The sequence below is a fragment of the Acinetobacter brisouioides genome (genome assembly GCF_004331075.1).
Taxonomy (GTDB): domain Bacteria; phylum Pseudomonadota; class Gammaproteobacteria; order Pseudomonadales; family Moraxellaceae; genus Acinetobacter.
Genome location: NZ_SJNX01000006.1, coordinates 1 through 115,343 on the forward strand (window position 1 = coordinate 1; position 115,343 = coordinate 115,343).

The following is a 115,343-nucleotide window of genomic DNA, read 5'->3' on the forward strand; positions in this document are numbered from 1 at the left end:
AGCTGTTGAAGCTGTTGAAGCTGTTGAAGCTGTTGAAGCTGTTGAAGCTGTTGAAGCTGTTGAAGCTGTTGAAGCTGTTGAAGCTGTTGAAGCTGTTGAAGCTGTTGAAGCTGTTGAAGCTGTTGAAGCTGTTGAAGCTGTTGAAGCTGTTGAAGCTGTTGAAGCTGTTGAAGCTGTTGAAGCTGTTGAAGCTGTTGAAGCTAAAGCTGATGCCGAAACAGAAGAAAATGCAACAAAACAGAGTAAAGACAAAGCGGCAGTTCGCCCACGTCGCCCACGTGGTCGTCCACCGAAAAAAGCAACTCCAACCACACCAACAGAATAAGTCTTCATTGTTTAAACCGCTTCCTTAGAGAAGCGGTTTTTACTTTAAAGTGATTACTACGCCCCTTTTCATTTCCCTCAAGCGCAGGAACGTTATGAAACAATCTTCTACAGATACGATCGGGTTGTGCGACATCCTCCACAAAATTCCTCAAATCACTCCAAAATTACCACACCTTCTTTCTGGGCTGAAACAAGCGTACCTGCATGGTCAAAAAACACCAACAGGTCTGGCAGTTGCCTTTGAAAAAACTGCGCAGCATCACCCTGAGCGCCCAGCATTATTATTTGAACAACAACGCCTAAGCTATCGAGACCTTAACCAATGGGCAAACCAGATTGGGCATTATTTCCTTGCACAAGGCATTAAAAAAGGCGATGTGATTGCCTTGATGTTGAGTAACCGTCCAGAATTTTTTGCCAGCATTTTGGCACTGGCAAAAATCGGGGCAATTGCAGCTCTAGTCAATACATCTCAATCAGGCAAAGTTCTTAGCCATAGTATTCGACTGGTACAACCCAAAGCCGTGATCGTAGGAGATGAATACCAGCAGGTGTTTAATGCTATTCGTCATGAGCTACATAGCGATGCCGTTCTATACTGGTTTGCAGATACAGAAACTCGCAAACAACCAAGTACTGCACCTGAAGGCTATCTCAATTTAGCACGCTGTACCGAGACTTTCCCTGAATTCAACACGACAACAACCAAGCATGTCTATGCCAAAGACGGGCTATTCTATATTTATACTTCAGGGACAACAGGCTTGCCCAAAGCGGTGATTTTCAATCATGGGCGCTGGGCGCTGGCCTATGGAACTTATGGGCATATGCTCAACCTAAAGGGTAATGATGTTCTCTATGCACCATTACCCATGTACCACGCCACAGGCATTGTCGTATGCTGGTGTTGTGTGATTGCTGGTGGCGCTGCGCTGGCTACTCGCCGTAAATATTCCACCAGTCAGTTTTGGCAAGATGTTGTAAAATTTAATGCCTCTGCATTAGGCTATGTCGGTGAGATCTGTCGGTATTTGCTTGATGCGCCAGCTTCTGTACAAGATCATCAAAACCGAGTCAGCAAAATGATTGGCAACGGTATGCGTCCTAATATCTGGCATGAGTTTAAGCAGCGCTTTGCGATTGCCGAAATTATGGAAATGTATGCTTCTAGTGAAGGTAACGTCGGATTTAGCAATCTGTTTAACTTTGACAACACCGTAGGTTTCTCACCGACCCCCTTTGCGATTGTGCAATATGATCAAGAACAGAATCAACTTGTGCGCAACGCTCAAGGCTTTTGCCAACCTGTGCAAAAAGGCGAAATCGGTTTATTGATCGGAAAAATTACCAAGTGTTCTCCATTTGATGGTTATACCGATGCCGATAAAAACCATGCCGTGATTTTGCAAAATGTATTGAAAACGGGTGATGCGTATTTTAATACGGGTGATTTGATGCGCAATTTAGGCTTTCGTCATGCTCAGTTTGTTGACCGCTTGGGCGATACATTCCGCTGGAAAGGTGAAAATGTATCAACTGCGGAAGTCGAAGGCATCTTATGTGAACACCCGCTGATTCATGATGCTGTGGTGTATGGGGTCGAAATTCCTCAAACCAATGGGCGTGCAGGTATGGCGAGCATTATCTTGACCCCAGGAACGGTTTTGGCAGAAGTTGATTTAGCTAAACTTTGGCAGGATTTTAAGCAAGCTCTGCCTGCTTATGCTGTGCCTGTTTTTTTACGCATTCGTGAACAGCTCGAAACCACCAGTACTTTTAAATATCCGAAACAAAAATTAAAAAACCAAGGTTTTGATTTACAGCAATCGCATGATCCAATTCTAGTTAACTTACCAAACAGTCAGACCTACTGTGTTCTCACCCCTGAAATTTTTGCCAAGATTGAACAATATCACTATCGATTTTAGCTTATTTTTTGGCTAAAACATGCAATTTTGAGGGTTTTGTAAACAATTGATTCATTTTCTTGCAAAATCCTCTTGCCATCGTTCAAGATCTTGCTACAATACGCTCCATCAAGACGATATGGGTCGTTAGCTCAGTTGGTAGAGCAGCGGACTTTTAATCCGTTGGTCCCGCGTTCGAGTCGCGGACGACCCACCATTTATCAGATTGATCCAATTTTGGGTCGTTAGCTCAGTTGGTAGAGCAGCGGACTTTTAATCCGTTGGTCCCGCGTTCGAGTCGCGGACGACCCACCAAGATTCTAAAAAATCCTTTCTTTTTGAAAGGATTTTTTTTGCCTAAAATTCTTTAAATCTATTTATTCATTCAATACAAATTGAAATTTGATGTTAATTACTTGCGCGTACTAAATAATAGTTATTTAAAGTATATGGATGTCCATGCTCAAAGAAATATCTGTTGATTTCAAAATTACGTTGACTATCCATCACAATATTTCCTTTATGATCAATTAGATAATATAAACGTAAATGTTGATTGAAATGCACCACAACATATTTTTTCTGATCTTCGGTGATCACTTTCCAATGGGCATGCTGATAGTTCTGAGTTGTGCGAGTATCAGCATACACTTTGCCAAAACTTTTAATCAAACGAAAAACTGATCCATCTTCCATTAAGTTAATAATATATTCAACCGAACCCTGCTGCCCTACATCGCAATGGGAGATTGGATCTTGGCAGGAGATGGTCACAATATAGCGCCCGACCATAGTCTTTTCTTGATTATTTAAGATATAACGCACTTCAGGCGGTGACGTTTGTACAGGCATCGTACTCTTTCCAGCCACATCTAATAGTTTTTGCCCATCAACATGATGCTGTGAAGGCAAGCTTGCTGCTGTCGCCTGATGTGACTGTGTCAATCCGTCAGATGGAGAATGAGGGCTACAAGCAACCAATTGCCAAGAGCACCCAAGAATACATGCCGAATAAATTATTGTTTTTATATAATAATTCAACTTTTCCAACATAGGCTTGCCTTAGGAAGAATAAAGAGCTGTTAGGCGACAAAACATCATCAGGCATTGTAATCAGAAGCTGCACCCTGTCTGTAAAAAATTACATAAATTAACCCTTTTTCTAAACCTGTTGACTGGAAAATTTGTATTCAACCCTTATATACAACTAAGAATTTTTTAACAGTTTTTGCTAAAATTGTGATATTAATTAACAAATATAACAGGAGAATTGCATGGGCAGCTCAGGACTATACCGTTCAAGCAAACAACAAATCATTGCTGGTGTTATGGGGGGTATTGCTGAACGTTTTGGCTGGAATGCCAATGTATTGCGCGTGCTATTTGTTTTAGTTTCTGTAATGAGCGCAGCATTTCCTGGGATATTGATCTATATTATTTTGTGGATTCTGATTCCAAAACAGAAAAAAATATTTAATCCATCCATGCGTTACCAACAACCCATTCGCACCATACACGAAGAAAGATACCGTTAAGTTTTAAAGTTTCGCCACGATTTTTCCCCCGAAAATCGTGGTTTTTTTATGCTTGCTGTTTGAGCAACTGCTGCTGTAATACTGCAATCATATCTGCACGGCTAATCATTCCAACCAAATGCTGCTGTTCAACGACAGGAATATAATTAAACGAACGCTCAACAAAATACGGAATCAAATCAATCAAGGGTTGCTCAGGCTGCACAGTGACCACTTGGCGCTGCATAATCTGATAAACGAAATCCTCCCACGGTGCGCGTGGATCTGCTGCGCGCTGAAACCATTCCATCACTTCATATAGTGCCAAAGTTCCCAGTAATTTTCCTGTTGCATCAACCACAGGCAAACTCATGAGGTTGACTTGCTTGAATTTGGCAAGCGCCTGCTGAATTGCATCTTGTGCATGTAGGGTAATCAGATCACGGCTCATGATATCGCGACAGAGATACGCCTGCGGTGAGCGCTGCTGGGCATGCTGTTGTGCCTGTAAGATAATGTCTTCTAACTGGTACTGACTAATATCCAGCAGTTCCGTCTGATGTGCCAGAACATCTTGAATATCTTGCGGTTGAATACCAACCCTTTGTGTTGGTGTCGGATCTTTGCTTCGGGTATTGAGCTGTGCGGTCTGTGGATAGTGACGCCCAATACAACGGTTAAAAACAATTGCAATGCCTAGCAACAACAAAGAGTTTAATAAAACAGGATAAGCAATAAATTTAAATCCCAAGTGATGTACAGATGCTCCACCAAGTACGGCAGTCATGGCAACAGCACCACTCGGTGGGTGTAATGAATCCGTACTCATCATCACAAAAATTGCCAAAGCAACTGCCAGGCTAAATGCCACCGTCGTTTCAGGAATATATTGCGCGCACAGCACCCCAATCAAGGCTGCGAGTGTATTCCCAACCACAATATTCCATGGCTGTGCCAACGGGCTGGAAGGTACGGCAAACAACAATACCGATGATGCTCCCATAGGTGCGATATACCATGCGTTAAATTCGCCCAGTATCCACCAGCTTAGCCATGAAGAGACTGCTAATCCCAGCAATGCACCAAGCGCACAGAACATACGCTCTTTGACAGGCAAGAGTTTAAAATTCGGTTTGAGCCACGCCAGATTGAAATGCATATTTTCCTATCCACGAACTTGCATGAGCTCCATATTATAGAAGCCCAAGCTTAAAGATGTATTTATTTTATATTTTATGAATATCAGTAAATCTGTTGATTGGCTAAAGGAAATATAACGTCATTTAGCAGTCATTTTCCATACTGACCATTTCATTGACAACAGGCAATTTTGCATAGAAGTCTTTGCCACTCACCCACAAAATCCTTATACTTAGGGACAATTTTTCTCATAATTCGTGGATGCTACATGAGTCGCGCCATCTCGCATATTGATACTTTTCAAGGCTTAATTCTTGCCTTACAAAATTACTGGGCCGAGCAAGGCTGTGTTGTTTTACAACCTTATGACATGGAAGTTGGCGCAGGGACATTCCACACGGCAACCTTCTTACGTGCCTTAGGCCCTGAAACCTGGAACGCGGCTTACGTACAGCCATCTCGTCGCCCGAAAGATGGTCGCTACGGTGAAAACCCGAACCGCTTACAACATTATTATCAGTTCCAAGTCGTACTCAAGCCAAACCCAGACAACATTCAGCAGTTGTATCTGGACTCGCTCAAAGCCATTGGCATTGACACCCTCACCCACGACATTCGCTTTGTCGAAGACAACTGGGAATCACCAACCCTTGGCGCTTGGGGCTTAGGCTGGGAAGTCTGGCTCAACGGCATGGAAGTGACTCAGTTTACTTACTTCCAGCAAGTCGGCGGGATTGAATGTTACCCTGTGACGGGCGAAATCACTTATGGTCTAGAACGTCTTGCGATGTATTTGCAAGGGGTTGACTCGGTTTATGACTTGGTTTGGACTAAAGGCCCGTTTGGCACAGTGACTTATGGCGATGTGTTCCATCAAAATGAAGTTGAACAATCGACCTATAACTTTGAATACGCACCTGTTGAAAAACTGTTTGAATTCTTCGATTTTTACGAGTCCGAAGCCAACCGTCTGATTGAAGCTGAGCTGCCATTACCTGCTTATGAACAGGTCATGAAAGCATCACATACCTTCAACTTGCTGGACGCACGTGGTGCAATTTCGGTAACTGAACGTCAGCGTTACATTTTACGTGTGCGTGCGTTGGCGCGTGCCATTGCACAAAGTTATGTCCAAGCGCGTGCCAAGTTGGGCTTCCCAATGGCCGAACCGCATTTACGTGATGAAGTCTTGGCACAGTTACAAGCACAAGCCGAAGCAGAAGCTGCAAAAACGGAGAACAAATAATGACTCAACATACTGTTTTATTTGAACTCGGCTGTGAAGAACTTCCACCAAAAAGCTTAAAAACTTTACGTGATGCCTTACAGGCAGAGACTGTCAAAGGCTTACAAGAAGCAGGTTTAAACTTTGCTTCAATCGAAGCCTATGCTGCGCCACGTCGTTTAGCCCTAAAAATTATTGCTGTCGATGGCGCGCAAGCCGACTCGAAAAAACGCTTTGATGGCCCTGCTGTACAAGCGGCTTATGATGCAGAAGGCAAACCAACCAAAGCACTTGATGGCTTTATGCGTGGTCAAGGCATTAGTGTTGAACAGGTTTCAACTTTCCAAGCGGGTAAAGTTGAAAAAGTGTGTTATTACAAAGACATTCAAGGTCAAAGCCTAGATGTACTTTTGCCACAAATTTTGCAAACTGCTTTGGATCGGTTACCTATTGCCAAACGTATGCGTTCAGCAGCAAGCCGTACCGAATTTGTTCGCCCTGTAAAATGGGTGGTATTGCTCAAAGATGATCAAATCATTCCAGCGACCATTCAAGATCACCCAGCAGGTAACTTAAGCTATGGTCACCGTTTCCATGCGCCTGAAGCGATTACTTTGGCAAATGCAGACGAATATTTACCAAAATTAAAAGCAGCGCATGTTGTGGCTTCTTTTGAAGAGCGTCAAGCAATCATCGATCAACAAGTCAAAGCACTTGCAGATGAGGTCAATGCGATTGCGATTGTACCTGCTGACCTTCGTGATGAAGTAACGGCGTTGGTGGAATGGCCTGTTGCACTTCGCGCAAGCTTCGAAGAACGCTTCCTTGCAGTACCTCAAGAAGCCTTAATTACCACCATGCAAGACAACCAGAAGTATTTCTGTTTGATTAATAGCGACGGTAAATTACAGCCTTACTTCATTACGGTTTCAAACATTGAGTCTAAAGATCCGATTCAAATTATTGAAGGGAATGAAAAAGTAGTTCGCCCACGTTTAAGCGATGCTGAATTCTTCTTCTTGCAAGACCAGAAACAGCCTCTAGCAAGCCGTAAAACCAAATTGGCCAACATGGTGTTTCAGGCACAACTTGGTACACTTTGGGACAAATCAGAACGTATTGCCAAATTAGCCGTTGCACTTACACCAATCACTGGTGCAAATGCTCAAGACGCTGAAAAAGCTGCGCTTCTTGCAAAATGTGATTTAACCTCTGAACTGGTGGGTGAATTCCCTGAGCTTCAAGGGATTGCAGGCACTTATTATGCCCGTATTGAAGGCGAAAATGATGAAGTTGCAGAAGCGCTAGGCGAGCAGTATTTACCAAAATTTGCAGGCGATGTTTTACCAAAAACCAAAACAGGTACAACGATTGCACTTGCTGACCGTTTAGATACTTTGGTGGGTATTTTTGGTATTGGACAAGCACCGACAGGTTCAAAAGACCCGTTTGCCCTTCGTCGTTCAGCAATTGGTATTTTACGTCTGATTATTGAAAATGAACTCGATGTAACGATTGAAGAATTGGTCAATCTTGCACTTCAAGGTTATGGCGAGATTGTCAAAGATCACGACAAGACTTTGGCCGATGCGGTTGCTTTCCTTGAAGGTCGTTACCGTGCCAAGTACGAAGACCAAGGTGTTGCAGTTGACGTGCTTCAAGCCGTTCAAGCACTTGCACCAAAATCCCCACTTGATTTTGACAAGCGTGTCAATGCTGTAAATCACTTCCGCACACTACCTGAAGCTGCGGCACTTGCCGCAGCCAACAAACGTGTTGCCAACATTCTTGCCAAAGAAGCAACGCCTGAAGGTGCTGTGGTTGAAGCAAAACTGGTTGAAGATGCTGAAAAAGCCTTATTTGCCGAGCTTCAAGCGGTTACTCCTGTTGTTGAACCATTACTTGCAGCCAAAGACTACACCGAAGCATTGTCTAAGTTAGCAGCTTTGCGTGCGCCGATTGATGCCTTCTTTGACGGTGTCATGGTGATGGCAGATGATGCTGAACTGAAAGCCAACCGTTTACGTTTATTGGCACAGTTGCGTCATTTATTTACTGCTGTGGCTGATGTGAGTGTGTTGCAGCACTAAGTTATTTTAAGATTTGAACACTTAAAAACCCTGCTAAGATAGCGGGGTTTTTTATCAATAAAAAAAATAAGTTATGCAAATCACCGATTGGATTTATTCATCCAAACAATACTGGCAACAATCATTATTCCACCAAACAAAACGATCCAAGAAGGTCGCTCCCCCAGAAAGAGTATTGCCAAACTGATTGCCACGATTGGCGTAACATATAAAAAATTAGATGCTAGGGTTAAAGGCATATTCCGCAAAACCTCAGCCCAAAGTAAATAAGCCAACGCGCTCGGAAATAACCCCAGTAAAACTACGGAAAGATTAGCTTGCCATGTAGCCTGTAAAATAGCAGTGTGCAGATGTGGGCTATAGCAAAGTAAAGGTAACGTTCCCAACCAAATGACATAGCACATCATGCTTACAGTATCGTAATCGAGCGCAAAGCGTTTATATAAATTAAAATAAATGCCCCATGCGATGGCTGCACATAAAATCAGTAGGCTATGGACATTCGGTAAGCTAAACCCATGATCGCCACTAATCACCAAAATTGCACCGCAGAGTCCCAACACAATACAGATCCACTGCACAACACGAATCTGCTCTTTAAGCAGAAATGTAGAAATCAGGACTGTAAATAATGGAATGGACTGGCTCAGAATACTTGATGCAACCGCAGTCACATATTGTTGCCCAATATTAATCAGTAAATGATGAATGGTGACAGAGAATAATCCCAGCATCCCAAATCGTGGCAAGTCTTTCCAACGGACAGGCTGAATCCCTTTTTTCAGTACCAGTAAAAATAAGAAGAGAGAGGCGATTAAAAATCGAAGCAATGCAATATGTTGGGGGCTATAAGAATCTAATGCACGATGCACTCCAATCGGTGAATATCCCCAACACAGCACAGTGATTCCAATAAAAACATAAAGTTTGAGTGTCTCGGAGATATGAGGCGCTTTTACAAATGCGGAAATAGTCATCGCTGATCTGCAATCATGAAGATAAATTCCCTTCATAATAATCGGCTATATAATTGTGTAAAATTAACTTATATTAAGTATCTAATTCTGTTTAAGTGAATGATTGTGGATATTCATCAACTAAGAATGTTTCAGACCATTGTAGAATGCGGCAGCATGTCTCAAGCTGCACTACGTTTACATTGCGTACCCTCAAATATCACCACCCGTATTCAACAACTTGAAGAAGAATTAAAGACTTCGCTCTTTCATCGTGAAGGAAAGCGGCTAAAACTGACGGCATCAGGTGAAATCTTTTTAGCATATTGCCATAAAATTCTGGCTTTATGCGATGAAGCAAAACGCAGCGTTCACCCAGATACCCCACCTTCAGGCCCTTTAAGAATCGGTGCCATCGAGTCCTCTGCTACGACCCACCTGCCGCATTTATTGGCAAAATTTCATCAACAGTATCCCGACGTTTCGGTGCAAATCATTACAGGAACATGGAAACAGTTATTACAGGATGTCAGTCAGCATAAACTGGATGGTGCGATTGTTGCGGGGGATATTGCCTCGCCTTTACTCAATAAATTTGAAATTTATCAAGAAAATATGGTGCTGATTGCGCCTTCTTCATTTGGTGAAATCCGCTGTCAGGAAGACTTAATTGGTAAGGAAATTTTCATGTGGACTGAAGGCTGCCCGTATCGTGCCGCCTTGGAACAATGGCTAAAAGTCAAAAACCTTTCTCTTCCGATCACCAGTATTACCAGCTATGCCACCATTTTGGGTTGTGTCAGTGCAGGTTCGGGGGTTGCACTGATTCCCAAAAGTCTTTTTGAACAATATAAAAATCTGCCCCATATTTGTGGATATAAGTTTGAGCATTTTTCCGCCATTCAAAATCAGTTCTTTTGGCATAAAGATGTACTGAATCACAAAGCAAGAGAGGCATTTTTAAAGCTGATTCAATCCGAGTTTAGTAACCGCAATTGATTTTCAATCGTTATTCTATCGTATGAATTTCTTCTCTTTCCCACCTATTTGTGCAATCTCATCCTAAAATGCTGAGTATCAACTGGATGAGATCTTGCGATGCGTTTAAGCCCAATCAAACTATTTTTATTGAGTAGTTGCCTTGTTGCAGCACCGTCAGTTTTTGCAATGACTGAAACTCAACCCAGCACTCCCAATGCGCCACTGCCTGACAATCCAAGTTTGGGACGTGTGATTTTATATAAAACAGGGCAAACCCTACAGCGTATAGGCAATGCTACACAGCGCGGTGCAGACAAAGCCTCAGATAAAATTCAGCAAAAATGGGACAATACCAAAGAATTTGGTGCAGAAAAAACCCAAGTAGTACAGCAAAAAGCCAGTGATGTACAACAAAGTACCGAGAAAAAATGGCAACAAGCTAAAGAAGTGGTGACAGGTAATCGTACCGATACACCACCTGTCCCGATTGAGCATGGATCTTTAAGTCAACCCACCAGTAATTAATTGACTTGGCGAATCATGTTCCCTGATATAAAGCCCTGCACATTTTCAGTGAGTTGCTGCACAATGCGCTGACGGGCTTGCACACTGCCCCACGCTGAATGTGGGGTAATAATCAAATTGGGAATTTCTGTATCTAGCAAAATATTGCCCTGCGTGGGCGGCTCAACACTTAAAACATCGGTTGCAGCACCTGCCAGTTTGCCGTGCTGTAGAGCGTGTGCCAATGCTGCTTCATTGACAATGCCACCACGCGCAGTATTGATCAAAAATGCAGTCGGTTTCATCAACGCCAGTTCTTTTTCAGCAATTAAATCTTTAGTGCTGTCATTCAGTGGGCAATGCAGTGTTAACACATCGACTTGTGGTAACAGCTCTTCGAGTGACAAACGTCCTGCATGTTGACGATTCGGCAGATTTCCGACCAAGATCTTCATTCCCAACGCCTGTGCCAACCGTGCAACTTCTTGCCCCAGTTCGCCATAGCCAAGCACACCTAAAGTTTTACCCGACAACTCCACAATTGGAAAATCTAAAAAGCAGAACTGCTCTGCCTGTTGCCAACGCCCTTGCTGCACAGCCTGATAATATTTCAACACATTGGTGGCCAATGCCAACATCAGTGTCAGTGTATGCTGTGCCACCGATGCCGTGCCATAACCCTGACAGTTGCACACCACAATGCCTTGGGCTTGAGCTGCCTTTAAATCAACATTGTTGGTGCCTGTGGCAGAAATTAAAATCAGTTTCAGTTTTGGAAGTTGAGCAATGCTCTCGGCATTGAGTACCACTTTATTCACGATCGCAACTTCAGCATCGGCAAGACGCGGCAAGACCTGCTCAGGGGTGGTTGCATCATATAATTGCAACTCAGCAAAAGCAGCATCTAAGGGAGTAAAGTCCAGGTCATTTTGATCTAAACTGGCATAATCTAAAAATACTGCTTTTAAACCCGTCATGTTTCATCCTTTATTGTGTTTTTTAGAAAAAATAACCTCACCTGAATTCAGTGAAAGTTTTACTCAACATTAACGCTTTCAGTGACCTTGACCAATTGATTTCACATAAAAAAAGCAGAAAAACGGGTGGTTTTTCTGCTGAATGAGTTTACATATTTAAGACTATGCCAAGATAAATTTCTCTTCATCTAATAATGGCGGCTCAACAAAATAACAAATGCCCAAACTATCACAGCGCATATTTTGTTCTTTATAGCTCAACACATAATACTCAGAGTATTTCTTCACCACGATTGGACTCATATCCATCGACAAAGCATCATCTTCTTTGAACAATTTCATGACACGACGATCATTCATTCCGACAATATAACGCTCATTGTTCAGTTCAATTTTGACAATGCAACTCGATCTAATCAGCAACGGAATCAAATATTTATAATTCAGATGAATTGCTTCTTCAGGGTAACTTTCAATCTTGTTGCTAATAATATTAAACACCAAAAAATTACCATAGCAGTCTTGCAACTGAGTCGGGTGGTTGTCTTGCGGCAAATTGACCTTAATTCCCAGTTTTTGCAAATCCTGCTCAGTGACCTGACGGCGGCTCAACATAATTCGGGTAATGAGTTGCTTTAAGTTGGCATCGAGGTATTGATCCTCAAGCTGCAAATCATTACTACGTAAAATCCGTCCGAGCGCGGCACTGTGGCGTGACAATAAATTATTAATCACCGTGCGATAGTAAAATTTGCTTTTTTTCTTGACCGTACGCATTTGCTGGTAAAAATAGTTTTTATTCCACGGATGGCGAATAAAATCATTTAGCAAACTTGAGCTCGCCAAAACTGACAGCGCCTCATGCCCAGTAAATGGCAAGTGCAAGGTATGTAGCTGTGGCAATATATGTTTGATTTTTAAATAATGTTCGCGGTCATTGGCATAGTATGGGTCATACACCACAATGTATTCACTGCTTGAACAAACATCTTGCGTGGTGATGTGCATGTCCTGATGCAAACTTTCATCAAAAAATTCGGTATAACGGCGATCTTCAATTTCCTGCGGGTCAATGCTGTACTGCGGGACAAAGGCAATCACGCGATTCATTTTCAGCAATTTAGAATATTTAATTGCCGCATAGCCCCCCATTGAGCCACCATAACCGACCACAGTTTCAAACTGGTCTAGAATTGGTTGCACCGCGCTCATCATGGCGTGCATACTCGCCGTAGGAAACCATGACTTGATTTTTGGCATTACGCCAATCACGTTATATTCATACTTCGCCAACGACTTTTCTGCATTAATCGTTAAGCCTTTGGCGCGAGTAATTAAATCTCCAAACGAAAAAATCAATTCTTTGGAATTTCCTTTTAGAAAAATAACTCGGATTTGTTCGTCTTCAAAAATAATTTGCTTATCCATTCACGCACCGAAAATAAAAATTGGCTATTGCCAAAATGCAATCAAAAAAGAGGGGGCTGGCGAATGCCTATTGTATAAAGGCAATAGAGATTAAACAGGGCAAAATATGACATCTTGCCATACAGCAGTCAGATTTCTGTATTCTAAAACCAATCTGTCGCATCCCAAAATGGATTTTTCAAAAAACCCCTCAAATTCATGTTTTAACACCATTTCATGACACAATTCATATAAATTCAGCTAAATTAATTAAGCTGTCACAATGCTGCGCTTGAATATTGGATTATTCCAATTGAGGGGAAATTGGGCAATGCATTATGTAAAAACAACAGCAGGGCAAGACGCATTACAACAACGCTCTAAACAACTTTCAGCCAAACAACGTCAGTTATTGTTTCTCATGGGTACGGATGATTTTGATAAATTACCCGCAGCCAGTCGCCAACGCCTGTTTCAACCAGAAGTGATTGATCATTTGCTGGAGCTGGGTTTTATTACCAATTCGACACCAGAAACAGAAACAGAAACAGAAACAGAAACAGAAACAGAAACAGAAACAGAAACAGAAACCATTGCTTCAGCGTCCCCTACTGTCAATGTGCTTTCTCAAGTCTTGCAGCGTTATTCTCAACCCCGAGCTAAACCAACATTAGCCGAAGAAATTGCCGAAGAAGAGCAGCAGGCAGCGTTTAAGCTCGATACGACTCCTCCACCCGATCTGGATACTGCACTCAACTTTCCTGCCATTAAAGGCTTGATGATTGATACTCTACGACAATACGGTGGGCTGTTGGCAAGAGGCTTAATTGAAAAAATCGACAAGTGTGAAAATACTGGTGAACTAAAACGCTGCCATATGGCATGGTTGACACTATTGCAAGAAACACGTTTGCCTGCCAAGCAACTACATAGCCTAGTAAAACACTTACAGAAATTTTATCATTTGCATGAAACAGAAACTAACCAGTAGTTGAGCCTGTACACAAAGTCATTTACAGTAAAATAAAATTAAGATCTGCTAGGTGACGCGATGCAAGGCTGGGTAAAATTTGGCAGTGTGCTGTACTGTTGTGTGTCTTTGAACGCTTGTATTGTTGTGCCCGAACACACCCGACAGGTCGAATCTACCACACGGGTTTTTGTGGATAGCAATGCCCGCGACGCACAGGTCGAAATCAGTCGTCCACAAGTCATTATTATTCAAAACCCAGACTATGATTATCGACCACATCATCCAGAATATCACGTGCCGCCAAACTGCCATTTGCAGTCAAATGGACGCTCTATGGGCCCTATCCCGACGGTCTGCGATTAAAATTCCTCATACACCGCAGGATCCTGATTTTTCAGGCGACCATTGCTGCGTGTCAAGGCGTTGATCTGCTGCATTTGCTCGTCACTGAGTTCAAACTGGAAAATCGCTTTGTTGGCAAGCTGGTTTTGATCGCTACTGGCTTTGGGTATAGGAATCACGCCAAGCTGAATTTGCCATCTTAAAATCACCTGTGCTACAGATTTCCCAATTTGCTGGGCAATTTCTTGCAATACTGCATCTTGAAATACATCGCGTGCACGTCCCAACGGACTCCACGCCATGGTTAAAATACCCTCTTGCCGATGATAAGCCAGTTGCTCAGCTTGATTAAAATACGGATGCAGCTCAATTTGGTTAATTACAGGTAAAATCCCTGTTTCCTTTTTTAAGACCTCAATATGTTCAGGCAAGAAGTTACTCACGCCAATCGACTTGATCTGCCCTTTTTTCTGAGCATCAATCAAGGCTTGCCAAGCTTCCACATATAACCCTTGATTCGGGTTAGGCCAGTGAATTAAATATAAATCAAAATAGTTGAGCTGCGCCCGATACAATGACTCTTCAATAGTCACCACCGCCTTGTCATAAGCATGATGGCGACCTGGCAACTTGGAGGTAATAAATAATTCATCACGCTGAAGTCCCGACAGGCGAGCTGCTTGGCCCACTGCCCCTTCATTTTCATAGTTAAATGCTGAATCCAACATGCGGTAACCATGTGCCAAAGCACGCTGCATGGTTTGAACGCCCATATGTCCATTCAGGCTATAGGTTCCAAAACCCAAGGCAGGAATTGCATAACCGTCATGCAAAGCCAAATGCGGAATGTGTTCAGATCGATTCATGTGCTGTTTTCTCTCTGGTTACGCTGTTATTTTCTTAAGCATTATGGCGCAGCACCGTCGTCGAAATCGTTTAAATTGTATAAATAATGCTATTTTTACGTCGACAGAGCGGGAAGTTTTTATAATAAACCAAATAAATTCAAGGAATGAGATCATGTCAACTATTCATCCAACTGCGGCTCAGGGCTTTAGTTCTGGCGCAGCTTTATATCAGCAAACCCGACCAAGTTATCCCTTACAAATTGTCTCTTGGCTACGCAGCGAGCTAGAGCTGACCAGCCAGTCGCAGGTGATTGACCTTGCCGCAGGTACAGGGAAATTTACCCAATATCTCAAACAGGTCACCCCGCATATTGTTGCCGTTGAACCCGTTACCGAAATGCAGCAACAACTCAAGGCAGCTTATCCTGACGTTACTACTTTGACTGCCTACAGCGACCAGATTCCACTGGAGTCGGCGCAATATGACGCCGTTTTGGCTGCACAAGCCTTTCACTGGTTTGCCAACCACGAAACCCTTGCTGAAGTTCACCGTCTGCTCAAACCACATGGACATTTTGGACTGGTGTGGAACCAGCGTGATACCAGTGTGCCGTGGGTCAAAGCGATTGCGGATATTTTATTACCACTAGAAAACAATACGCCACGCTATCATAGTGGTGAATGGAAAAAAGCCTTTCAAAATCAGTCGTGGTTTAAACTGGGTAGCGAGCAGCACTTTATCCATTTGCATCATGGCACAGTCGAGCAAGTGGTCAGTAAACGTTTACTTTCCACCAGTTTTATTGCCATGATGCCAGCCGAGCAACAGCAGCAACTCAAACAACAGTTTGAACAGGTGGTTTTTGACTATTTGGGCAAACGCCCTGACGATGAAATTGATTTCCCATATTTAACTTATGCGTATGATTTTATTAAAATATAATAAAATCATACGGTTTGGATTTTGGTAACTTTATGATGCAATGCTTTTCTCGTATCCTCCTGCCCGCATTCATGCTTGCAGGTAGCCTGAGCCTTGCGGCCTGTCAGAAACAGCCTGAGCATATCAGTTCCGCAACAACGGCATCCTCAGCAGCAATGCATACGGCCAGTGAAGTCAGTATTCCACAAAATATTAGACCGTTTACGACAACGCCTGATGATGCGCATGACATTCAGCAACTCGACACCTTTAACCGTACTTTTCATGACATGACGCAAGATATGCGTACCGAACTGGAACAACTCAAACAATACAATCAACTTACCCCAGAATTTGTCGAACAGCGCAAACAGGATCAGATTCATTCGGCATTAAACATGCTTAAGGACCTAGACCTGAAGACTGAACAGGGTCGCTATATTCAAGGCATGATGTATGATTATTGGGATCAGTTACAGCATAAAAAAGTCGCCGAGAAAGTCGATAAAACCCCAGTCATTCAAGCCATTCAACAGCTTGAATACTGGAAAGCCCATACAGCCAATACCAATCCTGCATCATAAAAAAAGCATGGCAAACGCCATGCTTTTTACTGTTCGTCATGATATCTCACAGTGCTTTACGTTCAATCCACTGAATTGAATGCACACGAAATAGCTCACAAGCCCCATCACCCACATCAGTATTGGTCAATGACGAACGCCACACCAGATTACGGTCTTTCACTTCAACCAATTCACCTTGTAAACGTACTAAATCACCACGCTGGACTTGCTTAATCTGTTTGGCAATGTCGGGGCTCGCAGGAATAATGTGCATATTGGACACCATTTGCATGGCTTGCTCTGCTGACACTGGCAAGGTTGTCATTTTCCAGTTAAGAAAGCGGTCATACTGACGCACATGAATTTGTTTGGCAAAATATGGATCAGCAAACATGCCCCAACTCACTGCATAATCAATCGGGGAAAATTTTGCCTGTTCATCCTGACTATAACTTTTGGTGCTTAAAATTCGAAAGTCACCCCGAAAAGCTTTCAGCGGCGAAATGGACTGCCATGTCACCTCAGGCGCCAAGCCATTGGCAATGTTGTATTCTGCACCTGAATTTGAGGCAAAACTATGACTTGCAAGCAGCGCCAATCCTAAACCACACGCGAAATATTTTAGGGCTTGCATAGCGACTCCTCATCTCATCAAAAAATCAATCTCATTCTAGAATTTTAGAATGTTCATCTTGATCAAATGCAGCTAAATAGTAACGACTGCGCACAAAAGCGTAGTAATTTTGTCATCTAGTCTTCAAATTCAACCCGAATGGTTTCAAATCGAATTCGCCCTTTTTTAATCGCATCGGCAATCGCCTGCTGCCCTTTAGTCAGACGTGCATTGCCACTTTTAATATCAATAAGCACGACTTCAATCTCATCGGCACGCCCATCTCCATCGCGAAAGGAGTTATAACCATTAAATACAATATAGTCGACAGGATCGCCCAGAAATTTGGCATCACTGGGTAAATATTCAAATTCAGGGAAAATCGGGGCAAACTGCTCTGCCATCCTTCCCTTTAAAATCGCACGACTACTGTTGACACTACGTGATTGAGCTAAGCGTAATTCTTTCTGATGTTTGCGTTTTAGCTCTGAAATCTGAACTTCATATTCCGCTTGAATTTTGCCATTCCTCAGGTTCGACAACAATGCATAAGTCAAAATAACGCCAATGCCTAAACCAATGACCATAGCAATCCAAATGGGCATACGATGCTTCCTGTGTCTAAATTGACGCATTTAAACAGGCTTAGGACTTTTTGTCATGTCATAAGCGTAATGAAGGAAAAAGTGCTAAAGTAATCAAGCCTATATTTTTTATATAAAAGACATGAAAACGATATTAATTGCTAATCAAAAAGGCGGATGCGGAAAAACCAATACAGCCATTACACTTGCCAGTGCCCTTGCAGCAAAAAATTACCGCGTTGCACTTGCCGATGCTGACAATCAAAAGTCGAGCTTGCAATGGTTAAAACAACGTCCTGAACATAGTGTCTCGATTCAATCGCTGGACTGGCGCAATGAAAAATCAATTGGTGACGTACCAAAAAACCTTGAATATTTAATTATTGATGCACCAGGCGCGTTGTCAGGTGAACATGCTGAACAATTGATCAGCGAAAGTCATGCAATTATTATCCCGATACAGCCATCATTCTTTGATATTGACAGTACACGTCGTTTTCTCAAGCATTTACAAGAGATTAAACGCGTACGCAAAGGTAAAGTCGAGTTGCTTTTACTGGCAAACCGTGTCAAAGCCAACAGTGCCAGCTCGAAAGATATTCAGGATTTTTTTAGCAAAATTGAACAAGAACCGATTGCATGGATTTCTGAGCGCAGCGCTTATGGGCAACTTGCCATGCAAGGTTTGAGTATTTTTGATAAACAACAGAAAATCTATCAGACCATTCAAAAACAATGGCAACCACTACTCAACGTGATTATTGACGACTCGACAGCATGGTTTTAAAGCCTCCAAAGTAGATCAATTTGCCACCACGTGTTTTTCAGTTAATATACGAATATTAAAAAAACCTTAATTTTGAGATGCACGTGCAAAAATCTGCTCCTATTTTATTACATCGTATTTTATTGTTCGGATTGTTTTTTATCCTGCTGTATTTAAGTTTCAGTGTTCTTAAGTATTTTATTGTCCCTGTGGTTTGGGCCGTCATTATTGCTTATATGACTTGGCCAATTTACCGATGGATCTTGAGAAAATGCGGTGAGCAACGCACTAATCTCAGTGCAACCCTCATGTTATTGCTGATTATTTTGGTGATTGGCGTGCCCTTTGTATTTGCAATTTTTATTCTGCAAAATGAGGGGCAGCAGTTATTTATCGCAGTCCAACAACAATTATTTTCTGGGCATCTGAACTTACCTGCATTTATTACAGGTCTTCCAATTATTGGTCATGATATTCAACGTATGCTGGATGAGTTAAATAGCGATCCGCACTCTCTACGACAAAATATTATGCTGTGGTTACAAAGCCACGTAAACTACGGTCGCCTTGTTTTGGGTGAAATTAGCCGTAATCTGGTGAAATTATTTTTTGCACTGTTTTCCCTGTTTTTCTTTTATCGTGATGGCATTACCTTACTCAATCAGGTTAAACATGCCTTGGAAAAAGTCGTTGGTCCCCGTATTCATCATTATTTAAAAACGATTTCCCAAACCACGCGCGCGGTGGTGTACGGCATTGGCTTAACAGCAATTGCTCAAGCCATCTTGGCGGGTTTAAGTTATTTTATCGCGGGTGTTCCCAACCCAATGTTCCTAACCATCATCACTTTTGTGTTGGCGTTGATTCCATTTGGTACACCAATCTCTTATATCGCCGTCAGCTTGTGGTTATTTTCACAAGGGCAAATTTTCGCAGCGATTGGCGTATTAACTTGGGGAGTTTGTATTGTCAGTACGTCTGACAATGTGATTCGCCCTCTGGTGATTTCAGGAGCGACCCAAGTTCCGTTTTTATTGATTATGTTTGGCGTTTTGGGGGGCATTGCCAGTTTTGGTCTAATCGGGCTATTTATTGGTCCTGTGGTTCTGGCGATTTTACTGGCAATCTGGCGAGAATGGATTCATGAACAACAACTGGAGAATTCAACTTCAACATCAGAGTGATACAATGCATTTACTGATATCAGTATAACAAATTCATACATGCGCTAACCGATTAGGCACAATACTTCAATTTTTGTTTGCTTGAATAAAAGACGTAAAAAAATAAAACAGGATAATAATCACATGCGTCATTTTATTCAGCTCACAGGCTTGTGCCTTCTCGGCTCCATGCTACTTACTGGTTGCCAGTCTTGGTCACATTCAAAACACACCTCACAGCAGCAAGTAACCATGAATGCTGTAACTGCACAGGGAATTGCCGAGAAAATCGGAACTGTGACGTTACAGGATTCTGCTCAAGGTTTAGTCATTAGCACTCATTTATCCAAACTACCTTCAGGCATGCATGGTTTTCATGTTCATGAAAAAGGATCATGTGACCCTGCGATGAAAGATGGTAAGATGGCTGCTGCTCTTGCTGCAGGCGGGCATTTTAACCCTCAACAAGTCGCTCATCATGGCACACCCCTCACAGGACATTTGGGAGATTTACCTGTACTTCAGGTCGATGCAAATGGAAATGCCAATCAAAAACTACTTGCGCCTCGTCTAAAACTCAGTGATGTCCATGGTTTGGCAATCATGATTCATGCGGGTGGTGACAACTATTCGGACTCTCCAAAACCATTTGGCGGTGGCGGTGAACGGATTGCTTGTGGGCTAATTCCATAAAGCACGCAGTGTAATTGACAAGAACTTAAAAAAAGTCCAGTCTAAATACTGACATAATCACCTAAAAATCAATAACGTGAATAGCTTTTATATCCTGCTTCAGCGTTACCTAAGCAATGCATTGATCATGTATTGCTTACAAATGTGTATTGTGCTGACTGGCACCACACTCGGTTTATATTATTTGCACTTGGGGCAATTTATTGTCCCTGTGACCTTAGGAACTATTGCAGCAGCCCTAACCGATTTCGATGATCGGCTCAGTATTCGCTTGCGTAATTTACTCTATGTTTGTGTGCTGTTTTTTATCACCAGCACCATTTTAGAGTTGTTACACCCCTATCCTATTTTCTTTATTTTGTATTTATCGTTGTCCAGTGCAGGTTTTATTTTACTGGGCGGCTTGGGACAGCGTTACGCTACCATTTCGTTTGGAACAGTGTTGCTGTCGATTTATACCATGTTTGGTTTGGGCGAAGTACACGTCTGGTACTGGCAACCCAGCTGCTTTGTTTTGGGTGCGATCTGGTACAGTTGTGCAGCGATTATTTTTTATCTGCTCAAACCGACACTGGTGGTACAGGACTATCTCTCGACCAGTTTTCAACAGATTGCTCAGTTACTTCAACTCAAATCTAAACTTTTCGACCCCGACCACCAACACTTGGTTGAACAACTGCTGTTTGATTTATCTGTACAAAATTCAGCTGTGGTACAAAGTTTAAATCAGACCAAAACCGCTTTGCTGACGCGCCTGAAAGCCTCACGTGCCAATAAAAATACCATTTACTGGCTACATCTCTACTTTTTGGCACAGGATATTCACGAACAGGCAACCTCCAATTATTTACATTACGAACAGATTCAAGCCAATTTTAGCCGTAGCGATTTAATTTTTCGCATTCAAAAAAATATCCGTATGAATGCGCTCGCCTGTGAGCAAATTGCGCAGTGTGTACTGAATCGGCAACCCTATGTGGTCAACCCTGAGCATAGTTTGGCACTTCAGCATTTAGAACAATCTATGCACGACTGGGTACAACTCAACCCAGCGAATCTGGAAGTGAAAAATTTACAGCTCATTTTAAATAATTTGCATAATCTACATCAGCAACTTTTGGCACTGAATCATTTACCACAACACACGACCACACTCGATGACAATCTGAATTTACTCGATGATGATATTCAAGGCTGGCATGATCTCGTTTTAAAACTTAAGCAACATCTAAGTCCCCAATCTGCCTTGTTTCGCCATGCTGTACGCATCGCGGTCGTATTTCTGGTGGGTTATGCCATTTCTCTACTGCCTTTTGCCCGCAATGGCTACTGGATTTTACTCACTAGTTTATTTGTCTGCCAAATCAGCTACTTTGCCACCAAGTCGCGCCTAAAAATGCGGACTCTGGGCACACTACTGGGTGTGTTATGTGGTATTCCCATTTTATATTTTGTTCCCAGTATTGAAGGGCAACTGCTGCTAACCGTCATTTGTGGCGTGCTGTTTTTCTATTTACGCGTCAAAAAATATTCGATGGCAACCCTCATGGCAACCTTGATGGTGCTACTGATTTTTAATATTAAAGGATCAGGCTATGAAATTATTCTGCCGCGAATTATTGATACCTTGCTCGGCTGCGGAATTGCATGGTTAGCAGTCAGCCTGATTTGGCCTGACTGGAATTTTCGGAATATTTCCAACAATATTAAAAATTCAACCCAAGCCACATTGGCTTATCTGGATGCCGTAGTCGAGCAGTATCAGCAAGGCAAAAGTAACAGTATGCATTATCGTAGAGCTCGGCGTTTTGCACATAATAAACAGATTGAGCTGTCTGCCATGATTTCCAGTCTGAGTGCTGAACCACATCCCAATCCGACCCTAATTCATCATGCTTTTCGTTATCTGGTTTATAGCCATAGTCAGCTCAGTTATATTTCAGCACTGGGAAGTCACCGCGAACAGGTGCAAGATCCACAGATTCTAGAATTAATGCATTGGTGTCAGCAGACTTTAAATGCTGTACTACTCCAACAGCAGCCTTTAGCTGACATTCAGATTCAGGAAAAACTCAAAGAAATTAAAATACTTAGTCAGCAAGCGAACTTATCGGATCATTTGTTATTAATCTTAAAACAGATCAGTTTATTATTAGAAACTCTGCCTGAATTACTCCACTTACGCCAGCAGTTACTCATACAAGAGATTAAGTAAGACCTCTCAGGCGTGTGCTTGAACACAATGCCACACCTGACTTCAATATTTTTTTAATCAATAAACTGCAAGATGCTACTAAAACAGACCTGTCTGCTGTCGCTGATCCAGTAATTGTTTAAGCACTTTTCTCGGATAGAGAAACCATAAACTCAACAACAGTACACAACTTCCAGAAAATGCGATCAGATGGAATTGCGTATACAGCCAGCGTACAACTTCAATCACTACAAAAAAGCTCAACATCAGCAGCATCGAAACCGCAGCTGCAACTGTGCCTTTTGATACATTTGAAGACATTAAGGCAAAACGATACATGACTGAAAAACTGATGCCCTCACCAAAACTGATTAAGGTCATGCCAATCAGGAGTAATGCAAGCGCATATTGCGGCAACCAAACGGCGCTCAGCAAAAATAAAGCCCCACATAGCATGATCGGTACGCCAATAAAAACCGTTCGCCCCAATGCAAAACGATCAATCACTTTAATTAATAACGCATTTCCTGCGATCAGTCCTAAAAACACAGGAAATTGTGATAGTCCATAAGCCAGACTGCTGAGTTTAAGCTCATCAACCAACATCACAGGTGACAGCGCAATCCATAACATCAACGGAATATTCACCAAAGGCAAAGCCAGACTTAGCCCTAAAAATTGTGAGTTACGATATACGCGCTTAAAATCATCGAACAAATACACAAAAGGCTGCCGTGTAATGCTCTGCTGTTGTCGCGGCATTTGGCTATTTAAACCGAACCAGCTCAGTCCAGCCAAAATGGCAATGGCTATAAATCCCCAATGCCATGACACATAATCAATCAAAAATGCCCCCAGCACAGGCCCAAGCAAAGGTGCAAGTAAAGAAATATTGGCCATGAGTGCCATGACTTTAATTGCATCACGCTCAGCAAAATTTTCCTGAATCGCCGCATAACCCACTGCCGAAATGACCGTGAGGCCAATGCCTTGTAGAAAACGCAGGGCTAAAAACTGTTGTATATTTTGAGTCAATAAAATCAGCAGACAGCACACACCAAAAAATAATACACCTGTCAGCAGCACTCGCCTGCGCCCAAGTCGATCAGAAAGTGGGCCAAGCAGCCAAGCCACACACCCTCCCCCCAATAAATAAAATGACATGGATGAAGGTGCCCATGTTGCACTGACAGAAAAATCTTGGGTGATTGCCAGCATAGCGGGCTGAATCAGGTCATTACCAATATAAACAGAGAACTCAAACAGTACGAGTGCTAACGGAAACATCAGGGTTGAACGATTCAAAGTTTTGGGAGTGGGTTGCATCGTTTTTCTTCAATAAAGAACTGCACCAAACTTTAGAGCAGCGGGCAAAAATACAGAGATAAGTTTGAACTAAAATAAAGAAAATACAGCGTATGTCTCAGGGATTAAAAATAAACCAAGAAGCAGTTTAGATGTCATATAAGACACACCATAACACTTTTCACAGCAATGACTGAATGATTACAGCGAATACAATATAGTGTCATATATTTTTTAGGCTGAATAAAAACTGTCATTTTATAGGTTCGTGGATCACACTTTGTCCGATTCAAGATACTCAATCATTCACACTTTCTGCGAAAATTAACAGCAAGAATTTAAGGGAAAAGTATTTTTGCATATGATTGATTTTTAACAAGACCTTGATCTTAAACTTACAGATTTAAAATTAAATTTTCAGTAAAAACTTAAACCAATATTAATTTTAAAAATTTATTTTGCAACAAAGTAATTAAGCTACCTTTCTTTTTTAATCTTTTTCGTTGTAACAAAAGTGACATATTTTAGTCACTTTGCTGTCACACAGTCACATTAAATTAACACTCAATTTAGTTCATTCTCATCTTCCATCCTTAATGAACTTAAGGTGGAAATACCTTCCATACAGGGAATATCTATGACTTACTTCTCTAAAAAAATATTTGGCGCTTTAGTAGCCTCTGCGACGCTTGCTATTAGCGTAGCGCATGCAGGTGAAATTACGGGTGCAGGTTCTACATTTGTATATCCTGTACTTTCAAAATGGTCAGCAACTTATCACGCTAAAACAGGCAATAAAATCAACTACCAATCTATCGGTTCTGGTGGTGGTATTGCTCAAATTAAAGCAGGCACTGTAACTTTTGGTGCATCAGATATGCCATTAACTCCTGCTGAGTTAAATGCTGCTGGTTTAAAACAATTCCCAATTATTATTGGTGGTGTTGTTCCAGTTGTGAACATTGATGGTGTACGTCCAGGCGCTTTACGTTTGACTGGTCCTGTTCTAGCAGACATTTTCTTGGGTAAAGTAACCAAGTGGAATGATCCAGAAATCCAACATTTAAACCCTTCTTTGCACCTTCCTGACCAACGTATTTCTGTTGTTCACCGCTCTGACGGTTCTGGTACAACTTTTAACTGGGCAAACTATCTATCTAAAGTAAGCCCAACTTGGAAATCTAAAGTTGGTGAAGGTACATCTATCTCTTGGCCTACAGGTATTGGCGGCAAAGGTAACGAAGGTGTTGCTGCTTATGTGAAGCAAATCAAAGGTTCTATTGGTTATGTTGAACTTGCATACGCTTTACAAAACCGTATGAGCTACACAGCAATGCAAAACAAAGCAGGTCACTTTGTACAACCAAACACTGCAACTTTCCAAGCGGCAGCAGCGGGTACAAGCTGGAACAAATCACCTGATTTTTATAATGTAATTACCAATGCATCTGGTGCTAAATCTTGGCCAATCACTGCAACTACATTTGTAATCATGCATAAGCAACCAAAATCTGCTCAAGCAAGCAAAGAAGCTCTAGACTTCTTCAAATGGTCACTTGAGCATGGTCAAGCAAATGCACGTGCTTTGGACTACATTCCTTTACCTGCAAACCTAACTAAACAAATTGAAGGTTACTGGATTAAAAACATTAACGTTAAGTAATCTGGACATCGCCTCTTTTTTTAAATCCAACAGAATTCGTTTTGTTGGATTTATCTCTATTTCTTAATTAAAGATTTTCAATGATGAAACTAGATAGAACAATGAACCTAAATAGTCAGACAGACTCAAAAGATCAGCGTAATGATCGACTGTTTCACTATGTGGTCAAAAGCTGTGCCATCTTTGTGCTTCTGATTATGCTTGCTGCATCTTTTTCCATGATTTGGAGTGGCAAAGAAGCTTTTCAAACCTTTGGATTTTCATTTATCTGGAACAGTTCTTGGGATCCGATTGAGAAAAATTTTGGTGCTCTTGTTCCCATTTATGGCACATTAGTCACCTCTCTGATTGCCATGCTGATTGCCGTTCCTGTCAGTTTTGGTATCGCTATTTTTATTACCAACATTGCACCTAAGTGGATCCGTACCCCAATTGCAACAGCAATTGAGCTACTCGCAGGTATTCCCTCTATCATTTATGGTATGTGGGGTTTATTTGTTTTTGTGCCATTTATGGCGGATCACATTTACCCTTGGGTCAATGACCATATGGGTACATGGCCACTTATCGGCCCACTGTTTCAAGGGCCACCAATTGGTTTAGGCATGCTCACCGCAGGTATTGTGCTGAGCATCATGATTATTCCTTTTGTTTCTTCTATTATGCGTGAAGTGTTTGCAACCGTGCCAACACCACTGATTGAATCTGCTTATGCTGTCGGCAATACCACTTGGGAAGTCATTTGGGATATTGTTTTACCTTATACCCGTTCAGCGGTACTCGGTGGTATTTTTCTAGGTTTAGGTCGCGCTTTAGGTGAAACAATGGCTGTGACATTCGTATTAGGGAATGCTCATCAGCTCAGTTTGTCATTGCTTGAACCAGGCAACTCGATTTCGGCAACCATTGCCAATGAATTTACCGAAGCAGATTCTAGTATTTACTTGTCTTCACTGCTTGCACTAGGCTTTATTTTATTTGTCGTAACATTTATTGTGCTCGCGATTGCACGTTTCATGTTAGGGCGTCTATCACGCCGTGAAGGAGCGTAATCATGTCAACTGCGCTTTGGAAAACCCGTCAAGTTAAAAATTTTCTTGCAAAAGCCATGTCCTTATTCACTGCTGTATTTGGATTGTTCTGGTTAGTTTGGATTTTGTGGACCACCTTGAAAAATGGTCTACCTGCTTTGCATTTAAATCTACTCACTCAAATGACACCTCCTCCTGGTGAAACAGGTGGATTACTCAATGCCATTTTTGGCAGTATTTTTATGAGTGCAATTGCAGTTTTGATTGGTACGCCTGTCGGCATTGCAGCAGGAACTTACCTGTCTGAATACGCACGCGAAACCAAACTTGGTTTTTGTATTCGTTTTATTAATGACATTTTGCTTTCAACGCCTTCTATTGTGATTGGTCTGTTTGTATATGAACTTATGGTTCGACAAATGGGGCATTTCTCTGCCATCGCAGGTGCAGTAGCATTGGCGTTTTTAGTTCTGCCTGTTGTAGTACGTACGACCGACGAGATGCTGCAACTGGTTCCCAATACCCTACGTGAAGCTGCACAGGCTCTAGGTATTCCACGCTGGAAGATTGTCCAGCAGGTACTTTACCGTGCTGCCATGTCAGGGATTGTTACAGGCATCTTGCTGGCACTTGCCCGTATTTTGGGTGAAACAGCACCACTACTCTTTACTGCGCTCAACAACCAATATTGGTCAACCAATCTACTACAACCGATGGCAAACGTGCCTGTAGTGATTTTCCAATATGCGATGAGTCCTTATGATGACTGGCATGCACTCGCATGGGCTGGCGCACTCCTCATGACCTTTTTTGTCCTTGTGCTTGGCATTGTGTCTCGCACAATCTTAATCAAAAAGGATAAATAAAATGAATACAACCTCTCCATCTCTCTCGAACAACTTGCAAGATGCGCAACGCGCACAGCATACACCATCACATAATACGCCTATGTTTAATTCAGTGCTTCATACATCGCCACAGTTAACACCTGAGACGGCTAAGCTAGATATACGCAATCTAAATTTTTATTATGGCCATGCACAGGCACTTAAAAATATTAATATGATTATTCCTGAAAACCGAATCACAGCGTTGATTGGACCTTCAGGTTGCGGTAAATCTACGTTATTGCGTGTATTTAACCGTATTTATGATATTTACCCAAAACTTCGTGCTGAAGGTGAGGTTTTGTTTGATGGTCAAAATATCTTAAAAGACAATATTTCTGTAAACGAACTCCGCGCTAAAATCGGTATGGTTTTCCAAAAACCAGTCCCTTTCCCAATGACAATTTATGAAAACATTGCTTATGCAATCCGTCATTATGAAAAACTGTCTAAAGCCGAAATGAGCAATCGCGTAGAAAAGGTTCTGCGTGACGTGGCTTTGTGGGATGAAGTTAAAGACAAACTACACCAAAGCGCATTGGGTTTATCGGGTGGTCAGCAACAGCGTTTATGTATTGCTCGTGCTGTGGCGTTGAAACCTGAAGTGTTATTACTTGATGAACCAACCTCTGCCCTAGATCCTATTTCTACTGCAAAAGTTGAGCAACTGATTGAACAGCTTAAAGCCAAATATACCGTTCTGATCGTAACGCATAACATGCAACAGGCAGCGCGTATTTCTGACTATACAGGCTTTATGTTTTTAGGTAAGTTGATTGAGTTGGATACATCGAACAATATCTTTACCAATCCAAAACAACAGCAAACTGAAGACTATATTACTGGACGTTTCGGTTAAGTTTTTCTCTGTTTTTTAACAGTTTCGAAAAAAAAGACGATTTAAACATCGTCTTTTTTTATTTAAGTGCTTTTTGGTAATTCTACTGGCTGAATTTGATTCAGTTGTGCAATATCGGGATTGGGTTCGAATTTAAGCCAGTCTTGTTTCATCCACCTCTCAACTTTTTTCTTGCCTAAAATATAGAGAAGATTGGCTAATAGTGAAAATTTTGCATTATTATCAAAATAATAAACAATTACTCGTACATTTCGATCTATATCATCATTTAGAGAAAATAAATCAATAATATATTCTTGATCTGAAACATCTAGAGAATGCCCCCAAATATAAAACTTTAAATTTAGTTCAAATTTCTTTATTAATATATCTTGATAAATATCTTCTGAGTGATGTCCATAATTTTTATCAAATCTAATTAAATCATTTTTAAAAGATTTAACCTTAGATTTAAATTCATTCAAAAACAAGTAATCCGTATCTTTCATTAGTTTCTGATGATATTTAGTAAAACCATAGGCTTTGATTTTCTTTAATGCTTTATCTTTCAGATCAGATACTCCAAGTACCATATTTTGTTTTTGACCTGACATCCCATGTAAAAAATCAATTTCCGTTTTTGAGTTATAAAAATCCAAATAAGTTTGAGTATAGTTAAAAGAGTAAATATGAGCAATTTCCGTCAGATCATAGTCGTCTGATTTTAATGGTTTAAAAATATTTTTTGGTGTGAGTTTTTTTACTACGGTCTCAATATAAAAGTTAAAAATTCCTATAAATTTCTCTAAATCATCATAAATATCTTTTATCAAATCTAATGCATTAAAACCATTTTTTATATCTTCACCATAATAATAAACATTATTTAATGAAAACGGTTGTATTGCAGGCTTAGATAAAATTAAATTAAAAAAATTTAAAACTCTTAAATCACTCTTTCTAATATTAAAACCATTTTTATTTACATTATTCAAATATTTATTAATTACTTCAGGATCATGAAAAGAGCTAATTTCAATAATAAAACGTGCCAATATCATTAGGACATGTTCAATTTTATTTTCAAAATCAATCCATGTCTTAATTTCCTCAACATGGTTTTTAAAATATTGATACCAACAATTTTCTTTAAGCTGCGTTTTTAATTCTTTAATTTCATCAACTGATATTTTTATCTCTTCAGTTTTATAGATTGCCTTAGTATTTTGAAAAAACTTGTTTTGCTTTTCTTCGCCTGTTTTATCATTTTTATGCCAGTAATCTTTTCCAAATAAGTCATCAAAACTCATTTCCTTTCCAGCATCTTCCCAATTTTCTATTGCCGACATTGCCACCATAAAGTGATCGTATTTGGTTGGTAAGTAATGCGACAGATCAAAACCATTGCCCACAATTAAAATATTCATTGTTATCTATTCTCAATATAAAAAAAGCGCATCTTTCGATACGCTTTTAGCAGAAATTTTTCTATCCAATCAAGTTTTAAAGATCAAATAGTTTCCCTGGGTTCATTAAACCATTCGGGTCAAATACTTTCTTCAAGGCTTTCATATATTCGATTTCTTCAGCAGAACGGCTGTATTCCAAATAAGGCTTTTTGGTCATACCCACACCATGTTCAGCCGAAATTGAACCGTTATATTTTTTCACGGTATCGAACACATACTTGTTCACCACCTGACATTTTGCAAAGAATTCATCTTTGGTCAAATCAGCAGGTTTTAAGATGTTCAAGTGCAAGTTACCGTCACCAATATGACCAAACCAGCAGATTTCAAAGTCTGGGTAGTTTTCAGTCACAATCGCATCAATTTCTCTAATAAATGCAGGCACATGCGTAATCAACACTGAAATGTCGTTTTTGTACGGAATAAACGGCGCAATCGACTCCGAAATATCTTCACGTAAACGCCATAAGTTTTGTACTTGTTCAAGGCTTTGGCTCATGACACCGTCAAGCACCCAGCCTTGTTCCATACAGTGCTCAAAGATTTCCATGGCTTTTTCCATGATTGGCTCGTATGGCGCTTCAAACTCAAGCAACACATAAAATGGGCATGGTGTTTCAAATGGACGTTGTACATGACCATGATCTAACACTTTTTGCATGGCCAGTTCGCCAAAGAACTCAAATGCAGTGAGGTCAATCTTGCTTTGGAATGCATGTAACAATGGCATGATTGCATCAAAATCTGGTACGCCCAGCACCATCACTTGCAAGTCTTGCGGTTGGCGCTCAAGCTTGATTTCAGCTTCAGTCACCAAGCCTAATGTGCCTTCGCTGCCAATAAACAAGTGTTGCAATGCATAACCTGTTGCATTTTTAATCATGCCTTTGTTCAGGTGCAATACATCGCCTTTTCCTGTCACAACAGTAAGACCCAACACCCAGTTACGGGTCATGCCGTATTTAATCACTTTAATACCGCCAGCATTGGTACCAATGTTACCACCAATCTGACTTGAGCCTGACGATGCAAAATCGACTGGGTAATACATGCCTTGTTCTTCTGCATAGTTTTGCAGTTGCTCTGTCACTACGCCTGCCTGAACACGTACCATACGATCTGCTGGGAAGAATTCCAGAATCTGGTTCATCTTGTCCATGCTCACCACGATTTCACCATTGGCTGCAACAGCACCCGCAGACAAGCCCGTACGACCGCCCGATGGTGTCACGGCAACATTGAATTGGTTGGCAAGCTGAACAATCGCTTGGACTTGTTCAGTACTCGATGGGAATACAATCACCGAAGGGTTTGGGGCAAAGTGCTTAGTATGGTCTTTCCCCCAATTTTCTAAGCTATCGGCATCAGTTTTGATGCGATTTTCACCTACAATTGCCGTCAGTTGATTCAGTAAGTCAGGTGATAAAGTGACAGAAGCATTCATCGTGTACACGCCTAGCAAGAAATAAACAAGTTGTTGCTCACTATGTTATCATATTGCGACCAAATTTGGCCTTATGTAGCGGAGCGGTAATGAGCCAACATCTATCACTACCTAAAGATAAAATTCGTTTCTTATTGTTAGAAGGTGTGCATCAAAATGCCATCGACACTTTAAATGCTGCGGGTTATACCAACATCGACTATCGTAAAACTGCGCTTGAAGGCGAAGCTTTGAAAGAAGCTGTTCAAGATGCACACTTTATTGGTATTCGTTCTCGTACACAATTAACCGAAGAAGTATTTGCTGCGGCAAATAAACTAATCGCGGTGGGTTGCTTCTGTATCGGAACAAACCAAGTTGATCTTAAAGCAGCAATGCTTCGTGGTATTCCAGTATTTAACGCACCATATTCAAATACCCGTTCAGTTGCTGAGCTGGTACTTGCAGAAACCATCCTGTTACTTCGTGGCGTGCCAGAAAAATCTGCAAGCTGTCACCGTGGTGGCTGGAACAAATCTGCAGCAGGTTCTTTTGAAACTCGCGGAAAAACTTTAGGTATTGTTGGTTACGGTTCAATTGGTTCGCAACTTTCTGTACTTGCAGAAAGCTTGGGTATGCACGTGATTTATTATGATGCAGTGACTAAATTACCAATGGGTAATGCACGCCAAGTCGGTTCTTTAGATGAATTACTTGAAACTGCTGACGTTGTAACATTACATGTACCAGACGTTCCATCAACACGTAACTTCTTCGGTAAAGCACAATTCAGCAAAATGAAAGAAGGCGCAATCTTCTTAAATGCTGCACGTGGTACATGTGTGATCATTGAAGATTTGGCAGATGCGATCAAATCAGGTCACATTGCAGGTGCTGCGGTTGACGTATTCCCGAAAGAACCTAAAGCCAATGGTGAAGAATTCGTTTCTCCACTTCGTGGTTTAGACAACGTGATCTTAACACCTCACGTTGGTGGTTCAACCATGGAAGCACAAGCCAACATCGGTTTAGAAGTCGCTGAAAAATTTGTGGCTTACTCTGACAAAGGTATGACGCTTTCTGCGGTGAACTTCCCAGAAATCGCATTACCATTGATGGAAGGTAAACACCGTTTACTACACATCCACAAAAACATTCCAGGTGTATTGTCAAAAATCAACAACTTGTTTGCTGAACAAGACATTAACATCTCTGGCCAGACTTTAATGACCAAAGGTGATGTTGGTTACTTGGTGATGGATGTTGACGCATCTGCATCTCACGAAGCACTAGAAATGTTAAACCACGTTGAAGGCACAATCCGCGTTCGCGTATTGTTCTAAGCCTCAACAGACTTTAAAAGCCACAACCTTGTGTTGTGGCTTTTTTATCGTTATATTTTTACCATTTGATCAATAATTACAACATGGACTTTTTCAGAAATAATCATACTGTCCAGTCAATTGCTTTGTTTATAATTGCCATTGTCAGTGTGCAAGCCAGTGCTTCTCTCGCTAAAATTTTATTTGCCTCATTTCCCGTACTCAGCATTTCCGCGTTAAGGTTATTTTTAGGTTTCGCCCTTCTCGCTGTATTTTTTCAAATTTGGCGCGTAGCGTGGCGACAAATTCGCTGGACATCCATTCTCGGTTATGGCTTGGCACTTGCAGGCATGAATGCCTTATTTTACTTATCTTTAAGTCGCCTGCCGTTGGGTATAGCAGTATCCTTTGAGTTTATTGGGCCTTTGAGTGTCGCATTACTGCATGCCAAACATCGTTATGACTTGATTTGGGTCAGCTTGGCGATTGTAGGCTTGTTATTGCTATTTCCATGGAATCAAACGCAGCAAGCACTCGACCCTGTTGGGATTTTCTTGGCGATTGGTGCAGGTGCATGTTGGGCAGTTTATATTTTAACAGGCAACCGCCCTTCAGGGATTTCAGGCAATCATACCGTGTGTTTGGGCATGTTGATTGGCTCTTGTGTGTTACTCCCGATTGCGCTATGGACTGGTACGCCGATTAAAGTATTAGAGTTGCCTTATCTACTGTATTTTGTTGGCTTGGCTTTCCTCGCCAGCGCTTTGCCTTTTTCCTTAGAAATGGTGGCATTGCGCCATTTAAGTCCATTGCTATTTGGTACGCTGACCAGTTTGGAACCCGCTTTTGCAGCACTCTCAGGTGTGCTGTTTTTATCAGAGCATTTACTTTGGACACAATGGTTCGCGCTTGCCACCATTATGCTTGCCTCAATTGGCTGTACATTTACCGCCCAGCTCGACAAACCTAAACCAGAGCAACAACTCAATTCTCTCAAGCAAAATCAAGCATAAAAAAAGTGGCAATCTCTGCCACTTTTTCAAAACCTGCAATATATTTGGATTCAGACCAGCATTTAAACAATGATCTAAAGAAAAATATGCTATGAAGTTAGCTCGCTGTAAAAGTCTGATAACCAATTCGACAAATCAAAATTGTCACCAGCACTAAGAAAATCTTACGCACAAAGCCACTACCATACTTCATCGCAGCTCGCACACCAACCACAGAACCCAGAACATTGGCAGCAGCCATCATTAAACCGATGTGTAAAATTGCATGCCCAGTTGGAATCAAAAAGCTTAATGCTGCAAGGTTAGTCATAAAGTTGCCAATTTTCGACAAGGCTGAGGCATGTAGAAAATCCACACCCAAAAAACGGATAAAGAAGAAAATAAAAAAGCTTCCCGTTCCTGGGCCAAAAACCCCATCATAAAAACCAATTGCCAAACTGCCAATAGCGGCCAACACCAGCAATTTTGGGGTAATGTGCAAATCGACTGCGACTTGCCCAAAACTTTTTTTCATAAACGTATAAATAGCAATGATGATCAGCATCACCAACACAAAAGGGCGCAAAACGGATTGGGGAATTAGAGACAAACATGCTGCACCAGCAAAAGAGCTGATCAAGGCACAAATCGCAATCACTAGCAGTAATTTCCACTGTAACTTGACCTTACGTGCAAACGTATAGGCTGCCGATGCTGTACCAAAAATAGAAGAAACCTTATTGGTTCCGATTACCGTAGCCGTTGGCATCGAGGGGAAAGTACTCATCAGCCCTGGAATCTGAATTAGTCCGCCACCACCCACAGCAGCATCAATGGCTCCTGCGGTAAATGCAAACCCAAGCAGACTTAAGATCGTTATTGTATCCATGCAGTAATCATCACTTTTCTAAATGGAGGACTCGCTTAGGAACTAAGCGCTTTTTATCGGTAATTTGTGCCAAACCTAAACAGCGTTCGCCATCAAATACCAGAACTTGCTCTGCGGCAGCATGATCAATATTGCTTTCCAAACCATTACAGAAATACTTGCTGCGCCCTTCAGGAATCTGAACCTGTGGCAAATGCTCAACAGGTGCATATGCAGGCAATAACAGTGCCTCACGCTCAGCTTCAGTTAAGCTTTCCAAATATGGCAAGGTATAGCTTGGAATTAAGTCAAAATGACCCGTTGCCGTCCGATGCAATGCACTTAAATGCCCCCCACAGCCCAGTGCTTCACCAATATCTTCCCCCAATACACGAATATATGTGCCTTTAGAACAAGTCACATCCAAAGTTAAACTATCTTCTGTAAATTCAATTAATTGTAATTTATAAATCGTAATTGGGCGTGGCTCGCGTTCAATTACAATCCCCTGGCGTGCCAACTCATACAGAGGCTTGCCATGTTTTTTTAATGCCGAATACATCGGTGGAACTTGCTGAATATCACCACGAAACTGCTCAAGGATCTGTTCAATGTTTTCTGGAGTCAGTTCAGGTACAGAACATTGTTGTAAAATCTCACCTTCCACATCGCCTGTGGTAGTGGTTTGCCCAAGCTTCACGGTCGTTTGATAGCGTTTCACCGACTCTAGTAAATAATGTGAAAACTTGGTGGCTTCGCCCAAGCAAATTGGCAATAAGCCCGTTGCTAAGGGATCAAGTGCACCTGTATGCCCTGCTTTTTCTGCCCGATATAGCCAGCGCACTTTTTGTAATGCGGCATTAGAACTGATATCCAGTGGTTTATTCAGTAGAAAAACACCGCTAATTGGACGACGCTGGATTTTAGGCTTAGCAACAGACATACATGAGGTAACTAAAAAAAATGACACGCCATCTTAACAAAAGCCTATCCAATCTTCAGCAGGATTGTGTACTTATTCTCAACAGTCGAATTTTTATCTCTTAGGATTATCACAGGCATAAAAAATGCGCCAGATTCGGCGCATTTTCTTGACTCAAATAAAGCGAATTAAGCTTTACGAGCTGGCAATTTTTCACGAATACGTGCAGCTTTACCAGACAAGTCACGAAGATAGTAAAGTTTAGCACGACGAACGTCACCACGACGTTTCACTTCGATTTTAGCAACAATTGGAGAGTGAGTTTGGAAAACACGCTCAACACCAACACCGCTAGAAATTTTACGTACTGTGAACGCAGAGTTCAAGCCACGGTTTTTCTTAGCAATGACAACACCTTCAAAAGCCTGAAGACGTTCACGATCACCTTCTTTTACTTTTACTTGGACAATAACAGTGTCACCTGGTGCAAAAGCAGGGATGTCAGATTTTAACTGTGCATTTTCAACAGCTTGAACTAAAGGATGCTTACCGCTCATAGGGTATCTCCAATGATGTGTGGATCAGAAGAGGTCTGATATCCACTGGGTATAGAGGCTAAATCGCATAGACCCGATTATCTTTCTCTTTATGTTTGACCACTTCAATGCATAAAGAGCCTATTAAAGAAGACTTAAACAGAAAGTTTAAATCCCAATTCGAAGCATAGTTTCTTCTTATGCAAGGGCAGCAATGAATTACTGCTATTTCCCCACACAGAAGTACAACATCTGCCTTGCGCTCGGACAGTGATGATTAATCACTGCTATTTCCTCGCTCATCTTTTAGCCATTTTTTTTGCTGCTTGGTCAACTCCACTTGCTCGACCAACTCGGGACGACGTTCAAGCGTACGTTGATAGCGCTGCAAAAACCGCCATTTTTCAATATTGGCATGATGCCCAGATTTTAAGACCTCTGGCACGTCCAATCCTTCAAAATGATCTGGCTTGGTATATTGTGGGCAGTCTAATAGGCCGTCCACAAAAGAATCTTGTATCGCAGATTGCTCATCTGACATCGTATTCGGCAAACGACGAATGATGCTATCGAGCAAAACCATCGCAGGGAGCTCACCACCTGATAAAACGTAATCTCCAATCGACCATTCTTGATCGACATATTTTTGGAGTAAACGCTCATCAACCCCTTCATAACGTCCACACAGTACAATCAATCCATCATATTCAACAAATTGCTGTACTGCCTGTTCATTTAAGGTTTTACCTTGTGGTGACATATACACCACAGGTACATGAACTGCTCCTGCTTGCTCTGCAAGCTGCTTGGCATGAGAGATTGCTTTTGCCAACGGCTCAGCCATCATCACCATACCTGGACCACCACCAAATGGACGTTCATCCACTCGCTTGTAGTTGCCCTCAGCAAAATCGCGCGGATTAATACAATTGACTTGTACAATGTCGCGCTTTGCTGCACGTCCGCTAATCCCGTAGGCTGTAATCGCTTCAAACATTTCAGGAAAAAGCGTAATCACTGCAAAAAACACTACAGATTCCTCTATTTCCTGCTGCGTTCGTCCTTCGTAAAAAGGATTAGTAATCTACGCCCCAATTCACGTAAATCCGACCAGCTTCAAGATCAACTCGCTGCACCACATCCTTATGCCATGGAATCATTCGCTCTTCGGCATCTACACTGTCAGCTGTGGCATGAACCACCATGACATCGTTAGCACCTGTTTCAAACAGCTCGTGAATTTGACCGAGATTGACTTCCTGCTCATTATCGTCTAGACCTAACACAGTTAAGCCTTTCAAATCTGACCAGTAATACTCATCCACACCTGCTTGAGGTAATTGCGATTTTGAAATCCAGATATTAGCACCAACCAAACTGTCTGCTACTGTGCGATCACTCACACTTTTAAGCGAAACAACCAAGCCTTTGCCATGTGGTTTCCAGCGTTTTACATCGACTGTTTGCCAACCTGCTTTGGTTTCAATGTACCAAGGCAGGTAGTCAAAGATATTGCTCATGGGTTCTGTATTGGAATAGACCCAGAGCCACCCATTCAATCCATAAGCTGAACGTATCTGTCCAATCTGAATACGATCTTCGGGTACATTCTGTGTTGGTGTCATGGGCTACCTACTACAATTATGCAGCAGCTGCAGCTTTTTTAGCTTGAGCAGCTAAAGAAGCAACACGTTCAGAAGCTTGAGCGCCTTGAGCAACCCAATGTGCAAAACGGTCTGTATCTAAACGAAGTTTTTCCGCTTGACCTTGAGCCGTTGGGTTAAAGAAACCGATACGTTCGATGAAACGACCATCACGTGCATTGCGGCTATCAGTCACAACGATTTGATAAAATGGACGTTTTTTTGCACCACCGCGCGCTAAACGAATAACTACCATGATAAAAGCCTTATAATTCTTACGGATTATCCCTGCGCCGACCATCGGCAACACTTCAAACCCCTTTCATAGAGGGCGGTATTTTACGTGATATTCCCCCCAAAGGAAAGATTAAAATTTAAGTTATCCACCGTTTTAAATTTATTTTTTAATTACTATCCCACGTAGAAGTATTACTCAAACTGCAACTAGATACTCCTTGTGACCAATACTTTTGCCCGTCTTGATTTAAACACACAACACCATTACCTTTCTGCACAGTTGTACTCACGGGTGTAGCTATTAACTTATACCCTTGATTATCATCATTAATTTCTAAAGCAACGCTATAATAAGCAGTTCCTGTACTGGGATAATTTGCAGTGCCACCAACACCTGTTAAGGTTGCACTCGCATAGCTGTTATTGATCAGTTTATAACTTTGCAAACGCCCTGCCACACGCATCAGTTCTGTCTGGACATCAACACGATTGGTCTTGACTCTATACTGTTTATAACTTGGGTAGGCTATTGCCGCCAAAATTCCAATAATCGCAACTACTATCATCAGTTCAATTAAAGTAAAACCGCGTTTTGTTATTTTCATTACCAATTCTCTGAACCGCTTGAACCACAGTCACCGTATGAATTAAAACCTGTTTTATTTTTACAGTGCAGACCTCTGCTGGTCAGTAAAAAATTATAATTTTTCGGATCCGTTGTGGTTGCTTTAATGGCCCAATTGCGACCCACTGCCGAGTTATCTGTTAAAGCAACATTGCTCGCATCAGGATCTACAATCGTAATGGTATAAGGATAGGTGGTTGTAGACGCAACAGTTGTGCTGGCGGTTGAAAAGCCTTTGTAATTAAAATTACGTGCTTTACAGCGATCAAGTAATACCGCCAAACGCTGCATTTCCTGTTGTGCTTGAGCTGCACGCGAGCGCCGCGCATATTCTTGGTAACTGGGTATCGCAATAGCCGCTAAAATAGCGACTATCACCACTGCAACCATCATTTCAATTAAGGTAAAGCCGCAACTTTTTTTATACGACGTAATCGTTTGCATACTTTAATCCTTATTTGCTGTTGGTCTCATACCAGCGAACCGGAACCAACTGGCGTGGCGTACTATAAAGATTAAACGGGCTTACTCCACCACTGGCAGCTGTTGCTGCATTTGCAATAACTACACGCCCCTCTCCATCTACTGTTCTCCCCCCAACAGATGGTCCAACCAAGCCCGAACCATTATCTTCATGCTGTACACTGCTACCATCGGAACATATGCCATAAGGCATACAGAATTTGGAAACAAAGCTCTTGCCTTGAATACTGGCACTGCAACTGCTTCCTGATGCTCCTGTCTTGCTTTCATCATAAGTGGTTACATACATGTCCGAATTAATGACAATCGGAGTACTCATGACTTTTTCACTTTGGATATTGGTTGAAGAATAATAGTAATACCAACCTCCTGCCGTTGAGGTTTCATTATCTCCACGCGGGACGAGGATCTTTGTTTTATCTGTACCAGTCAAGATGAGGTCATGCGTGTTGAGATTATTATGACTCACCGAAACGGTATAACCATTGTCATAATTAAACAGTGTTGAACTTGCAACATCTCTATCAAAGATATTGTAGACAGCATCATTGCTATAATCGGATGCTGTTGATTTAAATAATGGGCGGCTACGATTACCGCTACCAAGCGAAACTACAGCAAAGACCTTTCCATTAGTATCCTTGTAGACTGTAAATGCAGGCATTTCATAAAAGCGTGGGCTATATTGGCCATTATTTAAATTCAATAATCGTACGGGTGTTTTTGCAAAAGCACTTAATGCAGGTGCATTATTATTTAAATCTACACGCCAAACTTGACCACCTAAATCCCCAAAATACAAATGATCAACTAAACCATCAGAATTACGATCCACAGTACGAATCTGACTCACCACACTGTATTTCATATCACTGCTTTCAGTATATTGCACATTCGCTGTTGTTGTATTCGCTGCAGTCGCATTTGCCCCAGTCCACCAAAGTAGCTGCCCTGTTAAGGCATCAAACATATAAACACCTGCACCTTTTTTATTGGTTTGGTTATAGCTTGCATCTGTTGTGCTACTACCCTCATAACCTGAATAGCCTGCACGTGATCCATCGGTATCAAATGTACCATCACCATTATCACCACCAGCGTCATAGCCACCACCGACAAACATGACAAGGCGTTTAGCTCCATTCCAACGTACCCATCCTACACTTGGCTTTGACCAGCTTTGCCCCATATAGGAGAGTTCAGAATAAGTAGTTGAATTCACTGTTGTATCCTGTGAATAAATACGCTGTGTATTTGGATCAATATGAAACAACATGGATGGGCTATTGATGTTCTTCAGGTCTAACGCATAGTAACTACGTCCCCCCATACGCAAACCACCATAAGCAATTTGTTTTCCTGATGTATGATTTAAACCTGAACCAACCGTTAAAGCTCCACTACTGGTTGGGACATATTCGGCATAATTTGTCCACGGTGCATCAACACCATAAAATAATTTATTGGTTCCACCAGAAGTCGAGTCATATTTCAGAAATGCTTTTTTCTGCATTTGCAGCATTTCATTTGGAACAAAGGCAAATTTTTCCTTACCTGTAGATGCATCAACAATATGTAATAAACCTTGTGTTGTTCCAAACAAAACATAATCTGAGCGATCTGTTGAACCAATCGTTCCATCCGCTTTCGTCTCAACTTTACCTTGGTTGGTCAGTAAAATTGGAGAGGAATGCATAACCGAACCAAGTTGTCTTAATTCAGTTGCTGCTTTAAGCCCATCGAGCGTCGCTGGAACATTTGCTGGATCAATATTGAAACCAAGTAACGATAAAAGGTATGCACGATTGGTATCTGAACTCGTAATATAATCTGCCGTAACTGCATTCAGGGTCGTATCCGTCGCGGTACCAGAACTGTCACGATTGATGAGTACTTTACGATTTGGAGTATTAGTATCACTTAATCCTAGGCTTAACAGAGCTTTAACACCACCGACCAAAGCGGTTGTGTTATCTGTAATTCCTTTTGACCATAAATCATAATTATCTACAATTTTCCCAGAGCTATTAACTACCGCATTGCCCTGACTGTCTTTTAGCATGCCATTGAGCACGCTATATTTTTTCAAATTCCCTTGCCAAAGCTGCGGCGTAGAATCCACACCCGGCGTTGGCTGAAACTGTGAAAAATAAGCATAATTTTGCAACGCAGCTGTATTTAGCTGATCAACAGGAATAGTCGCAGAACCAGTCGTTACAGGGGGAATATCTTTCTTCAATTGCACAATAAAGCCATTCACACTGGCAACAACATCTGCAGAGCTTGAACCAGAATACCAGCCGCCTTCACCATAGACGCCCCACTTTGCCGCATTTTTTACATTATCAGTTGCTGAACCGCTGTTAATATTGGCAACATTTTGCTCTTTGGTTAAAGACGAGCTATAAGACTCCAAGCCATTAAAATCACTACCAAAACCAACTACAGCCGTTTTTATGGACAGTTGACTCGGGTTTTGTTTATTCAGCAGCATTTGTGAAAAATCACTAATACACTGCCAACCTGTACTCGCACTTGCACTATCCGTAAATTTTGTACCAGAACAAGTCAGTAAATTTCCATAACTCCCTAATGCTTTTTGCATTAAAGGTTGTGCAATACTGACGCTTGAACCATTTGGCTCACCATCAGTCAGCACATAAATTCCCTGCCCGCTACACTCTTGATTTGAAGCCGCTGACTGTGAACTTAGTGATGTCGGCTGAAGATAGTTTGTACTGCCTTTTGAATCAGAACTTGCATATGGAAAACCACTATAAGGATGTGGTCCAGTATAGTAATAACCCTTTAACCCAAGGGCATTAGAACTATAAGTTCCTTGAGAATATTGACTTGAATAATCATATCCAGAGTACCAAGAATTGCTCGCCGTAGGTGACCAAGAGGTACAGGTTGAACCACTCCAAGCAACACAGGCTTTATACCAACCGCTATATTGTGACTGATTCGAAACAAAAAATGCCTCTAAATTTGAGCCGAATGAAGTTGTTGTTCCCATCAAATAAGCTGCTGTATCAGCATAAGCATTCGCGGTTGGAGTCCCCCCTCCAGCACTTAAATTTGCAATAGCATTTAACAAAACCTGACGTTGTGTTGTTGTCCCTACAACAGCATTTAAAGGGCGTGCCGGAACAACGATATAACCTGTTCGACCATTACTCGCATACGAAAAAGCAGATAATCCGATGATCTTATCATCTGCCAATTTAGTTACAGTTGCACTTCCCTGTAAGACATCAAACATTCCATCTTTAACACGGGTAATGCGGTCATAAAACTTTTCTACCGCCCCTGAATTATAATAATAAGTATGCTGGGTATCGCCTTGATATGCCTCACTTCCTGTAGCAGTCAAGTTCAAGGTCGGTAAGCTATTTGTCACAGCACTCCAGACACAGCCAGGAACTGTTGATGCCTGATTGGTACATACTTGATATTGTGTTTTTGTTGTTGGGTTCCAACGTGAACCTGTTGTTACGACCTGAGTTCGATATAAATACTTTTTAGTCGATGTGCTGGCAGCATTACAATAATATCTTGTATAAGGCCGAGTCGTAGTGGCTACTTCGGAACCAGTATTACTATACGCATAAGTACTTGGAATATCACAAGCGGACTCCCCCACCTGATTGAGCGTCATACTTCCTGAAATATCCAACATAAACATCAATGTAACATTTGCAGATTTTGCAGATTGATAAATATCAATATCACTGGCTTGTAATTGTGTTGCGGCCGGAATGCACAGCAAAACCGTCATGGCTGCTGACAAGCTTGAAGCAAATACTTTTCGTAAAAAATGATAAATTTTCTCAATTTTTTGTATATTTTTCATAGTCATCACATTAACCCGCTGCGGCTGTAGCGGTTTGTTCAGTTGAAATATTAAACGTATAGTTATAATCAGTAACTTGTGTCGTAAAAGGGACATTTAAAGCAGCCAAACACTGTGAAACAGTTTGCGTTGCCGTACCAGTTGCCACAACACCTGAAGGAGCAACAGGATTACTCATACGTTTTGACAAACAAGTATTAATGCTGTCATCGCTTGCAGACGAGAGTGTTGGCATCAAAGAGACTGCATGAATAATCGCTTTTTGATTTTCAGGTAATTTTGTTGTTTGCGTATCTGTACCTAGAAGAGCATTTTCAAAAGGTTGACTACTTTCACTGTTAACAAACTGGATCGTAACTTGCGTCATTACAGCCTGACGACCACTCGTAAAATCATTGGAAGTCGAGCCTACAGAGCAATATCCTTCACTTCCAAGCGTAGTGCCTGTTGGGGCAGCATCTCCATCAAGCCATTCCATTACGCTAATCTTAGAAAAATCAAAAAAGTTTGATTGTGTTCCTCGATAACAAAACACAATTTCTTTACCAATATTTTCTGTTTTAGACGGATATCCCAATAAACTATCACTATAGCCATAACGAGAAAGCTGAGTGGAATCTTCAACTTGAAAAATTGCAGCATCTGAACTTTGCAACATTAACTGCTGTGCCTGGCCATTGGTTGCAATATTTAATGACACCAGGCTTTGACGAATAGCTAATGTTCCAATAATCGTCATAAATAACAATATGATTAATACAACAATTAAAGTTGCACCCTGCTGGGAGGTTTTATATTTCATGATTACCTATCCCCCAACGCATTACGAATTGCAACAGCCTGTGTAATCACCTGGCGTAAATTTTTAGTTTGTGCATTTTGAATCGTGCTATTTAAAGTCACTGACTGATCTAGCACGGTAAATGGCTTCGTTAAATTGATATTTGGATCCACACCTACAGACTGGTTAGAACGTGCCAAAATACCCAACTTAACCCCCACAATCCGAGCAGTTGGTGCATTGGTTGTGTATTGCGCAATCGTCATGCCTTGAAAATCACCCGAGCTATTTTGAACGGTTAGCAAGACATGAAAATAATCCACACGTTTCATAATGATCTGTCCTCTATCTCCAAAGATAGAAGGAGAACTAGAAATAACTCCTGTACTCGTGGCACGTCCTGCATCACAAGCTAACGCTAATGCTGTCGCCGCCGTTTCATTGCTGTTGATATTGTCATCCTGACGCACAAAATAACGCTCAATCACATAAACAGAGGCATCTTTCACTTGTGTTCCTTCACAATCAAATAAGCCATTATCGACTTGAGATTGCGTTGGTAAGTATTGAATGACTAGTTGATCGCTTCCAACATTTACATTAGAAGTCTGGCTCACAGTACTCGCACTAATCGGCGTAGAAGATGTAGCACCTGTGATGTTGCCTGTAGCAACCACTATTCCTGCATGACTTAGGTTCTTGGTCATGATTGCGCTGGAATTATTTAAATTTGCCATTCGAATATCTTTGACGATGTAGTTCAAAGCAAAATTGGCATTATCCTGAATATCAGCAGCGCCTTGTTGCAGTGCAAAACTTTTTTGCCCTGTAATAAAAAGCATAACTGCTGCTGCCACAATGATTAAGCCCAGAACTAATGACACCATGAGCTCAATAAGTGTTAAACCCTGTTGTGAATATCGCATCTTAATATGCCTCCATCACAATACAGGTCGATTGCTCATTGTAAGAAAACCCTGAACTTGTACTATTGGTACATGCAATATGCCCTGTTGTTGTCGTAGTTTTATCTACAGGGTCAGTTTTATTCCATGCGACATAAATGCACTGGCGACCATTTGCTGTACCAGGACAAGTCATCATATTTAAAGTCATACCTGTATTAGTCGCTTGTACATAGGCTTCATGTACATCAAATGCCGCTTTTGCGGTTGGCGTACAAAAACCACTATAACAATTGCTACCTGAAGCAGCCTGATTGGTCATACTTGCCAAATTAGTTTTGTATGCAGCGATTGCTGTTGTGGAATTATTCATGCGCATTTTTTCAGCCAAATCACGTGCAATATTCATAGCCTGAATACGATTAAATCCTTCGGACGTTGCTTCAACAGCACGCAACTGCAAGCCCACAAAACCCAACACTCCAATTGCCAAAAGTAGTAACGCAACTAGAATTTCAAGCAACCCTACACCCTGCTGATATTTAATTGGCATTACAGTTCCCCGTCACAAGATCGCGTTGTTGGACTATCCCTATATGAGAAAGAATTATTCTTTTTGAATATTGCGCCTGTGCCTGCGTTTGATCACACAAAACCAAGGTTAAATCTGTAGTCGTGATTGGATCTTGAACCATACCATCGGAACGAAATACGATTGATGTCGTCGTTGAAACAAGGGCTGCCTTTCCTGATGCAGCCCAATTTAAAGTACTGTCTGTATCTGCTGAGGATGAATTTAAAGTTACAGTCACAGTACGGCGCTCTAAAGCCGCTTTAGAGCGCGCTTTTTCCAAGACAATGACTAAATCTCGTGTACTTTTATTTAAATTCTGTTTAAGAAGAATATTAGCAAAAGCTGGCACAGCCATTACAGAAATAATAGCAATAATAATAACTACTACGATTAATTCAAATAATGTAAATCCCCGAATAGATTGCATGTTCCCCTCATATTTTTAAATAATTCATATTTTTAATAAGATTTACTTCACAATCAGCACAAATTAAGTACTACCATTTATTAATAAAATTCATAATTTATGAAATAAGATATATTTAAAATGTATCTATTATGTGATACATGTCACATAATATATCAATTTATATCAAAAAATAAAACAAAAAAAACGGACCAGTCACGATCCGTTTTAAAAACTACAATACTCAAGCTTGCACAATATGTATACGCAACTCTTTAGGCAGGCTAAATGTTACATTTTCTTCACGCCCATCGAGCTCTTCAGGAGATTTCGCCCCCCAGTCCTGTAACCGCTGAATCACTTGCTTAATTAAAATTTCTGGAGCTGATGCGCCCGCAGTTACACCAACCTTAGTTGCTGGTTGAAACCAGTCTTGTTGTAACTGCTCAGCATTGTCGACCAAATACGCAGTTTTCCCCATACGCTCCGCAAGCTCACGCAAACGATTAGAATTGGATGAATTAGGTGAACCCACCACCAAGACCACATCACACTTTTCAGCTAAATCACGCACTGCATCCTGACGGTTTTGGGTCGCATAGCAAATATCATCTTTACGAGGGCCCTGAATATGCGGATATTTTTGGCGCAAGGCATCAATCACTTTCGCAGTATCATCAATCGACAGTGTGGTTTGAGTAACAAAAGCGACTCTTTCAGGGTGTTTCACTTGTAATTCAGCAACATCCTGCTCGTTTTCAACCAAGTAAATTTCACCACCGTTATTTTTATCGTATTGGCCCATCGTTCCCTCAACCTCAGGGTGACCATGATGTCCAATCAGAATCGCTTCTACGCCTTCCCGGGCATATTTGGTCACCTCAATATGTACTTTGGTAACCAGCGGACAAGTTGCATCAAATACTTTTAAGCCACGGCGCGCTGCTTCCTGCTGGACTGCTTTGGATACCCCATGCGCACTAAAAATCACAATATTATCGTCTGGAACTTCGTCAAGTTCATCGACAAAGATCGCACCACGCTGACGCAGATCATCTACGACAAATTTATTGTGTACGACTTCATGGCGTACATAAATCGGTGGCTGAAAACATTCAAGTGCCCGATTGACAATCGCAATGGCACGGTCAACACCTGCACAAAAGCCTCGTGGGTTCGCCAATACAATTTCCATAACTTCCTCAATCTGACAGGCAATGACTGTATTTTTTGAATTTATCGACCAAACTATTCAGTTTAGCCGCGCTCTACTCTAATATAGAGAAGATATTTTATCATATCAGGAAAAAATATCATGTCGGGTCTATTGTTTGTCGTTTCTGCAGCGTCAGGAACTGGCAAAACATCTCTGGTCAAAGCCCTGCTTGAACGTGTAACCAATCTACATGTTTCTGTTTCTCATACTACTCGTGGGCAGCGTCCCGGTGAACTCGATGGCGTACATTATCACTTCACCAGTAAAGATCACTTTTTAGCGCAAGTTAAAGAAGGTGGTTTTATCGAATATGCGGAAGTATTTGGTAATTACTATGGAACGTCACAAGCAACCGTCAAGCAGCAACTTGAAAAAGGGCATGACGTTCTACTCGAAATTGACTGGCAAGGTGCAGAGCAAGTTCGCAAATTATTCCCTGAATCTAAACAGATTTTTATTTTACCGCCAAGTCAGTTTGATTTGCGCCAGCGCCTGTCAAACCGTGGTACAGATGCGGTAGAAGTCATTGAACATCGTTTAAGTTGCGCAATTACCGACATGCAGCAATACGTCAATTTTGATTATGTGATTATTAATGATGACTTTAATAAAGCACTGCATGATTTAGAATCCGTGATTAATGCCAATCGGTTGTCTATGCCACAGCAAGCTCGGCGTCATCAGCAATTGATTGAAAAATTGTTGCACCCAGAGAATTGATTAAAACTTGAGTCTATGTGCAAAGCACCTTATACTGCACAGTCTAGTTAAATTTAACTCAGTAAGAGATTTGTTATGGCACGCGTAACTGTTGAAGATTGTTTAGACCATGTAGACAACCGTTTTGAATTGGTCCTTGTGGCAAGTAAACGTGCGCGCCAATTATCACGCCAAGGCATTGAACCAACTGTAGAGTGGGACAATGACAAGCCAACAGTTGTGGCTCTACGTGAAATTGCAGCAGGTCATGTCAGTAAAGAGATTTTGAAACAACGCGAGCAAGACTACCAAGTATCAAGCCTTGATCTTGCTCTTTCTGCAAATAACTTAAACCTAGAAGGCTTTACTTTCTAAGTTCAAGTTTTCTGCAATAAAGCCTAGTTGGTTCAACTAGGCTTTTTTGTTTGCACAGTTATGATGCAATATTGAGTGAAATAATCAACTTTATTGAAATATTTTTGGTTTTTTCAGTTAGAAAAATTGACAAGACTCACAGAATGTTTTTCATTAAAGGGCTAACGTTCCCATTTGTGATTTAGCATTGAATTAAAGGTGGTTTATGCCAGGCGAAGAAGTCAGCCAAGCCAAGCAACAACTGAAACTGATTATTGACGAATATCTGTCAGAAAAAGATGTCGAACTGGTGCTTGCTGCCTGTGATTTTGCCGACCTTGCCCACAGCGGAATCACACGTAAAAGCGGCGAACCTTATGTGCTGCACCCAATTGCCGTATCTAGCATTCTGGCGCACATGCGACTTGATTCCCAAACGCTGATGGCGGCGTTGCTGCATGATGTGATTGAAGATACTGAATTTAGCAAAGAAGAGATTGCGAGCAAGTTTGGTAAAGTCGTTGCCGAACTGGTCGATGGGGTCACCAAACTGACCCATTCTAGTGACAAACAGGTCAATAAAGCCGCCTCCTTTCGTAAAATTCTACAGGCCACTTTACAAGATCCACGCGTAATCATCATCAAACTGGCAGACCGCTATCACAACATGACCACGCTTGATGCGTTGCGTCCTGATAAACGCGCCCGAATTGCCCAAGAAACCTTTGATATTTTTGTGCCTATGGCACGTATCGTAGGGATGAATGAAATGGGCGATAATCTCGAATATCTGTGTTATCAAAATCTTGACCTTGATGTATTCAACAAAATTCAACAAGCACTCCAGCAGACTCGACCGAAACGCTGTGAATATCAACAAATCTGGGAAAAAAATCTCACACAACTGCTACAGCGACACCAGATTGCAGGTCGCATTAAAAAGAAAAATAATAATATCGAACTGATTCGCCACTTCCTTAAAAATGACATTAATCTACAAGAACTTACCCGTAGTCATACTTTCGAAATTATTCTAACCAGCATTGCTGACTGTGACCGCCTTGTCGATGTGTTACGGGAAAACTTTCAGGTTCTACAATATAACGACCATATTCGTCGACCACTGCCAGGTGGCAACCAATCCCTGATGATGCGATTGAAGGGTGAAAAAACCACCTTATCCCTGACCATTCAAACTGAGCTCATGCGTAAGGCTGCACGTTTTGGTGTGGTTCTCGGTGAAAGTGCCCCTCAAGCATGCCGTTCAGCCATTCAGGCATCTATGCAAAACCTGAACACATTAATTGACGGTGAATGTGCCAAAACGACTTTTAATGATTTGCTAGACTATCTGCATCAGGAAAAAATCTGGGTTTATACGCCACACGGGCATCTGCATGAACTCCCGCAAGGCGCGACCATTGTAGATTTTGCCTATACAGCTAGCCTGTTTTTAGGTAACCATGCGATTGGGGCAAAAGTGGATGGAGAAACCAAACCGCTGTCTACCCCACTTGCCAGTGGACAAGTCGTAGAAATTCTAACCGATGTGCTCGCGAGCCCGAATCCTGACTGGTTGAGTTTCATTAATACACAAAAAGCACGCCGTGCAATTCAAAACATCTTGCGTGATCAAGATGTTGAAGAACAACGTATTATTGGTAAACAGGCACTTGACCGTGCTTTACGTCTGTTTAACAGCTCTAGTCATGAGTTATCTGAAGATGACTGGATCAATGTTTTAGAATGGCGTCATGTTGACAATAAAAATACCCTATATGAACAAATTGCTGTCGGTGATCTGCTACCACAACTGGTTGCCAATCATTTATTTGCCATCGACAGTCAAGTGGAAGAACCAAGTTCACATCGCTTGATTCAGGGTACAGATGGTATTGATGTCAAATATGCGCGCTGTTGTAATCCCATTTTAGGCGATCCAATTCAAGGACATTTATCCCGTCGTGGATTGATTGTACACCGTGAACGCTGCCATAACCTGCTACATGAGCAGCATCTACATCCTGAAAATATCATGCCGTTACAGTGGAGTGATTACGAAGTCGATGATGTGAGTTTTACCGCATATTTATGCATTGATATGAGCATGAATGACGAGCAGATTTCTGATCTGATCTATCAATGTCGTAAAGCCAAATTTGGGGTAGAAATGATTAACTCCCAAGACAACAAAACCTATGTCAATGTCGTGGTCAATAACCGTAAGGAAATTGCTCAAGTGATTCGTGAGCTGCGTTTACACTTCGGTTTTCCACGAATTTTACGTCAAGATACACCTGTAATGATTAGTGAAACGCATAAAGTTGTATAATTTAAACGCATCCTACATAGATTGTGTGCTATATATAAATGATATAGGTCATTGAATTTGTAAAGGAGACATGAATGTCACGCCAAGTGATTCATACTGAAAATGCACCTGCTGCGATTGGAACTTACTCTCAAGCCATTTTAGTTGGAAATACACTGTATCTTTCTGGACAAATTGGTTTAGATCCATACAGCATGGAATTGGTCGATGGTATTGAAGCACAAATTCGCCGTGTTTTTGACAATATCAAAGCAGTTTGTGAAGCTGCCGGTGGCTCTTTAGCAGATTTTGCAAAGTTGAATATCTTCTTGACGGACTTATCCAATTTTCAATTGGTCAACCAGATTATGGGTGAATACTTCCCGCAACCTTACCCTGCACGTGCAGCGTTGGGCGTGGCAAGCTTACCTAAAGGGGCTTTGGTTGAAATGGATGGCATTGTGATCATTCCTTAAGCACAAAATGATGTATATAAAACCACCGATCAGGTGGTTTTTTTTCATTCAAAAAGCCAATTAGAGTTTTGTGAATATGAAGATGAAATCCATTGACAAACGATAACAATTATCGCTAGTATCAGTAATCGTATTTATCTTTTTATGGGTGCGCACATGTATGTTTGTTTATGTCGTGGAATTACCGACCAAGATATCAAAGATGCTGTTGCCAATGGTGCAGAAAGTTTTCGGGAAATTCGTGATTTACTCGACTTAGGCACTTGCTGTGGACGTTGTGCACCTGAAGCCCGTAGCCTGATTAATGAAGAACTGGCTGCGATTGCTGCAAAGATTTCTATCGCCGCATAGCTCCATTACAGGGGCAACATCTCCTTGCCCGCTTTTGATTCAGAGTGGGTTTATTTTATGTGTCAAAGATGCACCTAGACCATGTGATTGTGATTTTCATTTGCCGTTCGATAAATTACTCGCAGCAATACAACTTCTTGGTTAAGATAAACTTATCATTGCCTTAACCCTGTTGAGGCTTGCATTATTTGCGGAGAAATAATAATGAAAGGCAATCGCGATGTTATCAATCAGTTAAATCAGGTGTTGTATCACCATCTCACGGCGATCAATCAATATTTTCTGCATTCACGTATGTTTAATGACTGGGGAGTTGAGAAACTTGGCTCTGCCGAGTACAAAGAATCTATCCGTCAAATGAAACATGCGGACAAAGTCATTGAACGTATTTTATTTCTTGAAGGTCTGCCAAACCTGCAACATTTAGGTAAATTATATATCGGTCAGCATACTTTAGAGGTGTTGCAGTGCGATGTGCGGAAAGTCAAAGAAAATATTGAAGCACTGCAAAAAGCTGTCGCATTGTCAGAACAACTGCAAGATTATGTCTCACGTGATCTGGTTCAGGAAATTCTAGAGCATGAGGAAAATTACTGGGACTGGCTGGAGACTCAGATCGACTTAACAGAAAGTGTAGGTATCGAAAACTATATTCAGAGCAACATGTCTGATGAGTAAGAACCTGCCAAGAAGTAAATACTGATCAGTGAAGGAGATTTTTAATCATCTCCTTCATGTTTTTGAAAAATTTAAATAAATTACTATAAATAAAAAAAATTAAATTCATTTTCACTCATTTACACAAGTAATATTCTTCGCCCAAAAAACAGGTCAATATCCTCATTGAATGGATAAATCTCGGAAGCATCTTTTGCTCAATATATTTTATCTTGACTAAAGATAGATAACACTTCTGTCCAGCATCTCGCATCATCAATTCAAAAAAGAAAATGCCAGTCAATTGCTTAACTGACTGGCATTAGGCTGTAAAGCAGATGTTTTACTTAGGTATCACTTGCGAATAGCACGACCATTATGATCCTGATCAAGCAAGAGCTGACCAGAAGGATGATTCACTTGATATAAACCATGGATCAAGTCTAATTGATGCTGAGCTTCTTGGTTCTGCCCGTTATATGCTAAAAGCTGAGCGTATTTATATAAATCATAATGCGTTGGTGTAATGACCACAACCTGATGATAATGCTCTAATTGTTTTGGTGACAAGCGGCTAAAACGATCCAGATAATACCAGTTAGCACGTTGATCGAACTGATCCAAGATATAAACACGATAAGGTTTAACTGCAGGAATACCCTGATCAGAATGTTTATGCCCCTGATTTAAGGCATCAATTGAACTGAGATAATCGCGCCAGATTAAACCGTAGAGCAAAATACCGATCACTAAAATTGTAGTATTCAAGTTTGCAGATAGTGAAAATACCTTCAGTTTTGCTGTCTGCGCCTGAATGACTCCCAGTAAAAAGCCAACAGGTAATAAGAAATAAGCATAATCTTGTGGGAATTCAAACATTGCATGAATCAAGACACAGCAGACCATCAGCGTTGCAACCAATGACTCGCTCTTTTCCACCTGTTTGTTGAGTCGCCAAAGCCACCATGCGATATAAGCAACAATCACTGTTCCAACAATAACGCCATTCCAGACCAGTAATTCTAAAATGAGATTATGCGCACTGTTGGTTCGTTCATTGTGCTGAAGAAAATCTGCCCCGACCAATTGTGCATAGCTGGTTTGATTCCAGCCATAGCCCGGCCACGGATGTTGCTGAATGGCATACAGCATTTGCATCCAGATATTAAAGCGAGAGTGGCTCGAACTGGCACGCTCAATCACATCCGACATTTCTGAATGAGACAACCCCAAATGAACCAAAATCGCATTGAGACTTGGAATTACCAGTAAGCAACCCACGTAAATCATCACCCATGCGGCAACATGGTAACGCTTGAAACGATACGCTGAGGAGAGTTTAAAAAACAGATAAATACTCAGTACTGCACAGGCCACCCAAGGTGTACGAGACTGACTTAGTGCGATGGTAAAGGTGAGCAATAATGCCCCCAACGTCACCAGCCAAGTGGGTAAGGTGCGTTTTTCAAACAGATATAGACAACTCATCAATCCCATCATCAGGAAAGTTGCCATATTGTTGGGCTGAGCAAAGTTCGCATAAGGGCGATTACCACGTAATGGCATAATCAGTGATAATCCCTGATCAAGGTGCAGCCATTGCAGCAACGCTATGCCAACGCTGATTAAACCCACCACAAAAGTCAGTAAGCTCCAGCCTTTAAAAACTTTTTCACGCTGCACGGGATCTTGGGTCAGATTAAATCCAAGCACAACCATCATGGCAAAGGTAAAAACATACAATGCCGACAACAATGCCTTACTAAAATAAAACTCAATGCCAAATCCCCACTGCACAAACGGGATACAGGCCATCACAAATAATGGCACATTCAGCTTGGGCAATTGTAAGGGCTTGTCAATATATAGAGCCAGCGTACATAAGGCAGCCGCATACGCGAACAATTCACTAGATAGCGTCAGCCACGGGGTATAGTGATATGGAGATAGCCATGACAATGCCAGAAGCACCGCAATCACAAGAAACAGGAATCTTTGCATCATGAGCAAAACAGGTGAAAAATAAAGCACGTATTATAGAATATTTTTGAGTAAAGCTATGTAGCACAACCTCACCATTACACCTTAATGTTCAATAAATTTTTCTATTTATAGGATGATGATTTATAAAATTCAAACATGCCATCAAGGCAGAGCTTGCTAAGATCATACTCATAACATTGACAACAAAGGACACATCGCATGCCGCATCAAGGAAAAGAGCTTCATTTACGTCGCGCCGAAATTGGCCAAGGTACAGTCATTGCACGTGCCTTGCCACACCGAGAAAAACGCATGATTGGCGCATGGTGCTTTCTCGACCATGCTGGTCCAGTCGAGTTTGTTCAGGGTGAGGGACTGGATATTGGCCCACACCCGCATATTGGTTTACAGACCTTTACGTGGATGATTGAAGGTACGCTAATGCATACTGATAGTTTGGGGTCAAAACAACTGATCCAGCCCAAGCAGGTCAACCTCATGACTGCAGGCTACGGTATTTCTCATACAGAAGTCACGCCTCCCCATGAAACCCAACTGCATACAGCACAGCTCTGGATTGCCCTACCCGATGACAAACGTAATATACCCGCCAAATTTCAGCATTATCCAGCGCTGCCTGTAGTCCACCAAGATCAGATTGAATGTCGGGTTCTGGTCGGTGACTTTTTAGGGCATACATCCCCTGTTGAAGTCTATAGCCCATTACTTGCCGTCGATCTGTATGCAGCACAGGCAACCCAGACCACATTGCCGCTGAAGCCCGATTTTGAGTATGGCATTTTACTACTCTCGGGGCAGGCGCAGGTCAATGGTCATGTGCTGACCACAGACAATATGCTGATCTTTGAAACAGGTTCAAGTGACATCAGTCTGGTGCTGTCAGCCGATAGCCGCGTGCTCCTGATTGGTGGAGAACCATTTGAATCGCCAATTTTACTGTGGTGGAACTATGTTGGTCGTAGCGAAGATGAAATTAAAGCTGCGCATCAACACTGGTTACAGCATGACAGCCGCTTTGGAGAAATTCCTGATTATCCAGGTGAACGTTTACAAGCACCTGCATTTCCCGAACACATGAGGGCATCAAAATGAGTATTGTGGGTCGTAGTCAAGTTCAAAGCTTACCTGAACCATGGAAAGGACTGATTCATTGTGGTGAACATCACTTTTTTACTGATGAACCCGAACATCTGGAAGGTCATGATCAGGGTGCGGCGCCTTATGATTTGCTATGCAGTAGTCTTGTGGCATGCACCATGATCACGCTACGCATGTATGCCAAACATAAAGGATTTGACTTGGGCGAGTTTAAGGTCACTGCTCAGTTTCTGAGCCATCAGGATGGTTCTGAACACATTCAGCGTCAGATTGAATTTCCTCAGCCCATAACCGATGAGTTGCGTCAGAAACTTTTGGCCCTTTGTCAAAAAACACCAGTCACAAAAACCTTGTTGCGCAGTGTCAAGATCGAAACACAGATTTTCGACCCTGCAGCATAGTTCACGCGTTGGCAAATGCAGTTACATTTCGCCAAAATCACCGCGGTTAAAGTCATGAATAGCTTGCATAATTTCTTGCTGGGTATTCATGACAAATGGCCCATAACCTTGAATCGGTTCATTCAATGGTTGTCCTGTCAAAATCAGAATTCCTGCGCCCTGTTCAGCGCTGATCTGAATTGGTTCGGCATCGTCACGATCAAACAGGACAAAACTATGATCAGCAACCTGATACTGCTGATTGATCGAGACCGTTCCTTGTCGTACGACCACAATACAGGTTTCCCCCACAGGCACGTTAAATTCATGCTGCTGCCCTGCCATCAACTGAATATCCCAAACATTTACAGGGCTAAACGTCGAAGCTGCGCCTTGTACATCGGCATATTGTCCTGCGATGACCCGCAAATAACTGCCTGCATCATCCAGTACAATTGAAGGAATTTCACTTCGGGTAATGGCTTGATATTTGCCGTGAGTCATTTTGTCTTTGGCAGGCAAGTTGACCCAAAGCTGTACCATTTCTAGCTCACCACCTTGCTGGGCAAAGGCTTTCGAATGTAGCTCCTCATGCAATAAACCCGCGCCTGCGGTCATCCATTGCACATCACCTGTCTGGATGGTTCCGCCACCACCATGTGAATCGCGATGTGAAATCTCGCCCTTATACGCAATAGTGACGGTTTCAAAACCACGATGCGGATGTGAGCCCACACCACGCGGCGTCTGGGATGGGCTGAAAAATTCAGGCGCAGCATAATCCAGCATCAAAAACGGGCTGAGTACTTGCCCTAAACGGTCATAAGAGAACAAGGTGCTGACATGAAAACCATCGCCCACCCAATGTTTTTGCTGTGTCCGATACTGCCCAATGACTTTTTTCATGTCGGAATCCTCTATTGATTTAAAGAACAATCTTACATTCTAAGCAGCGGTCAAAAAATCATAAAAATAAGACGGATTATCTTATATATGCAATAAACAACTTCCGCTACAATCAAGCAGTTGTCTGAACGCTGGAGGCTGTCATGCATATTTTTGATGATTATTATTATTTTTATTTGGTCGTCAAACATGGCGGATTCAGTGCAGCCAGTGAAGCCACTCAAATTACCAAATCTAAACTCAGTCGGCGAATTTTAGAACTTGAAGAACGCTTTAATATTAAACTGATTCAACGTACCACACGGCATTTTCAGGTGACGCCGCTTGGGCAACAGTTTTATGAAGAATGTCAGAAAGTTGTTAACCAGATTGAATGCAGTGAAAACGTGTTGTTACAACAAAAAAGTGAGCCTCAAGGTTTGGTACGCATTAGTTGCCCCAATGTCATGCTGCAATTTCAGATTCGTCCGATTTTAAATGCTTTTTTACAACAATATCCTAAAATCCAGCTTGAGCTAGAATTGACCAGTCGCCGTGTCGATGTATTACATGACAATATTGATATCGCGATTCGAACCAGTTTTAACCCAAATGTAGATTCTAGCTTAATTGTACGTGATGTGGTGAAAACTACGCATTGTCTGGTGGCAAGCCAAAGCTTGTTACAAGGTCATACCATTCAAAATTATCAAGAACTGGCACACTATCCAGCATTGGCTTTAGGCTTAATGAAAAACCAGTATATGTGGCATTTGCAGCACTTAACCACAGGTGAAACTGTTGATTTTCATTTTGACCCTCGTTTAAAGTGCAATGATCTGGCAGGTGTATATTATGCAGTCAAAGATGGTTTGGGTATTGCTGACTTACCTGTACTGAGTGTGCAAAAAGATCTGAAAAACGGCGACTTAATACAGGTATTGCCCGATTGGCAATCCAATATTGGCACAGTCCAACTGGTCTATGCATCACGTAAAGGGCAACGTTTAGTGATTGAAAAACTGATTGAAAGCCTGATACAAGGCTTACGCCACATGGTTGGACGCGAAGCTGGTTATATCTCCTAAGTCTTTGTAAGCAGACCATTTGTAACAGTTTCATCAAGTTAATTTGTGCAAAAGCATGGAATTGAAGGTAATCTCTGCTTTAAGATAGCTTTCTTTTTTGCGTAATTTTTCAAAAAATGTCGAAACTCAGTGCATTAGATCAGTTGCTACAACGCTATAAACAATTGCAATATCATCAAGATCCTGTGTTATTTCAACGCCTACAAAATGTACAACAATGGCAAAAGAACCGCTTAAAGTACTCACATCAGGCATTATTTTCCGAAAAAAATAATCAACTCATGGCAGCTTACTTTGTCGACCGTTTATATGGCGGGCCAGATTTTGATGCCTTGGCCAAACAGATTGAACGCTTACTCAAACATGCGCATAAAGCTGAAAAGTTTATTCCCGAAAATGCCATTAAAGCAGGAACGCATGGTATTTTGCTGGCAATTTATGCCGTCGAACTTGATGAACAGGTCGCTCGTCACATTCAGAACAATTATCCGCATAATCAAGTGTTGAATGATGAAATCATGCGCCAAACCTATTTAAAGCTTGATCAGGCACAGGCACGCATACAACAGCTCAGTATGGCGGATGAATTCGGACATTATCTAGACCGATATTTGCGTTCTTTTGTGGTTCATACTGCATTTAAAATGTGTAAATCGGTGGCGTATAAACACCATTTCCAAATGATGTATGATTTTATGGATGAAGGCTTTTCTGCCATGAAACCACTTAAGTCAGCAGAAAAATTTGTTCGGGATTTTACCGCACAAGAGCGTCAGGTGATTCATCGTGTTCATGCAGGCGATCTACAGCCTTTTCAATAATCACCCCGCACAAAGCAGACTTTTTTCTGTATATTATTCATCTATTCAAGCATGATGATCGCTGCAAAATTCTGCATAATCTGTCATCATGCGCACTAATTCTTTTATACCGGTGAATGAGGAGAGACTCATGTCGAACGAACACCCAACGCCAAATACACCAAATGAGTCGACACAAAATTCTAATAAAGTTAGTCCTTTTTTAACTTCGCCGCTTCCTGAAGGCACACCACAAGGTCAGCAAACCAGCCTCAACCAAGCCTCACAAGATACCCCTATTACAGAGCAAGTCCCTCACTACAACTTGCCACGCGGTGCAGGCAAAACAGGCAATGTCGGTGACACCACCCACTTTGGTTTTAAAACTGTGCGTACCGAAGACAAAGCGCAAAAAGTTGCCGAAGTCTTCCACTCGGTTGCCAGCAAATACGACATTATGAATGACTTGATGTCATTCGGGATTCACCGTTTGTGGAAACGCTTCGCGATTAACATGTCAGGTGTACGCCGTGGTCAGCACGTGCTGGATATTGCAGGCGGTACGGGTGATCTTGCCAAAGTATTTAGCCGTGAAGTCGGTCCTCAAGGACATGTGGTTTTGTCTGACATTAACGAATCAATGCTCAATGTCGGTCGTAGCCGTTTACTGGATGCAGGCTGTACCAATGTTGATTTCGTGCTTGCCAATGCAGAAACCTTAGAACCATTTGCCGACAACAGCTTTGATCTGTTGACCATCAGTTTTGGTTTGCGTAATGTCACAGATAAAGATGCTGCACTTGCATCAATGTACCGCGTACTCAAGCCAGGCGGTCGTTTACTGATTCTGGAATTCTCTAAACCTGTATTTGAACCGTTCTCAAAACTGTATGACCTGTATTCATTTACTGCATTGCCAATTATGGGCAAATTGGTAGCAAATGATTCAGAGAGCTATAAGTATTTGGCTGAATCGATTCGTATGCACCCAGACCAACGTACCTTAAAAGGCATGATGGAAAAAGCAGGCTTTCAGAACTGTGATTACCACAACCTGACTGGCGGTATTGTTGCAGTACACCGTGGTTTCAAACTCTAATCGAGGACGCTCCTGATGTGGTCAATTCTTGCATTAGGTGCTGCTGAACGTCTGGTCAATCGTGTGATTGACCTTGACGCGATTACACGCATCCAACTCAATCAACTCCAAGGGCAACTCCTCCGTGTCGTGATTGCCTCGCCACAACTCTCAGTCGATGTTTTTTTCGATGAAAACATCTTACGCCTAGAGCCAACGGCAACAGGACACAGCGAAACCCCAAGCCTGTTTGAACAACGCCCTTTCGATCCACAGCATAGTCCAAGCACTGCCAATGCCACCTTACAGGTTGCCAATGTGGTCGAGCTGCTGAAATTATTACTGAACAAAGAAGTCGGTACGATTCCTGTACAGGGTGATTTTCGCCTGTTGCAAACTTTGCAAGATATTGTGCAGCGCCTTGAACCAGACTTGGCAGCACATTTATCGCCGTGGATTGGACCAACGCTGGCACATGAACTGGGTAAAATTCAGCAACTCCCCAAACTGGCAAAACGCTCGTTACAAAGCAAACTGTTTTTTGCCGCAGATACCTTAAAAGAAGACAGTGGTTTATTTGCCCCACGCTGGCAAATGGATGAACTGCAACAAGGCACGCGTGCCCTGCAACAAAATATTGACCGACTGGAAGCCAAAGTTCAGGCCTTACAGCAGAAAATTCTCCCAAAACAAGATTAGGTGACCGCTTCAATGATTCCGCATATTTCCCGTTTACTCGAACTGTGGCGTATTGCTGCGCACTATAGACTCGACACGTTGGTTGCTGCGGAAGACATCCCGATTAAGGCGCGCCCTCTACTTAAACTGATTCGCCTGCATCCTGCAGCGTGGTCAAGTAAACAGGGAAAAAACCCGCTCAAGCTCAAAGAAGCATTGGAAGATATGGGTCCTCTGGCAATTAAACTGGGACAATTACTCTCGACCCGTCGCGACCTGATCGCCCCTGAAATTTTACAACAACTGGTGTTGTTGCAAGATCAGGTGAAACCGTTCGATGTCAATGTCGCCAAAATGCGTATTCAGCAAGCGTTAAAAGCAGACATCAACTCGCTATTTTCACGTTTTGATGAGCAACCGCTTGCCGCAGCCTCGATTGCACAAGTGCATACCGCAGCATTACACGATGGGCGTGAAGTGGTGGTTAAAGTCACTCGCCCAGATATCCGTGCGCAAATTCTGCAAGATTTTGAAATTCTGACGTGGCTGGGGCATAACCTCGAAAACCGACTAGAAGCAGCACGCGCCCTGCATTTGTCAGAAATTATTCAGAACTACCGCCAGACCATTCTCAATGAACTGGACTTAACGCTCGAAGCCGACAATACCCGTCGTATGCGTCATTATTTTACTGGCTCAAGCATGATGTATGTGCCTGATGTCTATATGGACAGTACCGACGTGATGGTGGCTGAACGCATTATAGGCGTACCGATTTCAGATATCGAAACCTTTGACCGTCTGGGCATGAACCGTGCGGACTTGGCAGAAAAAGGCCTGACCATTTTCTTTACCCAAGTCTTCCGCGATAACTTTTTCCATGCCGACATGCACCCTGGCAATGTGTTTGTGGAAACCATCAACCCACAGCAGCCGCGTTATATTGCACTCGACTGCGCCATTATGGGTGAGCTGTCCAAGCAAGATCAGATGACAGTTGCTCGCATGCTACTTGCCGTGATGAACGGCAATTTCATGCAACTGATTCAGGTGGTGCATCAGGCAGGCTGGATTCCACCAGGTACCGATCAGGATGCGCTGGCACGGGAAATGCGCCGCACTGTCGGCCCTATGATTTCCAAGCCCATGCACGAACTAGACTTTGCAGGCATCTTGCTTCAGGTGATGGATATTGCGCGTCGTTTCCATCTGGAAATTCCACCGCAGTTGATGCTGTTGCTGAAAACCTTGGTACACGTGGAAGGCTTGGGTACAGACCTCTACCCTGAACTGGATATCTGGAAACTGGCGAAACCGATTCTGACCGAATGGGTCAAGTCCAACATGGATCCTATAAAAAACATGAAGCAGTTAGGACAACAAATTCCTGACTTGCTGTTGGGTGCACAGGATATTCCAACGCTGATTGTGGACAGCCTCAATGGCTTAAAAAATCAGTCAGCATGGCAAGACAAGCAATTACGTGAATTACAGCATCTGCGTTTACAAATGCAGCAACAACAAAAACGCAGCTGGATTTTTGGCAGCATGATCGCAATTTTGCTCAGTATTGCCATGATTAGCCCGTGGTTTGTGTCTGTTCCACTGATTGTTGTTGCCAGTCTGATCGCACTATGGCGGATTGTGCGTTAAACACAGCAGCAAAGCGGGCATGTCCCGCTTTTTTATGGTTTTATCATCAGTTTCTTTCATAAACTCTTTTTTATTTCTCCAAAATAAAGAGGGGGTAAACACGCATGAAAGAAGACGAATGCGTGATGTGCTGTTCCCGCCGATGTATCGGATTCCCTATTTCCGCAGGCAAATGGCAATCACCATTTTAGGTTTAAAAACCAATGCACTGCACTAGCTGGACTATGCCGAGATCGCACAATCGGCAACAGCCCCAATACTGGATTCGGCAAAATGCTGAAATATTGGTTTTGGAAAACTGGTTCGATGCCGTACACTATAGCCCTGCTTAATTTAAGCCTCTTTTTTCCACGCAAGAAATTTGGTGATTTTTCATGAACAATATGCAATGGCTCGATGAAGTAAAATTTAACGAACAAGGTCTGATTCCTGCAATTGCACAGCATCATCATACCGGACGGATCTTGATGGTAGCATGGATGAACCGCGAATCACTTGCGCTGACTGCCGAGAAAAAACAGGCTGTGTATTTTTCTCGCTCACGTCAAAAATTATGGCATAAAGGCGAAGAATCTGGGCACTTTCAAACCGTGCATGAAATCCGCCTTGACTGCGATGCTGACGTGATTGTGCTGCAAATTGAACAACATGGTGGGATTGCCTGCCATACAGGTCGCGAGTCGTGCTTCTATCGCAAACTGACTGAAAATGGTTGGGAAATTGTCGATGCTCAGCTGAAAGACCCTAGCGAGATTTATCACAATACCGCTTCTAGCAATCCGCATACCCTTGCCATGTCAGCTTCAAATGCTCAGGCTGAAAGCGTCGAAGTGCTCGATTACCTCGGTAAAATGATGATTGAGCGTAAAGCGGCTGACCCTGAAAGCTCTTATGTGGCGAAGCTGTATCATAAAGGTCTCAACAAGATTCTAGAAAAAGTCGGCGAAGAAAGCATTGAAACCATCATTGCCGCGAAAGATTTTGCCAGCCATGCCAGCGAAGACAATAAAAACGATCTGATCTACGAAGTGGCGGACTTGTGGTTCCACAGCATTGTCATGCTTGGTTATTTTGATATTGACCCGCAAATCGTGCTGAATGAACTGGCACGCCGTCAAGGCTTGTCTGGACTCATTGAAAAGGCAAATCGTGCAGCCCACTAAACCAACTGCCGAACAGCAAATCGCCATTGAGCATGCACTACGTGGCGAATCCTTCAAAGTGGTGGCATACGCGGGCACAGGTAAAACCACCACACTACAAATGATTAGTGCTGCCATGCCTGAACGGCGTGGCATGTATCTGGCATTTAATAAAGCGATTGCCAGTGAAGCGCAGCAAAAATTTCACCGCAATGTCGACAGCCGTACCTTTCACTCACTTGCCTATCGCAGTGTGCCGCGCGACATTACCGACAAATTGCGCTTACCTCGCCTAAGTCCCAGTTTTCTTGCCAAAGAATATCGGCTTGAACCGATTACTTTGCGCCGTTTAATGGGTGGGCGTTACGAAAAATATGCGCTGATGCCAAGCCGTCTTGCCAGTATTGTGGTCAACGCTGTGGGTTACTTTTGTGCCACCAGTTCACAATATCCTGCGCCACGGCATATTCAGGTGCCAAGCTGGCTGCATCCCGATGATGCGACTGCCCTGCAACAACATTTATATCCTGCGCTGGAACGTCGTTGGCTCGATTCGGTCAATCCGCAACATCAGGCAGGCATTGGGCATGACATTTATTTAAAACTTTGGGCGCTGTCCGAACCGTATATTCCAGCAGACTATATTTTGTTTGATGAAGCGCAAGATGCCGATCCACTGATGCTGGGTATTTTACTGCAACAAAAAAACACCCAAGTGATTTATGTCGGCGATGCGCATCAACAAATTTACGCATGGCGCGGTGCGGTGAATGCCATGCAAAAGCTGCCACTAACAGAGTCACGCCTGACCACATCATTTCGTTTTGGCGAACCGATTGCTGAAGTCGCCAATAGCTTACTGGGCGGACTCAAAGAAACTGTGCCCCTGCATGGCAACCCTGAGCGTAAATCCTCAGTTGTCAATAAACCGCATACCAAGAAACGTGATGCAATTTTATGCCGTACCAATGCCCGTGCCATGGAATTGTTATTGGCGGGTCTAGTCAGTAACGAAAAAGTTAGCTTGCAAGCCGACCATGCCCGCCTGAACCGTTTTATTGATGCCGCGAGCATCCTGAAACAGGGCAAACGCGTTACTGATGTACCTGAACTGGCATGGTTCAATTCATGGCATGATGTGCATGAATATTGTGAAACCAACGAAGGTAGTGACATTAAGCCTCTAGTGAAACTGGTGGATGATCATGGGACTGCGCCACTCAAACGCGCTTTGGAAAAAATCACGCCAATTCAGGAAGCGGACTATGTGATTTCTACCGCCCATAAAGCCAAAGGCTTGGAATGGGATCGGGTGCATCTGGAAGATGACTATCAGTTCAAACTCAATGCACATGACCATAAAATCAGTGATGAGGAATTACGCTTACTTTATGTGGCGTGTACCCGTGCCAAAACCAGCCTAAACATCCATCATATTTATGATCTAATCCAACAACTTAAACAAAAAACTCCGCTTAAATCTCATACACTTGCGAGCCCCTTCGCTGTAGATGCTGCTGACTTAAAACAAGTAACAAATTTATAAAACATAAAAATTATAATCAGAATAGGCATTTACAGGACAAACGGCGCAACAGCCTTGAAAAAGGCTAGTTTTAGCAGTCAAAAAATGTAGAATAATCTTGTACTTAATTTATTTCAGCACATATTTTATCCATCTAACCCAGTCGATCTCTCGGTTACAACCCAGTAGAGCGCACTTCGGCTTTTAAAAATTGAATATTGGAATGCTCTTTGCGCGCCTCTGATTTTTAAAAGAAACATAACTTTAGGTCATGACCTAATTTACAACTTAGGGATTCAAGTGTGTTAGCCATTATCATACTGTTACCTCTGCTTTTCGGCACAGGGCTGGTTTCGTGTTTATCGCACGCACCACGCCGCCTCAATCTGCTGGTTGCCATAAGTATTAGCTTAAGTTGTTTCGGGCTTTTGCTCAGTCAGTCAAATTCAATTTTTCATGGCGCAACCCTATTACAAACGTGGACTTGGTTGCCTGAAATTGGTATTAATTTTAGCTTTCGCCTCGATGCTTTGGGCTTGTTGCTTAGCTTACTCATTAGTGGGATTGGAACCCTGATTTTTATTTATGCCTATTATTACTTAGGTGCTAAAAATTCCCTGAGTAAATTGTATGGCTTGCTGATGCTGTTTATGGCAGCCATGCTCGGTATTTCCCTGTCCAATAACCTGATCATCTTATTAGTGTTTTGGGAACTGACCAGTATCTCCTCATTTTTATTGGTAGCGTACTGGCATCGTTATGATGCTGCACAGCGCGGCTCACGCATGGCACTGATTATTACAGGCATGGGCGGGCTGGCGATGCTCGGTGGCTTTATGCTGCTCGGGCAAATGGCGGGCAGTTTTCAACTGGATCAGATTTTGGCGCTAGGTTCAACTTTGCAAACGCAGCCGTTATTTGTCCCTGCGCTATTGTTGATTTTACTGGGTGCGTTTACCAAAAGTGCGCAGTTTCCATTTCACTTTTGGCTCCCCAACGCCATGGCAGCGCCAACGCCAGTTTCTGCTTATTTGCACTCGGCCACCATGGTCAAAGCAGGGATTTTTCTGGTAGCTCGCCTACTACCGATTTTTGTTGGTTTTGGCTTGTTTCATAATTTAGTTACCATTGTTGGGCTGACCACCTTTGCGATTGGCGCGTTTTTTGCGATTTTTAAAGAAGATCTCAAGGGCTTGCTGGCTTACTCGACCATCAGTCATCTGGGGCTAATTATGTGTCTGCTTGGGCTCGGTTCACCTCTGGCCGTTGCCGCTGCAATTTTTCATATTTTAAACCACGCCACTTTTAAAGCAGCGTTGTTTATGATCGCAGGAATTATTGACCATGAAACAGGTACACGCAGCCTAAAGAAACTACAAGGGATATGGTACTTACTGCCGTTCACAGGCACACTGACCATGATTACCGCTTCAGCGATGGCAGGCGTGCCATTCACCAATGGCTTTTTATCCAAAGAAATGTTCTTTACAGAACTGGTTCAGCATTTGTCTGGTTTTAGCCTGATTTTAGGCGTTGCAGTTGCCACATTGGCAGGGATTTTTGCGGTTGCGTACTCGTTCCGTTTGGTACATGGTGTGTTTTTCGATGGTGAAATTGGCGAACAGATTCCCAATCCTCATGCACACGAACCTAAACTGGGTATGCGTAGCCCAATTATTTTGCTCGCAAGTTTATGTATTTTAGTCGGTATCTTTCCTGCTTTTTTTGCTGAAGCACTGGTCAACCAAGTTACTCGTGCATCCTTGCAACTCAACGAATTTCATGGCGCACATTTAGCCATCTGGCATGGCGTCAACTTACCACTGATGATGAGTATGATGGCGCTGGTCGGTGGCTCGGTCTTTTATTTACGTTTAAGTCGTGGGGCACTGATCCGTCATATTGACATCGAAGATTATCTGCGCAAGCTGCAAGGCAAACTGATTTTTGAATACCTCATGCAGCAAATTGTTTATGCGGCGCGGGCGGTCAAACTCAAAACTGAAACAGGCAAGCTGCAACATTATTTGTTCTGGATCATCAGTTTTAGTATTGTCATGCTGCTCATTCCACTGTATAGCCAAACGCTGCGCACAGGCACGCATCTGCTTACCCAAGCACCGTGGATTGCCATCTTGCTCTGGTTACTGCTGTTTAGTGCCTGCTGGATGATGCTATGGTTTCATCATGAACGTATCAAAGCTGTGCTGATCAGTGGCGCAGTCGGTTTGGTGGTGACTCTGGTTTTTGTCACGCTGTCTGCACCTGATTTGGCACTGACCCAGATTACCGTTGATGTCGTGACCACTGTGCTGTTGTTGATGAGTCTATCCTTATTACCTCAACTGACTCCCTATGAATCGACCCAAACCCAACGCTGGCGCGATGCAATTTTAGCGATTGTCGCAGGTGGAGGTGTTGGTTGGATTAGTTGGCTGATTCTGACCCGAGATCATGATTCAATTTCATGGTTTTTTGTGCAGCAGTCCTTACCACTGGGCGGTGGCTCAAATATTGTTAACGTGATCTTGGTGGACTTTCGTGGTTTCGATACCTTTGGTGAAATTACCGTACTGGGCATTGCTGCAATTGGCACCTTGTCCCTCATGGATGGGATGCGTACACACGGCACCACCATTACCCAAGGGCTGAGCTACCGTTTTAATCCATCTCCACTGTTGGTACGCACAACTGCATCATGGGTGCTGCCTATCGCATTAGTGGTCAGCCTGTATATTTTCATGCGTGGGCATAACCTCCCTGGGGGTGGCTTTATTGCAGGTTTAATTACGGCCATGGCATTAATTATTCAATATATTGCCCTAGGTCAGGACTATGCCGAACAACTGCTCAAAGCCAAATCTGGGCGACTGTATGAACTCTGGATCAGCACAGGTCTGAGTATTGCGGGGATAACAGGTGTACTGGCATGGCTCTGGTCACGTCCATTTTTGACCAGTGCCCATGTCTATGTGCATGTACCGATACTGGGCAAACTGCATTTGGCTTCGGCTGCACTGTTTGATTTAGGCGTGTACTTGACAGTTGTCGGTGCCACCATGCTCATGATTTCAGTCTTGGGTGACTCAAGACATACCAACATTTCAGGCCCTATCCCAAAGGAGTAAAACAATGATTAGCTTAGAATTACTGTTAGCTTCAGGAATAGGACTACTGGTTGCAACAGGTGTGTATTTATTGCTACGGGCACGTACCTTCCCCGTGGTACTGGGTCTTGCCATGATTGGCTATGCCGTGAACCTGTTTTTATTTGCCACAGGTCGGATTCAGGTCAATGCACCTGCAATTTTGACCAGAACTACACATGTGACAGACCCCTTACCTCAAGCACTGGTACTCACCGCAATTGTGATTGGTTTTGCTACAACTGCATTTATTGTGCAACTGGCGCTACGCAGTCGCTATGAGTCAGGGACGGATCATGTCGATTCCAAAGAAATTACCGAGTTACCGGATGACCCGAGTGAGGATAAAGCATCATGATGACATGGTTTGATTTTTGGCAACAACATACGCCTATTTTTAGTATTCTCGTTCCTGCATTTACAGGCTTTATTCTCCTACTTTTAGGCAATCCTGGCTCAGGGCAACTGGCGCAAGATCATCGTCAGACATGGCGACGTGGGCTCAGTATTGTAGCGACTACTTTGGGTTTCATCACTGCAATCAGCTATTTTGTACATGCAAGTTCAGGACAAATCAGTGTCTATCAACTGAGCGAATGGTCAGCACCTTTTGGTATTGTCCTTGTGCTAGATCGACTTTCAGCATTTATGCTGCTCCTGACCTATACGCTTGCACTACCGATTATTGCCTATGCTAGTCAGGACTGGGACGCACGTGGGCGCTATTTTCATGCGCTGTTCCAGTTTTTATTAATGGGGTTATGCGGGGCATTTTTGACTGCCGACTTATTTAACCTGTTTGTATTTTTTGAAATTCTGCTGATGGCATCTTATGTTTTGCTGATTCATGGGCAAGGCAAGGCGCGCTTTCAATTGGGCATTCACTATGTGGTGATTAACCTGCTCGCCAGTACCCTATTTTTGATTGGACTTGGGCTAATTTATGCCAGTGTTGGCAGCCTGAACATGACAGATGTCGCGCGTTTATTTCCAACACTTGTCCCTGATCAGGCAGCGCTGGCTCAGGCAGGTGGTTATCTTTTATTTACTGTGTTTGCGATTAAGGCAGCGGTTTTACCTTTGGGTTTTTGGCTACCCAAAACCTATGCTGTTGCCAGCACCCCTGTCGCTGCAATTTTCACTGTGATGACCAAAGTCGGCTTATATGCAATTTTGCGGGTCAACTCGGTGATTTTCCTGAATGATCATGACCATCCCCTGTTTGATATCTTGTTAATTTTGGGATTGCTCAGTTCACTGTATGGTGTGATCGGTGCGATTGGGGCTTTGCGGTTACGACGCTTTGTCGGCTTTATGATTTTATCATCGCTGGGTACGATCTGTATTGCGATTGGCTTACACCGTACAGAAGCTTGGGCGGCAGGTTTATATTATCTGTTTCATAGCACAATCATTGGTGCAGCATTTTATTTGCTCTGTGGCTGGATTACCGCGCAGCGTGGTGAATTTAAAGACCACCTCAAAGTTGCTCCGCGTATGAAACAGGAAAAGTTGCTGTCGATCTGCTTTTTTATTATTGCCTTGATGATGGCAGGCTTACCGCCATTTAGCGGTTTTTTGGGTAAGGTGTTTATTTTACATGCTGTTCAGCAGCACCCATGGCAACTCGAGATTATTGCTGGCATCTTGGTCGTGAGCTTACTCAGTATTGTGGCGTTTATTCGTGTCGGCTTTATTTTATTTTGGCAATCGAGCGAACCTGAGGATAATCCAGAAACTCAAGCTTATCGAAACTATCAAGCGCTGCCTGCAATTGCGCCAAAAGGCAATGCGATGGCACTGTATCTGCTACTGCTGATATTGGTGGCATACGTTGCTGCGGCACAACCCATACAACGTTATTTAAGCGCAGCCAGCCTACAACTGGAGCAACAGAGTCTTTATCAACAGCATATTTTGCAACATGATCAAGATGGGCAATATATCAGCACCCAACCCTTCGATCCTGAATATATTCCCGAAACCAAATATGGCGGTGAAAACCCCGATGCGAACGCCCATCTGATTCCTGCCATCATTCACCCGAATACACTACATGGCGAACATATTTCATCTTACAAGCAACAACAGATTCATGATCAGCTGAACAATCTTCATGATGTACCCAACACCCCTGATCATGAGCAACTGAAACTACAGTCTGTGGAGCGCTAAGCATGACAAAATTCTTTTGGATTGACCGCTGCTTGCCCCACCCTTTTGTTTCAGTCATGGTCGGGCTATCTTGGCTCATGCTGTCGCATAGTTTGGATGCTTCAGACCTGCTCATGGCAGCACTACTGGCAGTATTAATTCCTAAACTGCTACAGCATTTTATTACCTACACTCCGCATATTGACTCAAAGCAAGCTATTCGACTGTTTTTTGTGGTGCTTTACGATGTCATTGTCGCGAATTTTGTAGTCGCAAAACTGGTACTTGGCTCAACGGACAAATTACAACCCAAATGGTTCCGCGTCCCGCTCGACTCTCAGCATGAACAGGTCAACTCCTTACTGGCAATGATTATTACCACGACACCCGGTACAGTCAGCTCAGGTATTGATCAGGAACGTGGGGATATTTTGGTGCATGCACTCAGTTGCAGCGACCCCCAAGCCGAAATTGATCAGATCAAACAGCGCTATGAAGCACCTTTGCTGAAAATTTTCCAAGCTAAACAAGGAGAAACACCATGATGATTTTGCCGTATGTATTGGGCATCTGCTTAATCATGATCTGTATTTCCATGTTCTTATGTCTGGTACGTTTGGTATTTGGTCCTTCGATTGTTGACCGCCTGCTGGCGCTAGACACCCTATTTCTCAATGCCACAGGTCTTGTGATCGTGCTGGGTGTGTACTGGTCAACCACGCAACTATTTGAAGGGGCACTTCTGATTGCCATGCTGGGTTTTGTGTCGACTGTTGCTTTGGCACGTTACTTCACCACAGGCCATGTGATCGACTAAGCAGGAGAATCAAACATGCAATTATTGATGGAAATCTTGGTGTCGTTTTTCCTACTGGTCGGTAGCTTTTTTATGCTGGTGGGCGGTATTGGCATGATTCGCCTACCCGATTTATTTACCCGTTTACATGCACCGACCAAATCCAGTACGCTCGGTTTGGGCAGTTTTCTGATTGCAGCCATGATCTACTGGGCATTTCAGGGACATTTTGGTTTTGCCGAATTGCTCATTACCTTACTGGCGTTTATTACTGCACCTGTATCTGCAAATTTAATGGCACAGGCGGCACTGCATTTAAAGCTACGTTCTTTAAGTGGCGATGTTCCTGAGGCGATAGAACGCCCTTTGCCTTGGGATCGTTACCGTTTGCAGCGTCAGGCACAAAAGCGTGAGCGACGCTTTAACCAGACACCTGATGAATAAGCTTGTTTTATGATGATCTGTACTCTCTTTGTCTTGCTGATGGAGAGAGTACATCCTTTTGAATCTAAGCCACGATTAAAGTAGAACAAGACTGAGGGCTCTCCTGCGAGATGTTAAATGGAGTCGTTATTCAATCTTATTAAAAATATTACTTGAAACTGATTTTCCTCCAAATGGGATCAGAAATATTAAAGCTAAATCAGTACTTTTTTCTGTAATGACTAAGTTCCCATCTTTGTCTAAAAAGATAAGAGCTGTGTAATAACTACAACTTTGACCTAAATCAGCAACACAATTTTTTGATTTTTTTACTATTTCAGTTTTATTGCTGAAATAGAATGTTTTTGATTCTCTACTTTTATCTAAATTTTCTTTGGAATATGATAATAATTTAAGTTTACGTTCACTAATTACTTGTTTATTTTCATTTAAAATTTCAACGATTAATTCTTGAGAACTAAATTTAGGAATTATTCTTAAGTATTTCCCATTTTTATCAAAAACATAAAAATATCGTCCGAGATCATTAATAGGTGATTTATCTTCTTTAGAAATATAGGATGGAGTTATAGAGAATACATAATAATTATCTTCTTGAAATTGTTGTTTATTTTTATATAAATCATTACTACGTGAATCTATAGTAATACAACTAGATACTAGTACTGAAATAAAAATTATAATAATTAGATTATTCATGTGTTTAATTTTCCTAAAATTAAAAAAATACAGCTTATACAAAATCGGTTGCTTTATTTAATATAAATCATAAACTTATTCCAAGTTGTTCCAGTATTCAGCACACAACAACGACTTTTACGTGAATCGTCACACTTTAAACCTATTCTTTAACCAGTGTTCCACGATTTCGATTAGATCCAATTAATAAGGACACCCGAACATTCACAAAATCGACAAATCATCGCTGAAACAAAACATATGAATAGCACATAGAAATACACATAAAAAAGCCACCCGAAGGTGGCTTTTTCTTTATTCTTTGTCTTGCTCAGGCAAGTCTTTGACTGCCTCAGCGATCAGACCAAACATATAGTTACCATAAGCATTGGTTTTGTCATAGTGGAAACGCAATCTTGGCGTAATACGTGTCTTGATACGACGACTCAACTCATGACGCAAGAAACCAGAAGCTTTATTTAATACGTCTAAAGTTTCTTTATTTGCTGCTTCACTTTGCTCATCACCAAGCTCACGTCCCATTACAGTGACATAAACTTCAGCATAACCCATATCTGCACTGACTTTCACCGCAGAGATGGTCACTAGACCACCTAAGCGAGGATCTTTAAGCTCCTGACGGATAAGCCCAGACAACTCACGTTGTACTGAATCTGCCATACGCTTCAGACGTTGACTACCCGCCATTAAAGACTCCGTTTCACAATCTGTACATCATACACTTCGATCTTGTCGAGTGGTTTGATGTCTTTATAACCTTTCACGGCAAGACCACATTCCATACCTGCACGAACGTCTTCAACTACATCTTTATAACGACGTAGAGATTCAAGTTCGCCCTGGAATACCACGACATCATCGCGCAAGACACGAATTGGCTTGTTACGGTGAATCACACCTTCCATGACCATACAACCCGCAGCTGCACCGAACTTGCTTGAACGAAACACTTCACGAACCTGTGCGATACCCAAGATGGTTTCACGATGTTCAGGTGCCAATTTACCGCTCATAGCATCTTTCACGTCATCGATCAATTCATAGATGACGCTGTAGTAACGAATATCGATACCGTCTTGATCGGCTTTCTGACGTGCAGTTGCATCAGCACGAACGTTAAAGCCAAGCAATACTGCTTCAGAAGATTCTGCCAAAGTCACGTCAGATTCAGTAATCGCACCAACACCAGAACTGATGATACGAACTCGTACTTCGTCCATTGACAATTCAGTCAATGCTGCATTCAAGGCTTCCAATGTACCGCGAACGTCAGTTTTAAGCACCACGTTAACGGTTGGTACATCTTTCTTGCCCATAGACGCCATGATGTTTTCAAGACGCATTGCACTTTGACGCTCAATACGTTTTTGACGCTCACGGTCTGCACGCGCATCAGCAACTTCACGTGCTTTTTTCTCATCGTTGACAACAAGAACTTCGTCACCTGCCATTGGCGCATCTGGAAGACCCAAGATTTCCACTGGAATAGAAGGGCCTGCAGATTTGATTGGCTGACCATTTTCGTCTGACATGGCACGTACACGACCATAAGATGAACCTGCAAGAACCAAGTCACCTACATTCAATGTACCGTTTTGTACCAAGATTGAAGTCACTGCACCGCGACCTTTGTCAACACGTGCTTCAATGACAACACCTTGCGCAGCACCTTCTTCAGAGGCTTGAAGTTCTAGCATTTCAGCCTGAATCAGGATCAAGTCAAGAAGTTCATCAATACCTTGACCCGAATGTGCTGAAACCAATGCAACTGGAACGTCACCGCCCCATTGTTCAGGTACGATTTCTTTGGTGGTCAATTCATTCAATACGCGATCTGGATCAGCAGATTCTTTATCCATTTTGTTGATCGCAACAATAATTGGCGTACCTGCTGCACGAGCATGGTCAATCGCTTCTGCAGTTTGTGGCATAACACCATCATCTGCTGCAACAACCAATACCACGATATCAGTCGCTTTCGCACCACGTGAACGCATTGCAGTAAACGCTGCGTGTCCCGGAGTATCTAGGAAAGTAATAATACCTTTTTGTGTTTCCACATGGTAAGCACCAATGTGCTGAGTAATACCGCCTGCTTCGCCCGCAGCCACTTTTGAACGGCGAATACGGTCAAGCAATGAGGTTTTACCATGGTCAACGTGACCCATAATCGTCACAACAGGTGGACGAGTGCTGAGTTCACCACGTTTTTGCTCAGCCGCTTCAAGTAAGTTGTCTTCGGCCTGAGTATCCGAAACAAGAATCGGGTTATGCCCCATTTCTTCAACAACAAGTGCAGCAGTATCTTGCTCAATCGATTGGTCTTGAGTTACTAATTCACCCATTTTCATGAGTGTTTTAATCACTTCGCGCACTTTTACAGCCATTTTCTGTGCAAGGTCAGCAACTACAACTGTTGAACCAATTTCAACATCATAGACTTGTTTTTTAACTGGTTTTTCAAAGCCGTGTTTATTTGACTGGCTCAATTTCAAACCGCGTTTATGATGTGCTTTCTGGAAGTTTTGTTCTTCCTGATTGCGTCCACCTTTCTTCTGGCTACGCACATCTTTGGTATTGCCACCACGTTTGATTTCGCGGTCTTCTTGATTGAAAGAATCTTCATATGCCTGGCCAACTAGACCAGCTGCAAGTGGAGAATCATCAATAACACGAATCGTTGTGGCTGCTTCGTCATTTGAATACTTAGATGCCATTTTACGCATCTGTTCAAGCGTACGCTGTTGTGCTTCTTCTGCAGCTTTACGGCGTGCTGCTTCTTCAGTCGCTTTTAGCTGTGCAGCTTGAGCTTCACGTGCTTTTTTCTGTTCGAGTGTTTCTGCTGGTTTTGGTAATGGTTTTAATGCGCCACCACCACGCTTTTTCACTACAACAGCCGTTTTAGGACTTTCAACAACTTTGTCTTGCTTTTGCGCAGCACGCATTGCTTCTAGTGTTGCTGTCGTCTTATTTTCAGTCTGACGAGGAGTTTGTTCTTGTGCACGCTGAGCATCAACTTCGGTGCGTGCTTTGCCTTCAGCTTCTAGCTTAGCTTTCGCTTCAGCTTTAATCTGTTCTGGGTCAGGCTTAGTAAAAGTATGCTTTTTACGTACTTCTACATTAATAGTTTTCGCCTTACCTGAGGTACTTGCAACTTTTGCGGTACTGGTTGTTTTACGTTTCAACGTGATTTTTCCTGCATTACCACTGTCTTGCCCATGAACTTTCTTCAAATAGCTGACAAGGGTATCTTGCTGTTCTGTAGTAATAATATCGTCGGCATGACGCTGTGACAGCCCTGCATCACGAACTTGCTCTAGAAGTTTTTCAACTGAACGCCCTACATTTTGCGCCAATTCTTTAATCGACTTGTCCGTCATTCACCACCTCCTAGTTAAACCATGATTCACGCGCTTTCATGATCAATTGACCCGCAGTTTCAGCATTTAACCCTTCAATATCTGCGATATCATCGGTAGCTTGATCTGCTAAATCATCAATCGTCACAATGCCACGACCGGCAAGTGCATAGGCAATCTCTTGTGTCATGCCTTGCATATTTAATAATGCTTCACTTGGCTCTTGAACATTTTCTTGTTGTTGCAATGCATCTGCTAAAGCAGCTTCTTTGGCACGTGTTTGTAACAACTCAACTGTGTCTGCATCCAAATCGATTTCATCGAAAGTTTCTGCAGGCACATAAGCAATTTCTTCAAGTGAAGTAAAGCCCATTTCAACCAAAGCCATCGCCAAGCCTTCATCAATATCCAGACGGGTTACAAACATGTCTAGGTATTGCTGTGCTTCGTTTTGCTGGCGCGAGCGGTATTCATCTTCAAGCATCATATCGAGCTTAAAGCCAGTCAGTTCAGAAGCTAAACGTACATTTTGACCTTGTGAGCCAATCGCACGTGCCAACTGATCACTCGTTGCAAAAATAATATCCGCAGTTTTTGCATCTTCATCAATAACAATGCCTGATACATCAGCAGGTTCTAATGCGCTGGCAATATACTGTGCTGGATCATCTGACCACACCACAACATCGATACGCTCGCCATTCAATTCTGACTGAACTGCCTGAATACGCGTACCACGCATACCAATACATGCACCCACTGGGTCAATACGATGGTCGTTGGTTTTCACAGCAATTTTAGCACGGACTCCTGCTTGACGTGCAGCTGCTTTGATTTCAATAATTTCTTCAGAAATTTCTGGAATTTCTTTTTTCATTAAAGCAATCAGCATATCAGGATGCGAACGTGACAATAATAGCTGTGCACCGCGACCTTCACGATTCACTTCATAAAGAATCGCATTCATGCGCTGTTTTGGACGCAAGATTTCCTTTGGAATCATTTGATCGCGTGCCAAATACGCTTCTGCATTGTCACCCAAGTCAATAATAAAGCCGTCTTTGGTTTGTTTTTTCACTTCACCATAGATCAACTCACCAACTTTAGCTTCATATGCATCCGCAATGAGGGCACGTTCTGCTTCACGAATTTTCTGCACAATCACTTGTTTAGCAATTTGCGCAGCAATACGACCAAATTCAATTGATTCAACTTCAAGCTCACGAATATCACCAATTGCCCATTTCGCTGGATCAACATCAGAAATTGCATCTTGGCAAGCAGGCATTTCATGATCTTCGTCTGCCACAACTTCCCATTGGCGGAAAGTGCGGTAGTCACCTGTTTTGCGGTCAATTTCAACGCGCAAACGTGCTTCTTCTGAATTTGTGCCTTCGTAGAATTTTTTCTTAGTCGCAGCAACAAGCGCTTGTTCAAGTGCTTCAAAGATGGCTTCGCGGCTTACACCTTTTTCATTACTAACCGTCTCTGCAACGGTAAGAATCTCACGACCCATAAGTCACCTATATCTCAGATTTTCTTAATAATTTAGTCTTGGTAAACTAAGTTTGCTTTGTCGATATTATGACTATCGATTTCCAGTACCTGCTGTTTTTCCACTTCAACCTGAATGGTTTCCGTGTCCAAATCCACCGCAACCAGTTTTGCCTGAAATTTACGGCGGTTATCGACAGCACTAATTAAACGCAAAGCCACTTGCTGTCCGATATAATCTTGCAGTTGTGCCAACTGGAAAAATGGGCGATCCCAACCTGGTGAAGACACTTCAAGTGCATATTCACCTGAAATCGGATCATGAACATCCAGCATTGCACCCACTTGCTGGGTCACACGGATACAGTCTTCTACACCAACACCGCGACCGTGCTCAACTTCACCATCTTCATTGATGAAAGGTTCTGCATTTGCATCTACTGGTTTATCAATATAGATGCGTAATAAAGAACGCTTACCTTGAGGTAGAAATTCAATTCCCCAAAGGTCAACGCCACAAGCATGAACTGCAGGTGCGATTAGATCTTGTAACGCTTGGGTTTTATTTGATAGTTTCATGTACTCTCGTCATTTTTGTGCAATACAACAATCGGTGAAACACCGATATAACCCTTAGTAGTGAAACACGGTTTTTTGACCAATTGATGTCGACACTACACGATCGCCAATAAAAAAGGGCGTTAATTCGCCCCATCTGTCACAACGAACAAAGCCCATTGTGCAAAAAGGCCCACCTGTATGTGAGCCTTCTCGAAAGAATCTTGGTAGCGGGAGCTGGATTTGAACCAACGACCTTCGGGTTATGAGCCCGACGAGCTACCAGACTGCTCCATCCCGCATTAACGATGCAATAGTTTAACTAAATTTTACTTTAGCTTCAATAAAGTTGCATACTTTATTGATTGGTAGCGGGAGCTGGATTTGAACCAACGACCTTCGGGTTATGAGCCCGACGAGCTACCAGACTGCTCCATCCCGCATCAACATAACTTACTTTCTGGTTTAAAGTAAGTTTTAAGTATCAGTTTACAACCGATTGGCGCATTGTATAGAAGACCTTACCTATACGCAAGCTATTTTGCACTTTTTTATTGCAATGTGCTTCAACCTGACATTTTTTGTGCAATATCAATCTTTAAGCCATACACAATTGAGCAATACAAGTTTAAAGCAGATCAATACGTCTAACTTTGTAAGAAAAAACTTACATTATTTTAAGGTTTTTTCGTCTACTTTAATTTTATGTAGGCGATTAACATAGCGCCATCAGCAAATGGAAACGAACAATGGATTTGTTCACACATGGATTGTATGCTGAGTTGTCAATGGAACGACAAAGAAAGGATATAGTTGAACTGGACGTTTGACCAAGATATTCAACCCGAGCTTGCTCGGGTTTTATCTTTTTATTTAGTTTTAGAATAAACCCTAAGCAATCTCATTATTTAATATAGAGAGTAACTGCTGAAACTCAACATCATTGACTTGAAGTTTAGCCATAATTTCTTCTTTAGTAACGTATTCATTCGGATGAATTCCTTCGGAAAGGATGTACAGTTTTATATTTTTATACTTATTCAAGATTTGAGCATAATGCTCATCAAGAAGGCCTTTTTTAGCGTTTTCTCTGGAGAATAATAAGATATGATAGGTTAAATTTTCTGAAAATCGCATATTTTTATTTTCAACTTTCTCTCCCATCTCATTTTTAGTGTTAAATTGCGTTGTTTTTCCCAAGACCTTGATGACTTCACGATGCCGAATACCACAAAAATCAAGCATAGCATCACGATTCCATCCCACATCGAGTTTAATATCAATTAAATGCGAAATCGTTTTATCATTTTCTAAAATAAAAATATCAGGATATTTAACAATGTTGGATGCCCCAAATTGTAGAGGTTGATCAACATAATAAGTACAGTGTCTTTTTATGTTTTTTGAAATAAATTGAGCCATCAGATCTTCGGCCTCCGAAGAAACAGATCGGCTACGACCACGAAAAATATTTTCTGCAATTTTTTTCGAGTTTTGCTGTTGTTTATATAAATCAACTAACTGGCTAAAAATTCTTGAGGCTTCATATTCATATACCCAATGCTCAAATAAAAAACGCATCTTTAAAAGATGCGTTTTATCAACCTAAACCTGAAAATTACAGAACAACAATACCACCAGCAGCAGCGCCTGCGGCACCACAACCTTTAGGGGCATATTTAGTATCAACTGTAGTATTACAAGTCCACACACCAGCTGCATCGCGACTTAAAGTGATAAATTTACCAGAAATTGCAGGCGTACCAGCTAAAGTACAAGTAATAGCGTTAGTCGCAGCTCCAGTAGCATCATAATTAGTAGCCCCGTAAGCTGAACATGCTGCACTTGTTGTTGCGTTAAAACCGATATCACTTAATTTAACAATTGCTGTACCGCTATTTAGCTTATCTTCATAACCTGGTTTAACCGAGGTAATTTCAGATAAAGCCGATGATACTTGAGAGCGCGCAACATAAGTTTGATATGCAGGAATTGCAATCGCAGCCAAAATACCAATGATCGCAACTACGATCATCAATTCGATTAAAGTAAAACCCTTTTGAGCGTTCATCAACATTCTCCGAAAATCATGGAAGTTATTTTGTTTGTATAATTTACTTATACAATTTGTTTGTCCAGTAATCATAGCACAGACTATGCCAGTTTTTTAATAGCTTTGATTTTAAAAGATTTAATTTTTTGTTCTGTTTTTAATCTTTAAAATTTGGCATTTGTGTAACATCTATAAGGCAAAAAATGACATTTTTTGTCAATTAATACCCTATTTTTTATATTTTTAATTAAAATTCAATCATAAATATAAAAATTTTATAAAAAAATAGGCCTATCTGCTAATTCATTCAAGTTTGTAACAGCAGGTTGCTGAGCATAAAAATATTGCAGAATTTTCCCGATCTGCTCCACTCCAATTTGTATCGCTTTCAGATATTGCTCATGTTGAATCAACTCAATCATTTGATTACAAATCTGATCCCATATTTCCTGAGAAGCAGCTTGCTGTAAACCACGATCAAAAAGCAATTCAATCCGTCGCTCACATAAATTCAAGTATAAGAGTACACCACTATTCAACGCAGTATCCCAAACCCCCAACTCGGCAAATAGCTGACATGCTCGACTATAAGTCGTGTGCCGATAGGCCAAATGACTGGGCAACTTAATCTCAATCACCACCTGAATCTCTCCACTATGCCCCAGCTCTGCCTGCTGTACAGCATGGGTAATTTGGTCACGATCTTTCGACGAAAAATACTCAGAACGCATTGAGACATAAAAAAGATGTTTCAACCAACGCCTGAGGCTTCTCGACGCAGATAAAGATCTCGCTGAGGTTACAATATGAGCTGTTCGCTTGGGTTGTATTACCATGAACCTGATGCTCCTCCACCGCCAAAACCACCACCGCCACCTCGGTAACGTCCACCACCACCTTGTGAGCCCCCACCTGTCACCATGGACAATCCCAATTGCAAAATAAGCTGTGCCAGAGAAGTAATAAGCAAGAAAAACACAATTACTCCAGCCGCCAGACTCATCAAAATCCCCACGCTCGCGACCCAACCTGCAATAATAGTTGCAACCGCAGCCAGCACTGCGCTAATCCCATCTCCAACGATCAATGATGCCACTACACCTACAATAAGAATCACCACAACATAAGACAGCATTTTTGTATAGGATTGCTGTTTAAGCAGTGCTTCTGCATGCTGTTGCTTTAACTGGTTTGCGGCTTGCTTCGCAAGTTCTGGGTCTTGATTTAAAATTTGAATAATCTCATCCAACCCCACTTGAATACCTTTTGCGTATTGTTGCTGTTGAAACAGTGGGGTCATTTGCTCACGGATAATTCGACTGAGTACAACATCGGGCAAAACACCTTCCAAGCCATAACCTGTCAGAATTTGTATATGATGATCGTTGATCGCGACCACCATCAGTAAACCATTGTCTTGCTGGCTTCGCCCCAATTTCCACTGTTCAGCAACACGCATGGCGTAATCAAAAATATCCTGCTGTCCAGTTGTTGGAACAATCAGTATTCCAATCTGCGCTTTCTGCTGCTGATATACCGTCAAAATCTTTTGGGCTAAGGCTTGCCGCTCTGCAACTGTCAATACGTGAGCCTGATCAATTACAGGCTGATCCAGTGCGGGTAAAATCATCGTTGTCGCTTCAGATGCAGCAGAATCATCTGCCCAAAGGAGCTGGCTACTCCAACATATGAGCATCCATAAACACAATATTCTGCTGATCTGCCACATCACGACCACCTTTTCAATCAGAATGAAACTGTTGGTGCTTTGTCTGCCCCTGTTTCAGCACTAAAGTTAGGACGAGTTTTCATACCGATCACTTTTGCTGTTAATGATTGTGGGAACTGGCGTACATACGTATTGTAATCCTGCACAGTTGAAATATAGCGTTTACGCGCGACTGCTATGCGATTTTCAGTTCCTTCAAGTTGTGCTTGCAAATCTAAAAATTGCTGATTGGCTTTTAAATTAGGATAATTTTCTGAGACTGCAATTAAACGTGAAAGTGCTGAGCCAAGTTGAGCTTGTGCCTGTTGGAATTTCTGAAAAGCGGCTGGGTCTTGCAAGGTTTGCACATCGATTTTTAAACTTGCCACACTGGCGCGTGCTTGTGTGACTTGGACTAAAACGTCTTTTTCATGTTTGACATAGCCTTTCACCACATTGACCAGATTGGGCACAAGATCAGCACGGCGCTGATACTGATTTTCAACTTCTGACCATGCTGCATTGACCGCCTCATCTTTGGCTTGTAAGTTGTTATAGCCACAACCCGAAACCAGTAGCATTGAGGTAAGCAAGATCGCCAATGCCATTCGTTTGATTAAGCTCATATGTGATATCCGTATTATTGTTATTTAATATCTCCAATTTATTGTATGTGATTATTTTATCAACAGCTACTTTTTTATAGACATGAAAAACCCCAATCGAAATTGGGGTTTTTAGTATTTTTAGACTTTATATTGATTAAACATCAAGATAGTCCAAAATGCCTTCTGCTGCTTGACGACCTTCCCAAATCGCAGTCACGACAAGGTCAGAACCACGTACCATGTCACCACCTGCAAAGATTTTCGGGTTTGAAGTCTGGAATTTGAATTCCTGCTGTTCAACAGCAACCACACGACCTGAACCATCCATCGAAATGTTTACATCATCAAACCAGTCGGCTGGACTTGGGCGGAAACCAAATGCTAACAGGACTGCATCTGCAGGTAAAATTTCTTCTGAACCTGGCACTGGTTCTGGGCTACGGCGACCACGACTATCGGGTTCACCCAATTGAGTTGTCACAACTTTAATGCCCGTTACTTTTCCATTTTCACCGACAACTTCAATTGGTTGGCGGTTAAACAGGAAGTTCACACCTTCTTCGCGTGCATTGTTCACTTCACGGCGCGAACCTGGCATGTTGGCTTCATCACGGCGGTATGCACAAGTCACTTCAGCAGCACCTTGACGAATCGAAGTACGGTTACAGTCCATCGCGGTGTCACCACCACCCAGCACAATTACCTTCTTGCCTTCCATACTGATGTATTCAGCCGCATCTTTTTCCCAACCCTGACAACGGTTGACGTTGGCAATCAGGAAATCAAGCGCATCATGCACACCTTCAAGGTCTTCGCCTGGGAATCCACCTTTCATATAGGTGTAGGTTCCCATGCCCATGAACACAGCATCGTATTCTTCAAGTAATTGAGCAATCGTGACATCTTTACCAATTTCGGTATTTAAACGGAAATCAACGCCCATGCCGTGGAAAATTTCACGGCGACGTTTCATTACATCTTTTTCCATTTTGAATTCTGGAATACCAAAAGTCAGCAACCCACCAATTTCAGGGCGCTTATCAAAAACCACAGGTTTTACACCATTGCGTACTAAAATGTCCGCACAGCCTAAACCTGCTGGTCCTGCACCAATAATGGCAACTTTTTTGTCAGTCCATTTCACACTGGACATATCTGGGCGCCAGCCCAAAGCAAAGGCGGTGTCATTGATATATTTTTCAGCATTACCAATGGTCACTGCACCAAAACCGTCATTGAGGGTACATGCACCTTCACACAAACGGTCTTGTGGGCAAACGCGACCACAAACTTCTGGTAAGGTATTGGTTTGGTGACACAATTCCGCCGCTTGAAAAATACGACCTTCAGAAATCAGCTTTAACCAGTTCGGAATATAGTTATGCACTGGGCATTTCCATTCACAGTACGGGTTACCACAACCTAAACAACGGTGTGTTTGGTTTTGGGCAACTTCCGCAGTAAATGGTTTATAAATTTCCACAAACTCTGCTTTGCGGACAGTAATATCTTTTTTCTCTGGATCTTGGCGTGCTACATCCAGAAATTGAAAGTCATTATTTAGGCGCTCTGCCATTGTTCTCTCCGTGGGCAAGTGTGAATAACGCATAGGTTAATCACACCGACCTGTCAATCTTGAGTAGTGGAATTATTGAGGATCAGCTTTCATTTTTTTCAACAGAGTCTGGAAGTTGGCAGCTTTTGGTTTCACCAACCAGAACTTACGACTGTAGAAATCAAACTCATTGCGGATCTTATACGCCCAAGCACTACCTGTTTCAGCAATATGCTCATCCAAAATACGAAGCAAGAATTCCTGATGGTCTTCCATCGATTCGGTTGAAATACGAGTCAAGTCAATCAACTCGTGGTTATAGTAGTCCACGAAGTCATTGTCAAGGTCAAGTACATAAGCAAAACCACCTGTCATGCCTGCACCAAAGTTATGACCCACTTTACCCAGTACGGTTACGATACCACCTGTCATGTATTCACAGCAGTGGTCGCCGGCACCTTCAATTACCGCAAAGGCACCTGAGTTACGTACCGCGAAACGTTCACCCGCAGTACCTGCTGCAAACAACTTACCGCCCGTTGCACCATACAAGCAAGTGTTACCAATGATGGCAGTATTTTGAGTTTGGAATGGTGAACCTTTTGGTGGGAAGATCGAAACTCGTCCGCCAGCCATACCTTTACCGACATAATCGTTGGCATCGCCTTCAAGTTTGATATGTAAACCACCTGCGTTCCACACACCTAAAGACTGGCCTGCTGTACCTGTCAAGTTCAAGATGACAGGATGTGCTTCCATACTTAAATCGCCATAACGACGTGCAATTTCGCCAGATAAACGCGCACCAATTGAACGGTCACAGTTGCTGACTGTATAAGAGAACTCACCACCCTGACCAGCTTCAATAGCAGGAAGGGTTTCAGTGATCATTTTCTCTGCCAATACACCTTTGTCGAAAGGTTCATTGCCTTGAACTTGGCAGTACTGTGCTTTACCTTCAGCCGATGGATGTGACTGTAACAATGGAGTCAAATCAAGATGTGCATGTTTGTCAGTTTCACCTGGCAATACTTCTAGCAAATCGACACGACCGATCAAGTCTTTTAATGATGCAACACCCAGCGCAGCCAACCACTCACGTGTTTCTTCCGCAATAAAGTGGAAGAAATTGATCAGCATTTCAGGCTCACCGATATAGTGTTCCTGACGCAAATGATCCTGCTGAGTTGCAACACCTGTTGCACAGTTGTTCAAATGGCAGATACGTAGATATTTACAACCTAAAGCAATCATTGGTGTTGAACCAAAGCCAAAGCTTTCTGCACCCAAGATCGCAGCTTTTACAACATCTAAACCTGTTTTTAAACCACCATCGGTTTGAACACGGACTTTGCCACGCAAGTCATTGACACGTAGTGCCTGATGCGCTTCGCTTAGACCCAATTCCCACGGAGAACCCGCATGGTGAATTGAAGACAATGGTGATGCTGCTGTACCACCGTCATAACCTGAAATGGTAATGAAGTCAGCATAAGCTTTCGCAACACCTGCGGCAATCGTGCCCACGCCCGGTTCAGAGACCAGTTTCACTGATACCATCGCTTTTGGATTGACTTGTTTTAAGTCAAAGATGAGCTGTGACAAATCTTCAATTGAGTAAATGTCATGGTGCGGTGGCGGAGAAATTAGAGTCACACCAGGTACAGAGTAACGTAAACGCGCAATCAGGCTGTTGACTTTACCACCTGGTAACTGACCACCTTCACCCGGTTTTGCACCTTGCGCCACTTTAATTTGCAACACTTCTGCTGAAGTTAAATATGCAGGTGTTACACCAAAACGACCAGACGCGATCTGTTTGATTTTCGAGTTACGAATCGTGCCGTAACGCGCAGGGTCTTCACCACCCTCACCAGAGTTCGAACGACCACCGATAGTGTTCATGGCAATCGCAATCGCTTCATGCGCTTCAGGAGAAAGTGCACCCAAAGACATGCCCGCTGAGTCGAAGCGCGGAAGAATTTCTTTAACCGATTCAACTTGATCCAGTGCAATCGAGTTCGTAGTTTTCAACTTGAATAAGTCACGAATCGTTGCCACTGGGCGGTTATTTACCAGTTCTGCATATTCTTTAAAGTCTTCGTATTTGCCTGAACGTACAGACTTGTGTAAGGCATTGATCACGTCAGGGTTAAATGCGTGATATTCCTTACCAAATACGAATTTCAGCATACCGCCTTGGTCAATCGGCTTACGGTTTTTCCACGCCAAATCAGCCAGTTTTTTCTGATCATTTTCAAGATCAACAAATGTTGCACCCTGAATACGGCTTGGTACACCTGTAAAGCACTGATCCACCACTTCTCGAGATAAACCAACTGCTTCAAACAATTGACCACCACGATAAGACGCAACTGTTGAAATTCCCATTTTAGAGAGAACTTTCAATAAGCCCTTTTCAATTCCTTTACGGAAGTTCGCTTGTGCGTGAATTGGATCGCCGAGCAACTCGCCTTTTGCGATCAAGTCATTGATCACATCGTATGCCAAATATGGATAAATCGCTGTTGCACCGAAGCCCAAGATCACCGCAAACTGATGCGGGTCACGTGCAACTGCAGTTTCCAAAATCAAGTTCGCATCAGTACGCAAACCTGTTTTGCTTAAATAATGGTGAATCGCACCTGTTGCTAGCACAGCATTGGCTGGTAAATAACCTTCACGGATTTTTTTATCAGAAATGACCAATAAAGTTTTACCATCACGAACAGCTTGCGCAGCTTCTTCACAAATACGTGTAATCGCAGCTTGTAAACCTTCAGATTCAGGATAGTTCAGGTCGATATCGGCAATGTCGTAACCTTTGCGACCCAAAGTACGCAACTGATGCATTTTTGAATTTGTAAGCACTGGGCTTGAAATGATCAAACGATCAGCATGTTCAGGGCTTTGTTCAAATACGTTTTGCTCACGTCCCATGCAAGTTTCAAGCGACATCACAATCGATTCACGTAATGGGTCGATTGGTGGGTTAGTCACCTGAGCAAACTGCTGGCGGAAGAAATCTGACACATGGCGTACTTGGCGCGACAATACCGCCATTGGGGTATCATCCCCCATTGAACCAACGGCTTCCTGACCACTTTCTGCAATCGGACGCAATAACTGATCACGTTCTTCAAAAGTGACCATAAACATTTTTTGAGCAGCTTTCAGGTGATCACCTGTTAAACCTTTGTCGCTTAAATGCTCTTCAAGCTCTGGACTACCTTGTAAACGCACCGCATTTTCACGTAACCATTGACGGTATGGGCGCATTTTTTTCAGGTGGTTGTTGACATCATTGGTTTCAAGCAATTTACCTGTAACCGTATCGATCACCAAGATTTGACCAGGCCCTACACGACCTTTTGAAATCACATCTTCAGGTTCGTAATCCCAAACCCCAATTTCTGATGCGAGAGTCATGTAACCATTTTTGGTAATCACCCAACGTGCTGGACGCAAACCATTACGGTCAAGCATACAAATCGCATGGCGACCATCCTGAATCACAAGACCCGCTGGGCCATCCCATGCTTCCATATGTTTTGAGTTGAACTCATAGAATGCGCGTAAGTCCGCATCTAAAGTTTCAACATTTTGCCATGCTGGTGGTACAAGCATACGCAATGCACGGAACAAGTCCATACCACCGCCAACCAAAACCTCAAGCATGTTATCAAGGCTTGAAGAATCTGAGCCTGTCAAGTTCACTAGTGGATTGAGATCTGTTAAACCTGGCAATAATGGGTTTTCAAATTTTGGAGTACGTGCCAGAGCCCAGTTACGGTTAGCTGTAATAGTGTTAATTTCACCATTATGTGCTAAATAACGGAATGGCTGAGCCAACTGCCAACGCGGTAATGTGTTGGTTGAGAAGCGTTGGTGGAACACGACAATATGCGATTCTAAACGCTCATCGGCAAGGTCTGTATAGAAGTCAGCAATCGCTGCTGGCATCATCAAGCCTTTATAGCTAATCACATTTGAGCTTAATGTTGTCACATAAAATGAAGCATCATTATATAATTTTTCTTCTGCACGGCGGCGTGCCATAAACAGCTTACGGTTGAATTCAACTTCGCTTACACCCATTGGGCAGTTTACGATAACTTGTTCAAATACAGGCAAAGATTGTAATGCAATTTCACCAAGTACTTCGGTATTGGTTGGCACAACACGCCAAGCAAGTACACGTAAGCCTTCTTCATCCAGCTCTTTGGTGAGCACATTTTTTGAATGTTGCGCTAAAGCAGGGTCAATATTTAGAAAAACAGTACCTACAGCAAAAATTTCGCTTAAAGTTACATCACTGAGTTTCTTGGCTTCTTCGCGGAAAAAGGCTTTGGGCATGGCTAATAATAAGCCACATCCATCTCCGGTTTTACCATCGGCGGCAATCCCACCACGGTGCGTCATGCAACTTAAACTATGAATTGCAGTTTTCACAAGATGATGACTCGCATCTCCCTGCATATGGGCAATAAGCCCAAATCCACAGTTATCCTTAAACTCATCAGGTTGATATAAACCTTGAGCGGGAGCTACAGTATTTGGCGATGGCATGTGCATAGCGTACCCTTCTTTTCAACATTGCTCGAATGAGCATTACATATTTCAAATTCCCTTGGCGACTTAAGCCTCAGACCTCGCAGCAAGCGCGCAAACAGCTCTCAAGAATAGCCTTTTTTAGACTAATCTTGCATTACTTTTGTGACAAAAATATGCTTTTCTGCGTGACACTTTGGTCGTGTCTGGACTGGAAGCTATTACGCCCACATTGAATCTCTTTGCTCCAAAATAAGGACAATTAACTCAACTCATGCACCATTTAAGCAAAAAATATGCCAAATAGTATATTCAATATATAAAGTTCATATATTTCATATAAATAAACTTAAAAAACATCACAAATCAGCTTTAAGTTCTTTAAAATTACGCACTATTTTTGTGCACTATTTATATCTTGATTATTTTTTGCTTTATTTTAGAACTTTTTTCACACAGTTTGTTTTTTTTAAAATGCACCAAAATGTAACATTTTAAAATTTTAATGCGGTACTGAAGCTTCCAAGCCTGCCGACTGGGTCACACTTACCACATTCCCATCCCGATCATGACGGGTAACTGTCGTTTGCAAAGCATGTGAAACAGGTGCAACAACAGATGCTGAGCTGGCTTTAGGCACAATTGCAGGTGGAGGTATCACTGCTGGCTTTAACTCGATGGAGTATAGCTTCTGATTTGACAGCTCTTCTGCTCCCATATCATTAACTAAGTCGGTATAATCTTTAAATTGCACTATTTTTGGGTGAATCGATTTAGGTAAACCCAAATTTAACGACTGTAGCTGTTGTTCAGCATCAGCCTCTCCAGCATAGTTACCATAGAGCAAAACATAGCGCTCGGGTTGATGTTCAGCCGCTAAACGCAAATAAATAAATTTGTTACGATCTGATCGTTTGTCTAGAAAATCCTGAATGATTTCTTCTTTACTGGTGATAAAAAGCTCCAGACTATAATTGTTTAGATTTTCCTGAATAAAATGCGTACCACGAAATTCCGCACTATGCTGACCTGAAGCAACTACACGTGTGGTTTGTTGCAATGGGCGCACTTCATTGACCATAACGCCCAAATTTGAAATTGCAGATAATTTTTCAGCTTGAAACTGTGGCTGAACATCTTCTTCAACAGGTGTAGAAGCTTGTTTTAATGGTTGTGTATTAATTAAAAATAAACAAGCCCCAGCAACCACCAAGCAGACGCCCCCACCAATCAATAAAATTCGACGTATTATGGTTGTATCTGCTGGGTGTTGTTCTAACATGCTTATGCCTTTTCCTGATTTGCCAAAATTGCCTGCTGCATTAACTCGACATCAAAGTCTTTCGTAATGATAGCTTGCCCCAATTGACGCATGAGCACTAAACGCAACTGTCCATTCAGAACTTTTTTATCATGTGACATAAATGATAGAAACTCATCGAGGGGAATTGCAGGGCATTTTATCGGTAACTTGGCACGCTGAATAATATTTTTTGTGCGTAGAACATCTGCTTCTGAAATCCAGCCTAACCGCCATGATAAATCCGCCGCCATAACCATCCCAGTTGCAACTGCCTCTCCATGCAACCAAACCCCATAACCTAGATAAGATTCAATCGCATGACCGAATGTATGCCCCAAATTAAGTAATGCACGCTCGCCCTGCTCTTTTTCATCATTAGCAACAATACGCGCTTTATGGGCACAGGAGCGATAAACCGCTTCAGCAAGTAATGTTTCATCCCCTGCAACCAGTGCATCAATATGCTGTTCAAGCCATATCAAAAATTCAACATCACCTAAAAGTGCATATTTAATCACTTCCGCCAAACCGGCCGATAATTCACGCGGTGGCAATGTTTTAAGCTGCGCCATATCAGCAAGGACAACTTGAGGCTGCTTAAATGCCCCGATCATGTTCTTACCTAATGGATGATTAATCCCTGTTTTGCCACCCACACTTGAGTCCACCTGAGAAAGTAATGTGGTTGGCACCTGAATAAAATATACACCACGCTGAAAACTGGCTGCTGCAAAACCAGCCATATCACCAATGACACCACCACCTAATGCAAGTACAGTACAATCGCGGTTAAAACCAGATGACAATAGCGCATCAAAAATCAAATTAAGATGTTCAATATTTTTATACCGTTCACCGTCTGGCAAAATGCAATGTGCAACCGTTTTGCCTAAATTATGTAATGCTTGCTCATAATGCTGCAAATATAAAGGTGCAACCGTATCATTCGATACAATCATCACTTGCTTACCCAAAACATAAGGTGCAAGTAACCGCTCAGGGTCAAGTTGACTACCAATATAGATTGGATAACGACGATCACCCAATTCGACATATAACGTTTGCATATTAAAACCAGAAAATATTTAAATTGAATAATTTACAGCAATATCCTTCAGGATTTTTTGCGCCAGTTCCCGAGCGCCGCCCTGATGGGTATCAATCACATAGTGCGCAATTTCCCGATACAGGGGATCGCGCAAAGTTAGTAAATCTTGTAGACGTTTTTCGGGATTTTCAACTTGCAGCAAAGGGCGGTTTTTATCACGATAGGTTCTTTGCAACTGCACTTCTACAGGTGCAAATAAATAAACCACAATGCCTCGTTGATGTAAGGCATTGCGATTTGGTAATTGAGTAACGACTCCACCACCTGTTGCGAGCACCAAATTAGAACGTCTGGTCAATTCATCAATGACCAACTGTTCTCGCTGACGAAAACCCAGTTCACCTTCTTTTTCAAAAATCCAAGGAATCGAAGCACCTGTTTTTCGTTCAATTTCGTGATCACTATCGACAAACTCGCGACCTAACAGTTCCGCAAGATGTCGACCAACAGTCGTCTTTCCAGCCCCCATGGGCCCTACCAAGTAAATATTTGGCAGGGGATTGAATGCTTTGTTTGGCAAGGAGCCACCTTCTCAATTACAGCAATAAATTTATATTAATGATTTCTAGAAACAGTGTCATCTACAATTCGTGGTGTAATGAAAATCAATAACTCATTCTTGCTATCACTTGTGGTCTTCGTCTTAAATAAATTACCAATCCAAGGCAAGTCACCCAAGAACGGAACTTTATTGACATCATTTTGATGGGTATCTTCATAAATACCACCAAGCACCACAGTTTCACCATTATTCACCAAGACATTTGTTTGTAATGCATTGGTGTCAATCACATAACCTGCACTCGTCAATGAACCCACTGTATCCTTAGTAATCTTCAATTTCATTTGAACATTACCATCAGGAGTAATACTTGGAGTGACATTTAACTCTAGGTTGGCATCCTGGAAGGTTGTAGTTGTCCCAGAGTTGGCACTGGTTGTTGAATATGGGATTTTCGTACCCGACTTAATAGTTGCTTCCTGCTTGTCACCTGTCATGACTTTTGGTGTCGAAATCACTTCACCCTGACCATCCGCCTGTAATGCAGAAAGCTCTAAAGTAAGCAAACTATCAGCGGTATTAATTAAACCAAAAGCAATACTTGCAGGACTAGAACCGGTACTTGAACTTGATGCACCTAAGTCTACGTTTAAGTTATTTGTGCTCGCACTCGTTAAACCCAAGCTCTTATATAATGGAGACATAGCACCAATATTATCAGTATTGCTTGCTACGCTCATGCTGTTATTGGATAAGAAGCCCCATTTTACCCCAATCGACTTAGAGAAACTTGTTGTTGCTCGAACCACACGTGCTTCGATCATGACCTGCTTCACAGGTAAGTCGATCTGTTTAATAATATTTTTGAGCTGTTCAATCTTCTCAGCGGTATCACTCATAATCACAGTATTCGTACGAATATCTATAATAATAGAGCCACGATCACTCAGTAAGGAGGAATGTGTACCATCACTTGAAGATTTCGCTCCATTTTTACTGTCTGCATCATCAATCATTTTTTTGACATCAGCTGCCTTCACATAATTCAGCTGCATGGTCTCAGTCTGTAAAGGTGCAAGTTTAACAGATTGAGCATATGCTTTAGCGGCATCTTCTTCTGATTTGAGTAGCTCTGGAACAGGAGCAACCCAAATCACATTACCATTTTTACGTTTATCCAAATTCTTGGATTTCATAATAATATCAAGAGCTTGATCCCACGGGACATCCTTAAGGCGTAAGGTAATATTACCCTGAACACTATCCGATGCCACAATATTCACGCCAGTAAAATCAGCAAGCAACTGTAAAACTCGACGTACTTCAATATCTTGAAAATCTAGAGAAATCTTTTTACCAGTGTATTTATGACCTGAGTGAGGCTGGTTATTTGCTGCTATAGTTTCTTTCTTGGCAACACTAATAATTAAACGGTTATCAGTCTGGTATGCCATATAATCAAAGCTACCATTTGCCTGAATATTAACAACCCCGTTACGCCCCTCATTAAAGGCATCTACAGAAGATACGGGCGTTGAAAAATCATTCACGTTTAAGCGACGAGCCAATGCTGTCGGAATTTTATTACCAAGAAAACGTACAACAATTTTATTGCCTTGTTGCTTTACATCGACCGGCGTATTTGGATTTGACAAATCAATCACAACTTGCCCTTCACCTTTACCACCACGATGAAAGTCAACACGGCTCACACCTTGAGAAGGTGGCATGATGACAGGAGCAACATTTTCTACTTGTGGTGTAGCAGCATTATTAATTTTTAAAATAAAGGTATTGCCTTCTACACGCGTAGTAAATGCACCTGCTTTTTTGAGATTAACAGTTAAGCGAGCGCGCTGGGCATCTGCTTCTAAATCCACAGAACTTGCCTCAGTCGTTGAAACAGGAATTGAACTTTGCTTGAGCATTTGTGCTGCTTTATCAAAGTCCAGAATCAAACGTGATGGCTGATCAACCTGATAGGCTTGTGGTTGTGGTGGCAAGCCATTGAACATGACACGAATTTCAGTGCCCTGCCCAGGAATTTGTAAAGGCACAACATTCGTAATTGCAACAGCAGCATTTGCAATCTGAACCATTGCCATTGCTACGGTACCCAAAGCAAATTGATGAATAAATGGCTTCATTTGTTGCATATCCCCAAATTTTTTTACAGATTTTTTCATTATTATTCCCCAAATTATGCTGCAGGTCCGATGAGTACAAGACTACGTGGTCGTTCAATATAACCATCTCGACCATCTGAAACAATCTCAATCAAATCAATTTGAGTTGGCGTAATTTTAGTAATACGCCCTTGATTGAGTCCCATATAGCTTCCGACATGCACTTGTTCAACCTGTTTATCTGGAGTTTGAATCAACCCCAAAATTTGCCCATTCGCATTACGCATACTACCTTTAAAGGTAATTGACTCTAATGCGAAACTTTCCAAAGGCTGCGGTTGACGTGAGAAATCTGGATAAACTCGCTTGCCCGCCATAATTTTCAATTCAGTATACAAAGACTGCTGTAAGAATGGGCTACGTAAGTTTTGCGCGGCATACTCAAACTGCGGCACTGGTTCAAAAGCTGGTGCAGGTTTAATCGGCGCTGGTGGCTCACTCCGAATTTTAGCCATTTCGTCATTGACGACATCAATACGAGAACTACAGCCAGCCACCAAGAAAACTGGCAACAAAGCAATAATAAAATACTTATTCATTATTTTGTCGCTCCTGCTTTAGCTACTTTAGCTGTTTTAGGGTCAGAAGCCGAAGCCTGCTCTTCTGCACCAAGATAACGATAGGTTTTAGCATGCAATGTATAATTCACGACTGGAATATCTGATTTTTTATTGTCATCCTGCACCGCGACAATTGAAAAGTCATGTAGGGTCACGATACGTGGTAACGCAGCAATTGCACTGGCAAATTGCCCAAATAAATGATAATCACCTGTTGCCTGGATTGAGATCGGTTGTTCCATAAAGAACTGTTGCTTGACCTCAGGCTCAAGAGAAATATTTTTAAATTTCAGCCCTGCAGTGACGCCAGTCACGTTAATATCTTCAACCAACCCAGGAATTTCAGACTCTTTAGGTAATTGCTGTAGTTGCTGATTAAAATCAGCCTGCATTTTTACCAGTTGTTTCTGATAGAGCTGCAAGTTGCGTAATTTTGAATCTTTTTCTCTATATTCATTCAGCAAATTGGCTTCTTGTGCCTGAGCTGTCGTAATGGCATCAATTTTAGAACTGATCAGGACAAAGTATCCAACAATACAAACAACAAGGAAAATAAAAATCCAGCAGGTAATTTTAACTGAAACAGGCCATCCACCATAATTAGAGGCATCCAGAGAGTTAAACTGCTTTACAAAACGATCCAGTGTCATTTTGTTTTTTGCTGGCTTGACTGCATTTCCTGTTGATTCATCTAATTGTTCTTGACTCATTTCGCAGCCCCTTTTGTTGTTTTAGGTTCTGAAGCCATTTGATCTTCTGTTACTTGTGCAATCTGACCCAAATCAGCAGTCACAACAAAGCTGCCATATCCTACTTCAACACGTGGCACGACTGAACTTTGTGTTGGATTCGATTTATTGTCTGCAGCCGCATCAAATGATTTCATAAACACATTTCGAAACCATGCTGACCGACCTAGGTTTCGCATAAAATCAGCCACAACATTTGGGTTTTCAGCTTTACCTTCAATGGTAAAATGATCACCTACCCGTTCAAATTTGGTCAGGTACATATTACTTGGTACTGTGCGCACTAACTGATCAATTAGACGCACTGCAATTGGACGTTGTGCTTGTAAATTTTGAATCAGTTTCATGCGCTCAACAATGGCTTGCGTTTGCTTTTGTAAACCTTCGAGTGATTTTAATTTTTGATCAAGCTGATGATTACTTGAAGTAATCAACTGGTTCGCGCTTTCTTGATCACTCTGTTTTTGATCAAAATACATCCATGCAGCAAAAACTGAAAAACCACCCAAGATTGCAACAAGAATGGAAATCAGAATAAAAGTTTTTTTGCGTTGTTCCCGTAGCTCATCACGCCAAGGTAGTAAGTTTATTTTTGACATTAATCAAAACTCCTTAACGCTAAACCACAAGCAACCAGAAGAGAAGAAGCATCATCTTCAATTTTTTTAATATTAATTTTTGGAGAAAAACTCATCTGTAAGAATGGATTCGCTACAGTGACTCGATAACCCAACTGTTGTTGTAATATTTTTGCCAGACCAGGCAGATTTGCTGTACCACCTGCTAACAAAATATGATCAACATCATTAAACTGCGAAGACGAGAAAAATAACTGCAAAGAACGTTGTGCCTGTTGAGCAACGCTGTCCATAAAAGGTAACAGCACTTCGGCATCAAAATCATCAGGTAGGCTGCGTTCTTTTTTTGCTCGCCCTGCTTCTGCATAAGACAAACCATAACGGGTTTGAATTTCTTTGGTAAGTTGCTTGCCGCCAAAGACATGTTCACGGGTATAAACATTTTTACCATCATGAAGAACAGACAAAGTGGTCATCGAGTGACCGATGTCCAAAATGGCAATAACACGTGTACCAAGTGGCAAAGTATCCGCAAACATTCCCAATGCACGTTCCATTGCATAACTTTCAACATCTGCAACTTTCGCTGTTAAGCCTGCATAAATCAGGGCTTCATTGCGTGCTTCCACGTTTTCTGTACGCGTTGCAACCAGAAGTACATTGACACGATTTGATTTGGAAACAGGTTCTGGCAAAACTTCAAAATCCAAACTCACGTCATCAAGTGGAAACGGGATGTACTGCTCAGCATCCATTCGGATCTGAATTTCTCGTTCATCGTCACTCATATCTTCATCCATTTCGATGATTTTATGAATAACGCTTGAAGTAGGAATTGCAAACGCAGCATTGATGGTCGATGGATTTGCCGCTTCAATCGCTTTCTCTAAAGCTTCAGCAACGGCTTCTGGATTAATAATATTTTTTTCAACAACAGCGCCCTCTGGCAAGGGTACAAGCGCATAGCTTTCTACGCAATAACGCCCATGCTTAGCCGAAAGCTCCAGCATTTTTACAGAAGTCGAACTAATATCAACCCCTATTAACCCCTTTTTAGGTTTACGATATAACCTTAGCACGATGTTTATTCCTGTTATTTTTTATTTAGAATAGCATAATACCTTGTCGTGTAATGCATTTCGTCGTTATTATGACGTATATAATACCCTGAACAAGGTTCTTCTCGGCTATACTGGGCTTCAGCTATACTCAAGCTCCGATCGCCCATTTTCCATATTAAATATTACTTGTTATGAAAAATCTATCTTGTTCAGGTCGAATTCATCCAATTTTTCTGTTTTTACTGATCATTATTCTTCTTATTCCAATGGGCTTTTATGGCATGTATTTATACATTGCCCCTTCCTTACCTGAAATGAGCAGTTTAAAGAAAGCACCTCTCTTAAAACCTATTCAAATTTATACTGCGGACAACCAGTTGATTGCAGAATATGGTGGAAAACTATCTGTACCTGTTGAGTATAAGCAAATTCCCCCCCATTTTATTCAGGCTTTTCTGGCGGCAGAGGATTCTTCATTTTTTGAACATAGTGGTATTAGCTTTAAAGGCTTGGGGAGAGCGGTCAGTGAAAGCTTAACAGGTTCAGATACGCAAACTGGCGGCTCAACCATTACCATGCAGGTGGCTAAAAATTATTATCTTTCACCTGAGCGCACTTTAAAACGCAAACTCACCGAAATTTTTCTCGCACGCAAAATTGAGCAAAACTTAACCAAACCAGAGATTTTGACACTTTATGTCAATAAAATCTTTTTAGGTAAAAATGCTTACGGGATCGCTGCGGCAGCTAAAATTTACTATAACAAAAATATCAATCAGCTCAGCACTGCTCAAATGGCAATGATTGCAGGTCTACCTAAAGCCCCTTCTAAATATAATCCGGTTGCCAATCCTGAACGCGCGCTTGAACGCCGTAACTGGATTTTAGGACGTATGCGCCAACTCGGTTATATCAATCAGGCAGAGTATCAAAAATCAATTGAAGAACCTTTAAACCTGAATATGCCAGATCGCGGTGTGCTAACCCGCTTTCCGTATATTGGCGAGATGGTTCGTTCCGAAATTGTCGCAAAATTCGGGGAAAAAGCCGTTGATTCTGGCTTTAAAATTTACACCACGATTGATAGCAAACGTCAGGCATATGCAGAACAGTCAGTACAAGAAGGCTTAGAAGCTTATGACCGCCGTCATGGCTGGCGTGGTGCAGAAGCACATGGCGTATCTTTAGCGAAATTCTTTACTTACGCCAACAATTATCCTGCCAAAGTCATTAAAGTTGACAGCAACAGTTTTGAAGCTGAATTAAAAGATGGCTCCATCGTAACAGTGCCGTGGTCAGGGATGTCGTGGGCACGCCCTTATCGCAATGCCAACAGTGTAGGTGCAGCACCAACACACGCGTCTCAAATTGTTAAACCCGATGATATTGTACGCCTACGTCCAAATGACAATAAAACAGTCTGGTCTTTGGTTCAAATTCCAAAGGTTCAAGGACAATTAATTGCATTAAACCCCAATAATGGTGCAGTTGAAGCCGTAGTAGGTGGTTACAGCTATGCCCAGTCAACGTTTAACCGTGCAACCCAAGGTTGGCGTCAACCAGGTTCAACCATTAAGCCATTTATTTATGCACTGGCATTAGAGCGGGGAATGACGCCCTATACGATGGTGAATGATAGTCCCATTACGATTGGCAAATGGTCGCCAAAAAACTCTGATGGTCGCTACTTAGGCATGATTCCTTTACGTCGTGCTTTATATCTTTCTCGAAACACTGTCTCTGTTCGTTTATTACAAAGTGTTGGGGTAGATCGGGCGCGCCAGTTGTTAATGGATTTTGGATTACAGGAAAATCAAATTCCAAATAACTTTACCATTGCTCTTGGAACACCACAGGTTTTACCTATACAAATGGCAACGGGCTATGCCACTTTTGCCAATGGCGGTTTTAGAGTTGAGCCTTATTTTATTGAGCATATTGAAGATGCTTATGGCAAAACCATTTATAAAGCCAACCCAGAATATGCGTGTATTTCCTGTATTAATGGCAATAATAACGATAATACAACTGCCTCTGAGCAAGCAGCAACGCCTGACGATGAAGCATTTAAGCAGCAGCCTCAAGTACAAGTAAAACAAGCTGATGCCAGCACCAGTGAATTCCGCCAAGCACAACGCATTCTTAAATCAAGTTCAGCTTATGACATGGCCAATATTTTACGTGATGTGATTCAGCATGGTACAGGGCGAGCAGCATTAAAAATTGGGCGTGATGATTTGGGTGGTAAAACAGGAACCACCAATGATGCCAAAGATGCTTGGTTTGCGGGCTTTAATGGCAAACTGGTTGCAATTTCATGGGTTGGTTTTGATCAGCCAACAACATTGGGGCGCCTAGAATATGGTGGCGTTGCAGCGTTGCCTGTCTGGATTAACTTTATGAGTCGCTCACTCGAAGGCATACCTCCTGCATGGGTCACTTTGGATAAAAATGCCAAAGCGCCGATTTCTCATGGGCAGCTTACAGTTGAACAGGCTGGTCGTAATGAAAATCGCGTTGCACCACCATTGGCTCGACCAACGTATCATCCTGCACCTGTGAACAAAACTACTCCACGCAAACGGGATGAAGCCGATTTCTCGGATTTACCAGGTGAAGAAATTCTGATTCCTTCAGAAAAAGCACCACCAAAAATGAATAATACGCAGCCTGCTACAGCAGCAAAAAAACCTAATCCAGACTCTTTAGAACAACTGATTAATAAGGTGAACTAAAAGGAAAGAAAGCCGTCAAATGACGGCTTTCTTTTTAAAGAGATAAAGCTGAAAACATGCGGTGACCTGCAAGCTGTCTCGTTGTTCTAAAGCTTGGCGCTTTTCAGGTTTAGCTTTGTAGGCATATGGCGTCATTGCCAATAAATTTGCAATGTCTTGCTGTTGCAAATTGAGTTCTGCTTCAACTACAGATGCTTCAATCAGTTCAAAATTCTCACTGAGCTGTGCCACAAATTTTTCAGGCTCATGCAAATTCACTTGTTCAAATAACGCTACTCGCAAATCAAATAAATGCCGAGGCGCAGGCGTGACCACCAAACATAACCCTTCTTGTTTTAAAACTCGTAAAATTTCCTGTTGCGGAATTGGGCTAAACAGGCTGGTGCACAAATCTATCGACTGATCTAAAACAGGCAAGACAGCCCCTGTCCCGACCACCCAAGTCACGTCTTGATTAAGTTTGGCTGCGCGCTGCACAGCACTTTTGGCAATATCAACACCGATACATTGCTTAACATGTGCCTGCATGGCACTGGTGTAATAACCTTCACCACACCCGATATCCAGTAAAGTTTTTGGCTGATAGCGCTGCAATAATTGCTCAACAGCTTGACGTAAAGGTGCGTAAAATCCTGCCGATAAAAAAGCTCGACGCGCATCGACCGCTTCAGGCGTATCTCCTGGCTGTTTACTATGCTTATGCTGTACCACATGCAAATTGACATAGCCTTGTTTTGCCAAGTCAAAACTATGCCCCTGTGGGCAGCGCCAAGTTCGTGCATCTAGCGTTAATGAATCTCGGCAGACAGGGCACATCAGCAATTGCATGGTTTTCACTCCGATTTTCTGCAAATAAAAAAGCTGACCGAAGCCAGCTTTTTTGCTATGGATTTGGGTTTAACGCAATTTTAACGTCATTAAGCCTAAAACCACTAGAATAATCGTAATGATCCAGAAACGAATCACCACTTGAGTTTCTTTCCAGCCCTGTTTTTCATAGTGATGGTGCAACGGTGCCATCAAGAAGACACGCTTATTGCGCATGCGCAGAGAACCAATTTGCAAGAACACTGAAATGGCTTCCATCACAAAAACACCGCCCATAATCGCAAATACGATTTCCTGACGTACCATGACCGCAATCGTACCAAGCATTGCACCCAGTGCCAGCGCACCTACATCCCCCATAAAGACTTGAGCAGGATGGGCGTTGTACCAAAGGAAAGCTAGACCTGCACCAACCATGGCAGAGCAGATCACAATCAGTTCAGATGAATATTTGATATATGGAATATGCAGGTAATTGGCAAAACGAGTATCCCCTGACAAATAGGCGAATACTCCCAACCCCGCAGCGACCAATACCACAGGCATAATCGCTAGACCATCCAGACCGTCAGTCAGGTTAACTGCATTGGATGCACCATTAATAACCAAATACGTAAAGGCAATAAAGGCAAGTCCAAGGGGAATCACTGAAAATGGAATGCTGAGATTTTTGAAAAATGGAATCAGCAAGTCCAGCATATTGTGCGTATACAAAGGATTATGCTGATTAATCGCAATCACATACAATGCAATCCCAGCACCTAAAGACGCCACAGAAGTCCAGAAGAACTTTTTACGTGCTGGCAAACCTGCATTGTCTTTATAACGGATTTTAATCCAGTCATCTGCCCAGCCCACAGCACCAAAAATTACCATCACCCCAAGTACAATCCAGACATAAGGGTTAGACAGATCTGCCCACAGCAAGGTGCTAATCCCAATCGACATCAGAATCAAAACCCCGCCCATGGTCGGTGTACCCATTTTCTTGGCATGGCTTTCAGGAGCAAACGAGCTGACTGCCTGACCATATTTTAAGGCACGTAATTTTCGGATCATCACAGGACCCAAAAATAGCCCGATCAGCAATGAAGTCAATACGCTGAGCAAAGCCCGTAATGTCAAATAACGAACAACTTTGAAGGAACTGTCGAATCCTGCCAAATGTTCAAATAACCATAACAGCATTTAAAGCTTCTCCATCAAATCAGCCATCAACGTCTCCATATGGGTATAACGAGAACCTTTAAATAGGAAACTCATGGTCTGAGGTTGATGTTTTTTTACAAGATTAATTAAAAATGTCAGCGCTTGTGCCTGCGTTTCAAATGCATGGCAATGCTCTGCTGCCGCACCTGTCACTGTTGCAGTGGCAAATTCACCCACAGCAAGCACATAATCTAATGGCAACTGAGCCAAATCATGACCTAAAGCATAGTGTTCATCGCGACTACTATCACCCAGCTCACCAATATCACCCATCACCATGACTTTAATGCCCTGTTGCTGACTCAATACCTCAGCCGCAGCACGCATCGACGTTGGATTGGCATTATAGGTATCATCAATCAACACATATTGCTGATGTGAAATAAAATTCAAACGCCCTTTCGCACCTTTTGCCTGTTGCAAACCCTGTACTACATCTTCAAGGGAGATCCCGATTGCCAATGCAAAAGCACATGCTGCTAGAGCATTGTCGACATTGTGCAATCCTGCAAAAGGCAATACGACCTGTGCCGAACCGTGTGGAGTATGCAACAAAAAGCTTGCAGATTGTGGATGTAACTGTATGTGCTCAGCATATACATCACCGCCTTCGCCAAAACTCAAACGTTGGGCAGTTTTGACTACAGCATTGATTTGTGCAGTAAAGTCATCTGCCGCTGGAACAATCGATATGCCATCAGATGTAATATGACGATAAATTTCCGATTTTGCCTGACAGATTTTCTCACGCCCACCGAACTCACCCAAATGCGCAGTACCGATATTTAAAATACCTGCCACCTGTGGCTGTACCAAGTTTGAGGTATAGTCAATCTCACCAACATGACTTGCGCCCAGTTCCATCACGGCATACTGATGCTCAGGACGTAATTCCAGTAACATCATCGGCACACCCAAATCATTGTTCAGGTTACCGCGAGTAATCAGTGTTGGGGCTAACCGCGACAAAATACTACCTAGCATTTCTTTGGTGGTGGTTTTACCACTGCTGCCTGTTAACGCCAGTACTTTCAGGTCTGGAAATTGTTGACGGCGAAATTGCCCCAAATGGCCCAAAGCCAAGCGGGTATCCGCAACCACCAATTGGGCAATTTTGAGCTGTTCAATCGGGCGTTCTACAATAACAACCTGACAGCCTTGTGCTGCAACATTTTCAACAAAATCATGAGCATCAAAACGCTCACCTTTAAGTGCCAAAAAGGCATCGCCTGCTTCGGCATGTCGTGAATCGGTCAAAATCCGCTTAATCACGTGCTCTGGCTGCTGATCTTGATACCAATAACCTTGTGTCGCCTGTTGAAGTTCAGCCGCTGTCCAAGGCATCAAGGGAACAGTGCTGGTGGTCGATGTATGCATGTGCGTTAATTTTCCAAAGCCGAATACGCGGTAAGCATTCCGTGCTGATGATCGATAGCCGCTTTTACTTCTACCACATCATCAAACCAATGACGAACGCCATCGATTTCCTGATAATTTTCATGTCCTTTGCCTGCGATCACCACAATATCTCCTGCCTCTGCCTGCTGCACAGCAAATTTAATCGCTTCGCGGCGGTCATGGATTTCATGCACTTCATGCTGAGCAAAATTGATGCCTTGTTTCATATCGGCAAAAATTTGTTCAGGGTTTTCGGTGCGTGGATTGTCTGTGGTCAACAGCACAGGATTGGCATGTTCCAATGCAGCTTGAACCATGAGTGGGCGCTTACCACGATCACGGTCGCCGCCACAGCCAAACACTGCCCATAAGCGATGCTCGACATGACGTTGCAAACTGGTCAAAACTTGAATCAAGGCATCTGGAGTATGCGCATAATCCACAACAAACAAGCGCTGCTGATCGCGCAAGACCTGCATGCGACCTGGTGCGCCTTGCAATTGTGGTACAGCCGCGACCAATGCCGATAAATCAAATCCTGCCACATAGGCTGCAATCAAACTTGCCAATAAGTTTTCAACATTGAACTGTCCGAGTAATGGGCTGTTCACTGCAAACTGCCCGACTGGACTATGTAAAGTAAAACGTGCACCTTGCAAGCTAAAGTTCAAATCTGAGACATAAAAATCAGCAGTTTGCTGGATTGCATAGGTGAAAATTTTTGGTTGTGCTGGATTATGACGCGCTGCATTCAACATTACTTCAGCATAGGCATCATCCAGATTAATCACAGCATATTTTAATGACGTAAATGTGAATAACTGGGATTTTGCTTCAGCATATGCCTCTAACGTTTTATGATAATCTAGATGATCGCGACTTAAATTACTATACACCGCAATTTCAATCTCACAGCCATTTAAGCGACCTTGTTCCAAGCCATGTGAACTGGCTTCGAGCGAGGCAAAACGTGCCCCTTGCTCGGCATAGCTATGCAATAAATTCTGTAAATAAATCGCATCCACTGTGGTGTGGGTTGATGCTTCCAAGTTAGGTAAAATCCCATTACCTGTAGTTCCCATAACTGCACAGCGTTGATGTTGTGAACTGATCAATTCAGCAATCAAACGTGAAATGGTGGTTTTACCATTGGTGCCCGTGACCGCCAAAATATGCAAGGGTGCTGTTACTGCTGTCGCTTGTAAATAAGCTTTTTGCCATGTCCCCATGCGCTGACGCACATCTGGGCAAACCACACAGTTCTCGAGTGGCAATGGCTGCTCAGCGATAATTCCGATCGCACCACGCTGCAATGCTACCTGCGCAAAGTGCAAGGTTTTTTCAGGCTGTGAATAACTGGTCAGTGCAATAAAAATCTGCCCTGCTTCAACATAACGGCTGTCTAAACAAAACCCTTGAAAGGGCTGAGTCATCCAAGGTTGAATAGACTCAACAGGATAAATCTGCTGCAAAGTAATCGACATGAACTCACCAATTATTGAATTTTAGGGGCTTGTAAAGGTTTATCCAGTGGTACATCCAGTAAGCGCAAAAACTCTTGCATAATGCGCGCAAATACAGGTGCAGATACCGTACCGCCATAATAAGTGCCTTGTGGGTTTTCTACCACAACGACCATGGCTATACGTGGGTTACTCACAGGAGCAACCCCTGCAAACAACGCACGATATTCATTTTTTGAATAACCACGTCGGTCAGCATTGAGCTTATGTGCTGTTCCCGTTTTACCCGCCACACGATAGCCTGGAATTTGTGCCTGTGTGGCTGTACCACCTGGCTGAGTAACCTGTTCCATCATCAGCACGACTTTATCGGCAATTTTTGGATCAAGTACTTGCTTACCTTGAACAGGTTTATTCAGTTTATACAAGGTTAATGGTACTTGCGTGCCATGGTTGGCTAGCATGGCATAACCTTGTACCAACTGTAATACCGTAGCATTTAGACCATAACCATACGCCATCGTACCAATTTCAGACATGTTCCAATATTTCGATGGCAAGATCAGTCCCGAACTTTCTCCCGGGAAATGCACTGCAGAACGCTGCCCAAAACCCACACGTTTAAAGAAAGTTGGAATCGTTGGTGTTGGTAAAGACAGCGCAATCGTTGCTGCACCGACGTTGGAAGATTTAATAATCACCCCTGCCAAAGTCAGTGCGCCATAGTTATGGGTGTCATGAATAATATGATTACCAATCCGCATAGAACCTGGCGAGGTATTAATAATCGTATTTTCTGTATATTTACCACTTTCCAATGCCGCAGAAATGGTAAATGGCTTCATGGTTGAACCCGGTTCAAACATGTCAACTGCACCACGGTTACGCATCGCGTCTTTATTATTTAAACTGGCTTTATCATTTGGGTTATACGACGGCCAACTGCTCATCGCCAAAATTTCACCTGTTTTGACATCGACTGCAATTGCTGTTGCTGAACGTGCATTGTTGGCAATTCCTGATGCGGTTAATTCACGATACATGATGTATTGCAAGCGTGAGTCGATACTTAAAGTAAAATTTTCTCCTGCCTGTACCGGTTTCACCACTTCTGGATCTTTAACTCGGTTACCGTACTTATCCCGAATATTGATCTGCAAGCCATTGACACCCGTCAACTTCTTATTCAGCTTCATTTCCAGACCTTCCACGCCTTTACCATCATTATTAGTCAAACCAATAATCTGAGCATTCGGCTGCGGTTGCGGGTAAAAACGCTTATAAGATTTCTCGGTATACACGCCCTGAAAATTATGTTCCAGAATAAAGTCTGCTTGTGGCGGTGGAACTTCAGTTTTTAACACCAAATAACGTGAATGTGGATGTGCCTGCATCTGCTTCTTCAGCCAGTCAGCATCCACGCCCACAATATTTGCCAACTCATCGAGATCAAAGTCTTTATCGGGAAGTTTTTGTTTTGGTTTACGACGCTCACCCGGTTTCAGCGGGGCAGTCATCTCATCATAGAGTTTTTTGTTTTCAAAATAATCACGTGGATCCATCACCACTTTCATAATCGGCGTACTGATGGCTAAAGGCACACCATTACGATCACTAATAATGCCGCGCATGGGTCTAATGGTTTCATCACGTAAAATCAGGGCATTGGCTTTATTTTGCAAGAAGTCCTTATTAATAATTTGCACATAAAATGCACGAACCACCAATATTAAAAAACACAGTAAAACAATGCCCCAGAGCAAATAAAAGCGCCATTGATCAAAGGTAATTTCGCTCTTTTCAGTCACTGAAAGCTTGGTTTTACGTTTTAAATTCATTCGTTTTTCAGTCATTGAACTGACCTTACTTTTTTTGCGCGGTTGAAGGAAGAGAAATCACCACAGTATCCGAAGATGGTGGTGAGTACATACGAAGCTGGGTCACGGCACGTGTCCCGATCTGAGCAGTTGCCCCAAAAGTTTGCTGTTCGATCAGCAACCGTCCCCATTCGGCATTTAGATCATCTTCAGCACGCAGCAAACTACTCAATTGACGATAATCATACCGATATTCGTATACTTCAAATACCACCATAACCGCACTGCTAAAAATCAGGCAGACCAGAACCAAATAGGTCAGCCCTTTTTTCAACACAATTCGATCCTTGACTGGTTTTTCTTCAACAACCTCTGTATTCATGGTGTGCCTTTATTTATCTAGTCGTTCAGCCACACGTAACCACGCACTACGTGAGCGCGGGTTACTTTTTACTTCTTGTTCACTGGCGCGAATGCGTGAGATTTTTTTCAGACGACGCGTATCAACTCGCTGTTGCGGCAAACCCCAACCATGATCTTCTGCCAGAGTAGACTCTTTTTGAATGAATTGCTTAATCAGGCGGTCTTCTAAAGAATGGAAACTAATCACTGCCAAACGTCCATGTACTGACAGCAAGTCAACTGCTTGTGGCAGAAACTGTTCAATATCATCGAGTTCTTTATTAATCGCAATACGAATAGCTTGGAAAGTACGCGTCGCAGCATGCTTGTTTTTTTCCCATTTTGGATGGGCAACTTTTACAATTTCAGCGAGTCGGGCAGTTGTGGTAATTTCACCTGCCTGTTTAATGGCGCGAGCAATACGGCGACTGTAACGCTCTTCGCCGTATTTAAAAATAATATTGGCAAGTGCTTCTTCTTCAATGCTCAATAACCATTCACTGGCGGTTTGCCCTTGCGAGTTATCCATCCGCATATCTAAAGGGCCATCATGCATAAAGCTAAAACCACGCTCTGCCTGATCAAGCTGTGGTGAAGATACCCCCAAGTCCGCCATAATGCCATCGACTTCATGTAGACCCAATGCAGTCAATTCCTGCTGAATATCAGCAAAACTGGCATGAATAATTTTAAAACGCGGGTCTTGTTGTTCGAGTTCAGCAGCGACTGCCAAAGCTTGTGGGTCTTTATCGAAGGCATATACGCGACTATTAGCATCTAGTTTTGATAACAATAAGCGACTGTGCCCACCACGCCCAAAAGTTGCATCGACATAAATTCCTGTATGACGATCTGCTAACAACGCATCTATAGTTTCATGGAGTAATACAGAAATATGAGACATACGAACGGAAATCGAAAATTAAAAATGTAATTGCACATTATCTCCATGTTTCATGCAAGTTCCAAACGGCTTTTTGTACGGAAATATTATTTTGCGATAGTTATTTCCGTTTTTTGTTAAAAAAATCAGCAAATCAATGCTTCACCCCAGCGACCTGAGGCAAATTGTTTAAGGTTTAGCATAAATCTGGTCAAAAACACCACCATTGGCAAAATGGATTTTTTGCGCTTTTGCCCAGCCACCAAAGACTTGATCAATCGTAAACAATTTAATCTTTGGGAATTTATAGGCATATTTTTGTGCAACCTGTGCATTGCGTGGGCGGAAATTATATTTAGCTGCCAGTGCCTGCCCTTGTGGAGAGTATAAAAAATTTAAATAACCTTTTGCTAATAAACGATTGCCGTCTTTATCAACCGTTTTATCGACAATTGCCACCGAAGGTTCAGCTAAAATTGAAACCGAAGGATAAATAATCTGGTACTTATCTTTGCCTAAATTATTTTGTGCCAGTAAAGCTTCATTTTCCCAAGTCAACAACACATCACCAATACCGCGTTCAGCAAATGTCGTCAGTGAACCGCGCGCCCCAGAGTCAAGCACTTTGACATTGTGATACAGCTTAGATACCAGTTCGCGGGCTTTGGCATCATTGCCGCCTGGCTGCTTGAGTGCATAGCCCCATGCCGCCAAATAAATCCAGCGCGGAGCACCGCCCGTTTTCGGATTTGGCGTAATAATTTCCACACCAGACTTGGTCAAATCATTCCAGTCATGAATTTGTTTTGGGTTGCCCTTACGCACCAAAAACACCACGGTTGATGTATAAGGTGCAGAATGCTGCGGAAATTGTTGTTGCCAGTCCTTACGGATATAATCTGCGTTGGCAATTTCATCAATATCGTTAGCAAGTGCCAAGGTCACCACATCGGCTGGCAAACCTGAAGCGACTGCGCGAGCCTGCTTACCTGAACCTCCATGCGATTGTTTAAACTCAACTTTCTTACCTGTGCGTTTTAGCCAATACTGTCCAAAAACTTGATTATATTCCTGATAGAATTCTCGGGTTGGATCATAAGATACATTGAGGAAGGTTTTATCTGCATACACCCATGAACTTGTTGTCGTGAGCAGTGTCACTACACCTGCTGTAATCAGTTTGCGCATTTTTTATTCTCAAAATATTTTTAGATCACTATACTTATTCTTAATAAATTTGAAATATCAAACATTTATAATGTTTTATTCTAAGCTTTCAGGTTTTTCTTCTATATTACCAATATGTGACTATTTGCTATTTATTCTGACGACTTAGATCCCTTTCATTATGGTTTATCGCCTCTTTATTTTTCTTTACCGAAGCAAAATTGAAATATATTTCAATGAGGCTCAAGAAACAAAAATGGGCTGACAAAAGAAGTCTATTCCTTTGTTAAAACAGTCATTATGTCGGGTTCTAAATATATCGCCATGGGCTAAGTCGATATTTTGTAAAATAAATACGCTTTCTTTTATGGGAATGTACGCTATAGTAGCATTTGATAAATATAGTGGTAGCGTTGTTTAAATACGCTGGAAATAACAAGAAAAGCCGCTTTAACTTTTTGGAGTTTTATTTTATGGCATATTTTCGTGGTGTAGTTTTAGGATTGTGTCTAAGTTTAGGCGCAACGAGCAACTATGCAAATGTCATTGAAAATAAAGACAAAGTAACAAGCAAAACCGTCACTATACTGGGCAAAAATGCTCATCATGTTTCATTGATTGAAAAAGAACTCAGCAAGCAAAAACAAAATACCAAAGCCATTGATTCCGATTTAGATAGCATCAAGATCTTAAATGCCATCCATGTACAGCCAAGCCAAAGTTTCTTTGCTTACCAACATGAGCGTTTCTCTCGAATTCTCCAAGCATTATTTCAAACACGTGACTCTTAATTCCTAAGACTTAGTCACCAAAATCAGCCTTGTGTTACGTTGCTTTTTCACGTTATACAGGGCTTTTTTCGTTATAATAGCCTGCATTAGATATCAAAACTGAATCGATTATGAAAGTCCGTACCCGTATTGCGCCCTCTCCTACAGGCTTCCCTCATGTAGGTACAGCTTATATTGCTTTATTTAACTTATGCTTCGCTAGACAACATGGCGGCGAGTTTATTTTACGTATTGAAGATACGGATCAACTGCGTTCTACGCCCGAATCAGAAAAAATGATTTTGGATTCATTGCGCTGGTTAGGTCTTGAATGGTCAGAAGGTCCAGATGTAGGCGGTCCACACGCACCATATCGCCAGTCTGAACGTATGCATATCTATAAGCAATATGCACTAGAATTGGTGGAAAAAGGACATGCATTTTACTGTTTTGCCAGCGCAGAAGAATTAGATCAAATGCGTGCTGAACAACAAGCGCGCGGTGAAACGCCTAAATACGATGGTCGTGGTTTAAAACTTTCTCAAGAAGAAGTTCAGCGCCGCCTTGCCGCAGGTGAACCACATGTGATTCGTATGAAAGTTCCTGAAGAAGGAATTTGTAAAGTCAATGACTTACTGCGTGGTGAAGTGGATATTCCTTGGGTACAGGTCGACATGCAAATCTTGCTGAAAACCGATGGCTTGCCAACCTACCACTTGGCCAACGTGGTCGATGACCATCTCATGCAAATCACCCATGTGTTCCGTGGTGAAGAATGGTTACCTTCTGCACCTAAACATCAGTTGCTTTACCAATACTTCGGTTGGGACATGCCACAGCTTTGTCACATGCCATTGTTGCGTAACCCAGACAAATCGAAATTATCAAAACGTAAAAACCCAACTTCAATCAACTACTATCGTGACATCGGTGTGTTGCCTGAAGCGCTATTGAACTACTTGGGTCGTATGGGTTGGTCAATGCCTGACGAACGTGAAGTGTTCACCTTACAAGACATGATGGACAATTTTGATATTCATCGTGTGTCTTTGGGTGGTCCAGTCTTTGATGTCGACAAACTAAACTGGTTGAATGGTCAGTGGATTAAAGGTTTAAGCCCTGTACAACTGCTTGAGCGTATTTTGACTTGGCAAAATGACAGCAAAAAACTCGAAGAGATTGCAGCAGCGATTCAGCCGCGTATCAACTTGTTGTCAGAAGCTGTGAACTGGGCAGGTTTTTACTTCAACCACATGCCAAACATCACCGCAGAGATGTTTGAAAGCAAAAAACTTAGCCAAGAACAAGTTCGTCAAAGCTTACAGTTTGCTATTTGGCGTTTAGAAAAAACCTTCACGTGGAACAATGACACCGTGAGCCAGATCCTGATGGACTTGGCAAACCAAATGGGCATTAAACTGCGTGACTTTATGCCAGCGTTCTTTATTGCAATTGCAGGTTCAACCAGTTCAACTCCTGTCATGCAGGCAATGGTCACTATTGGCCCTGACCTGACCTATGCGCGCTTACGCCGTGCGCTTGAAATTGTTGGTGCTCCAAGCAAAAAAGAGCTTAAAGTTTGGGAAAAACTCAACGAAAGCATCCAATTGCCGAAAAATGAAGCAACTGAAACAAGCGAATAATCTTTTTGCTTGACGTGTGAGTGGAATGCCCCTAATATTGCGCTCACACAGACTGGGGTCATAGCTCAGTTGGTAGAGCGCTACAATGGCATTGTAGAGGTCAGCGGTTCGATCCCGCTTGGCTCCACCAAACCTCATATGTGTTGCCTCGATAAGTCCCTATCGTCTAGAGGCCTAGGACATCGCCCTTTCACGGCGGTAACCGGGGTTCGAATCCCCGTAGGGACGCCAAATTCTAAAAAACCACTGACATGATCAGTGGTTTTTTTTCGACTAAACTTTTTGCTTTGCCACGAAGTTCGCTAAAATAACCATAAATTCATTTGGGAGTGTCCATGCAATATCGTTGCCCACAATGCCAAAGTGCTAAAATTATGCCTGTTGCCCAAGGTAGCAATGCCGTCCGCCCAGAAATTCCAAAAAGTTTAGTCATTTTGGTCTTTTCAATTTTTCTACTGCTCCTGCTTGTGATTGCCTGTATTGTGATGTCGGTTTTTGCCCATGGTGCAAGCTCAATCCTACAAATCGCTACAGGTGTGGTATTTTTGGTGACCGTGGGTTCAGGTCTGCTGTTTTGGCGCCAACTTCCAAACTTCAAATTATCAATGCAAGGGTTTCTTCAGTCACAAAAAGCATGGAAATGCCGTGACTGTAACCATGAGTGGCAATTGTAATCATCATGCCAAAACATTAATGCTGGTGTGAATGTTCATGAGTCAGGCATGGATTTTCTTCAATCTGTAACGTCACCTGCCGAATCCCATGACGATGTACCAGCATTTCTGTTGCTTCATGATATAAGCGATTTCGCTCTGCCTGTGGCGCAAATAAATGTACCGCGAGATGAATATTCTTGGAGCTGATTGCCCAGACTTTCAGTTGATGAATGCTTTCCACACCATCCAGAGATAACAGATCTTGCCGCAACGCCTCGATATCAATTTCATCAGGCACGCCCTCTAGCAAAATATTGATGCTTTGTTTGAGCAAGAGCCATGTACGTGGCAGCACCCACATCCCAATGAAAACCGCAACCAAGGTATCCACCCACACCCATTGCGTCAGATAAATCAGTACTGCCCCAAAAATCACCCCAACTGAACCCAAAGCATCACTCAATACTTCTAAATATGCACCTTTGATATTCAGGCTATCTTCCACGCCTGACATTAAGATTTTCATGGCAATCAAGTTAATAATTAAACCCAGTATTGCCACCACCAACATACCTAGGCTTTGAATTTGAGGTGGATGGGTAAAACGCACATAAGCTTCATATAAAATATAGACAGCCACTAAAAACAGCATCAGCGCATTAAACAATGCTGCCAAAATTTCAAACCGCTGATAACCAAAAGTACGCTTGTCATCGGCAGGCAGTTTGCCAATTTTTATCGCAATTAATGCCACTGCCAATGCGGCAGCATCAGTAAACATATGCGCAGCATCTGACAATAAAGCCAAACTTTGGGTCAGGAAACCTGCCACAACTTCAACAATTAAAAAACTGCTGGTCAAACCCAGTGCCAGCCAGAGTTTCTTAGAATTATTTTCACTGGCTGCGGCATGATGATGCTCATGCCCATGATGGTGTCCACTCATACAGGAACTCCTGTTTTTATGGTGATATGAACCACGTTAGACAAAATGCTGCACTTTGTCCAACGTGATTAGTTTAAAAATGATTAACTGGATTTTTCATTGAGCCAGCGATAAATCACAGGCAATAACAGCAAAGTCAGTACTGTTGACGACAAAATTCCGCCAATCACCACGGTTGCCAAAGGTCGTTGCACTTCCGCACCCGTACCCGTGGCAAGTGCCATAGGAATAAAGCCCAAAGATGCAACACAGGCAGTCATGAGCACAGGTCTTAAACGCAAAACGGCCCCCTGCCATGTGGCGCGATGTACATCATAGTTCTCGCGTAACTCTTTAATAAAACTTAGCATGACCAAACCATTCAGCACGGCTACACCCGAAAGTGCAATAAAGCCCACACCTGCCGACATCGACAAAGGAATATCACGCAGCCACAGCGCAACCACACCGCCAGACAAGGCAAACGGTACACCACTAAACACCAACAGGCTGTCCTTAATATTGGAAAATACGGCCATCAGCAAGGCAAAAATCATCAATAATGCCAAAGGAATCACCAACTGCATTCGCGCTTTTGCCGAAACTAAGTTTTCAAACTGACCACCAAAACCTAACCAATAGCCTGTGGGCAATTGATGCTGCTGCAAAGTTTGCTGCATCTCTGCTACAAATGAACCCAAGTCACGCTCCCGCACATTGGCAGTGACCACCACACGGCGCTTACCTTGCTCACGACTGACTTGACTGAAACCCAATATTTGCTCAACTTTGGCAATATCTTGCAGCTGAATCAGCCCACCATTGGGGAGTTGGATCGGTAATTGTGCCAATTGCTGCGTGGTACGTGACTCTTCTGGCAAACGCACCACAAAGTCAAAACGTCGATCACCCTGTAGAATCTGCCCGACATTTTGTCCCCCAATACTACTCGCCACCAAATCCTGTACCGATTTGACCGACAAACCATATTGCGCCGCTAAAGCAGCATCAATCGCGACATTGAGCACAGGCAGTCCTGAAGTTTGCTCAACCTTGACTTCGCTTGCCCCCGAAATACCTCGCAGTTTTTGGGCAATCTTTTCGGCTTCCTGATTCAGCACAGTCATATCATCACCAAAAATTTTCACCCCGACATCGCTGCGAATGCCTGAAATCAGCTCATTAAAACGCAGTTCAATCGGTTGCGAAAACTCACTGTTATTGCCTGCCAGTGTTGCGACAAATTTCAGCATCTGCTCACGTAGCTGATTAGTAGTTTCTTGTGGATTGGGCCATTGCTCACGTGGTTTAAGTAAAATCACCCCATCGGAAATATTGGGCGGCATCACATCAGTGGCAACTTCGGCTGTGCCTGTCCGCGCAAAAATTGCTTTAATTTCAGGGAATTTTTGCAATAGTTGCTGCTCGGCCTGTTCCTGCATTTTCAGTGATTGTTCAATGCCTGTACTTGGCGCACGCATCAACTGTACTGCAAAGTCTCCTTCACTCAAGGTCGGCGCAAACTCACTGCCGACTCGGGTGGCCAATACTCCTGTCAGTAATAACAAACTTAACGCTGCAGTCAGTACTACAATCCGATATTGATACGCACGGTCTAGAGCATTCGCATAGCTTTGTTGCAGGGTCAGCATCCAACGGCTTGGTTTTTCCTGTACTTTGCCTGTCACACATAAAGCCGCTGCCGCAGGCACAAATGTCACTGACAAAATCATTGCGCCGACTAACGCAATCACCACGGTCAGTGCCATCGGGTGGAACATTTTGGCTTCCACCCCTGACAAGGCAAAAATCGGTAAATACACCACCATAATAATGGCTTGCCCAAAAATCAGCGGACGACGTGCTTGCTTAGCCGCCAAAAACACTTCGCGAAAACGCTCGCTACGGGTTAACAATCTGCCTGTTCGGTGCTGGGCTTCCGCCAAACGCCGAATACAGTTTTCTACGATCACCACCGCACCATCAATAATGATGCCAAAATCCAGCGCACCCAGACTCATCAGGTTGGCACTGATATTTTGTTTTGCCATGCCTGTCAGGGTAAACAGCATCGCCAGCGGAATAATACAGGCAGTAATCAGCGCAGCCCTGAAATTCCCCAAGAAGATAAATAGAATCACGATGACCAGCACCGCGCCTTCAATCAGGTTTTTCGCCACGGTTTTAATGGCTTTATCCACCAGTGAAGTTCGGTCATATACCGTTTCAATCACCACACCTTTCGGCAGGCTTTTTTGAATCTGCTGCATTTGAGCATGTACCGCTTTGGCAACCGTGCGGCTATTTTCACCCATCATCATCATGGCAATGCCAAGCACGGTTTCCTGACCTTTGTAGGTTGCACCGCCTGTGCGCAAGTCATGCCCAATGGCAACACGTGCCACATCAGCTACCCGTATCGGCAAGCCATTTTTATTGGTGACACTGATATTTTCAATATCCTGCACCGAGTTCAGTACACCTGGTACACGCACCGTGAGCTGCTGACCATTGTCTTCAATGAAGCCTGCACCACGGTTTTCGTTGTTATCCCGTAGTGCAGTGTGCAAATCACTCAGCGGAATTTGTAGTTGTTGCAGACGCTTTAAATCAGGGGCAACCACATAGGTTTTGTTATAACCACCAATACTGTTAATTTCCGCCACGCCCTGCACACGGCGTAACTGCGGACGCACAATCCAGTCCTGAATCTCACGTAAATCCATTCCGGTATAGGCTTGCCCATCTGGCTTTTTGGCATTTGGTTCAGCTTTAACCACCCACTGGTAAATCTCGCCCAAACCTGTTGAGATGGGTGAAAGTTGCGGTTCGATGCCGTCGGGCAACTCGGCTTTAGCCTGCTGAAGTTGCTGGCTAATCAGTTGTCGTGCCCAGTAAATATCGGTGCCATCTTCAAAAATAATCGTGACTTGCGACAGCCCATAGCGGGAAATCGAGCGGGTCTGCTGCAAATGCGCAATGCCCGCCATCGCGGTTTCAATCGGATAGGTAATGCGCTGCTCGACTTCCAGTGCAGTAAATCCATTGGCTTGTGAGTTAATTTGCACCTGTACATTGGTAATGTCAGGCACAGCATCAATCGACAGTTTCTGATAGCTGTACACTCCAACGCCAATCCAAGCACAAGTAAACAGCATCACCCACAGGGCATTTTGAATGGCGAACTGAATGATTCGGTCAAACCAGCCTTCAGGCTGTGGCAGTTTAGTGTCCATGCTCAGCCTCGCCTTTTTCCATTTCCGACTTCAGTACAAAACTGCCTGCCGAAACATAACGCTGCTCGGCTTTGAGTCCCGACACAATTTCGACCCACTGACCATCACTCGAATAAGTTCCTAACTGCACTTCAGCAGGCTGAAAATGGGTTTTATCCTTTTCGGCTTTTGCCACAAAAACCACATTTTTGCCTTCAAGCTGTTGCACGGCGGTTTTGGTGACCCGTAACACCTGTTTCGGCTGTTCAGCATCAAACAGGACATTGACCATCAGGTTTGGACGTAATTCGCTCGAAGCCTCCAGCACTTTGGCACGCACTTTTAAGCGCCCCGAAGATTTATCTGCTTCGGTACTCAGGCTTTGTATCTGTGCTTGGAAAATCTTGCCTGTTTGTAAGGACTTAAACTGGATTTTTTGCTCAGGTTGCAAATGCTGCGCTGAACTTGGCAACACAAATTCGAGCCACAATTGCCCCAGTTGATCAATGGTAAATAGTTGATCACTGAGCTGCACATTTTCCCCAACCACCAAGTCTTTATTGCTGATCACTCCAGAAATCGGTGCATACAATACATAGCGTCCCTGACTGTTGGCATTCACCCCATATGCACTCAAACGGGAACGTGCTGCCTGTACGGTAATTTGCGCTTGGCGGTAGGTACTATAAGCGCGCTGATAATCCTGCTTTGCAGAAATCCCCTGCTGCCAAAGCTGGCGCTCACGTTGATAATCTTGCTCGGCAAGCTGTAAATTTTGCTGCACCATGCTCAGATTGGCTTGCTGATCGACCACATCAGGGACAAACAAGGTGGCTAATGCCTGCCCACGTTTCACTTGCTGACCTAGTTCGACATTGACTTGTTCCACACGCCCCGCAAAACTTGGAGAAACATGTGCTTGCTGATCGGTATTGACCAACAGCGTGGCAGGATAACTGATACTTTGCTTGACCTCACCATAGGTGACTTGTGCCAGTTGAATCCCTTGCTGCTGAATTTGTGCCGAACTAAATTCCACACCTTCTGACTCAGAAGCATGTCCTGCTTCTTTTTGCTCGCTGTGTTCAGTTTCACTTTTCGCACCCGAATTCTTTTTATTGCTCAACAATAAGGCTGCAGCCAACACCACAGTCGACAGCACGATTACCACGACCCAGAACAATTGGGATTTTTTGATTACATTCAA

General features: G+C 42.5%; 104 protein-coding genes, 6 tRNA genes and 1 pseudogene (1 of these 111 running past the window's edge). 51 read left to right on the plus strand and 60 right to left on the minus strand.

From position 1 onward, the window contains the following. The 4 genes from E0H77_RS08820 to E0H77_RS08835 form a co-directional block, all read left to right on the plus strand. A partial coding sequence (locus E0H77_RS08820) for a hypothetical protein (protein WP_213073559.1) occupies positions 1–325 on the plus strand: 325 nt, incomplete at its 5' end. Between the two features lie 94 nt (positions 326–419). Next, positions 420–2,255, plus strand: a complete 1,836-nt coding sequence (locus E0H77_RS08825; RefSeq protein ID WP_131377087.1) for a long-chain-acyl-CoA synthetase — start codon at positions 420–422, stop codon at positions 2,253–2,255. 120 nt (positions 2,256–2,375) lie between these two features. Beyond that, positions 2,376–2,451: transfer RNA gene (locus E0H77_RS08830), tRNA-Lys, on the plus strand. Positions 2,452–2,473: 22 nt separating this feature from the next. Next, positions 2,474–2,549 (plus strand) — tRNA-Lys (locus tag E0H77_RS08835). A 93-nt stretch (positions 2,550–2,642) separates the two neighbouring features. Here the strand turns inward: E0H77_RS08835 and E0H77_RS08840 are convergent. Further along, positions 2,643–3,179 (minus strand): hypothetical protein, encoded by a 537-nt coding sequence (locus E0H77_RS08840; RefSeq protein ID WP_228258312.1) that lies wholly within the window; start codon positions 3,177–3,179, stop codon positions 2,643–2,645. 329 nt (positions 3,180–3,508) lie between these two features. Between E0H77_RS08840 and E0H77_RS08845 the strand changes: the two genes are divergently transcribed. Further along, entirely contained in the window at positions 3,509–3,769 is a 261-nt protein-coding gene (locus tag E0H77_RS08845; protein ID WP_131377093.1) for a PspC domain-containing protein, read from the plus strand. Positions 3,770–3,815: 46 nt separating this feature from the next. Here the strand turns inward: E0H77_RS08845 and E0H77_RS08850 are convergent, their stop codons facing one another. Beyond that, on the minus strand, positions 3,816–4,907 hold the full coding sequence (locus tag E0H77_RS08850; RefSeq protein WP_131377096.1) for an HPP family protein: 1,092 nt from the start codon (positions 4,905–4,907) through the stop codon (positions 3,816–3,818). A 249-nt stretch (positions 4,908–5,156) separates the two neighbouring features. Here E0H77_RS08850 and glyQ point away from each other — a divergent pair, with 249 nt between their 5' ends. Both glyQ and glyS read left to right on the plus strand, forming a co-directional pair. Beyond that, positions 5,157–6,134 carry a glycine--tRNA ligase subunit alpha gene (gene glyQ / locus E0H77_RS08855; RefSeq protein ID WP_004754373.1) on the plus strand — a complete coding sequence of 326 codons (978 nt, stop codon included), beginning with the start codon at positions 5,157–5,159 and terminating at the stop codon, positions 6,132–6,134. After that, complete coding sequence (glyS, locus tag E0H77_RS08860; RefSeq protein ID WP_131377099.1) at positions 6,134–8,203, plus strand: glycine--tRNA ligase subunit beta; 2,070 nt, start codon at positions 6,134–6,136, stop codon at positions 8,201–8,203. The genes glyQ and glyS overlap by 1 nt, the downstream gene beginning before the upstream one ends. A gap of 80 nt (positions 8,204–8,283) precedes the next feature. On the opposite strand, the gene E0H77_RS08865 is transcribed toward glyS, so the two are convergent. Then, complete coding sequence (locus tag E0H77_RS08865) at positions 8,284–9,180, minus strand: DMT family transporter (RefSeq protein ID WP_131377103.1); 897 nt, start codon at positions 9,178–9,180, stop codon at positions 8,284–8,286. Between the two features lie 105 nt (positions 9,181–9,285). Between E0H77_RS08865 and E0H77_RS08870 the strand changes: the two genes are divergently transcribed. Both E0H77_RS08870 and E0H77_RS08875 read left to right on the plus strand, forming a co-directional pair. Then, a complete protein-coding gene (locus E0H77_RS08870) occupies positions 9,286–10,158 on the plus strand; it encodes a LysR family transcriptional regulator (RefSeq protein WP_131377106.1) in 873 nt (290 codons plus the stop codon). Positions 10,159–10,257: 99 nt separating this feature from the next. Then, positions 10,258–10,665 carry a hypothetical protein gene (locus E0H77_RS08875; RefSeq protein WP_131377109.1) on the plus strand — a complete coding sequence of 136 codons (408 nt, stop codon included), beginning with the start codon at positions 10,258–10,260 and terminating at the stop codon, positions 10,663–10,665. Here E0H77_RS08875 and E0H77_RS08880 read toward each other — a convergent pair. Continuing rightward, entirely contained in the window at positions 10,662–11,621 is a 960-nt protein-coding gene (locus E0H77_RS08880) for a 2-hydroxyacid dehydrogenase (protein WP_131377112.1), read from the minus strand. The genes E0H77_RS08875 and E0H77_RS08880 overlap by 4 nt on opposite strands. A 162-nt stretch (positions 11,622–11,783) precedes the next feature. Further along, positions 11,784–13,049, minus strand: a complete 1,266-nt coding sequence (locus E0H77_RS08885) for a hypothetical protein (RefSeq protein ID WP_131377115.1) — start codon at positions 13,047–13,049, stop codon at positions 11,784–11,786. Positions 13,050–13,359: 310 nt separating this feature from the next. Here E0H77_RS08885 and E0H77_RS13750 point away from each other — a divergent pair, with 310 nt between their 5' ends. Together E0H77_RS13750 and E0H77_RS08900 are read left to right on the plus strand one after the other, a co-directional pair. Continuing rightward, positions 13,360–14,019, plus strand: a complete 660-nt coding sequence (locus E0H77_RS13750) for a hypothetical protein (protein WP_165491510.1) — start codon at positions 13,360–13,362, stop codon at positions 14,017–14,019. 60 nt (positions 14,020–14,079) lie between these two features. Next, positions 14,080–14,364, plus strand: coding sequence for a hypothetical protein (locus E0H77_RS08900; RefSeq protein WP_131377124.1), 285 nt, complete (start codon positions 14,080–14,082; stop codon positions 14,362–14,364). Here the strand turns inward: E0H77_RS08900 and E0H77_RS08905 are convergent. Further along, complete coding sequence (locus E0H77_RS08905) at positions 14,361–15,209, minus strand: aldo/keto reductase (protein ID WP_131377139.1); 849 nt, start codon at positions 15,207–15,209, stop codon at positions 14,361–14,363. The two genes, E0H77_RS08900 and E0H77_RS08905, sit on opposite strands and share 4 nt — an antisense overlap. Positions 15,210–15,360: 151 nt before the next feature. Here E0H77_RS08905 and E0H77_RS08910 point away from each other — a divergent pair, with 151 nt between their 5' ends. Together E0H77_RS08910 and E0H77_RS08915 are read left to right on the plus strand one after the other, a co-directional pair. Continuing rightward, a complete protein-coding gene (locus E0H77_RS08910) occupies positions 15,361–16,134 on the plus strand; it encodes a class I SAM-dependent methyltransferase (RefSeq protein ID WP_171063615.1) in 774 nt (257 codons plus the stop codon). A 32-nt stretch (positions 16,135–16,166) separates the two neighbouring features. Beyond that, positions 16,167–16,697 (plus strand): hypothetical protein, encoded by a 531-nt coding sequence (locus tag E0H77_RS08915; protein WP_131377142.1) that lies wholly within the window; start codon positions 16,167–16,169, stop codon positions 16,695–16,697. A 46-nt stretch (positions 16,698–16,743) separates the two neighbouring features. Here E0H77_RS08915 and E0H77_RS08920 read toward each other — a convergent pair whose 3' ends face one another. Beyond that, positions 16,744–17,313, minus strand: coding sequence for a hypothetical protein (locus E0H77_RS08920; protein ID WP_131312769.1), 570 nt, complete (start codon positions 17,311–17,313; stop codon positions 16,744–16,746). Between the two features lie 116 nt (positions 17,314–17,429). Next, a complete protein-coding gene (locus E0H77_RS08925; RefSeq protein ID WP_131312771.1) occupies positions 17,430–17,897 on the minus strand; it encodes a Holliday junction resolvase-like protein in 468 nt (155 codons plus the stop codon). A gap of 121 nt (positions 17,898–18,018) precedes the next feature. Between E0H77_RS08925 and E0H77_RS08930 the strand changes: the two genes are divergently transcribed. The 4 genes from E0H77_RS08930 to yccS all read left to right on the plus strand — a co-directional run bounded on the left by E0H77_RS08930 (position 18,019) and on the right by yccS (position 22,713). Beyond that, the gene (locus E0H77_RS08930; protein WP_131377146.1) at positions 18,019–18,663 is read left to right on the plus strand and encodes a ParA family protein; all 645 of its coding nucleotides are present in this window, start codon (positions 18,019–18,021) and stop codon (positions 18,661–18,663) included. 77 nt (positions 18,664–18,740) lie between these two features. Then, positions 18,741–19,826, plus strand: a complete 1,086-nt coding sequence (locus tag E0H77_RS08935; protein WP_131377149.1) for an AI-2E family transporter — start codon at positions 18,741–18,743, stop codon at positions 19,824–19,826. Positions 19,827–19,994: 168 nt separating this feature from the next. After that, positions 19,995–20,498, plus strand: a complete 504-nt coding sequence (gene sodC / locus E0H77_RS08940; RefSeq protein ID WP_228258321.1) for a superoxide dismutase family protein — start codon at positions 19,995–19,997, stop codon at positions 20,496–20,498. 76 nt (positions 20,499–20,574) lie between these two features. Beyond that, entirely contained in the window at positions 20,575–22,713 is a 2,139-nt protein-coding gene (gene yccS, locus E0H77_RS08945) for a YccS family putative transporter (protein WP_131377155.1), read from the plus strand. 78 nt (positions 22,714–22,791) lie between these two features. On the opposite strand, the gene craA is transcribed toward yccS, so the two are convergent. Next, the gene (gene craA / locus E0H77_RS08950; RefSeq protein WP_131377158.1) at positions 22,792–24,018 is read right to left on the minus strand and encodes a chloramphenicol efflux MFS transporter CraA; all 1,227 of its coding nucleotides are present in this window, start codon (positions 24,016–24,018) and stop codon (positions 22,792–22,794) included. 616 nt (positions 24,019–24,634) lie between these two features. Here craA and pstS point away from each other — a divergent pair. The 4 genes from pstS (at position 24,635) to pstB (ending at position 28,437) form a co-directional block, all read left to right on the plus strand. Then, a complete protein-coding gene (gene pstS / locus E0H77_RS08955) occupies positions 24,635–25,660 on the plus strand; it encodes a phosphate ABC transporter substrate-binding protein PstS (RefSeq protein ID WP_131377161.1) in 1,026 nt (341 codons plus the stop codon). Positions 25,661–25,761: 101 nt separating this feature from the next. Next, positions 25,762–26,712, plus strand: coding sequence for a phosphate ABC transporter permease subunit PstC (gene pstC, locus E0H77_RS08960; RefSeq protein WP_004754413.1), 951 nt, complete (start codon positions 25,762–25,764; stop codon positions 26,710–26,712). 2 nt (positions 26,713–26,714) lie between these two features. Further along, complete coding sequence (gene pstA, locus E0H77_RS08965) at positions 26,715–27,557, plus strand: phosphate ABC transporter permease PstA (RefSeq protein ID WP_131377164.1); 843 nt, start codon at positions 26,715–26,717, stop codon at positions 27,555–27,557. Position 27,558: 1 nt separating this feature from the next. Next, positions 27,559–28,437, plus strand: coding sequence for a phosphate ABC transporter ATP-binding protein PstB (gene pstB / locus E0H77_RS08970; RefSeq protein ID WP_131377167.1), 879 nt, complete (start codon positions 27,559–27,561; stop codon positions 28,435–28,437). A 62-nt stretch (positions 28,438–28,499) separates the two neighbouring features. On the opposite strand, the gene E0H77_RS08975 is transcribed toward pstB, so the two are convergent. Then, on the minus strand, positions 28,500–29,843 hold the full coding sequence (locus E0H77_RS08975) for an AbiH family protein (protein WP_131377170.1): 1,344 nt from the start codon (positions 29,841–29,843) through the stop codon (positions 28,500–28,502). A 76-nt stretch (positions 29,844–29,919) separates the two neighbouring features. Beyond that, positions 29,920–31,329 (minus strand): FAD-binding oxidoreductase, encoded by a 1,410-nt coding sequence (locus E0H77_RS08980; protein ID WP_131377173.1) that lies wholly within the window; start codon positions 31,327–31,329, stop codon positions 29,920–29,922. 89 nt (positions 31,330–31,418) lie between these two features. Here E0H77_RS08980 and serA point away from each other — a divergent pair, with 89 nt between their 5' ends. After that, positions 31,419–32,651 carry a phosphoglycerate dehydrogenase gene (serA, locus tag E0H77_RS08985; protein WP_131377176.1) on the plus strand — a complete coding sequence of 411 codons (1,233 nt, stop codon included), beginning with the start codon at positions 31,419–31,421 and terminating at the stop codon, positions 32,649–32,651. Positions 32,652–32,734: 83 nt separating this feature from the next. After that, positions 32,735–33,643 carry an EamA family transporter gene (locus E0H77_RS08990; RefSeq protein WP_131377179.1) on the plus strand — a complete coding sequence of 303 codons (909 nt, stop codon included), beginning with the start codon at positions 32,735–32,737 and terminating at the stop codon, positions 33,641–33,643. Between the two features lie 97 nt (positions 33,644–33,740). Here the strand turns inward: E0H77_RS08990 and E0H77_RS08995 are convergent, their stop codons facing one another. The 14 genes from E0H77_RS08995 to ispH all read right to left on the minus strand — a co-directional run bounded on the left by E0H77_RS08995 (position 33,741) and on the right by ispH (position 46,653). Continuing rightward, positions 33,741–34,511: a sulfite exporter TauE/SafE family protein gene (locus E0H77_RS08995; protein WP_131377182.1), complete on the minus strand. Its 771-nt coding sequence runs from the start codon at positions 34,509–34,511 to the stop codon at positions 33,741–33,743. Between the two features lie 10 nt (positions 34,512–34,521). Beyond that, positions 34,522–35,433, minus strand: a complete 912-nt coding sequence (gene truB / locus E0H77_RS09000; protein WP_131377185.1) for a tRNA pseudouridine(55) synthase TruB — start codon at positions 35,431–35,433, stop codon at positions 34,522–34,524. 167 nt (positions 35,434–35,600) lie between these two features. Beyond that, on the minus strand, positions 35,601–35,969 hold the full coding sequence (gene rplS / locus E0H77_RS09005; RefSeq protein WP_004899156.1) for a 50S ribosomal protein L19: 369 nt from the start codon (positions 35,967–35,969) through the stop codon (positions 35,601–35,603). A gap of 256 nt (positions 35,970–36,225) precedes the next feature. Continuing rightward, positions 36,226–36,978 carry a tRNA (guanosine(37)-N1)-methyltransferase TrmD gene (trmD, locus tag E0H77_RS09010; protein WP_131377188.1) on the minus strand — a complete coding sequence of 251 codons (753 nt, stop codon included), beginning with the start codon at positions 36,976–36,978 and terminating at the stop codon, positions 36,226–36,228. A 46-nt stretch (positions 36,979–37,024) separates the two neighbouring features. Then, positions 37,025–37,573, minus strand: a complete 549-nt coding sequence (rimM, locus tag E0H77_RS09015; protein ID WP_131377191.1) for a ribosome maturation factor RimM — start codon at positions 37,571–37,573, stop codon at positions 37,025–37,027. Positions 37,574–37,589: 16 nt separating this feature from the next. Further along, positions 37,590–37,847 carry a 30S ribosomal protein S16 gene (rpsP, locus tag E0H77_RS09020; RefSeq protein ID WP_004899148.1) on the minus strand — a complete coding sequence of 86 codons (258 nt, stop codon included), beginning with the start codon at positions 37,845–37,847 and terminating at the stop codon, positions 37,590–37,592. Between the two features lie 148 nt (positions 37,848–37,995). Next, positions 37,996–38,433, minus strand: a complete 438-nt coding sequence (locus E0H77_RS09025; RefSeq protein ID WP_131377194.1) for a type IV pilin protein — start codon at positions 38,431–38,433, stop codon at positions 37,996–37,998. Further along, positions 38,433–38,897, minus strand: a complete 465-nt coding sequence (locus E0H77_RS09030) for a type IV pilin protein (protein ID WP_131377197.1) — start codon at positions 38,895–38,897, stop codon at positions 38,433–38,435. The genes E0H77_RS09025 and E0H77_RS09030 overlap by 1 nt, the downstream gene beginning before the upstream one ends. Before the next feature lie 10 nt (positions 38,898–38,907). Beyond that, the gene (locus tag E0H77_RS09035; RefSeq protein WP_131377200.1) at positions 38,908–42,792 is read right to left on the minus strand and encodes a pilus assembly protein PilY; all 3,885 of its coding nucleotides are present in this window, start codon (positions 42,790–42,792) and stop codon (positions 38,908–38,910) included. A 10-nt stretch (positions 42,793–42,802) separates the two neighbouring features. Beyond that, positions 42,803–43,594, minus strand: coding sequence for a pilus assembly PilX family protein (locus tag E0H77_RS09040; RefSeq protein ID WP_131377204.1), 792 nt, complete (start codon positions 43,592–43,594; stop codon positions 42,803–42,805). 2 nt (positions 43,595–43,596) lie between these two features. Then, on the minus strand, positions 43,597–44,499 hold the full coding sequence (locus tag E0H77_RS09045) for a prepilin-type N-terminal cleavage/methylation domain-containing protein (RefSeq protein ID WP_131377207.1): 903 nt from the start codon (positions 44,497–44,499) through the stop codon (positions 43,597–43,599). A 1-nt stretch (position 44,500) separates the two neighbouring features. Next, a complete protein-coding gene (gene pilV / locus E0H77_RS09050) occupies positions 44,501–45,031 on the minus strand; it encodes a type IV pilus modification protein PilV (RefSeq protein WP_131377210.1) in 531 nt (176 codons plus the stop codon). Next, positions 45,021–45,479 (minus strand): pilus assembly FimT family protein, encoded by a 459-nt coding sequence (locus tag E0H77_RS09055; RefSeq protein WP_131377213.1) that lies wholly within the window; start codon positions 45,477–45,479, stop codon positions 45,021–45,023. The genes pilV and E0H77_RS09055 overlap by 11 nt, the downstream gene beginning before the upstream one ends. A 223-nt stretch (positions 45,480–45,702) precedes the next feature. Beyond that, on the minus strand, positions 45,703–46,653 hold the full coding sequence (gene ispH / locus E0H77_RS09060) for a 4-hydroxy-3-methylbut-2-enyl diphosphate reductase (protein WP_131377216.1): 951 nt from the start codon (positions 46,651–46,653) through the stop codon (positions 45,703–45,705). A gap of 120 nt (positions 46,654–46,773) precedes the next feature. Here ispH and gmk point away from each other — a divergent pair, with 120 nt between their 5' ends. From gmk to bfr, 6 genes are all read left to right on the plus strand, one after another. After that, entirely contained in the window at positions 46,774–47,394 is a 621-nt protein-coding gene (gmk, locus tag E0H77_RS09065) for a guanylate kinase (RefSeq protein WP_131312819.1), read from the plus strand. A gap of 75 nt (positions 47,395–47,469) precedes the next feature. Beyond that, positions 47,470–47,748, plus strand: a complete 279-nt coding sequence (rpoZ, locus tag E0H77_RS09070; protein WP_131377219.1) for a DNA-directed RNA polymerase subunit omega — start codon at positions 47,470–47,472, stop codon at positions 47,746–47,748. Between the two features lie 205 nt (positions 47,749–47,953). Next, positions 47,954–50,059, plus strand: coding sequence for a RelA/SpoT family protein (locus tag E0H77_RS09075; RefSeq protein ID WP_131377221.1), 2,106 nt, complete (start codon positions 47,954–47,956; stop codon positions 50,057–50,059). A 74-nt stretch (positions 50,060–50,133) separates the two neighbouring features. Next, positions 50,134–50,514 carry a RidA family protein gene (locus E0H77_RS09080; RefSeq protein WP_004754460.1) on the plus strand — a complete coding sequence of 127 codons (381 nt, stop codon included), beginning with the start codon at positions 50,134–50,136 and terminating at the stop codon, positions 50,512–50,514. A gap of 156 nt (positions 50,515–50,670) precedes the next feature. Further along, a complete protein-coding gene (locus E0H77_RS09085; protein ID WP_034426091.1) occupies positions 50,671–50,865 on the plus strand; it encodes a bacterioferritin-associated ferredoxin in 195 nt (64 codons plus the stop codon). A gap of 204 nt (positions 50,866–51,069) precedes the next feature. After that, entirely contained in the window at positions 51,070–51,543 is a 474-nt protein-coding gene (gene bfr, locus E0H77_RS09090) for a heteropolymeric bacterioferritin subunit Bfr (protein ID WP_131312825.1), read from the plus strand. Between the two features lie 333 nt (positions 51,544–51,876). Here the strand turns inward: bfr and E0H77_RS09095 are convergent, their stop codons facing one another. Beyond that, a complete protein-coding gene (locus E0H77_RS09095) occupies positions 51,877–53,526 on the minus strand; it encodes a PglL family O-oligosaccharyltransferase (RefSeq protein ID WP_131377224.1) in 1,650 nt (549 codons plus the stop codon). 198 nt (positions 53,527–53,724) lie between these two features. Between E0H77_RS09095 and E0H77_RS09100 the strand changes: the two genes are divergently transcribed. Continuing rightward, on the plus strand, positions 53,725–54,618 hold the full coding sequence (locus E0H77_RS09100; protein ID WP_131377227.1) for a pirin family protein: 894 nt from the start codon (positions 53,725–53,727) through the stop codon (positions 54,616–54,618). Further along, on the plus strand, positions 54,615–55,025 hold the full coding sequence (locus tag E0H77_RS09105; RefSeq protein WP_131377230.1) for an OsmC family protein: 411 nt from the start codon (positions 54,615–54,617) through the stop codon (positions 55,023–55,025). Before E0H77_RS09100 ends, E0H77_RS09105 begins: the two co-directional genes overlap by 4 nt. 21 nt (positions 55,026–55,046) lie before the next feature. Here the strand turns inward: E0H77_RS09105 and E0H77_RS09110 are convergent, their stop codons facing one another. Then, positions 55,047–55,910 (minus strand): pirin family protein, encoded by an 864-nt coding sequence (locus tag E0H77_RS09110; protein ID WP_131377233.1) that lies wholly within the window; start codon positions 55,908–55,910, stop codon positions 55,047–55,049. A gap of 143 nt (positions 55,911–56,053) precedes the next feature. Between E0H77_RS09110 and E0H77_RS09115 the strand changes: the two genes are divergently transcribed. From E0H77_RS09115 to E0H77_RS09175, 14 genes and pseudogenes are all read left to right on the plus strand, one after another. Then, positions 56,054–56,977 carry a LysR substrate-binding domain-containing protein gene (locus E0H77_RS09115; protein ID WP_131377236.1) on the plus strand — a complete coding sequence of 308 codons (924 nt, stop codon included), beginning with the start codon at positions 56,054–56,056 and terminating at the stop codon, positions 56,975–56,977. A 116-nt stretch (positions 56,978–57,093) separates the two neighbouring features. After that, positions 57,094–57,798 carry a DUF8198 family protein gene (locus E0H77_RS09120; RefSeq protein WP_131377239.1) on the plus strand — a complete coding sequence of 235 codons (705 nt, stop codon included), beginning with the start codon at positions 57,094–57,096 and terminating at the stop codon, positions 57,796–57,798. A gap of 130 nt (positions 57,799–57,928) precedes the next feature. Beyond that, a complete protein-coding gene (gene ubiE, locus E0H77_RS09125) occupies positions 57,929–58,876 on the plus strand; it encodes a bifunctional demethylmenaquinone methyltransferase/2-methoxy-6-polyprenyl-1,4-benzoquinol methylase UbiE (RefSeq protein ID WP_131312839.1) in 948 nt (315 codons plus the stop codon). 15 nt (positions 58,877–58,891) lie between these two features. After that, positions 58,892–59,554, plus strand: coding sequence for a hypothetical protein (locus E0H77_RS09130; RefSeq protein ID WP_131377242.1), 663 nt, complete (start codon positions 58,892–58,894; stop codon positions 59,552–59,554). Between the two features lie 12 nt (positions 59,555–59,566). Beyond that, the gene (locus E0H77_RS09135; protein WP_131377245.1) at positions 59,567–61,186 is read left to right on the plus strand and encodes an ABC1 kinase family protein; all 1,620 of its coding nucleotides are present in this window, start codon (positions 59,567–59,569) and stop codon (positions 61,184–61,186) included. 118 nt (positions 61,187–61,304) lie between these two features. After that, positions 61,305–61,400: pseudogene (locus E0H77_RS14010) on the plus strand (hypothetical protein); the annotation flags it as partial. 160 nt (positions 61,401–61,560) lie between these two features. Continuing rightward, on the plus strand, positions 61,561–62,349 hold the full coding sequence (hisIE, locus tag E0H77_RS09140) for a bifunctional phosphoribosyl-AMP cyclohydrolase/phosphoribosyl-ATP diphosphatase HisIE (protein ID WP_131377248.1): 789 nt from the start codon (positions 61,561–61,563) through the stop codon (positions 62,347–62,349). Then, entirely contained in the window at positions 62,336–63,874 is a 1,539-nt protein-coding gene (locus E0H77_RS09145; protein WP_488174586.1) for a UvrD-helicase domain-containing protein, read from the plus strand. Before hisIE ends, E0H77_RS09145 begins: the two co-directional genes overlap by 14 nt. A gap of 281 nt (positions 63,875–64,155) precedes the next feature. Beyond that, positions 64,156–66,981, plus strand: a complete 2,826-nt coding sequence (locus tag E0H77_RS09150; RefSeq protein WP_131377251.1) for a monovalent cation/H+ antiporter subunit A — start codon at positions 64,156–64,158, stop codon at positions 66,979–66,981. Between the two features lie 4 nt (positions 66,982–66,985). Then, the gene (locus tag E0H77_RS09155) at positions 66,986–67,357 is read left to right on the plus strand and encodes a Na+/H+ antiporter subunit C (protein WP_004754490.1); all 372 of its coding nucleotides are present in this window, start codon (positions 66,986–66,988) and stop codon (positions 67,355–67,357) included. Beyond that, entirely contained in the window at positions 67,354–69,174 is a 1,821-nt protein-coding gene (locus tag E0H77_RS09160) for a monovalent cation/H+ antiporter subunit D (protein WP_131377254.1), read from the plus strand. Before E0H77_RS09155 ends, E0H77_RS09160 begins: the two co-directional genes overlap by 4 nt. A 2-nt stretch (positions 69,175–69,176) precedes the next feature. Then, positions 69,177–69,698 carry a Na+/H+ antiporter subunit E gene (locus E0H77_RS09165; RefSeq protein ID WP_131377258.1) on the plus strand — a complete coding sequence of 174 codons (522 nt, stop codon included), beginning with the start codon at positions 69,177–69,179 and terminating at the stop codon, positions 69,696–69,698. Further along, positions 69,695–69,970: a monovalent cation/H+ antiporter subunit F gene (locus E0H77_RS09170; RefSeq protein ID WP_131377261.1), complete on the plus strand. Its 276-nt coding sequence runs from the start codon at positions 69,695–69,697 to the stop codon at positions 69,968–69,970. The genes E0H77_RS09165 and E0H77_RS09170 overlap by 4 nt, the downstream gene beginning before the upstream one ends. Positions 69,971–69,985: 15 nt before the next feature. Next, on the plus strand, positions 69,986–70,393 hold the full coding sequence (locus E0H77_RS09175) for a Na+/H+ antiporter subunit G (RefSeq protein WP_131377264.1): 408 nt from the start codon (positions 69,986–69,988) through the stop codon (positions 70,391–70,393). A 126-nt stretch (positions 70,394–70,519) separates the two neighbouring features. Here E0H77_RS09175 and E0H77_RS09180 read toward each other — a convergent pair whose 3' ends face one another. The 22 genes from E0H77_RS09180 to E0H77_RS09285 all read right to left on the minus strand — a co-directional run bounded on the left by E0H77_RS09180 (position 70,520) and on the right by E0H77_RS09285 (position 95,043). Then, positions 70,520–71,092, minus strand: a complete 573-nt coding sequence (locus E0H77_RS09180; RefSeq protein WP_131377267.1) for a hypothetical protein — start codon at positions 71,090–71,092, stop codon at positions 70,520–70,522. Between the two features lie 294 nt (positions 71,093–71,386). Beyond that, the gene (locus E0H77_RS09185; protein WP_004754506.1) at positions 71,387–71,779 is read right to left on the minus strand and encodes a ribosome-binding factor A; all 393 of its coding nucleotides are present in this window, start codon (positions 71,777–71,779) and stop codon (positions 71,387–71,389) included. Beyond that, positions 71,779–74,472 carry a translation initiation factor IF-2 gene (gene infB, locus E0H77_RS09190; protein ID WP_131377270.1) on the minus strand — a complete coding sequence of 898 codons (2,694 nt, stop codon included), beginning with the start codon at positions 74,470–74,472 and terminating at the stop codon, positions 71,779–71,781. Before infB ends, E0H77_RS09185 begins: the two co-directional genes overlap by 1 nt. A gap of 10 nt (positions 74,473–74,482) precedes the next feature. Continuing rightward, complete coding sequence (gene nusA, locus E0H77_RS09195; protein ID WP_131377273.1) at positions 74,483–75,967, minus strand: transcription termination factor NusA; 1,485 nt, start codon at positions 75,965–75,967, stop codon at positions 74,483–74,485. 32 nt (positions 75,968–75,999) lie between these two features. Continuing rightward, positions 76,000–76,524 (minus strand): ribosome maturation factor RimP, encoded by a 525-nt coding sequence (gene rimP / locus E0H77_RS09200; protein ID WP_131377276.1) that lies wholly within the window; start codon positions 76,522–76,524, stop codon positions 76,000–76,002. Positions 76,525–76,728: 204 nt separating this feature from the next. Then, positions 76,729–76,805, minus strand: a tRNA-Met gene (locus E0H77_RS09205). Between the two features lie 64 nt (positions 76,806–76,869). Beyond that, positions 76,870–76,946, minus strand: a tRNA-Met gene (locus E0H77_RS09210). A 448-nt stretch (positions 76,947–77,394) separates the two neighbouring features. Beyond that, on the minus strand, positions 77,395–78,084 hold the full coding sequence (locus E0H77_RS09215; RefSeq protein WP_131377278.1) for a hypothetical protein: 690 nt from the start codon (positions 78,082–78,084) through the stop codon (positions 77,395–77,397). 37 nt (positions 78,085–78,121) lie between these two features. Continuing rightward, entirely contained in the window at positions 78,122–78,574 is a 453-nt protein-coding gene (locus E0H77_RS09220; protein WP_131377282.1) for a pilin, read from the minus strand. A gap of 257 nt (positions 78,575–78,831) precedes the next feature. Further along, positions 78,832–79,392: a TPM domain-containing protein gene (locus E0H77_RS09225; RefSeq protein ID WP_131377285.1), complete on the minus strand. Its 561-nt coding sequence runs from the start codon at positions 79,390–79,392 to the stop codon at positions 78,832–78,834. Next, complete coding sequence (locus E0H77_RS09230) at positions 79,386–80,252, minus strand: TPM domain-containing protein (RefSeq protein ID WP_416240511.1); 867 nt, start codon at positions 80,250–80,252, stop codon at positions 79,386–79,388. Before E0H77_RS09230 ends, E0H77_RS09225 begins: the two co-directional genes overlap by 7 nt. 50 nt (positions 80,253–80,302) lie before the next feature. Continuing rightward, positions 80,303–80,890 (minus strand): LemA family protein, encoded by a 588-nt coding sequence (locus E0H77_RS09235; protein ID WP_131377293.1) that lies wholly within the window; start codon positions 80,888–80,890, stop codon positions 80,303–80,305. 136 nt (positions 80,891–81,026) lie between these two features. After that, a complete protein-coding gene (locus E0H77_RS09240) occupies positions 81,027–82,448 on the minus strand; it encodes an FAD-dependent oxidoreductase (protein WP_131377296.1) in 1,422 nt (473 codons plus the stop codon). 72 nt (positions 82,449–82,520) lie between these two features. Further along, positions 82,521–86,996, minus strand: coding sequence for a glutamate synthase large subunit (gene gltB, locus E0H77_RS09245; RefSeq protein WP_171478334.1), 4,476 nt, complete (start codon positions 86,994–86,996; stop codon positions 82,521–82,523). A gap of 484 nt (positions 86,997–87,480) precedes the next feature. After that, entirely contained in the window at positions 87,481–88,260 is a 780-nt protein-coding gene (locus E0H77_RS09250) for a hypothetical protein (RefSeq protein WP_131377302.1), read from the minus strand. A gap of 2 nt (positions 88,261–88,262) precedes the next feature. Continuing rightward, positions 88,263–89,348: a 3-dehydroquinate synthase gene (gene aroB, locus E0H77_RS09255; RefSeq protein WP_131377305.1), complete on the minus strand. Its 1,086-nt coding sequence runs from the start codon at positions 89,346–89,348 to the stop codon at positions 88,263–88,265. Positions 89,349–89,366: 18 nt separating this feature from the next. Then, on the minus strand, positions 89,367–89,909 hold the full coding sequence (gene aroK, locus E0H77_RS13905; protein WP_131312896.1) for a shikimate kinase AroK: 543 nt from the start codon (positions 89,907–89,909) through the stop codon (positions 89,367–89,369). 35 nt (positions 89,910–89,944) lie between these two features. Beyond that, a complete protein-coding gene (locus E0H77_RS09265; protein WP_131377308.1) occupies positions 89,945–92,077 on the minus strand; it encodes a type IV pilus secretin PilQ in 2,133 nt (710 codons plus the stop codon). Positions 92,078–92,091: 14 nt separating this feature from the next. After that, positions 92,092–92,616, minus strand: a complete 525-nt coding sequence (locus E0H77_RS09270; RefSeq protein ID WP_131377311.1) for a pilus assembly protein PilP — start codon at positions 92,614–92,616, stop codon at positions 92,092–92,094. Beyond that, positions 92,616–93,347, minus strand: a complete 732-nt coding sequence (locus E0H77_RS09275; protein WP_131377314.1) for a type IV pilus inner membrane component PilO — start codon at positions 93,345–93,347, stop codon at positions 92,616–92,618. The genes E0H77_RS09270 and E0H77_RS09275 overlap by 1 nt, the downstream gene beginning before the upstream one ends. Beyond that, positions 93,344–93,985, minus strand: coding sequence for a PilN domain-containing protein (locus E0H77_RS09280; RefSeq protein WP_131377317.1), 642 nt, complete (start codon positions 93,983–93,985; stop codon positions 93,344–93,346). Before E0H77_RS09280 ends, E0H77_RS09275 begins: the two co-directional genes overlap by 4 nt. Beyond that, complete coding sequence (locus tag E0H77_RS09285) at positions 93,985–95,043, minus strand: pilus assembly protein PilM (RefSeq protein WP_131377320.1); 1,059 nt, start codon at positions 95,041–95,043, stop codon at positions 93,985–93,987. The genes E0H77_RS09280 and E0H77_RS09285 overlap by 1 nt, the downstream gene beginning before the upstream one ends. A gap of 173 nt (positions 95,044–95,216) precedes the next feature. Between E0H77_RS09285 and E0H77_RS09290 the strand changes: the two genes are divergently transcribed. Continuing rightward, entirely contained in the window at positions 95,217–97,760 is a 2,544-nt protein-coding gene (locus tag E0H77_RS09290; protein WP_131377323.1) for a penicillin-binding protein 1A, read from the plus strand. A 15-nt stretch (positions 97,761–97,775) separates the two neighbouring features. On the opposite strand, the gene E0H77_RS09295 is transcribed toward E0H77_RS09290, so the two are convergent. The 8 genes from E0H77_RS09295 to E0H77_RS09330 form a co-directional block, all read right to left on the minus strand. After that, on the minus strand, positions 97,776–98,588 hold the full coding sequence (locus E0H77_RS09295) for a putative RNA methyltransferase (RefSeq protein WP_131377326.1): 813 nt from the start codon (positions 98,586–98,588) through the stop codon (positions 97,776–97,778). 69 nt (positions 98,589–98,657) lie between these two features. Further along, positions 98,658–99,776, minus strand: a complete 1,119-nt coding sequence (gene mraY / locus E0H77_RS09300) for a phospho-N-acetylmuramoyl-pentapeptide-transferase (RefSeq protein ID WP_131377329.1) — start codon at positions 99,774–99,776, stop codon at positions 98,658–98,660. Continuing rightward, positions 99,777–101,174: a UDP-N-acetylmuramoyl-tripeptide--D-alanyl-D-alanine ligase gene (locus tag E0H77_RS09305; protein ID WP_131377332.1), complete on the minus strand. Its 1,398-nt coding sequence runs from the start codon at positions 101,172–101,174 to the stop codon at positions 99,777–99,779. A 5-nt stretch (positions 101,175–101,179) separates the two neighbouring features. After that, a complete protein-coding gene (locus tag E0H77_RS09310; protein ID WP_131377335.1) occupies positions 101,180–102,679 on the minus strand; it encodes a UDP-N-acetylmuramoyl-L-alanyl-D-glutamate--2,6-diaminopimelate ligase in 1,500 nt (499 codons plus the stop codon). 11 nt (positions 102,680–102,690) lie between these two features. After that, positions 102,691–104,511: a penicillin-binding protein PBP3 gene (gene ftsI / locus E0H77_RS09315; protein WP_131377338.1), complete on the minus strand. Its 1,821-nt coding sequence runs from the start codon at positions 104,509–104,511 to the stop codon at positions 102,691–102,693. A gap of 10 nt (positions 104,512–104,521) precedes the next feature. Beyond that, entirely contained in the window at positions 104,522–104,857 is a 336-nt protein-coding gene (gene ftsL, locus E0H77_RS09320; RefSeq protein ID WP_131312919.1) for a cell division protein FtsL, read from the minus strand. 9 nt (positions 104,858–104,866) lie between these two features. Next, entirely contained in the window at positions 104,867–105,781 is a 915-nt protein-coding gene (gene rsmH / locus E0H77_RS09325) for a 16S rRNA (cytosine(1402)-N(4))-methyltransferase RsmH (RefSeq protein WP_131377341.1), read from the minus strand. Positions 105,782–105,949: 168 nt separating this feature from the next. Then, positions 105,950–106,948, minus strand: a complete 999-nt coding sequence (locus E0H77_RS09330) for a sulfate ABC transporter substrate-binding protein (RefSeq protein ID WP_131377343.1) — start codon at positions 106,946–106,948, stop codon at positions 105,950–105,952. A gap of 452 nt (positions 106,949–107,400) precedes the next feature. Here E0H77_RS09330 and E0H77_RS09335 point away from each other — a divergent pair, with 452 nt between their 5' ends. The 5 genes from E0H77_RS09335 to E0H77_RS09355 all read left to right on the plus strand — a co-directional run bounded on the left by E0H77_RS09335 (position 107,401) and on the right by E0H77_RS09355 (position 110,014). Further along, the gene (locus E0H77_RS09335) at positions 107,401–107,718 is read left to right on the plus strand and encodes a hypothetical protein (protein WP_131377346.1); all 318 of its coding nucleotides are present in this window, start codon (positions 107,401–107,403) and stop codon (positions 107,716–107,718) included. Between the two features lie 110 nt (positions 107,719–107,828). Further along, a complete protein-coding gene (gltX, locus tag E0H77_RS09340; protein WP_131377349.1) occupies positions 107,829–109,340 on the plus strand; it encodes a glutamate--tRNA ligase in 1,512 nt (503 codons plus the stop codon). 54 nt (positions 109,341–109,394) lie between these two features. Further along, a tRNA-Ala gene (locus E0H77_RS09345) sits at positions 109,395–109,470 on the plus strand. A 25-nt stretch (positions 109,471–109,495) separates the two neighbouring features. Further along, positions 109,496–109,571: transfer RNA gene (locus E0H77_RS09350), tRNA-Glu, on the plus strand. Positions 109,572–109,675: 104 nt separating this feature from the next. Then, the gene (locus E0H77_RS09355) at positions 109,676–110,014 is read left to right on the plus strand and encodes a zinc-ribbon domain-containing protein (protein ID WP_131377352.1); all 339 of its coding nucleotides are present in this window, start codon (positions 109,676–109,678) and stop codon (positions 110,012–110,014) included. Positions 110,015–110,030: 16 nt separating this feature from the next. Here the strand turns inward: E0H77_RS09355 and E0H77_RS09360 are convergent, their stop codons facing one another. From E0H77_RS09360 to E0H77_RS09370, 3 genes are all read right to left on the minus strand, one after another. Further along, positions 110,031–110,942: a cation diffusion facilitator family transporter gene (locus tag E0H77_RS09360; RefSeq protein ID WP_131377355.1), complete on the minus strand. Its 912-nt coding sequence runs from the start codon at positions 110,940–110,942 to the stop codon at positions 110,031–110,033. Between the two features lie 83 nt (positions 110,943–111,025). Continuing rightward, entirely contained in the window at positions 111,026–114,157 is a 3,132-nt protein-coding gene (locus E0H77_RS09365) for an efflux RND transporter permease subunit (RefSeq protein WP_131377357.1), read from the minus strand. Continuing rightward, positions 114,147–115,343, minus strand: the 3' portion of a protein-coding gene (locus tag E0H77_RS09370) for an efflux RND transporter periplasmic adaptor subunit (protein WP_131377359.1). 3 nt of this gene lie beyond the right edge of the window; the window shows 1,197 of its 1,200 coding nt (coding positions 4–1,200); its start codon lies beyond the right edge, outside the window — the gene reads right to left on this strand; the stop codon is at positions 114,147–114,149. Before E0H77_RS09370 ends, E0H77_RS09365 begins: the two co-directional genes overlap by 11 nt.

Bases quoted from the DNA above. Each gene is read 5' to 3' on its own strand.
- E0H77_RS09075 (WP_131377221.1), top strand. From the start codon at position 47,954: ATGCCAGGCGAAGAAGTCAGCCAAGCCAAGCAACAACTGAAACTGATT.
- E0H77_RS09165 (WP_131377258.1), top strand. From the start codon at position 69,177: ATGACAAAATTCTTTTGGATTGACCGCTGCTTGCCCCACCCTTTTGTT.
- E0H77_RS09115 (WP_131377236.1), top strand. From the start codon at position 56,054: ATGCATATTTTTGATGATTATTATTATTTTTATTTGGTCGTCAAACAT.
- aroB (WP_131377305.1), bottom strand. From the start codon at position 89,348: ATGCAAACGTTATATGTCGAATTGGGTGATCGTCGTTATCCAATCTAT.
- E0H77_RS09365 (WP_131377357.1), bottom strand. From the start codon at position 114,157: ATGGACACTAAACTGCCACAGCCTGAAGGCTGGTTTGACCGAATCATT.
- truB (WP_131377185.1), bottom strand. From the start codon at position 35,433: ATGTCTGTTGCTAAGCCTAAAATCCAGCGTCGTCCAATTAGCGGTGTT.
- E0H77_RS09290 (WP_131377323.1), top strand. From the start codon at position 95,217: ATGAAAAATCTATCTTGTTCAGGTCGAATTCATCCAATTTTTCTGTTT.
- pilV (WP_131377210.1), bottom strand. From the start codon at position 45,031: ATGCCAATTAAATATCAGCAGGGTGTAGGGTTGCTTGAAATTCTAGTT.
- E0H77_RS09275 (WP_131377314.1), bottom strand. From the start codon at position 93,347: ATGAGTCAAGAACAATTAGATGAATCAACAGGAAATGCAGTCAAGCCA.
- E0H77_RS09040 (WP_131377204.1), bottom strand. From the start codon at position 43,594: ATGAAATATAAAACCTCCCAGCAGGGTGCAACTTTAATTGTTGTATTA.
- E0H77_RS08905 (WP_131377139.1), bottom strand. From the start codon at position 15,209: ATGAATCGATCTGAACACATTCCGCATTTGGCTTTGCATGACGGTTAT.
- E0H77_RS08880 (WP_131377112.1), bottom strand. From the start codon at position 11,621: ATGACGGGTTTAAAAGCAGTATTTTTAGATTATGCCAGTTTAGATCAA.
- nusA (WP_131377273.1), bottom strand. From the start codon at position 75,967: ATGGGTCGTGAGATTCTTACCGTTGCAGAGACGGTTAGTAATGAAAAA.
- pstA (WP_131377164.1), top strand. From the start codon at position 26,715: ATGTCAACTGCGCTTTGGAAAACCCGTCAAGTTAAAAATTTTCTTGCA.
- E0H77_RS08990 (WP_131377179.1), top strand. From the start codon at position 32,735: ATGGACTTTTTCAGAAATAATCATACTGTCCAGTCAATTGCTTTGTTT.
- E0H77_RS09170 (WP_131377261.1), top strand. From the start codon at position 69,695: ATGATGATTTTGCCGTATGTATTGGGCATCTGCTTAATCATGATCTGT.
- E0H77_RS08930 (WP_131377146.1), top strand. From the start codon at position 18,019: ATGAAAACGATATTAATTGCTAATCAAAAAGGCGGATGCGGAAAAACC.
- E0H77_RS09080 (WP_004754460.1), top strand. From the start codon at position 50,134: ATGTCACGCCAAGTGATTCATACTGAAAATGCACCTGCTGCGATTGGA.
- ispH (WP_131377216.1), bottom strand. From the start codon at position 46,653: ATGGAAATTGTATTGGCGAACCCACGAGGCTTTTGTGCAGGTGTTGAC.
- E0H77_RS08850 (WP_131377096.1), bottom strand. From the start codon at position 4,907: ATGCATTTCAATCTGGCGTGGCTCAAACCGAATTTTAAACTCTTGCCT.
- E0H77_RS08925 (WP_131312771.1), bottom strand. From the start codon at position 17,897: ATGCCCATTTGGATTGCTATGGTCATTGGTTTAGGCATTGGCGTTATT.
- sodC (WP_228258321.1), top strand. From the start codon at position 19,995: ATGCTACTTACTGGTTGCCAGTCTTGGTCACATTCAAAACACACCTCA.
- mraY (WP_131377329.1), bottom strand. From the start codon at position 99,776: ATGCTGTTATGGTTATTTGAACATTTGGCAGGATTCGACAGTTCCTTC.
- E0H77_RS09215 (WP_131377278.1), bottom strand. From the start codon at position 78,084: ATGCGTTTTTTATTTGAGCATTGGGTATATGAATATGAAGCCTCAAGA.
- E0H77_RS09235 (WP_131377293.1), bottom strand. From the start codon at position 80,890: ATGAGCTTAATCAAACGAATGGCATTGGCGATCTTGCTTACCTCAATG.
- E0H77_RS09305 (WP_131377332.1), bottom strand. From the start codon at position 101,174: ATGCATACATCGACCACCAGCACTGTTCCCTTGATGCCTTGGACAGCG.
- E0H77_RS09155 (WP_004754490.1), top strand. From the start codon at position 66,986: ATGATTAGCTTAGAATTACTGTTAGCTTCAGGAATAGGACTACTGGTT.
- E0H77_RS09280 (WP_131377317.1), bottom strand. From the start codon at position 93,985: ATGTCAAAAATAAACTTACTACCTTGGCGTGATGAGCTACGGGAACAA.
- pstC (WP_004754413.1), top strand. From the start codon at position 25,762: ATGAACCTAAATAGTCAGACAGACTCAAAAGATCAGCGTAATGATCGA.
- E0H77_RS09360 (WP_131377355.1), bottom strand. From the start codon at position 110,942: ATGAGTGGACACCATCATGGGCATGAGCATCATCATGCCGCAGCCAGT.
- E0H77_RS08915 (WP_131377142.1), top strand. From the start codon at position 16,167: ATGATGCAATGCTTTTCTCGTATCCTCCTGCCCGCATTCATGCTTGCA.
- E0H77_RS09120 (WP_131377239.1), top strand. From the start codon at position 57,094: ATGTCGAAACTCAGTGCATTAGATCAGTTGCTACAACGCTATAAACAA.
- E0H77_RS08875 (WP_131377109.1), top strand. From the start codon at position 10,258: ATGCGTTTAAGCCCAATCAAACTATTTTTATTGAGTAGTTGCCTTGTT.
- gmk (WP_131312819.1), top strand. From the start codon at position 46,774: ATGTCGGGTCTATTGTTTGTCGTTTCTGCAGCGTCAGGAACTGGCAAA.
- E0H77_RS09270 (WP_131377311.1), bottom strand. From the start codon at position 92,616: ATGAATAAGTATTTTATTATTGCTTTGTTGCCAGTTTTCTTGGTGGCT.
- E0H77_RS08920 (WP_131312769.1), bottom strand. From the start codon at position 17,313: ATGCAAGCCCTAAAATATTTCGCGTGTGGTTTAGGATTGGCGCTGCTT.
- E0H77_RS09240 (WP_131377296.1), bottom strand. From the start codon at position 82,448: ATGGCAGAGCGCCTAAATAATGACTTTCAATTTCTGGATGTAGCACGC.
- E0H77_RS09095 (WP_131377224.1), bottom strand. From the start codon at position 53,526: ATGATGCAAAGATTCCTGTTTCTTGTGATTGCGGTGCTTCTGGCATTG.
- infB (WP_131377270.1), bottom strand. From the start codon at position 74,472: ATGACGGACAAGTCGATTAAAGAATTGGCGCAAAATGTAGGGCGTTCA.
- gltX (WP_131377349.1), top strand. From the start codon at position 107,829: ATGAAAGTCCGTACCCGTATTGCGCCCTCTCCTACAGGCTTCCCTCAT.
- rplS (WP_004899156.1), bottom strand. From the start codon at position 35,969: ATGAGCGGTAAGCATCCTTTAGTTCAAGCTGTTGAAAATGCACAGTTA.
- E0H77_RS09355 (WP_131377352.1), top strand. From the start codon at position 109,676: ATGCAATATCGTTGCCCACAATGCCAAAGTGCTAAAATTATGCCTGTT.
- ftsI (WP_131377338.1), bottom strand. From the start codon at position 104,511: ATGACTGAAAAACGAATGAATTTAAAACGTAAAACCAAGCTTTCAGTG.
- hisIE (WP_131377248.1), top strand. From the start codon at position 61,561: ATGAACAATATGCAATGGCTCGATGAAGTAAAATTTAACGAACAAGGT.
- rimP (WP_131377276.1), bottom strand. From the start codon at position 76,524: ATGAAACTATCAAATAAAACCCAAGCGTTACAAGATCTAATCGCACCT.
- glyQ (WP_004754373.1), top strand. From the start codon at position 5,157: ATGAGTCGCGCCATCTCGCATATTGATACTTTTCAAGGCTTAATTCTT.
- glyS (WP_131377099.1), top strand. From the start codon at position 6,134: ATGACTCAACATACTGTTTTATTTGAACTCGGCTGTGAAGAACTTCCA.
- E0H77_RS08825 (WP_131377087.1), top strand. From the start codon at position 420: ATGAAACAATCTTCTACAGATACGATCGGGTTGTGCGACATCCTCCAC.
- E0H77_RS08975 (WP_131377170.1), bottom strand. From the start codon at position 29,843: ATGAATATTTTAATTGTGGGCAATGGTTTTGATCTGTCGCATTACTTA.
- E0H77_RS09225 (WP_131377285.1), bottom strand. From the start codon at position 79,392: ATGGTAATACAACCCAAGCGAACAGCTCATATTGTAACCTCAGCGAGA.
- craA (WP_131377158.1), bottom strand. From the start codon at position 24,018: ATGCAACCCACTCCCAAAACTTTGAATCGTTCAACCCTGATGTTTCCG.
- E0H77_RS09045 (WP_131377207.1), bottom strand. From the start codon at position 44,499: ATGCGATATTCACAACAGGGTTTAACACTTATTGAGCTCATGGTGTCA.
- E0H77_RS08900 (WP_131377124.1), top strand. From the start codon at position 14,080: ATGCAAGGCTGGGTAAAATTTGGCAGTGTGCTGTACTGTTGTGTGTCT.
- E0H77_RS09180 (WP_131377267.1), bottom strand. From the start codon at position 71,092: ATGAATAATCTAATTATTATAATTTTTATTTCAGTACTAGTATCTAGT.
- E0H77_RS08885 (WP_131377115.1), bottom strand. From the start codon at position 13,049: ATGGATAAGCAAATTATTTTTGAAGACGAACAAATCCGAGTTATTTTT.
- E0H77_RS13750 (WP_165491510.1), top strand. From the start codon at position 13,360: ATGCATTATGTAAAAACAACAGCAGGGCAAGACGCATTACAACAACGC.
- bfr (WP_131312825.1), top strand. From the start codon at position 51,070: ATGAAAGGCAATCGCGATGTTATCAATCAGTTAAATCAGGTGTTGTAT.
- E0H77_RS09230 (WP_416240511.1), bottom strand. From the start codon at position 80,252: ATGCTCATATGTTGGAGTAGCCAGCTCCTTTGGGCAGATGATTCTGCT.
- E0H77_RS09035 (WP_131377200.1), bottom strand. From the start codon at position 42,792: ATGAAAAATATACAAAAAATTGAGAAAATTTATCATTTTTTACGAAAA.
- E0H77_RS09105 (WP_131377230.1), top strand. From the start codon at position 54,615: ATGAGTATTGTGGGTCGTAGTCAAGTTCAAAGCTTACCTGAACCATGG.
- E0H77_RS08865 (WP_131377103.1), bottom strand. From the start codon at position 9,180: ATGACTATTTCCGCATTTGTAAAAGCGCCTCATATCTCCGAGACACTC.
- E0H77_RS09160 (WP_131377254.1), top strand. From the start codon at position 67,354: ATGATGACATGGTTTGATTTTTGGCAACAACATACGCCTATTTTTAGT.
- E0H77_RS08995 (WP_131377182.1), bottom strand. From the start codon at position 34,511: ATGGATACAATAACGATCTTAAGTCTGCTTGGGTTTGCATTTACCGCA.
- rsmH (WP_131377341.1), bottom strand. From the start codon at position 105,781: ATGTCTCATATTTCTGTATTACTCCATGAAACTATAGATGCGTTGTTA.
- pstB (WP_131377167.1), top strand. From the start codon at position 27,559: ATGAATACAACCTCTCCATCTCTCTCGAACAACTTGCAAGATGCGCAA.
- E0H77_RS09135 (WP_131377245.1), top strand. From the start codon at position 59,567: ATGATTCCGCATATTTCCCGTTTACTCGAACTGTGGCGTATTGCTGCG.
- ubiE (WP_131312839.1), top strand. From the start codon at position 57,929: ATGTCGAACGAACACCCAACGCCAAATACACCAAATGAGTCGACACAA.
- E0H77_RS09220 (WP_131377282.1), bottom strand. From the start codon at position 78,574: ATGAACGCTCAAAAGGGTTTTACTTTAATCGAATTGATGATCGTAGTT.
- E0H77_RS09250 (WP_131377302.1), bottom strand. From the start codon at position 88,260: ATGTTAGAACAACACCCAGCAGATACAACCATAATACGTCGAATTTTA.
- E0H77_RS09185 (WP_004754506.1), bottom strand. From the start codon at position 71,779: ATGGCGGGTAGTCAACGTCTGAAGCGTATGGCAGATTCAGTACAACGT.
- E0H77_RS09330 (WP_131377343.1), bottom strand. From the start codon at position 106,948: ATGCGCAAACTGATTACAGCAGGTGTAGTGACACTGCTCACGACAACA.
- E0H77_RS09265 (WP_131377308.1), bottom strand. From the start codon at position 92,077: ATGAAAAAATCTGTAAAAAAATTTGGGGATATGCAACAAATGAAGCCA.
- rpoZ (WP_131377219.1), top strand. From the start codon at position 47,470: ATGGCACGCGTAACTGTTGAAGATTGTTTAGACCATGTAGACAACCGT.
- rimM (WP_131377191.1), bottom strand. From the start codon at position 37,573: ATGACACCAACACAGAATGTACCCGAAGATCGTATTCAGATTGGACAG.
- E0H77_RS09085 (WP_034426091.1), top strand. From the start codon at position 50,671: ATGTATGTTTGTTTATGTCGTGGAATTACCGACCAAGATATCAAAGAT.
- ftsL (WP_131312919.1), bottom strand. From the start codon at position 104,857: ATGAATACAGAGGTTGTTGAAGAAAAACCAGTCAAGGATCGAATTGTG.
- E0H77_RS09335 (WP_131377346.1), top strand. From the start codon at position 107,401: ATGGCATATTTTCGTGGTGTAGTTTTAGGATTGTGTCTAAGTTTAGGC.
- E0H77_RS08935 (WP_131377149.1), top strand. From the start codon at position 18,741: ATGCACGTGCAAAAATCTGCTCCTATTTTATTACATCGTATTTTATTG.
- E0H77_RS09110 (WP_131377233.1), bottom strand. From the start codon at position 55,910: ATGAAAAAAGTCATTGGGCAGTATCGGACACAGCAAAAACATTGGGTG.
- pstS (WP_131377161.1), top strand. From the start codon at position 24,635: ATGACTTACTTCTCTAAAAAAATATTTGGCGCTTTAGTAGCCTCTGCG.
- E0H77_RS09025 (WP_131377194.1), bottom strand. From the start codon at position 38,433: ATGAAAATAACAAAACGCGGTTTTACTTTAATTGAACTGATGATAGTA.
- E0H77_RS09175 (WP_131377264.1), top strand. From the start codon at position 69,986: ATGCAATTATTGATGGAAATCTTGGTGTCGTTTTTCCTACTGGTCGGT.
- serA (WP_131377176.1), top strand. From the start codon at position 31,419: ATGAGCCAACATCTATCACTACCTAAAGATAAAATTCGTTTCTTATTG.
- E0H77_RS08980 (WP_131377173.1), bottom strand. From the start codon at position 31,329: ATGAATGCTTCTGTCACTTTATCACCTGACTTACTGAATCAACTGACG.
- E0H77_RS08845 (WP_131377093.1), top strand. From the start codon at position 3,509: ATGGGCAGCTCAGGACTATACCGTTCAAGCAAACAACAAATCATTGCT.
- gltB (WP_171478334.1), bottom strand. From the start codon at position 86,996: ATGCCATCGCCAAATACTGTAGCTCCCGCTCAAGGTTTATATCAACCT.
- E0H77_RS09030 (WP_131377197.1), bottom strand. From the start codon at position 38,897: ATGCAAACGATTACGTCGTATAAAAAAAGTTGCGGCTTTACCTTAATT.
- E0H77_RS09130 (WP_131377242.1), top strand. From the start codon at position 58,892: ATGTGGTCAATTCTTGCATTAGGTGCTGCTGAACGTCTGGTCAATCGT.
- rpsP (WP_004899148.1), bottom strand. From the start codon at position 37,847: ATGGTAGTTATTCGTTTAGCGCGCGGTGGTGCAAAAAAACGTCCATTT.
- E0H77_RS09310 (WP_131377335.1), bottom strand. From the start codon at position 102,679: ATGTCGATTACTTTGCAGCAGATTTATCCTGTTGAGTCTATTCAACCT.
- E0H77_RS09055 (WP_131377213.1), bottom strand. From the start codon at position 45,479: ATGCAATCTATTCGGGGATTTACATTATTTGAATTAATCGTAGTAGTT.
- E0H77_RS09100 (WP_131377227.1), top strand. From the start codon at position 53,725: ATGCCGCATCAAGGAAAAGAGCTTCATTTACGTCGCGCCGAAATTGGC.
- E0H77_RS09295 (WP_131377326.1), bottom strand. From the start codon at position 98,588: ATGCAATTGCTGATGTGCCCTGTCTGCCGAGATTCATTAACGCTAGAT.